Origin of the sequence: Vibrio astriarenae, from assembly GCF_010587385.1 — a bacterium.
Classification (GTDB): domain Bacteria; phylum Pseudomonadota; class Gammaproteobacteria; order Enterobacterales; family Vibrionaceae; genus Vibrio; species Vibrio astriarenae.
In genome coordinates this window covers 1,614,143-1,729,485 of sequence record NZ_CP047475.1, presented here as the reverse complement: position 1 = coordinate 1,729,485, position 115,343 = coordinate 1,614,143, and the positions used below count along the sequence as shown (strand labels likewise).

Here is a 115,343-nt window from a genome sequence, read left to right as displayed (position 1 = left end):
TGGCAAACAGAAACAGGTTGGGCGATTGCAGGCAATCCAACGGGGATAGAGTTGATGCCAGTGAAAGCGGGCTCATCAACCAAACCAATACCGGGCTATCAAGTGGAAATCCTGAATGAGGCGGGTGAAGCCCAAGCGCCAAATCAACAAGGCTTTGTCGCCCTCAAGCGCCCGTTACCACCAAGTTGTTTACCGACAGTGTGGCGCAATCACGATCGCTTTGAAGCGGGTTATCTAGGTCAGTTCCCGGGTTACTACGTCTCTGGTGATGGTGGCTACCTAGATGAAGATGGATACTTGTTCATTATGGGGCGCATTGATGATGTGATTAACGTTGCTGGTCATAGACTCTCAACGGGCGAGATGGAGGAGATTGTGGGTGGACACCCTGCAATTGCTGAATGTGCCGTTGTCGGTGTGCATGATGATCTGAAAGGTCAGCTTCCATTGGGCTTTGTGGTACTCAAAGATGGCGTTGACGTTGACTTGAATGAACTGGAAGGGCAGTTAGTCGGCAAAGTACGCGATGAAATCGGCGCAGTCGCCTGCTTCAAGCATGCACTGGTGGTGGATAGATTGCCAAAAACTCGTTCAGGTAAGATTCTACGTAGAACGATTAGGCAGATTGCGGATGGGGAGCACTATACGGTGCCGTCTACGATTGATGATCCTACTAGTTTGAATGAGATTGAGAGAGTGCTTGGATAGAACGAATAAAGCCCCAGAAATGGGGCTTAAATTAGACTTTTACTATTAGTTAATACGCTAAGTATTACTCAGGTAGATGCTCTGGCTGAACTTCAATTGGGTGCTCTGGGCTTACACAGAAGTCAGGGTGGTAGATGTCATCTTCATCATCATGACATACTGGGTTCTGAATTCCAGGTGTTAAGTCATTATCGATAATTTCACGATTATTTGCATTTTCAAGTGCATTGATTGCGTCTATATCGCTTTGAGATGCTGTTGATGAAGGCTCAAAGTGGAATAAGTAACCAGCAAGTTTAGAGTGAGCGCTATCGTACTCATAGAAACGAATGTACTGGTACTCTGAGATGTTACCTAGGTTATTGAAGTTAGGGATAGTTACTGAATCTACATTTGCTGAGTAGATTGCATGATCAACACCTTCTTCCCAATAAGTCCAAACAAACTGTAGGTCCGGTTCGAATCCATTGAACTCGAATGAGAAGTTCTCTGGTTGAGTTGGGTGACCAACTTTTAAGTATGCGTCAGCATCCATTGTTGCTAGAGCTGTGTTGCCACCTTCAACTACTGTGCGGCTTCTGTGAGTAAAGCCTAGCTCTTCGTGCTCAACATTTTGAGAATATGCTACGAATGATTGACCTTCGATTGTAGGGAAGTTTGCGATATCAATAACAGCTTCAGGCTTGGCATTTTGATAGAAGTAGTCGTATGCGACACCATCAATCAAGTAGTCAACGCCAACGAATGATTCCCAGTTATCCACATTCACAGTAGAAGAGCTGTATGCATTCAGCGCAATTACTGTGTCTCGTGGCATATCAACGTCAGACTCGTTGATGGATAGAATTTCGTTATTATCAGATAGCGATTTTAGTTCTTCAATAGTTACAAACTTAGCAAAGCTAAGAGTGCTATCTAGATCAGTACCAGGTCCCCAACCAGTGCTTCGGTCTTCTTTGTCATAACTGAGCTCAAGTAGAATGCCAGGAATATCTGAACGTACTTCGTAAACGAAAACATCTTCAAAGAAACTGTCATCACCAGCGAACTGGATGTGTTGGTTATCCATAGCAAACTTAACGCTATCTGGCTTACGAATACGAACATAGAACGAGTCATTTTCGATATCAGAGATAACACAAGAATCGCCGGCCGTAACGAAACCGTCAACTTCGATAGTTGTTGGCATGCGCACTAGTTCTTTTTGGTATGAAACTAGTTCTTGTACTGCGCGAGCTGGAACAGCAGTAAAGTAATGACCTGTTGGAATATCACCTAAAACGATTGAGCCATTGTGATCAGTCACCAAAGTATCAACATGATTGCCATTAGCATCATGTAGAAAAACATCAAGGTTCGGGATGCCACAAGTCTTTTCACGATTTAGACTCATACTTGACGTAGTTGTAAACGTAATTGGAGTATCAACAGATACCTCTGGCTTATCACTAGAACTTGAATTACAACCTGCTAATAAAGCAGAGCCAACTAATGCCGTAAGCAATTTAATTTTCATTATGTTTCCATTTTTATTTGTGAATATCTGCGCGCATTAATCTAAACAAAAAAATATATTTAGTAAGTATAAATATATCCTCTGGAATTTAATTGTTTTCATTGGTTACATTTGGAATTACTTTGGATCAAAAAGTGATCACAAATTGACTAATTTATGACACTTTGCTGACTTTATGCAGACATTACTGAAGAGGGAGTTACTTAAAAGTCTAATTTGTGTGATTTTGGTTCAGGTTTTTAGGTGCACCTGGTTGTTATTAGGTTGGTGGCATATGTGTGGTAATTGAGTGCTGTTGTAACATTATTGTTTTATTTAAGAGGGTTGAAGTTGTAAATTAGAGTACGCATGTATATTTAATTGGCTTCTGATTGGTAGGGTGAAAATAGACAATTTTTGATAAATGTAATCTAGAAAATAATTTACGGATCTTGGTATCTAAATACGTGCTCAAAATTTATAAAATTAATTTACGGAGTTTGATTATTAATTACGTGTACCAACTTATAAGTAGGTTTTATAAATCGTGTCTATAGTGTTTGCGATGCGAAATCACATAGTATTGAACGAGCGTGGTCTAAATTGAGTCGCGCTGGCTCTGATGAGCAAACCAGAAAGGTGATGCCTTTGGTTTCCTATCTATTGCACCTTGTAATCGTCTCTTCGCTCATAGATTGAACGGAAATTTGACATCTATTCACTTTTGAACGATCGTTACAATAATTATTTGAGTGACCGTTCAATTATAAGGAGATAACCGATGCTCAAGTTTTACTTTCACCCAACCCCGAACCCAATGAAGGTCGCTTTGTTTCTGCAAGAAGCAGATCTAGATTTTGAGCTTGTTCCTGTTGATACCATGAAAGGTGAGCAGCACACTGAAGCGTATCGCGCGATCAATCCAAATGGAAAGACACCCGCTATCGTCGATGGTGATACAAGAATCTTTGATTCAAATGCTATTTTGCTCTATCTGTCGGAGAAGACAGGTAAGTTTGCCGGTAAGCCCGAAGACAGAGGTGAGTTGCTTTCTTGGTTGATGTTTATTGCAAGTGGTCTAGGGCCATTCTCTGGTCAGTCGGTGCACTTTAGGTTTGTCGCACCAGAGGGCTCTGAGTATGGTAAGAATCGTTACACTCGAGAAGCAGAGCGTCACTATGAAGTGCTCGATAAGCATCTAGACGGGCGTGACTACATTGTTGGTGATGAGTATACGATTGCGGATATTGCTGCATGGGGTTGGATTGACAAAGCTGAGCGTGTACTGGGCGAGGGGAGCTTAGAGGCGCATCCGAACTTGCTGCGTTGGTTTAATCGCATCAATGTTCGACCAGCGGTAGAGCGTGCAAGAGCGACAGGTAAAGACGTCGCGTTTAAATCAGATTTTGATGAAGAAGCTAAGCGTGCTTTCTTCCCTTCAAACTACCCTAAGCAATAAGAAAAGTATAAATAATGGTGCTGTCAGTATTAAATAGGCCTCTACTGGCAGTATTTATATTTTTTGTATGATGAAATTAATCAATCCTCATTTGGTATGACAAATAAATCGAGTGGGGTTGATTTTAAAAATTATATCGAACGGACACTATTAACGTTGTGACGCGCTTCACGCATAGACAGGTTTTTGAAACCGGTTTTTATTATTGCTTATGCCCTCCCAGTCCTTGTCTCTGCTTGTTATTTTTAACTAAAAAAAAGGTAATCTAACCATGAAGACAAATTGAGGAAGGGGATGTCTCATGAAAAGCCTATTTAGATTCTATTTTTTACGCGGTCTACAATCTAAATCACAAACAATGTCGATTTGTACGGGGCTACTTTTTATCATGTTAACTGCCACTGTTGGCGTAACTATGGGATACTTAAGTAACCAAAATATGGCGGTTGCGATGATTTGGATGCTAAGCCCAGCCTTTATTTTTAGAGTGTATATGTTGATGTCACCATACTACCGTGCGGCTGCACTGAAAACTTGGGGTTAAGCTCAAACACTTGTCTGTTTCGGTACGCTCCATTCTTTTCAAATTTATTTTAGTGTCGCAGTAGATAGAACAAAGCCAAGCATGTTGCTTGGCTTTACGGTGTTTTGGGTGCAGGTTATAGTTAGCTTCCAGTATCCGCTTTGGATTTTTCGGCGAAGATATCGGCCACTTTTTCTCTTTCCAATTCGCCCTTGAGGTGACCCTCTTCATCCACAACAGGAAGCGAGTAGTCAGACGACATAGAGTCCGTCAACACCTCTTCGATGGCGAGATCAGGTGTTACCGTCGGAACGTCTTCATACAATTCTGGTTCAATGTTGTCAGACACAGAATCGTCCTCCGCCGCCTCAGTTAAGCCTTCTTTGGTGATTAGACCTTGGTACTCATTGTCGGTGACATGATAGCCATAGTCCTGCTTCTTCATCTTCATCTGCTTCAACGCATCCTCGATCGTCACAGCAGTAATACGAAGGGCTGGTTTTTGCATCACGGTTTCTACCGTCAGGGCACGAGCGCGATTCACATCTTTAACAAAGGCTTCTACATAATCGTCAGCAGGGTTAAGCAGAATGTCGTCAGGTGTACCTGTTTGGACCAGATCGCCATCTTTTAAGATAGCAATGCGGTCCCCCAAGCGAAGGGCTTCATCAAGGTCGTGGGTGATGAAGACAATGGTCTTATGAAGCTTCTCTTGTAGCTCAATCAACTGGTCTTGCATTTCACTGCGGATCAGAGGGTCGAGCGCGGAAAAGGCCTCGTCCATCAATAAGATTTCTGCGTTCGTACATAGTGCACGAGCTAGGCCAACACGCTGCTGCTGACCGCCAGACAGCTGTGAAGGATATTGTTCTTCATAGCCTTTTAAGCCAACAGTCTCTAACCACTCTTGTGCGTGCTTATTGCGCTCCTCTTTCTTCATCCCTTGCACTTCGAGCCCATAGCCAACGTTGTCTATGACCTTGCGGTGTGGAAATAAGCCAAAGCGCTGGAATACCATCGACATCTTATGGCGACGAAACTCTTCCAGCTCTTTCGAGTTCATCTGCATGACATCCGAGCCTTCCACGTCAATCTTACCCTTGGTAGGGTCGATTAAGCGGTTGAAGTGGCGGATCAAGGTGGATTTACCTGACCCTGAAAGTCCCATAATCACGAAGATTTCGCCTTTGTGGATTTCAAGGTTGATGTCCTTTAGACCCACGGTGTGGCCTGTTTGTGAGAGCACCTCATCCTTACTCAAACCTTCTTTGACAAGAGGCAACACAGACTCAGGCTTGGGGCCGAATATTTTGTAGAGACCGGAAATTTCAATTAGCGGCTTAGTCATGCTTGTGGTCTCCTAAATGCTCTTGAGTTCGCTTGGCATAGGCCTGAGAAGCGCGGTCAATCAAGATGGCCATTGCAACGATAGCAAAACCATTGAGTAGCCCTAGAGTGAAGTATTGATTGGTGATGGACTTCAACACGGGTTGTCCTAAGCCTTTTACGCCAATCATCGAGGCAATGACCACCATCGACAGCGCCATCATGATGGTTTGGTTGATGCCCGCCATGATGGTTGGCATGGCCAGAGGCAACTGGACACCAAAGAGGCGTTGCTTGCGGCTCGCACCAAAGGCGGTAGCCGCCTCCATGACTTCTTTATCGACAAGTCGAATCCCAAGGTTCGTTAAGCGAATCACAGGCGGGATAGCATAGATAACTACCGCAATTAAACCGGGTATTTTACCAATGCCCAGAAGCATGACGACAGGGATCAAATAGACAAACGCAGGCATGGTTTGCATTATGTCGAGCATCGGGGTGACAAAGGCTTGAACGCGGTTAGAGCGCGCCATCGCAATACCAATTGGGATACCGAGCACGATCGCCAAGAGAGTACACACCGTAATGATACTAAGGGTGCGCATGGTATCTTCCCACATGCCAAAGTAACCAATCAAAAGTAGGGATACGACACAGGCTACGGCCAGCTTTGCAGAGCGACTGGCAACGTACACTAGGCCCGTACAGACGATTAATACTAGCCACCAAGGAGTACTGAGAAGGAGCTTTTCAAACCAGATTAAGAAGGAGAGGAGGGGGTCGAATAGGGATTCTATGAAGTCGCCATATTCTCGCGAGAAATCTTTATAAGCACCATCTAGTGTTTTACGTATGGTACGCATAGTCGACCTTTCCATTTCAGGGAAGCTGGTCAACCAACTACTGTCAGCCATTGTTCTATCCTTAAACAACGTTACTCAGCTCATGATGTTATGAACTGTTGCTATATCCACCTTAACAAATGAATAACACCCAAGTACAGTGGATTACAATACTTGGGTGCTTGATCAGGTTTTACAGTTCAGCAGCGATTTTGCTTGCTACATCTTCAGATACCCATGCTTTCCAGATTTCTGGTTGCGACTCAAAGAAGTGGAACATCGCTTCTTCAGCGTTAGCTTGTTCGTCTTCCATCCATGCGAGAAGTGCGTTCATGTCACTGTTTGTGAAGCCACGTTTGCTGAGATATTCCATCACGTCTGGGTTCGATTTAGAGAACTCAGTAGCGACGACCGTACTTACTGGCGATTTCGGGTACATGGTGACTTTCGGATCTGCGCAGTCTACTTGCGTTGTACAAGAGAGGAACTCTTCTTCATCGACGCCACTACCAAAGTCAACTTTCACCATATCGTATTTGCCGAGGATGGCGGTGGGTGCCCAGTAGTAGCCAGCCCAGCCTTCGCCGCGTTCATAAGCTTTAGCAATTGAGCCAGACAGACCGGCACCTGAGCCTGGGTCGATAAGCTCAAAGCCTGCTTTATCCATTTCCAGTGCATCAAACAGGTTGGATACAGAAATTTGGCAACCCCAACCTGCAGGACAGCCATACAAGCCACCAACATCGGGATTTTCTGGGTGTTTGAATAGCTCAGGGTGTTGTTTGAGTCCTTCAGCTGTGGCTAATTCTGGATACTTTTCAACGAGGTATGCCGGCACCCAGAAGCCTTCTTCCCCGCCTTCAACAAGGGATTCACCTGCGCGAGTTAGGCGTCCTTCAGCGATACCTTGCTCCAACGCCTCTTTCACGGAGTTTGTCCAAAGCTCTGGAGCAATGTCTGGCTGGCCTTTCTCAATCATCGAGGTGGCGGTTGGCATGGTGTCACCGGGTACAAGCTCGGCATCACATCCATAACCGTGTTCAAGAATAAAGCGGTCTACGTTAGCGATGAGGCTAGCCGAATTCCAGTTCATATCGGCAATACTGACCTCGCCACAATCTTGTGCATAAGCTTGAGCACTCAATGTGGTTGCTACGGCTAACGCCGCTAATTTCCATTTCATAATTTGTCCTGTGATTTCAATGAATTCAATTTAAGCCTAGGTAAGATATTGAATAAATACAAATTATTGGCTCGGAGTGAGTATTTAAAGGCACAGGCAAGCGTTTGAGAGACTAGGTGGTTACGAGAGTAAATCCCTGATATTTGGTGAGTTAGCGATAGTAAAGGAGTGTGGGCACGGTTAGTACCCACACAAAGATCATAGTTTTAGACTAATTTAAAGGTGATCATAAATAGTTTGTCGATATTAGGGTAAATATCGTGAATCAGCACCTTTAACTCAGGCAAGGGAATATGCTCTTGCTCAGCGTGAAATTCACCAATATCGTCAAAATTGAGGGGCTCAACGGCTTCAATTTTAATTTTTCCTACATGCGACTTTGATTCTAATGTGTAGACATCAACCACCGTCCCCGGAACGTAGTGAGACTCTGCCTCATCACGAATAGTGATGGTTTTCTTACCCGTCGTAATCAGCGGTGTCAGAAACTCGAAAAAGGTGATTTCCGTTGGCGCGTCCATCAGTCTTCCTTGTTCACACGTTTGTGTTTAGGCACATAGTTAAGAATAGAGATAGGAACAGGTTTACGCGGCTCAAAGCCTTCGATGACGCGTCGCTCGATCAGGTGACCTAAACGGCTCTCAATCATGCACAAGTTTTTGAAGTTGTCTTTTGACACAAAGGAGATCGCTTCACCTTGCGCGTCAGCACGACCTGTACGACCAATGCGGTGTACGTATTCGTCGGCAGGGAATGGCAAATCATAGTTGATCACGCGAGTGAGTCCCTCGATATCGATACCACGAGCACCGACACCCGTTGCGATCATGTATTTGATTTTGCCTGCTTTGAAGTCGGCTAGCAGTTGAGAGCGAATCGCTTGGCTACGACCGCTGTGGAAGGCTTCTGCTTCAATGCCGCGCTTTTCTAGTTGACTCGCTAGCTTGGCAGCACCATGTTTCGTCTCGATAAAGATGAGCGCTTGGTCCCAGTCGTTTTCTTTGATTAGGTGGCTCAATAGTGAAGATTTCATGTCTTTATCAACCGTGATTAACCACTGTTCGATATTTTTCTTAGACGCAGCATTCGCAGCAATGGAAATCTCGTATGGGTCATGAACCGCTGTCTTTGCCAGATCACGTACCTTGTTCGATAGAGTGGCAGAGAACAGCAGGTTTTGAATATCGACAGGCAAGCGGTCAAGAATCTTATTGATGTCGTCGATAAAGCCCATATCCAGCATGCGGTCAGCTTCATCAAGAACCAAAATTTCCACTTCTTCAAAGTAGACAGCACGTTTGCCGTACATATCAAGCAGTCGTCCCGGCGTCGCCACCAGAATATCCACACCTTCAATCAGCGCTTGCTTTTGTGATTGCTCATCAACACCACCGTACATCGCAAGTGAGGTAAGGTTTAGGTGCTTGCCGTACTCTTGAACCTTAGATTCAACCTGAATCGCGAGCTCGCGTGTTGGTGCCAAGATAAGAGCACGAATACGCTTTTTACGCTGAGTTTCACTGTCTTTGAGTTTTTCCAAAATAGGTAAAACAAAGCTCGCAGTTTTACCGGTACCGGTTTGCGCAGCAGCAATCAAATCTTCACCGTTTAAGATGACAGGGATGGCCTTGTTTTGGATTGTGGTTGGCTTTGTGTAACCAAGTTCATTAATGGCATCAGTAATGGGTTGGCTTAAGCCTAGTCTGGAAAAGGGCATGGTATTTCTCTTGATACAAATAAATGGGTCACCCCATAAGATGCGGTAGAGTTTAGCATGTTCACAGAAGGATACAGAGTCGATTAACCAGTTATTTCAAGGCTGACATCAGTAGGTTACACTGAAAACAATCTATGCAAGTCACTGTAAAGGCATAAATCGAGGCGCCATGTTCGAAAAAATCAAAGAGTTTATCAATCCGAACGAAAACCCTGACCTGACCAAAGCGCATGAATATCAGCGTCAACACCTGCCAACCCTGTGGCTACTGGGTAAGACTGGGGCGGGTAAGTCTTCGCTTATTCAGGCGTTGACCGGAGAGAGCAGTGCTCAAATTGGTAATGGCTTCGAGCCGTGTACTATGCATTCATCGGCGTATGACTATCCCAAAGCTCAACCGGTGATTCGATTTTTGGATTCTAGAGGACTCGGCGAAGCAGGCTATCAACCAGATGATGATATTGCGCTGTTGTCCAAGACCAGTCATGCCCTTGTTGTGGTAATGAAATTGGGTGAGGTTGAGCAAAGCGCAGTGATCAATGCACTCAAACAGATTAGAAAACAAAAACGGGTTAAGCACTTATTGTTGGTTCACACCGCCGCTCAAGAGTACGTGCACGAAGAGCGGCAACGCTTGATTGACCATCAGAAGCAACTGGTGATGGACACTTGGGGCGGAGAAGTCAGCAGTATTGATGTCGACTTTTGTGGTGAGTCGGGTGAAATTTATCATCAGCAAGACTTGGTTAATGCGCTCACGCAGCTACTCCCTGTCGTTGGGTTAATGATGGATGAAGATGAACACGCAAATGCGGAAGAGCAGAATTTCTCGCAATTGGAGAAGGAAGTGCTGTGGTATAGCGGTACCGCATCTGCGTCCGATCTGATTCCTGCTGTCGGGTTAGTCTCTGTACCCGCGATACAGGGGAAGATGCTGCATAGCTTAGCCAATCAATATGGGGTTGAATGGAACAAACGTGCATTCAGTGAGCTTGTTGGAGCCTTGGGTAGCAGCGTTGCTGTGCAGTATTCGGTGAAGCTAGCCTCGCGTCAGATAGTTAAACTGATCCCCGGTTATGGTCAAACCGTTGGTGCGATCACAGCTGCGGCAATGAGCTTTGGTACGACTTATGGTCTGGGTCGAGCGGCCTGTTACTACTTTTATCACAAGAGTAAAGGTGAGGCAGTGTCAGTGGAACAGATGCAATCAATCTATCGTGATGCACTAAAGAAAGGAAAGGCAGCCTCGGGTTATGAAAAAGATTAAACATTTGTTTATCCTGCTCTCGCATTTATCAGGCGGGCGCTGGGGCATTGCAGTCATCTCCACAATCTTACCTGTGTTGATTATGGCGCTGTTTGGGGTGGGGCTGGCATTCAAATATGGTTATCTGTTGCCTTTGTCACTCACGGTTGCGACTGGCACCTTGGTGGTCTCTATTCCGCTTATTTCGGCATATCGAAGTTCAAAGCAAGATAACACGATGAGCCCTGAAGCAAGAGAGGCTGAGCCCGTTGAATCTGCTCCAGATAATGAACAGGGCCTAGTAAAGCCCTCGCAAGATTGGTCTGAAGCTGAGCTCAAGATATGGCAGCGCAGTCGAGCCTATGGCAACTCGCTGCTTGAGCAAGATGATAATTGGAGCAATTTGGATACTGCAGGGCTCAGTATCTTGGAGTTCGTTGCCGTTGAATACGATAAAAAAGCGCTGGATTTTACCGTGCCAGAGGGGCTTAAGCTCTTTGAAGAGGTGAGTCGACGCTACCGAGTTTTGCTCGATGAGTATGGCTTTGCTGTGGATGCGGTCAAAGTCTCCCATATCAAGTCAGGTTATGACCTTTATGATCGCTATGGCGATGTCGGTAAACATGTGTTTAAGGCCGCGATCTGGCTTAATCACGCAAAGAATCTCTATATTAATCCGGCGAAAGCGATTGCAGATATTGGTACTCAACAATTCAGTGCCAACATGACACGGGGTATGGTGGATGATTTGCAGTTTGCGGCTAAGCAGGCGCTTATAGATGAGGTTGCCTTTGTTGCGATTGAACTCTATAGCGGACGCTTCAGTTTCGATGATATCGACGTGACGGTGTCACAGATTGCCAGGGCAGACAGAGAGCGAACCGCGGTAGAGTTAGAGCCTATTCGTATCGTGTTAGTTGGACAAACTGGCGCAGGCAAATCTTCACTAATCAATGAACTGAAAGAGGAGTTTGTTGCAGAGGTGGATGTGCTGCCTTCAACCGACCACACCACCACTTACCGTGCGATGGTTGGCGAGCAGCCGATTGTGATTGTTGATCTGCCTGGCTTTGATGGCAGTGAACAAATCGAGAGTTCAGCACTTAGTGAAGTGGTTCAAGCTGATGTTGTTCTGTGGGTATTGAAGGCGTCACAGTCGGCAAGAGCACTCGATACGGCGTTTCAGGAGCGGTTAGAAGAGTTTTATGCGCATTCGAGCAATATATCGCGGAAACGCCCAGTCGTACTTGGTGTTCTCAATCAGGTCGATAAGTTGCAGCCTCAAGAGCAATGGCAGCCGCCATTTGAGTTAAGTGATCCTAAATCAGAGAAGGAGCAGATGATTGTTAAGGCGATGGCATTCAATCAACAGTTGTTGGGTTTCTATAAAGTACTGCCGCTGTCTATTTCTGATGATAAACCACATTTTGGTGTCGATGAATTGCGTCATTGGCTAGGTGAAGGGATAGTTGACGCGTTTAATGTGCAGCGTAATCGCCAGCGTTTGGAAGCGGCGAAAAGAGGCAAGGGACTCAAAAAACAGTGGGATAGAATTTCTAAAACAGGTAAAAAAGCCGCGCCAAGTTTGATAAAAGCAGCGGTTCCTAAAGCACTTGATAGTCTTACGAAGAAGTGGCATAAGTAACAAAATCTTCGAAAAATGAGTGAGATATGTGATCGCATGTCTCATTCTACCAAAGTCTAATGCCTTGAGCGGGTTAGAGTGACTACGCTAAATGTGATTATTGTGAATAAGTTAACCACATTACAGGGCGTAAAGAATGAAGAAAATATCAAAGGGATTGGTTGCAGCGCTGATCGCAGGCGCAATGTCTTTCACAGCAATGGCAGATAACTACACCATTGGTACAGGTAGCCAAAGCGGCACTTACTATCCGTTGGGTGGTACGTTGGCTAAGATTTGGGGTGAGACTCTGCCTGACTTTAATATGCGTGCAGAGGTAACGGCAGGTTCTGTTGAGAACAGCATTAAAGTGGCGACCAATAAACAGCTTGCTGGTATTGCTATGGGTAGTGTGGTGTTGAAAGCCTACAATGGCACTGAACCTTTCCCAGCTAAAATGGATGTGGCCGTCGTATCTGCTTTGTATCCGAATGTCGTGCACTTTATGGTGCCAGCCAACTCCGATATACAATCCATTCAAGATCTTAAAGGTAAAAAAGTCTCGCTTGGTGCGCCGGGATCAGGTACTCGCACCGCCGCGATTGGTATTCTTGCCGCTTTAGGTATTTCTGAAGATGACCTTAAAGCTCAGAGCTTAAATTACACTGCGACCACTTCTGCATTGGCGAATGGCCAAATTGATGCGGGTGTCATTGTGGGGAGCTTAGGCGTGGGCGCGGTGACAGAGCTTACATTGACTCGCGACATTAGAATGTTGTCATTCACGTCTGATGAACTAGCAAAAGTCAGCGAAGCGATGCCATCATTCCAACCATTAGAGGTGCCAGCTGAGGCATACCGCAAAGTACCTGCCTTCAGCACCCCAGTAGTATGGAACGTGTTGGTGGTTAATAAGAATGCCGATACTGACCTTATCTACTCCATGACCAAGTCCATGTTCGAGAATATTGAACAGGTGCGTCAGAGTATCAAGGTGACCAGCTACACCACGCTTGAGAATATGGAAAAACTCGCAGGCGTTCCACTTCACCCAGGTGCCCAAAAGTATCTTGATGAAATGAAGTAGGGGTTAACAATGCCAGAGTCTAAGTCGTCTTTTCTGGTTAATATCCCAATGAAAATAGCCGCGCTTGCGGCTATTGCTTTGTCTGTGTTCCAGATTTGGCAAGGGATCACTGCCGAAATATCTGCTCCTGTGTTTCGCCCAATTCACTTAAGTTGGGTGATTGTTTTGGTCTTTCTTACCCACCCGTTATTTTCATCCAATAAAGGTGGCTTCGCATTCAAGATAGGGCGTATCGTTGATACGCTCTTGTCGATCGCCATTATCTGGTCTGCATGGCGAATTGCTAAGTTCGATTACGATGACATCATGTTTTTAATAGAGGGTGTTGGAGAGATCGATAAGATCGCTGGGTGTATCACCATAGTGCTGCTGCTTGAAGCGACGAGGCGTACGGTGGGCATGGTGATGGTGGCCATCGCGCTGCTGTTTTTGGGCTATGCGATGTTTGGTAACTATTTGCCAGCAGCTATTGCCAGTAATGGTTTTCCACTGGAAGACATCATTCGTTTCCACATCTTCTCAACCAATGGCGTGTACGGCGCACCGCTTGCAATTGCTGCAGGGGTCGTCTTCATCTTTGTATTGTTTGGGGCATTTTTGCAGGTCACGGGCGCAGGTAACTTCTTTATTGATGCCGCGTTTGCGATTGCGGGTAAATATCGTGGTGGTCCAGCAAAAGCGAGTGTCATCTCTTCTGCGGCATTGGGGTCGATTTCCGGCTCTGCGATTGCCAATACGGTGACCACTGGCTCGCTCACTATCCCGATGATGAAAAAACTGGGTTACAAGCCTGAACAAGCAGCGGGGATTGAAGCGGCAGCCTCCACTGGCGGGCAGATTATGCCACCGGTGATGGGGGCGGGTGCGTTTGTGATGGCGCAATTTACCGGTATTCCTTACAGCGAAATCTTGATCGTCTCCATCATGCCCGCGATTATCTACTTTGCTTGTACCTTGCTCTACGTGCATATCATGGCGTGCAAGCTTGGTTTAAAGGGTATGGACAACTATGAGAAGCTGATGGTTGTGCTTGAGCGAGGCTGGCACTTTTTAGTGCCATTGGTATTGATTACCGCCTTGCTGATGATGAGCTATTCACCCGTGCTGGTGGGTATCGCGGGATGCGCTGCCATCTTGATTGCCTCTATGCTGCGTAAACACAGCCGGATTACTTTTGCTCTGTTCTTTGAAGGCATGAAGCAGGGCGCAATCTTAGCTTTGCCCATTTCAGTCGCTTGTGCGACAGCGGGTATTGTTGTTGGGGTAGTGGGGCAAACCGGGATCGGCTTGCAGTTCACGCAGTTCCTGATTGCTCTTTCAGGCGGTTATCTGTTTAGCGCACTGGCGCTGATAGCGCTTGCTGCGGTGATATTGGGTATGGGCTTGCCCGTAACGGCGGCATATATCGTGCTATCGATTATGGCGGTACCTACATTGCTTGATTTTGGTGTGAGCTTACTTGCTGCACATATGATTGTGTTCTGGCTCTCGCAGACCTCGAATGTGACACCGCCGATTGCACTTGCCGCTTTCGCGGGGGCTGGGATTGCGAAATCTTCACCCATGCGCTCCGCCGTGCAAGCGTTTAAGTTGGCTCAGGGTTTCTTCCTCATTCCAATGATGATGGCGTTTTCTGGTTTGATTTGGGTTGATGGTGAAGTTGCAAGCTTTGTTCTCGCGACACTGAGTACCATTGCCTTGATTATTGCCTTTGCTGGAAGCATTGAAGGCTATATGTTCGGGCGCCTGACGGGTGTCGAGCGAATCATTTGGCTGGTAACCGCAATCGTGATGGTGTTTGGCACAGCGGCGTTAGAAATTGGCGGTATGATCGTACTCGCAGGCTTGGTTGCATGGAACATGCGCAAATCACAAAGCGTTGCAACGGCAACCTAGCTGGCCTTGAATTTAGGGCATTAAAAAAGGAAGTGGCGTTTGCTCACTTCCTTTTCGTTTCTAGGGTAGAGGCTTAATTAGCTATTCATATTAGCAGCTAATATTAACCATCAATACCTTTTGACTTTAGGTACTCAGCGTAAGTACCACGGAAGTCATTAATCTTGCCGTCTTTGATCTCTAGGATACGAGTGGCTAGAGAGTCTACGAATACACGGTCGTGCGATACGAAGAACAGAGTACCTTTATAGTCTTCAAGCGCATTGTTCAATGACTCGATTGATTCCATATCCATGTGGTTGGTTGGTTCGTCCATAAGTAGCATGTTTGGTTTATGCATCATGATCTTACCAAGCAGCATACGACCTTGCTCACCACCAGAGAGGACTTGTACCGACTTCTTAATGTCGTCTTGACCAAACAGCATGCGACCAAGGAAGCTACGGATCACTTGCTCGTCATCACCAGGTTGACGCCACTGGCCCATCCAATCCATCAGGTTCATGTCTTCGGCAAAGTCATGAGCGTGATCTTGCGCGTAGTAACCGATGTTCGAGTTTTCTGACCACTTGTATTCACCAGTGCGTGGCTCTAACGCACCTGCGATTGTATTCAGTAGTGTTGTTTTACCCACACCGTTCTCACCGATGATGGCAACACGTTCACCCACTTCAAAAATCGCGTTGAAGTCAGTGAATAGGTCGTCTTCAAAACCTTGTGACAGGTTTTCAACGATTAGAGCGTTACGGAACAGCTCTTTTTCTTGGTCAAAACGAATGAACGGGTTTTGACGGCTTGAAGGCTTCACTTCTTCAAGCTGAATCTTATCAATTTGCTTAGCACGAGACGTTGCTTGTTTCGCTTTCGATGCGTTTGCAGAGAAACGTGCAACGAAGGTGTTCAGTTCAGCAATTTGCGCTTTCTTCTTCGCGTTATCAGCGAGCAGGCGCTCACGCGCTTGGTTCGCTGCTACCATGTACTCGTCGTAGTTACCTGGGAATAGGCGAAGTTCACCGTAATCCAAGTCAGCCATGTGTGTACATACAGAATTTAGGAAATGACGGTCGTGCGAGATGATGATCATCGTGCAGTTACGTTGGTTTAGCGTCTCTTCTAGCCAACGAATCGTGTCCATGTCCAAGTTGTTGGTTGGTTCGTCAAGTAGCATGATATGCGGGTCTGCGAAGAGAACCTGTGCTAGAAGCACACGAAGTTTCCAACCTGGCGCCACCTCACTCATTAGGCCAAAGTGTTGCACTTCAGGGATACCAACAGCAAGAAGAAGCTCACCGGCTTTCGCTTCTGCCATGTAGCCATCCATTTCAGCGAACTGGACTTCAAGATCAGCCACTTTCATGCCATCTTCTTCGCTCATTTCTGCAAGCGAGTAGATGCGGTCGCGTTCTTGTTTCACAGCCCAAAGTTCCTTATGGCCCATGATAACCGTGTCGATTACCGTGAACTCTTCATAAGCGAACTGATCTTGGTTAAGTTTAGCAACACGCTCGTTCGGGTCGTAGCTTACGTTACCGCCCGTTGGCTCTAGCTCACCAGAAAGGATCTTCATGAATGTAGATTTACCACATCCGTTTGCGCCGATCAGACCGTAGCGATTACCTTCGCCAAACTTAACAGAGATGTTTTCAAAGAGTGGCTTAGCACCAAACTGCTGCGTGATATTCGCGGTAGAAATCAAAATCGATACCTTTTCTAGTGAGAAATTGAGGAAACCGCGTCACGGTACTGACTCAGAGAGATAAGTTCAAGTGATTTTGTGATCTTTATCGTGTTTATAGTGGTTATGTAAAAATTGAAATCAGTCACTTCGTGCGTCACGGCGTAGACCTGCCTTTTTTCTGCTTTTATAAGAGCTCCCTTATTGCCCAATTTTGTCTATCGATATTACAACATATTTAGTCTCCAGAACTGAATATCAGATATACCCATTGTTAGGCAGGAATTGCTGGGAAGGTGGGGCAGTTCTGGTACTTTGTAGTTACGCAGTTATCCAGGGTGTCACCAATACGCTGGCTAACCGCTCTTTGACTGAGGAGTGAAAAATTTTGAGCCTGAATTGGGCCATTCACTTTATTTTTCTCAGGTTAACTACAAAAAATTAAAGGGACAAAAATATGACTATCAGAACACTATTGAGTTCAGCGGTTTTGCTTTCGGTTTCGTTAGTTGCAGTAGCAGAAGTGGCGGCTGTGAACCAATCTATTAATGAAGCAGAAGTGTTAGCGGCGCAAGAGAATTGGTGTAACGCTTTGGTGAATATCAGCCGCACGCATCAAGAGCAAGGCCAAGAAGCGGCGCATGACTTAGCGAAAGAAGTGATTGATTCAGCGTATGCTTATCAGATGGGCGCTGTACTGTTTAAGCCGACGTTAACCGTTAACCCACAAACGTTCCGCACTGATAGCGAAGGTGCTTTGTCATACTTTGTTGGTGGCAACGCGAACTATGTTCAGGATACAGGCTTTGCCCTTAAAGACTGGACAGAGTGTAGCGTAGAGAACGCTGGCGTATTGATTACCAGTGACAGTGCGAGCACCATGGGTAAGGTTCACTTTACTAACAGTGAAGGTGAAGTGACGTCGGTAGACAAAACTTGGAAGTTTGTGAAGGATGATGAGGGCACGGTTCGAATTGCGCTACATCACTCATCATTGGAGTTTACGGGTGAGTAACTAGTTTATTTCGCACTATGATTTACTGGGGCCTTGGTGTGTTATTACACCAAGGCCTATTTCGTATTTACATATCGAAAGTCTTTCGTTGGCTTTAACCTAGACAATGTTCGGCAAAGTTTGATTTAGTCGACAAATCAGACGCTTATTTGATTCCTAAGGCGTTATTTTCAATTCGATTTCCTATACTCTGCTGTAACAATAACAAAGGAAGTTATGCAATGAAAATGAAGCCCTCTCTTTGCGCCGCTCTCGTGCTTACTGGACTTGCTACGCACGCTCATGCGAATGAATGCGGTGAGTTTACTATCGCTGATATGAACTGGAATTCAGCCAGCTTAATGGCGCATGTTGACCAGTTTATTCTCAATAATGGTTATGGCTGTGAAGCCGACTTGATCCCTGGTGATACTGTACCGACAGGCACTTCAATGATTGAAAAGGGACAGCCTGATGTCGCACCAGAACTATGGACCAATGGCATCAAAGAGGCGTTAGATCATGGGGTTGAGGAAAAACGTCTGCGTTATGCGGGGAACTCTCTAACCGATGGCGGCGAAGAAGGCTTTTGGGTACCCGCTTATCTTGTTGAGCAATACCCAGAAATGGCGACCATAGAGGGTGTGATTAAGCACAAGGCGCTATTTGAACATCCGGAGAGTGATGACCAGTTTGCTTTCTATACATGCCCAGCAGGATGGACATGTCAGATCACCGCAGGACACCTGTTTGATGCGCTTGGCTTAGAAGAGCATGACTTTGATAAGGTTGACCCTGGCTCAGGTGCGGCATTAGCGGGGATTTTGGCGAAAAACTATGAGCGTGAAAAGCCTTGGTTCGGCTACTACTGGTCACCTACACCTGTGCTAGGTAAGTACGATATGGTGATGGTTGATTTTGGCTCAGACGCAGATGTCGACGAATATCGAAACTGCACGACACAACCTGATTGTGAAACACCGAAAGTGACCATGTATCCACCATCTCCCGTTCATACTGTGACAACCGAGCAGTTTGCCGTCGCAGAGCCTAGTGCCTTCGAGTATTTGAGTCACCGTGGTTATTCAAACCAATTGATGAGCAAAATGCTGGCTTGGATGGAAGATGAACAAGTGGATGCTGAAGATGCGATGTACTATTTCCTAGAGACCTATCCAGAGGTGTGGAAAGGTTGGGTTTCATCAGACATCGCTGAAAAAGTGGAAAGTGCTATTTAAGCTAGTCAGTCAATGATTCAATACAAACAGCCTATCTTCATATTAGATAGGCTGTTTTCGTTTCTACTGATGATTAGCGAGGTCAGTGAAAAATGCTTGCCAACTGATATGAGGTCTACCGGCCGCTTTTTCATAGTCACTCGGGTTATCAGACTTACCTTCTCGAATACCTTGGTAAATTCCGGCGATAATGGTGCCTATGAAGTCACCAAGCTCAGCGATTCGGTCTTCACGGTACTCTTCAACCGACATCGATTTGAACACGAGGTTGGTACCAAACGCGAGGTTCATGTATTCGGTCAGCTGTGTTTGAGTGATTGCCTCGCCATTAAGGTTATAGGTCGAGCCGTTGTGTTTGTCTTCCGATAGCATTTTGGCATACGCATAGCCAAGCTCGTCGCGCGTGGTATAGCCACATTTGCCATCGGCCGCACAGTTAAAGATGCTGCCAGCTTTTTTATAGCTTTCGATGTACTCGAGGTCAGGCTCAATATAGATACCGTTGCGCCCAATCACCCAATCTAGTCCAGACTCTCTGACATCTTGCTCGGTTTGGCGATTACTCTGAATCACCGGTGAAAAGGCGGTGTTCTCTTCTGCGCCTTGAACGCTGGTGTAGACGATTTTCTTTACTCCCGCTTTCCTTGCCGCTTCGATGACGTTGCGATGCTGACCGATGCGCTTGTCAGGGGCGTCCATCCCGGAGACCAAAAGAAGAGCATCAACTCCTTTGAGTGATTCCTCCATGATTTCGGGCTCGTTATAGTCACCTAGGCGAACTTCGACACCAAGATGCTGGGCTTTATCTGGTGTTCTGGCGAGTGCAATGACGTCATCTTTGGATAGAAGATTAACAGTCGCTTTAACGATAGCGCTTCCAAGCTGGCCGCTTGCTGCGGTGACGGCGATTTTCATATCGGTTTCCTTTCGAGGCTTGTTGGATGGTATAAGCGTAGTTCAGTCACCTAGTGTTATGTCAATCTATGTAAATTGAGATAAAACAGTGTAAATCAGATAGTAATTATCAGCAGGTGTCTTAGCATTAAAATAACCACACAGGAGGTGTTGTTATGAAGCGTCTCACGATAATTCTGGTTCTATTATGGCTACCAAGTCTACTTGTTCGTTGGGAGTCATTTGATTCATTTTTTACTTGGCGCCACCAGTTAATCATGCTGTCTGGATTGCTTGCTCTCGGGTATATGAGTATTGCCGTTTTGCTGTCACTGCGTCTTCGCTGGGTCGAAAAGTGGACGCTTGGTTTAGATAAAAGCTATCAGATACATAAGCAGTTAGGGATAGGGGCGACGGTCGCACTCATCTTTCATTGGTTGTTTGTCGAGGGCGCTAAATGGCTAGTGCAGGCAGGTATCATTGCTAGACCTCATAGAGGCCCAAGACCTATTATTGAGGGAATTCATTGGCGGCCTATAGCAGAGTCGGTAGGTGAGTGGACCTTCTATCTGTTTTTAGTTTTCGCCGTGATTAGTCTTATTCAGGCCATCAGTTATCAGAAGTTCAAGTATGTTCATAAATTGGGTGGTCTACTGATGATAGCAGGGGTGTTTCATTCGCAACTCCTTCTTGATTGGAATAGTGCTTCTATGCCAATGAATATAGCAATCGGTACCTTATCTATCATCGGCACAGTTGGTGCGTTGATTTCACTAATGGGAAAAATTGGTTCTGCCAATAGAGCAAGTGGCATAGTGAAGGATGTGTATCGTTACTCTACACCCGACAAACCTCAGGTCATAAGGTTAAGAGTGCAGCTCAATACACCACTGCAGGTGAAGCATGGTCAATTTGTGTTCCTCGATTTTGAGGACGGTGAGACACCCCATCCGTTTTCAATTTTGAATTATGAACGCGATAAAGGGGTGATTGAGTTTGGTATCAAAGCGCTTGGAGACTATACCCAGCATCTCACTCGTCATATTCAAAATGGCGCCACAGTTTCTGTTGAAGGAGGCTATGGCTGCTTCCAAATATCGCAGACTCAAAATCAGGCATGGGTGGGCGCAGGCATTGGAATCGTTCCCTTTGTTTCAAGATTATATTGGTTGCAAAAGCGACGACCTGAAGAGGCGAGGTCGTATGAAAAAATACACTTGTTTTATTGTGTAAATAGTAGAAAAGAGGCGCTATTTGAATCCGAAATTATCAACCTGATCAGTAGTTTGGACTTTGTTGTTTTGCATCTTGTGTCAGCTGAAGATGGAGAGTTTCTTTGTGCTGATAGGCTTGTCAGAAGCTTTGAAGACTCAAATTATGATGTTAGTTTTTGTGGCCCTAAGTCATTTGGTCAACAGTTGAGGGCAGGGCTGATGAAGTATGGACTATCGAAACGTGATTTCCACTTTGAGCGATTTTCAATGCGTTAAAATTACGCTCAAATAACTAAGAAAAAGAACCCAGTGTTGAGCACCGGGTTCTTCGTTAGGGTTAACGAGGCACTTGCTGAGTAATACAGTGGATGTTTCCACCGCCCAATAGTATTTCTCGTGCATTAACACCGATGATATCGTATTCAGGGAATGCCGTTTCTAATGCTTCTTTGGCCGCATCGTCATGGTTGTTATCAAGTAGTGGAAACACAATCTGCCCATTAGTGATAAGGAAGTTCGCGTATGAAGCCGCCAGTCTTTCGCCGGCTTCGCGCTCCATTCCTTCACTTTGGTCGATGCCTTGTGCTTCTTCTTCACTCATGAAAAGAGGGCCAGGCATGGGGAGTTTATGAACCTTTATCTGACGGCCTTTCGCATCTCGCTCTGTGCTGAGTAAATCGAATGCTTCGCGGCTGATCTCGTACTGAGGGTCATTTTCATCTTCGCACCACGTAAGGGCGACTTCGCCGGGCTTAACGACGTGCATGATGTTGTCGACATGGCCGTTGGTCTCGTCATTGTAAAGACCTCTTGGCAGCCAAATGACCTTCTCAACGGCAAGATAAGACTTTAACTGCTCCTCTATCTCTTTTCTCGAGAGGTCTGGGTTACGGCTAGGGTGGAGCAGACATTCTTCCGTGGTGTACAGCGTCCCCTCTCCATCGGTATGAATAGAGCCACCTTCCAGTACAAACGGTGCTTGATAGCCCGTGTCTTGAGTGATGTTAAGCATTTTAGGTGCGACAGCATCATCGAGATCCCAAGGGAAATAGAGACCATCAACAAGCCCACCCCAAGCATTGAACTGCCAACTGATGCCGCGTCGGTTGCCATTGTCATCAACCACATAAGTTGCGCCAATATCTCGCATCCAGCAGTCGTTATAAGACATTTCAATCACACGAATATGTGCGGGTAGTTGAGAGCGAGCATTGTCGAATTGATCATGATTGACCAACATAACTACTGGCGTCTTTTGAGAAATCGCAACGGCCACGTCCACAAAAGCTTGTTGGGCCAATTTACCGCTGTAACGCCAGTTGTCACTGCGCGTTGGCCATGCCATCCACACTTCATCGTGCGCTTCATGCTCACCCGGCATGCGAAAGCTATCTTGCTTAGGTAGTGTTGAAATCATTTTGCTCATGCGATTTCCTCCACGACAGCGTTGTTAGCCATACGATTGGCACGGCTAAGTAAGACTTCACCAATAGCGATGGTGATTAATACACCAACCAAAATGGGTAGCGAATACTGCCAGTCGACGGAAGCGAATACGATATCCGGGAAGATAAACAGCACCACAGCTTGAAGAATGATGCTAAAGCACACCACAGTCATCAGCTTTTGTACCCACAGTGCGCCAGGCACTTTGAACGGGCGCGGTGTTTTGGTATCAGTCAGTTTAAGCTTCAGATAAGCGGGGAACATAAACAGATATGGCATCAAGAATACGCAACTTGAGAAGGCGAACATTGACCAAAACAGTTCGTCATTGGTGTTGGCAAAAAGCGCGTAAATGATGATGACAGTTGTTGATACGGCACCGGTGATTGTGTTTGCACCCACGGGAGTATCGTATTTCTTTGAGGTTTTTGCGGCAATCGCTGGTAATTCACCTTCTTTGGCGGCCTCGGCCGCAGCTCTGCTTGAGCCCATCGTCCAGCTAACCATGTTTCCGATAAAGGTGAACAAGGTGACAATACCCAGTGCGTAAACCATAAACTGACCAAGAGCACCATCGCCAAATAGCACTTTAAGTGTGTCAACAATCCCCGCGACTAGACCAATTTCTTCAACAGGAAGCGCCATCAAAATGCCAACTGTGCCTGCAATATATAAGAAAGCAGTGATAGAGATAGCGAGGAAGACGACTTTAGGCATCTGCTTAACGTCTTTCATTTGCTTCGTCATTGTCGCAACCAGCTCAAAACCCATCAGGTTAAACACGAGCGCCGGCAAGAACTCGACACCAGAGTCGAATGAAGGCATAAGCGCTGAGACGCTAAACTCATTGGCAACGCCATTGTTTGCTGCATAGACAAAACCACCAATACCGAGCACTGAAATAATGACCACTTTCAAAATAGCGCAGAAGTTGGTGATCATGACGCCGATATCAGTAGAGATGTTGCAAACCCAAACCGTACCCCAAGTAAGCGCAATGCAGATGGCGACTTGAGCAAATAAAGACAGATCGGGAGCAAACAGCTCGGCAAACATACCAGCGAATAAAATGTAGACCGCTGGCATCCACAAACCGACATTGATCCAATAGAACCAAGTGGTTCTGATTGCCCAGTTTGAGCCAAATGCCTTTTTGACCCAATCGTAAATCCCACCTTCACCCGGGTATGCAGAGCTAAGTTCCGATGTGATAAGACCGTAGGGTAAGACAAACACGACTAATATCAATGCCCACCACCCAATGGAGCTGACGCCAATGGAAGCCGATGCGGTCAGTGTATCCACGACCAGGACGGCACATAGGCTGAATAGGGCGAGGGGTGTAATCCCCATTTTCTTCTCTTCCATAAGAAGTTACTCCTTTACTTGTCCATCCAATGTCATTAGAGGTTGGTAATGCTCTGGTCGACGGTCTCTGAATAGACCCCACGCACTGCGTTGAAAACCGATGTCATCCAAATCAAACTCATGAACGATAACACCTGATGTGTCTCGATCCGCTTTCGCGACGATTTGACCAGTATAATCAGCAATGAACGACGAGCCGAAGAAGGTAATGTTAAGGTCACGATGCTGTGCTTGCTCAGTGCCGATTCGGTTTGATGCAATTACTGGTACTTGGTTCGCTGCCGCATGACCTTGCATGACACACTGCCAATGTGGCTGAGAGTCCATCTCTGGCTGGCTTGGCTCACTACCGATGGCTGTTGGGAAGAAGAGGAGCTCTGCGCCTTGTAGAGCCATGCTGCGTGCCGTTTCTGGGAACCATTGATCCCAACAGATGCCAACACCAACTTTTGCATATCGGGTGTTCCATACTTTGAATCCCGTATCGCCAGGGCTAAAGTAGTACTTCTCAAGATAGCCATCGCTGTCAGGAATATGTGTTTTTCGGTAAACACCGAGCATAGAACCATCAGCGTCAATCATAGCAAGAGAGTTGAATCGAACATTGCCCGCTTTTTCAAACCAGCTAAAAGGCAGCACCACTTCAAGCTCTTTAGCCAGCTTAGACAGGCGTTGAAATGCCTCATTCTCTTCTAGCGTTGTCGCGAGCGCGTGATAAGACTCATGAATTTCAATGCAGAAATAAGGGGTTTCAAACAGCTCTTGCAGCAGAATGATCTGTGCTCCCTTAGCCGCGGCTTCACGAACAAGCTTTTCAGCGTTATCGATATTGGCTTTTACGTCCCAAGTACATGCCATTTGGGTAGCGGCAACAGTTACTTTTCTCATCATAATCCCTATGTATTTCTTAGTGTTAATTATATTTTTAATCGTGATTGCGTTATTATGGAAGTGCATAATTTTTATTTGGATATGAAGGATTTCGATAACCTATGGATGTGGATATCAATCAGTTACGCTTGCTGGTGGTACTTGAGCGTGAGAGAAACCTATCGAAAGCGGCGCAGAAGTTATTTATGAGTCAATCAGCGGCAAGCCATGTGCTGGCAAAGTTGCGCAGTCGTTTTGACAATCCTTTGTTCATAAAGACGCGCTCAGGCATGGAGCCGACGCCGCTGCTTGAAACCTTGTTACCTGATATTCAGAAAGGGTTGAGCTCAATTGACATGGCGTTTGATCGGATGAAGCCGTTTGACCCGCTGATGGATGCGAAGACGTTTTATATCGGTGCTATTGATTACTTTGAATTTTACGCTTTGCCTAAGCTTGGTAAAAAGTTTGAAGAGCATGCGCCGAATGTGAGGATCGCCATCGATATCTTGTCGGAAAACATGCAAATGGAACGAATTGAACAAGGTCGTTTAGATTTGATCTTGGGTGTTGATGAGCTTCAAGTGATGCCCCGATATTACAATCGTTATCACTGGCTAACTGATCCTTACGTAGGGATTGCCGCAAAACAGTCGAACATAAAAGCGAAGCTCACCCTGAACGAGTTTGTCCAAACACCGCAAATTCATTTGCCCTTGATAAATTCAGGGGCAGACCCGATTGACCGTTGGCTCCATCAACAACATCACTCTCGCCATATTTCGATGATTGTACAGAGTTATGCCGTTGGTGGCATGGTCACCGCCCAGACCAATAATTTGATGTGTGTTCCTTTGCGTGTTGCACAAGAGCTAGAGCAAATGCTGCCATTACGAATTGTCGAGCTACCTAAGGGGGCGCCTGAGCTATCGCTGAGCATGTTTACCCATCAGCTCTACGATAGCCAAGACAGTATTCAATGGCTAATTAAGCAGATCCATGGATGCACGTAACTCAGGCTCCCAACTCGATGATCTGCTTGATTAACCACTGAGTAGACTCTTGCTGGTCGTAGAGCTTGTGCGAAATGATACTTAACTCAAGCGCAGGGATCTCTTGCGGAAGTTCGATAATTTTGAGCGGAATCATTTCGCATAGAAGTGTTGCGACCCGATAAGGGACAGGAAAGAGCAATCCGGTTTTAGCACTGATCATGCCCCCAATGGGGTAGCTTTGCGTCACCATATGGATGTTCCGATACAGGTTTTGCTCGTAGAGCCAGCTATCAATCACGTCTGACGCATTGGACGTGAGAGGCAAGTGGATCTGCGACTCACTGGCGAACTCTATGGTAGAGAGTTTATCGGGCATCTCGCGCCACTCGGCCACCACTGCCACATAGTGGTCACTCAGCCACTTTCGGCTATTAAAGTTCTTGGTTGGGTGTTGAGAGTTATCAACACCGATGTGCAAGTCTAAGCGTCCGCTTTCGACTCGCTCCATCTTAATGTGTTCGGATGCAATATCGATAGACAGTCGGATGTTCGGAGCACTTTCGATAAACGATTCAGCCAATCTTGGCACTCCAACAAACTCAAAGTAGTCACAAGCACCAATGTAGAAAGTATGCGCATCAGTCAAAGGGTCAAAAGAAGATTGCATATCTGCGGCACGAGCAATATTTTCTACGCCTTGCCTAAGAATGGGCAACATGGTTTGTGCAAAAGGTGTTGGGTTCATTCCTTGGCTAGTACGTACAAACAAAGGGTCATTAAATCGTTCTCTGAGCTTGGCAAGATTATGGCTGGCTGCAGATTGACTGACGAAGAGTCGCTCAGCCGCTTTGGTGATATTTCGTTCATCATCTAGCGCAACAAGAATACGCAGCTGGTTTAAGTCTAAGTTCATTGGGCTCCTTCCACTATGAATCTCACTCATAGAAACATGATAACAACCCATTTCAAATCATTCAGCTAACTGACTACATTAAAAATGAATCTACTGTGACACGCCGGTTAACTTTGCATTTATGCCATGACAGATTCGATGAAATGTTTCAGGTGCAATTTTCTACTAGCAAAGTGAAATCGATAACATTTTTCACGAAGCGATGCTTGCAGTACAAACGAATACAATAAAGGGCTAGGTGGTCGAAATGGATTATTCAAAGCGCAATGTCGATGAAGCTTTCTTTGAAGCAATGAAAATGGTGGATCTTATCTCTAAGGATGAGTCTGAGATTAGCCTTGAAGAGCGTACATGGGTCGCTGAAACAACGTATGAGAACTTCGAACAACACATCAATAAAGGGTTTCTAGAATACCGTAAATCAGTCACTGAAACAGAAGGGATCGCTTTAACGGATTGGTCTGGTCAAGGTTCGATACTCAAGGACATTTTGGGTCGTGAGTTTATCGATATGTTAGGTGGCTATGGACTTTACTCACCTGGTATACGCCATCCTAAGATTGTTGCGGCAGCCAAGGCTCAGCTTGATCGTAGTCCACAATACAGCCAAGAGATGCTTGACCCTCTACGCGCTCACCTAGCGAAAGTTATCGCGAAATTGACTCCTGGTGATATTCAGTATGGATTCTTTGCCAACTCAGGCACCGAAGCGGTCGATGGTGCGATGAAGCTCGCCAAAATGTATACAGGCAAGAAAGGGTTTATATCAACGTTAAAAGCGTTCCACGGAAAGTCTTTAGGTGCTTTGTCACTACTTGGTAAAGCGGTCTATCGTGAGCCTGTTGGCCAACTGCTTGATGGCGTGCGTCATGTACCATACGGTGATGCAGATGCAGTAGAAGCTCAGCTTAAAGCCGCGCAAGAAGTAGGAGAGGGCATCGCAGCCGTTATTGCAGAGCCAATTCAAGGTGAGGCTGGTGCGATAGTTCCACCTGATGACTACTGGCCAAGACTGCGTGAAATCTGTGATAACTATGGCGTGCTGCTGATTGCGGATGAGGTTCAAACAGGCTTTGGCCGTACAGGTACTTTATTCGGTGTTGATCACTGGAATGTCACTCCTGACATCATGTGTTTTGGTAAAGCCTTAGGTGGCGGCGTAATTGCGATGTCTGGCTTCTTTGCTAGTGCAAAACTGTGGAAAGTGCTTGAGCCAAACCCGTTTATGCACACCACAACGACGGGTGGTAACCCAGTAGCATGTGCTGCGGCACTGGCTCAAATCTCTGTTCTTCTCGAGGAGAACTTAGCTGGGCAAGCAGCAGAAAAAGGCGAATACATTAAGAGTAAACTGAGTGTAATCAAAGAAAAGCACCCAGGTGTGCTAACGGATGTAACGGGTAGAGGTCTTTTATTGGGAATGGTCTTTGTCGATGATGAAGTGGGCTTTAAGGTCGTTTCTAACCTGTTTAAACGAGGGATCCTAATTGCGGGTACGCTGAATAACTCGCAAGTGGTGCGTATTGAACCCGCGCTCAACATTTCTTATGACTTGATTGATAAGTTCCTTGTCGAACTCGAAGAAGTCATCAAATCATTATAAGTCCAAAGAGGGCAGTCGCAAAACGGCTGTCCTCTTTCTTATTGAAATACAACGATATTAAAACAAAAAAGCGATTAGAACAAAAAGATAGTGAAACCGAGAATGCAGTTAACCCAATGGAAGTGAGTTTATATAGAGGGAGTTAGTTTATGGCTGACAATGAATTATCGATTAAACAAGTTGAAATGAGTGAGTCGGTAAAGAAAATCTACATCAGTAATAAGTTTTTTATCACGCTGTTGATCTGTTTAAGTGTTTACGCGGTCTTTTATCTGATAGCTGCAAATCATGTTGAAGGCACGGAGTGGGGTTGGCTCTCCATTCTACCAACAGTCTCGGTTTTAGGTATTGCGATCTTTTCTCGTCGTCCTTTTGAGTCCATGCTGGCAGGTGTGCTAGCGGGGCTTATTATGATTAACCCAGATAACATCATCACGCCATTCTCTGATAGCGTTTCTTCTGTTATGGGAGATGAAACGATTGTATGGATTATCCTGGTTTGTGGATTAATGGGCGGGTTTATTCGAATTTTAGAAATCAGTAGCTGTTTGAACGGTTTTACTGAATGGCTAAAAACAAAAATCCATTCGCGACGTCAATCGACAATCGCAACGGTATTGCTTGGTGCTGTCGTTTTTATCGATGACTATTTAAGCTGTTTGGCTGTCTCTTCTTCTGTAAAAAAACTTACTGACTATTATCAGGTTTCACGCGAGAAAATTGCTTATCTTATTGATTCAGCAGCGGCACCAATGTGTGTGATCGTACCCATTTCCACATGGGCAGTATTCTTTGCGGGATTACTTGAAGAAAATGAAGTCGCAGAATCGGCTCAGGGTCTAAATCTCTATATTGCGTCGATTCCATTCATGGCTTACGCGTGGTTGGCATTATTAATTGCATTCCTTGTTGGTGCTGGTGTTATAAAAGATATAGGGCCGATGAAAAAGGCGGAAGAACGCGCGCGAAATGGTCATCCTATTCCACCGGATTTCGAAGGCAGTGAATTAAGCAATAAGTCGAAGGCAAAACGTGAACTAAAAATGCCGATTCAACTATTTAACTTCTTCTTTCCAGTGTTACTTCTGATTGCATCAACGGTGTACTACGACATTGACCTACTCAAGGGTGTGATTATCACTTGTGTCGTCACGATAAGCTTGTATTACATTCAAGGGCTGCTGTCATTTGAAGACCAAGTGGATGCGCTATTCCAAGGTTTCAATACGATGCTCTATCCGTTATCAACGGTTATTGGTGGATTCTTACTAAAAGAGATCAATGACCAGCTTGGAATGACCGAGTTTATTATTGAAACAGCAACACCTTATTTAAGCCAAATCACGTACCCTGCGATTGTATTTGTACTGCTCTCTCTGGTTGTATTTGGTACGGCATCAAGCTGGGGTGTGTTTGTGATTGCGATTCCTATTGTTATTCCAATTGCGCTTCACCTTGATGTTCACATGCCTTTGGTGATTGGTGCACTGTTGTCAGCATCGGCGTTTGGCAGTCACTCTTGTTTCTTTAGTGACTCCTCGATACTTGCCTCTCAAGGTGCGGGTTGTTCGCCAATGGCGCATGCCTTCTCTCAGTTCCCGTATGCACTGTTAGGTGCCATCTTAGCGGTATTTGCTTTCCTCGGTCTTGGCTACATGTACGCGTAGTGTTTCGGGCTTCACCTAATCAGTTATTGGGTGAAGCCAAGCTCTAGATTGTCGCAAATACAAATGACGGATTCAGTTTATAAGGATTAAAAAAATGAAACACAAAATATGGATCAATGGATTAGCTTGTGACGCCATTAGTGGTGAAACGATGGATATCGAAAACCCAGCAACGGGAGAGGTGATTGACCGTGTGCCTTTGGGGGGCGCTGAAGACGCTGACCTTGCAGTCGCGGCGGCGAAAGAAGCGTTTGATGATGGCCGCTGGTCAAAGAAAACAGCAGGAGAGCGAGCGGCTGTTCTTTATAAAATGGCAGATCTGATCGAAGAAAGTATCGAGGAGTTTGCTCGCGTTGAATCTGAAGATACAGGGAAGCCCTATGAGTTCGTGAGCTTGGGAGGGGATATCCCCTTTGTGATTGATAATTTGCGATTTTTTGCAGGTGCAGCGAGAGATATAGCAGGTGCAGCCAGTGGTGAATACGCTGAGGGCTACACCTCTATGTTACGCCGAGAGCCTTGTGGTGTGACAGCAGGAATCACGCCTTGGAATTACCCGCTATTAATGGCGATATGGAAGATTGGACCCGCGCTGGCGGCAGGTTGTACTTCTGTGATAAAGCCAGCCCCGACAACACCACGTACTACATTAATGCTTGGTCAGGTCGCCAAAGATGCAGGTCTTCCCGATGGTGTTTTGAACATTGTTTGTGGTGATGCGGCGCCGGGAGAGGCACTGTCTACCCACCCTGATGTGGCGATGGTGAGTCTTACAGGCTCAAGCCGCACAGGTAAGGCGATCATGAAATCAGCTGCTGAGACACTAAAGCGCGTCCATTTGGAGCTTGGAGGTAAAGCACCGCTGATCGTGTGTGAAGACGCTGATATTGAAATGGTTGCTGAGAAGGCGACGATTGGAGGTTTCTTAAACTCGGGTCAAGATTGTACAGCGGCGACTCGCATCTTGGTTCACGAGTCGATTTATGACCAAACGGTCTCCGCTCTAATTAATGCAACAAATAGTTTCAAGTTAGGCGACCCGTTTGACAGTGACACAATGATCGGCTCTATGGTGTCGCAAGTTCATCGTGATTCTGTGGCAAGGTTCGTAGAGCGAGCAAAAGCCGATGGTGCGACAGTGGTTGCTGGTGGCGAAGTGGTCGATAGAGCAGGGTATTACTATCCACCGACGTTGCTTGTGGATGTCAAACAAGACTCGGAAATTGTGCAAGAAGAGGTCTTTGGTCCGGTGATGACGGTTCAGTCGTACAAAACCGACGATGAAGCCTTGATGATGGCGAATGACATCAAATATGGCTTAGCCTCTTCAGTGTTTACTCAAGATATTCGACGTGCGATGCGCTTTTCTCGTGATTTGGTATTCGGAACAGTGTGGGTCAACGATCATCTGCCTCTAAGTTCTGAAACGCCCCATGGCGGTTTTAAGCAATCGGGTTTTGGTAAGGATTTATCTGCCGAAGCGATTAGTGACTATCTAGTGACAAAACATGTGATGGTTGCAAACTAAATAGGAAATTTATCAGTAATAGCCACTTTAAGCTCACTTAAAGTGGCTTTTCTTTTTGTAGACTCATTGATCATCGATGGTCGCCCTATCAGACAGTTCCCCGTTATCAATGCTTTCAATTTGAACCACAGGTACGACATGAATATCGACCACTCTAGCATCTCTCCAAAGCGTATCGGCGATAGCTTGCGCTTGATTAAATGCATGGATCTTTGACTTTGCTGCAAAAGGACTATCGTTGAGCACGACACGTTTGCCACTAGGAAACTCAATAGTGGGATAAAATGATTGCTTCAGTTCCATCAAATGTTGGGTTTTGGTGTTCGTTTGAGAAGACCGCTTATTCCTAGACCGTCACTCTCAGTAAACTTCGAATAACGCCTCTTTCCGTGAGAGTCGTCTATAGCCGTTCTGTTACTTTGACACACAGATAATGCGGTTGTGTGAAAGACAAAGCTGACATTGGTTTCCGATCGGTTTGTTGACCAGTGTACGTTCAGTAGGAATAAGTACTTTGTCATTGCAATTGGGGCACTGATAAGTGAAGTACTTTACTTTTTTAGCGAGGATGACATCGTTGCTATGAATAAAGGCCTGTCTGTGATGTGCGAATTTGTATGCTGCGAATAATACTATCCAGTACCCAACGACGGCCAAAGCAGCTTGAGAAAGCTGTATATTTTCCTGCATGATCAGCGCGATGGTGACAACAACATTGCTGAGGATAGCGAAGGTGTTAAATGGGGTGAGGTAGTGGCGATTTAAAAGCATAGTCATTCCTAACAGGTGAGAGTGCATTCGCTAAGAACGACTATGCGCAATGATAAGTTAAATTGCGATGATTAAGACTTGAGCCATGTTGTTATCAACTCATCAAAGTTAGCTAACCCCTCTTCAATGATCTCGTTTGATGCCGTTAGAGGCGGCAAAAATCGAATCACGTTACCGTAGAAGCCGCAGGCTAGTAGTATCAGTCCATATTGAGGAGCATGCTTAATTAATGCTTGAGTAAGTTCAACGTTCGGCTGCGCTGAATCACCTTGATAGACTAACTCAAGGGCAATCATGGCACCCTGATTTCTGACGTCGAGTATGGTGTCTGGATAACGCTCTTTAAGCTGCCCCAATTTATTTGAAAAAAGTTCACCGATTTGATTTGAACGTTCGAGTAAGTTTTCATCCTTAATCACGTCGAGTACTTCAAGCGCGGCTGCACAAGCAATAGGTGAGCCCCCGTAAGTCCCTCCCAAACCGCCAGGCAAAGGTGCATCCATGATCTCTTGTTTTCCAACAACAGCAGAAATAGGGTAACCACCTGCGATTCCTTTTGCCATTGTCATCAAGTCAGGCTCTACACCTGCGTGTTCAATACTGAACATTTTTCCTGTTCGTCCGAAGCCGGTTTGGATTTCATCGGCAATAAGAACGATACCCTCTTGGTCGCAAAGTTGACGAAGAGCGACTAAAAACTCTTTAGGCGCAGGATAGAACCCCCCTTCACCTTGCACAGGTTCGATAATGATAGCGGCCACATCGCTGGCGGCAATATCAACTTTGAACAAGTTCTTTAACGCAGTCAGACTCTGCTCAACCGAAATGCCATGAGCATCAATAGGATAGGGAACATGATAGATATCACTTGGGAACGGACCAAATAGCTGCTTGTAGGGCGCGACTTTACCTGTCAGTGCCATTGCCATATTTGTTCGGCCGTGGAAGCCACCATTGAATGCAACCACACCTCGACGTTTTGTATAGGCACGTGCGATTTTGACACTGTTTTCCACCGCTTCAGCGCCAGTGGTAACAAATATGGCTTTCTTATCTGAACTTCCCGGTGCAATTTGAGTCAATTTTTCCGCGAGCTCTACGGCATTTTCGTATGGGTTAACCATGAGACAGGTATGGCTAAATTTTTCGACCTGTTGTTTAACGGCTTCGACAATTTTAGGGTGGCTGTGCCCGGTATTACACACGGCGATACCTGTTGCAAAATCAATGTAGCGGTTACCCTCTACATCCCACACCTCGGCGTTTTTTGCTCGTTCAACAAACACCGGGTATGCATTACCTTGTCCACGTGCAAAAACGCTATCTTTTCTCTCTTGTAAGCTTAAATTTTCCATGTCTGTTTGACCTTATAACCCGCCCATACACAAATATTTGATTTCCATATACTCATCGAGTCCATATTTTGACCCTTCTCGCCCAAATCCGGACTGTTTGACCCCCCCAAATGGGGCAGATACATTGGAAATGGCACTATCGTTGATACCCACCATGCCGTACTCCAACGACTCACCCACTCGCCAAATTCGACCGATGTCGCGGCTGTAGAAGTAAGCGGCTAGTCCATATTCCGTGTCATTCGCCATTTCAATCGCTTCATCTTCACTATCAAACGTGATGATAGGTGATACAGGGCCGAAGATTTCATTACGTGCAATCGGCATATCGTTGGTGACATTGGTCAGTACAGTTGGAAGATAGAAGTTGTTGCTGTCGGGAGCCCGTTCTCCGCCTAATACAACTTTTGCACCAACTGAGACAGAGTCATTTACCAGAGTCTCAACATCACTCACAGCATCTGAGTTAATGAGAGGACCAATATCCGTGTCTGGTGAGATTCCATCGCCAACGTTAAGCTTAGATACCGCTTCAACAAATTTGCTTGTGAAGGTCTCTGCAACCTCCTTTTGCACCAAAATACGATTGGTACAGATACAGGTTTGACCTGCATTTCGATATTTTGAGGCCACAGCGCCGGCCACTGCCGCATCAATGTCAGCATCGTCAAAGACAATGAATGGGGCATTGCCACCGAGTTCCATTGAAACCTTTTTGACGGTACTACTGCACTGATTAATCAGTGCTTTGCCAACATTGGTTGAACCTGTGAAAGTAAACTTGGCAATATCAGGGTGCTGAGTGAGCACCTTTCCCATGCCTCTAGAATCACTACCGACGACCACATTGAATACGCCAGCTGGGATGCCTGCTCTTTCAGCAAGTTCGGCGACGGCAAGCGCAGACAGTGGTGTTTGAGTGGCAGGTCGGACAACGAAAGTGCAGCCAGCAGCCAGCGCTGCGCCAGCTTTACGGGTGATCATCGCGTTCGGGAAATTCCAAGGTGTAATGGCACCAACCACGCCGACAGGCTGTTTGAGGACGACGATTCGCTTGTCTGTAGAAGGCGATGGGATGGTATCTCCATAAGCACGTTTAGCTTCTTCTGCAAACCATTCAATAAATGCGGCGCCATAAAGGATTTCACCTTTTGCTTCAGCCAGCGGTTTTCCTTGTTCAAGAGTGAGAATTTGCGCTAGGTCGTCTTGGTGGTCCAGCATCAGTTGATGCCACTTTTTTAGTATCACTGATCGCTGGGCTGCACTCTGTGATGCCCAATGTTTCAAGGCTTTCTTAGCTGAACGAACCGCCAGCTCAGTCTCGATTACGCCGGCGTTAGCGACATTGGCAATCACTTTCCCATTGGCTGGATTGGTGACGGCTAATTGAGCCTCACTCGAATGCCAACTGCCATTGATGTAGGAAAAGGGTTTAAGTAGCTGATTATCTTTTAACTCTATAGTCATGATCTCACTCGTAAAAACACTCATTTTTCTTTATATGTCTATTGAAGAGCAAAAGTTAACTTGGTTAAATATCAAACTATCAACCTAATGTTTGATATTGGTAAAACTAAAGGATTTAGGAGCCACTATGCGTAGAGAGTCGATTATTCCAAAGCCAGTGACAGAATATGATCTTCGGCTGTTAAGAATATTCGTTTCGGTTGTCGAGCATGGAGGGTTTGCTGCTGCTGAGAACGCTCTTGGGATAACGCGTTCAACCATTAGCGTTCATATGACTAACCTTGAATCAAGAATGCAGTTAACGCTGTGTCGAAGAGGACGGAGCGGTTTTTCCCTCACAGAAGAAGGACAGATGGTTTATCACGGGGTAATTAAGCTGTTTGAGTCGCTGGAAGACTTCTCTTTGTTGGTGGGCAATCTAGGCAAGGACTTAAGCGGTGAATTGGTGATCATGTCGTCTGATCAACTGGATGAGAAGAAACAGCTTAAGTTAGCGACGGTGATAGAGCAGCTAAATGAAAAAGCGCCGAACCTACATATTGTTCTAGACGGTGACACCTTATCGAATATTGAAAAACAGATCCTCAAAGATAAAGTGCATGTGGGCATTCTTCCTCAGTATCAGAGTGTTGAAGGGTTAGAATATCTTCCGCTGTCGAGTGAGCCGAATTATTTGTGCTGTGGTGAGAAACACCCCTTTTTTGAGTTACTCGATAGCGAGATAGACGCCAAGTTATTTGCGACAGCATCTACGATTCACCCGGGTATAGATTTAAAGATGGATGGCATGAATCAGCTGAGAAAGTTAAACCTAAACGCCAAGTCTTACCAATTTGATATGCGCAAAACGATGATACTTTCGGGCAAATATTTGGGGTATATGCCGCAAAGCTATATTCAGCAGGAGCTCAACAGAGGGCAGATTCGTATCATTCAACCGAGTGTGATGACCTACCAATTTGACTTGAGCCTTGTGAGAAAGCATTCACCTAGAGAGCCTAATAAAGTCGAGCTAGTCATGGATGCGTTCCGCCAAGTGTTTGAACTTTATTACGTAGTTTGACATAACACTCTGTCTAGATTTAAATTTTGGGCTAAACTGCAAAATTGTGTGTGGTTGGTACTTAGGGGAATAAGAATGGCAAAAAATAGAACACGAAGATTACGAAAGAAACTCTATGTTGATGAGTTCGCAGTACTTGGTTTTGGCTTTTCTTGCCAGGTAGATATCGATTCCGACACTGGTTATGAAGCGATACTCAATGAGTTCTTTGATTTCCTTGAATCACGAAACTTGATCATGGGCGGTGGTGCCAATCAGCATAGTTTTGATGGCTTCGTCATTGGAGAAGGGCGTTATGACTCGGCGACAGACGAAGATAGAAAAGTAGTCGAAGAGTGGTTAACCGCTCGCAGCGAATGCTCAGATGTGAAGGTGAGTGAGTTGCTTGATTCTAACGGTGGTGATTGACAAAATGATAGGGCACACATTTAAGAATAGTGCCCAATCAGTGACTTATGTATATCCATTCATAGCTTGCTTCCATTCACTCAGAGCCTGAATGTGCTTGGGGCCAATGCCACAGCAACCGCCGATAATGGTTGCACCAAGTTCATGCCAGCGCTTTGCGAACTTCACATAGTCTTGTGGTGATAATTCACGAGTGCTTTGCAGCGTGTCATTAGCTTCGTGTTCACTGTCAATTGGTGAGAAGTTATTCGCGTAAATGCCCAGCTCAAAATCATTACCTTTGGCTTTTAGTGCGGGTTGAAGAGCAACAAGTGCGGCTTCCATCACTTCTGGAATTGAACAGTTAAACATGACCCCTTTTGCGTTTGATTCAATAAGCAAATCGACCAAAGCTTCAACGGTTTCACCAGAGCGAAGTGAGGCAGGGCGTTGAATATCGTCTGCTAAACTAAACGCGTAATAACAAGGCTTATTCGTATTAGAGAGCCTTTCTTGAGTGACTTTGAACTCGTGAACACTACACAGCGTCTCAACTATCCAAATGTCGACATACGGCGCTTGAGCTTGTATGAGGGTATCAAGGATTGGCAAGGCAGTTTGTTCAATAAAGAGATCAGAACGGTAGCTGCCGAGAGGAGGTGGGATTGAACCCGCCACGAGTACTCTATGACTATTTTCATCTGCACATTGTCGGGCAATTTTCGCCGCTTTTGTTGCCAGTTCTGCGCCTTTTTTTTCATAAAGATCTTGTCCAAGGTGAAATGGCACACAGGCGTAGCTATTTGTGGTGATTATCTCAGCCCCGGCATCGATAAAATGTTGATGGGCTTTGTGAACGAATTGGGGGGCTTCCATGAGGGCTTGGGCACTCCACAATGGTTGAGAGAAGGGGGCACCGATCTCTTGTAGCTCGCGTCCCATGCCACCATCAAGGATTGTGAGTTGTTTCATTAATTTACTGCCTGTACTACTACTTACTCTCACCATAGCAGATTGTGATTTGTGGAAACAAGCATCAATAGTCTTGGTCTATATTTAAGAAAAAGTCAGGAGGAAGGCCGTCATGAGCTACAAACAGTTATTGTTTTCCTTTCAAGGTCGGATCAATCGACGAACATTCTTGTTCTGTACTGCCATGCTATCGTTGTGGAGTTTCTTCGTTCGTCAACTTATTGATCCAACGGCAATTGATGATGTCGATTCTTCAGGGGCAGTTATCTTCACCCTGATTAACTTCATTGTCGTTTTGTGGATTTACTTATCCATTCAAGCTAAACGACTCCATGATAGTCACCGCTCTTCACGATGGTTATTCCTACATATCATTCCTTTGATAGGGCAAGTCGTTATCTTTGTTGTTTGTGCTCTGATAGAGGGCTCTGCTGGTGAAAATAGTTACGGGCCCAAGCCCCCGTCTAAGTTGAATTTGGGGGCAGGGAGCTAATCAACGCTATTTGATGATCACATTGACGTAGTTATTGCCACGACGTTGATAGTAATGATCACCTACTTTTGCATACGTGAAGTTACCAATCTTAATGTAGGTCGTGTGCTTAGGCATGCGCTTATAGTGGTAATGACGATGCTTAGGACGCTTCTTTGGTGAAGGATGATACTTCTTAACGACGATCACTTCTTTATGACCGTGCTTGTGCTTATGTTTACCTTTGTGCTTACCGTGCCCATGAGGATGAGCGAGTGACGAAAAGCTTACCAAGCTGACTAGTACGGCAATTACAGGGATTAATTTTAGCTTTTTCATAGTTATGCTCTGTCGATGTTTCTTTGATGCTAATTATTCACGAGCTCAATGTGTATTTGTCAGACATGAGTGAGTGAAAGTGAAGCCTTTGACAGAAGGAAGCTTACAAGGTCAGAGGTTAACCATTGCTTACACTTATTCATGTTTTGTTATGCTTTGAGGGGTGGAATGGTTCGTAGTGGGATATTGAGCGCGACTATTGTCATGCGAATATGCGAGACTTCTATGTACTCAACAAACAAATACTTAGGTAAATCATGAAGTCAATCATCGTTACAGGTGCAACAAGTGGTATTGGTTACGAGTTAACAAAGTCACTGTGCGAAAAAGGACATAAAGTGGTCGCTTCCGGCCGCGATTTGGAGCGATTAACCACCCTGCAATCACAGACTGGGTGTGAGATTGTTCAAGCGGATCTGGCCGATGCGGAGCAAGTCGTCGATCTGTTCCAGGCTGCGGTAGAAAAGTTAGGTACTCTGGACGTTCTTATCAATAATGCGGGCATGAACTCTCGAAAATGTGAGATTGATGAGTTAACCATTGAAGAGTTTGATCATCAGTATGCTGTTAACCTGCGAGCGCCTGCTATTTTGAGTCGTGAAGCATTGAAAGTGATGAAGCCGAAAAAACAAGGGCAAATCATCAACGTGGTGTCGACGGTCGCTAAGCGCGCAAATGAAACCATGAGTGTTTACACTGCGATGAAGCAAGGTCTAGCCGGGTTTAGTGCCATTTTGATGAAAGAAGCACAACCGCACGGCATTAAAGTCACGTCTCTATTCCCTGGTGGCACGGATACCAACTTTAGAGAGGCTGAACGACCTCAGTATATGCACCCGAAAAGTGTCGCGGACACGATTGCACTGCTTTTAGAGCTGCCTGATGATGTGGTCATGCATGAGATGACTTTCCGACCTCCAGTTGAGTTAGAGTAGCTAAAACAAAGACCTAGCACGCAATATCAGACACTAGGTCTAGTGTAGTTGCTGTTGAACTTGTCACATATAGACTCGAACCCTACAACTTAGGCAGGCGCTAGCATGACTTTTCTAGAACAAAGTACATCTGATGAACGTATTGTTCATCGTTTTGAACGTGCAAACTTATAATACAAAGACAATGCAAAAGATCTTTGCTTTGAACTTAACCAAACCCACTCGGGTGACTTAGAAGCCAAAGAGCGTATCTATAAGCAACTGTTCGGAACCGTAACGGATTTCATCAATGTTGAAGCGGGATTTCGCTGTGACTACGGGTTTAATATCCATTTTCTCGGACGCGCTTTGGTAAACTTCAACTCGGTTATCTTAGACACTTCACCTGTGACCATTGGACATGGTGTGATGATTGGTCCAGGTTGTGTGCTCTCTTGTGCAGGGCATGCGATTGATCCAGAACAGCGCGTTGATGGCGGGTTGTATGATTCAGCGCCAATTACCGTCGAAGATAGAGTTTGGATAGGGGCTAATACGACCGTTTGTGCTGGCGTGACCATAGGCAATGGTAGTGTCATTGGTGCGGGCAGTGTCGTAACAAAAGATATCCCTGCTGGTGTTATTGCTTACGGTAATCCCTGCCGAATGGTGAGAGAGATTACTGAAGACGACAAGTGGGAATTCCCGTCTGACGCATAACACTTACGATAATGAGAAAAAACGGCGTGACATTGTCACGCCGTTTTTGAGTCTAGAGCTCAATAAGAAAAAACTATAAAGTAAATCGCCCAACTAAGCTTTGGTTCGATTTCGATAATGAGACGAGCTCTTTGCATTGCTCATCACTGCTTTTGGTGAGGGAAGCAATACTCGCTGAGGCTTGGTTAACCGCTTTGATATTATTCAAAATCGAATCACACGCCATACTCTGCTCTTCCGTTGCACAGCTTACTTGTGCCGTCATGTCTTTAATGCCCGATATTTCACTAAGGAGCGAGTCATTCAATTGGCCGACGCGATGCGATGCTTGTGCATTTACCGTTGAAAAATCCACACTCTTTTTAATGTCACTGGCAACAAATTGAATTTCTTCATTGAGCGCTTGCAGTGTCGTTTGAATAGTGCCGGTTGACTCACGTGTTTTTTCCGCAAGTGTCCTGACTTCATTGGCTACGACGGAGAAGCCTCGACCAAACTCGCCAGCGCGTGCTGATTCTATCGCCGCATTGAGTGCCAGTAGGTTTGTCTGCTCTGAAATGTTATGGATAACGGAAACGACAGATTCCACACTTTGGCTTTGCTGAGTCAGTGCTTCTACTCTTTGATTGATATCGACAAGCTGTTTCTCTAAAGACTGTATCGCCTCAATACTTTGGTGCGTTGCCTGCTGACATTCTAAGCCGCCGCTAAGCGTGCGCTCAACCACTTCAAGAGTGAGATTAGCAGATTCGCCAACTTCAGAAATAGCGCTATTCATCTGCTCTATAGCGGCTGTCATTTCATTTACGTGCAGAGATTGTTGGTCAGTTTGCGCGAGTGCATGAGCAGAATCCGTAGAGAGTGTTTCAGTCAGCGTCATCAATTGATGGGAGCTTTCACTCAATGTAGCGACCGCATTCATTAGTTCATACTGTACGGCGTTGGTTTCTTTAGCCAAGGTACCAAATTCGTCTTTACCCACCACAATAGGTGTTTCGTTTAACTTTCTCTGTGCAAGCTTTTCTAGAGCCAGTTTTAGCGTTTTAATCGAAGTTCTAATCGTATTAGTCAAATAGATACCGGTCGCAAGGGCAATTAGAAGTGAGCTAATCAACAGTACAGAGACCATTTTTTGATTACGTTGTGCAACATGAGTTGATTCATTGATGAGTTGCTGACTATGTTCGTTCACACGTTCATCAAGTAATTGGAGTTGCTGTTCCAGAGCATGACCGACATTCATGACTTCTTGGTTATGACTGGCTTGCAAGTCCCGTTGATCTAATTTGTAAAGATGCTGTGCCAGCATTCCATCATCAGCTTCAATTGTTTCGAGCATTGGAGAGAGTATATTTCTGATCTTGTCAGCAGTCTTGGGTGAGTCTTTTGCGATGAACTCGATTTTTCGTTCAAGCATTCGAGTATGTCGGTCGAGATTAGATTTGACTACCCATACCTGGTCGGTTGAAAGTTGGATGAGGATGTTATTAATTAATTGATTAGATGCGCTTGCGTGAAAGCTAAGAAATGTAATATCTCTTTGGCCCAACGCACCGCTCGTTGGGAGTTTCTCAAGCGAAGCGAGGATAGCTCGAGATTGCTGTTCATATATCATGGCACTCACAAAAGCTGCCTGCTCTGCGTTTGCTACTCTCTCTTTCGAGTATATTAACTCAGTCAACAAAGTAAGGTACTCACTCAGTAGTGAGGAAAATGCCCCGTTCTCTTCAGGTGACAGAAAGACAAACAGAGATTGAATAACAGGCAAGTATCGAAGTTCTTCAATAATTTCGATGTTGTCTAACGCTTCTTGATGCTTAGCATTAACTTCTTCTAATACGCCTAAATCGGCTATTTCAGAGTTTGGAAATTGAAAGAGAAGGGTAGACGTCGTGGCTTTCGCGACGGAGGTTCTCAATATCGTTGCACTTTTCGCAACGTTAATCGCATCACGCTCGATACTGGTCACAGTGCTACTTAGTAGTTCAGAAGTGATGAAAGCAACGACTGACACGGCAGAGATTAAAGTTATCAATAGTACAAAAGAGACTATCATTCTATTTACGATTGAATTCATAGCTAACCGCCAATAAACAAAATGTAGGGTAAAGTGCCCCCAAGGTGGGGGCTTGAAATTTAGCGACGATCAAAGACCAGATAATCTATGTTGAGTGCGCTATCTCCATCGTTCCAAATGATTTCAACATCGGATTTATTTGGGATGTCGACCATCAGCTCAATCGTGTTGTAATTGCCGACCCATGAGCCCGTGCTTTCAAATTGAAGGTCGTATTTTCGTATGCCATTTACGGCTAAACCTATCGTGCCTGAGCGCTCTGAGGCATAACGCACAATGAGGTAGTTGGACTGCGTAACCTCTTTAAACAGAAGACCATCCCCTTCTTGATAAATGTAGGCGATACCCTGTCCTCCAACTGCCGCAGAGTCTGGATAGATGCGTGCATTCCCTTTGGGAATGGCATCTTCAGCTTGGGATTGCTTCTCATCAGGAATCAGAGCTTCTTGGTTTTTGTTCCTAGCCTGTTTTCTCTCTTCGTAATCGTCTGGGAGGATAAAAATAGGAGGGGGGGCTACCGTTGTTTTCACTTCCCAGCCTTCCCTTTTAAGAGTCCTTCTCCATTTCGTGGCTAAGTATAGATTGGCTTGAAGTCGGCTATCTCCCCAACCTTGACCTTCCCACATAGGCTGCTCATCCCATAGAGCATTAATATATGCGACGATTTTAATGCTATCTTGGTTATCTTTTATATGGGCTAAAAAAGGCACAAACCATGTTTTCCATAGCTCCTCACCATCATCGAGAAGGAGGTCGGCCCCTCTAGGGGTGACTTCTGCGATCATCACTGGCTTGTTTTTTTCTCTCGCAAGTTGAAGTGTTTCTTTTCCTGCTTCTTTAGGGTCATGATTAAAGTAGGAGTAGGACATCCAGTCTACATAACCATCTCCAGGGTAATAGCGTAAGAGATTGTCTCGGTCCTCTTCATAGCCACTGGATTGCCAAACATATTCAACGTTGCTCGTTTGAGCTTTCTCTAGTGTCGAGACAATATGACGATAGGCTTGTTTGTACGCTTCAGGCTCGTAGCCGTTCCATGCTCCCTCATACTCATAACCTATCCTCAGGTATACTTTTCGATTAGATCTTTTTATCCAGTCAGAGAGGGCCGCTAGGTTTTGGTCTAGTTGTCCACTGTTCACTTTATCGAGTTGATTGACAAGGTTAAGCCCCATTGCAATGTCGACATCGTCAAAGGAAGATGAAGTGAGATAAAGGTCGGCATGGCTATCGCCAGCGCCATAGTTCACTTTGGAGGTGAGTCCTTCCAGTGACTCTAAACTGGTGTAGATAGTGACTCCGGCTGGGACGCCAAAATAGTCCACATAACCTTGATTGTATTCCTCTAGGCCACCTACAGACCCCAGGTCTTGGCCAACGAATAGTCTGATGTTGGTGGGTATATCAGGGTCTGAGACGCGTTGTAAACTCTCGCTGACCGTTGTTGAGCAAGCGGAAAGCAGTGAGCAACTCAGTAGTGCTATAAGGTAATGTTTCATTTCTTCTCCTTATTCTTGAAATGAAAACAAAAAAAGACCCATGCAAGCATGGGCCAAGGGAGTGACGCTTAGTGATTGTCGTAAATCGCACTTTCACTTTGCGTATTGAAGACGTGCAGTTGTTCGCTATCAAGATACAGTTTCATCGTTTGGCCTTCTTCCACAGTCTGAGTCGAAGGTGCCTCGACAACCAATTGGTTATCACCGAATCGATTTAGAATCTGAATCGTTGAGCCAAGAAGCTCGTAGCTTTCAACGGTAACATCTACCTCAATCGGCTTGTCGAGCAACTCAGGTGATAGGTGAACATCACTTGGACGGATGCCCATAGTGACTCTTTGCTCTGCGTTTGGCTCGTCGACGCGTCCTAGAAGTGGCAATCTCTGACCAGCAAGGTCAATTCCCCAACCATTGTCATTATTTGTTAGGTCTGCAGACATTAGGTTCATTGTTGGACTTCCAATAAAGCCTGCTACAAACTTATTGGCGGGTTTTTGGTAGATTTCTTTAGGTGTACCTATTTGCTCCACTTCACCGTCACGGAGAATGACGATGCGATCGGCAAGTGTCATTGCCTCTACCTGATCGTGTGTCACATAGATAGTGGTTTTCTTAAGCTTTTTATGCAGAGCTTTGATTTCACTACGCATTGCATTGCGGAGTTTCGCATCAAGGTTAGACAGTGGTTCGTCAAACAAGAACACTTCAGGGGTACGAACCATCGCACGGCCCATTGCAACGCGCTGGCGTTGGCCCCCTGAAAGTACTTTTGGCTTACGATCGAGTAGCGGTGTAAGCTGGAGCATATCGGCAACGGGACGGACTTTTTCTTCGATGCTCTGCTTAGACTCACCAGCGAGTTTAAGCGCAAAAGCGATGTTGTCGTACACAGACATATGAGGGTAAAGTGCGTAGCTTTGGAACACCATTGCGATATCACGATCTTTAGGCTCAAGGTTATTCACCACTTTGCCATTGATTGATACTTCACCGCCAGAGATGTCCTCTAGACCAGCAAGCATTCTTAGCGTTGTTGACTTACCACAGCCCGATGGACCAAGAAAAACAATAAACTCACCGTCTTTGATATCTAAGTTGAATTTTTTGACGATGTGAACGTTACCTGGATAGATTTTGTCTACGTTTTTAAAAGAGACTGAAGCCATTATAATTTCCTTTCTATTAACCTTTAACTGCGCCACCGGTCAATCCGGCTACAATGTATTTTTGTGCAAGTAAGAAGAACACAATTGCCGGCGTGATCGTCACTGATACGTAAGCGAGAATCTTGTTCCATGCGATACCGTATTCACCGCGATACTGCATGATACCCAGTGTCCACGGATACATTTCTTCTGTGTTCAGTACCAAGAGAGGTAGTAAGTAGTTGTTCCAACTGCCGACAAGGACAAACACTCCAACGGTTGCAAGTATTGGCGTTGAGAGAGGGAGGATGATGTGTAGGTAAAAACGTGCGTAACTACAACCATCGACACGAGCAGCGTCAAAAAGCTCCTTTGGTAATTGTTCGAAGAAAGTTCTGAACAAAAGAATACTGAAGCCAAGACCAAAGGCTACTTGAGGAATGACAATACCCGGCAATGTGTCTAAAAGTGATAAGTCACGTATTCTTAGAAATAAAGGAAGTATTGCTGCAGCTGCGGGAAACATCATGCCCATTAAAAAATAGCTGTATACATAGTTGTAACCAGCAAATTTTATATGAGAGAACGTGAACGCAGTCATAGTGCCAATGATGAGCGTCAGTGCAACCGAGAGACCTGCGATAACTAATGAGTTCTTCATTAAACGCCAGATAGAACCATCGGCAAATACGGTTGCGTAGTGTTCTAATTCCCAGACTTCTGGAATACCAAATGGGTTAGTACGAAGCTCACCTAGGCTTTTAAAACCACCAAACAAGGTCGCGATCATAGGCATTAGTACAAAGCCGGCGACCAGCATCAAAAATATGAGCCGAATCCATTGAATGTTTTTTAATTTATCCATGCCTTTTTCCTTAGTTATTCTGTTGATCTTTCATGATCGTATTTTGATAAGTGAATGCGAATACGACGCAAACGATGAACAACACAACACCAATCGCACTACCAAAGCCGATATTCATTCGAGTGATACCGAAGGTGTACAAGTAACTTACGAGAGAGTGACTTGTGTGAGATGGTCCACCTCCCGTCAATGGCATTATCAAGTCGAACGTCTGCAGAGCACCAAGGATACTGAAGAAGATCGAAACCTTGATTCCAGACGCTATGAGCGGAATTTTGACATGGAAAATCGTTTGTAACTTGCTTGCACCATCAAGCTTTGAGGCTTCAATGAGATCCTTCGGAACGCTTTGAAGCGCGGCGATGTAAATCATCATATGGAAACCAAAGTACTTCCAAACAATAACCACAAGGATTGCCGTAAATGCCCAGTCGCGATCGGCCAATATATACCACGGGTCAGTGCCTAATGACTCAGCGATACCAGCCATCATTCCGTAATCACCATCGAAGACGAAGCGCCAAATAAGACCCGCAACAACTTCCGCTAAGATGTATGGCAAAAAGAAAATCAATCTAAAAACACTGTTGGACCAGCTTTGCTTATAGATACTAAGCGCAACGACAAGCGCAAGCGGAAGCTGGATAACCAATGAAACGAGAATTATCTTACCTGTATTCCATGCCGCTGTTTCAAACGCACTGTGCTTAAACAAACGAACATAGTTATCAAAATGAATAAAATTGGTTGGTTCACCATAACCGTTCCACTTAAAGAAGCTGTAATAGCCCGCTTCACCTAGTGGTAAAATTACAAAAGTTGTAAACAGCAATAGCGCTGGTGGTAAAAAAAACAGTAAAGTCAATAAACGGTTACCATGGTTTTTCTCTCTTAGCCAAGAGGAAAACTTGTTCGAACCGGACTCTTGAGGTGCGCTAATCGTAGCTGCTAACTTATCACTCATAACATATCCTTATCATGCAGAATCAAAGCTGGTTAATGGGTGAACGAAGTCTAAATTAGACAAAATCAACCAGCTTTGTACTGCTGTGCTTAAACTCGCTTAATTAGCGCATTTCCCATGCTTCTTGAACCTGCTCAGCGGCTTCACGTGGCGTTATATCACCATTAACGATGCCTACAGAGATATCGTTAACCACACCACCTACGTCAGCGCCCAACGCTTGGTCAAAGAACACCTGGTGCCATTGTGCTTCTGCGATGGTTTGTGAAATCTGCTGCTTGAATGGGTTTTTCAGACCTTGGTCTGCCCCTTTCGCGACAGGAATGATTTGGTCGATTTCAGCAAGTTTTGTTTGTGACTGCTTGTTTAGGAAGAACTCGAGCCATTTAGCTGCTTCTGGTTTTGCACCTTTGGCGAAAGCAAATCCATTGATACCACCTAAAGTGTCAGACGCATCTCCTTGACCATCTTTAAGGGTAGGGAAGTTCATAAACCCAAGGTCAGCATCAACAACACCAATTTTGTCGACAGCTTGTTGCGCTTGGAAGTTGTAGTCCCAATCGCCCATTAAGTGAATTGCGGCTTTTTGGTCACCAAATAGACCTGCTGATTCACCGTATCCCGCCGCCATAAAGCCTGGTTGGAATGGTTCCAAATCAGCCAAACGCTTCAACTCAGCGCCTGCTCGCACGAATGCTTCACTTTCGAAACCTTCGCCCTTGTCGAGCATTGCGTTATTGAATTCCTCTTGGCCTACAGAGCGCATGACCAGGTAGCTCCAGTAGAAGTGCATAGGCCACTTGTCAGCACCGCCGACGGCAATAGGCGTGATGCCAGCCGCTTTAAGTTGCTCAACGGCTGTTAGGAACTGATCCCAAGTTTTAATTGAGTCACCATCAACACCAGCTTGCTTAAAGAGCTTTTTGTTGTACCAAAAGCCCACCTGGCTAACCATGTAAGGGGCACCGTATTGCTTATCGTCGATACGGAATGCATTCATACCTGCTTGTGATAACTCATCGTTAAGCGTCGCAGAATAACCTGTCATATCTTCAAGTAATCCAGCATCTGCTCGTACTTGGAAGTTACCACCACCCCAGCTGTAGAAGAGGTCTGGGCGTTGGTTCGACTGAAGAAGGGTAGGTAACTTAGCTTTGAACGCTTCGTTTTCTAGAAACTCAATATTAATTTTGATGTCAGGGTTCTGAGCCTCAAAATCTTTAGCAACATCTTGCCAAATTCCAAGTACGTTTGGATCAGTTTCGATGTGCATCATACGAACAGTTGTTTCTGCATTGGCAAGACTTGATAGAGAAACACAGCATACTGCTGTTGCTACCAAAAGTGGTTTTAGTTTGAACATGGGATAACTCCATTATTTCATTTATAAGTAACACTCTCTTCGTTCCAGCGTAGAGAGCTATATATATTTTTATTTTGATCGGGTTTGTTAGCAACGTGGGAAATGTGATTGAGATAACAAGGAAAACCAAATAGTAATATTTGTAATAGCGTTAGCACAAAACGTAATCAATATTACAATATTTACTAATCGGAAAAATAAATTTAGAAAGGGAATTCTAATATCAACAGTTGGGATGGGTGGTGTAAATAGTGAGCTGCATCACTAAATTTAAGAATATGGTGTGAGCAAGATCACGTAGGGGTTTGTTATGATACGGTTAGGTTTGACTGAGTTACCTCAATGTCACGTATAGAGTGTGAAATGCCATGAAATAATCTGGGGTTTTGCCTCTATTGTATTCGTTTTGGTTGAATATTGACTTTTGTGAAGTGGTGAAATAAAGCATGATTACCTATTGGTAATGGATGTAGATATTTGGTCTCTGAAAAAGGCAAATGGTTAGCAAATAAATGGTATTAGACCAATCCTAATAGTAGGGTTGGTCTAATAATTAGTGAGGGGATAGACTGAATTTTATGGCACAAGGAGAATAATCGTTATCAATCTGATTTTGCTAATTGAGATATAAGCTGCTATTGGTCTTTTCAACCTGAATTTTGTAGATTGTTGTTGAAGAATAGGGGCGATCTTTGTCATACATCACGTCTTCTAACAGACCATCCATGTTCACTTGGTTTGGGAAATGTTGAGGTTCAAAGCACACACCGGAGTATTTACCAAAACTATCACGCTCTTCATTAAGGTGATTACCTGTATAGAATTGCATCGCAGGTTTGTCGGTGAGGATTTCTAAGCTCAGGCCAATCTTTGGTTCAAAAACCCAACCAACGGGCCTAAGGCCTTGGCCATTTAAGATAAAGCAATGATCATACCCCGATGCTTGAAGGATATCGTGGCTTTGGCTTTTGAGCCCAACACCAATAGGCTTTGGCTGCAAGAAGTCCATAGGTGTTTGATAAGTTGAGGATTTTTCTTTTGGGATTAGATTTTGGTCGGTGCGCCAGAATTGGTCAGCATCGATGGCAACAACATGGCTTGTTACGTCATTTTTTCGACCGAACAAGTTGAAGTAGAAATGGTGGGTAACATTTAGCGGACATTTTTCATCAGGATCAGCCCAGACATTGATAGTAAGTTCGTTATCATTACTTAGACGGTATGTAACCATAAGGATAATGTTTGCAGGATAACCACCATCTCCCTTAGAAACAGTCGTTTGGAACGTAATGCCTTGTGCAGCTGTAGCAATCACATCCCAACGTCTTTTGTGAAGGTTACAACCAGCCCCATGTAGGTGATTATCCTCTTCATTTAACTCAAGTTGTACCGTTTCATTATTTAGTGAAAACGTTCCCCCTTCAATCCTATTTCCCCAAGGTCCAACAATACCACTAATATATGTTTCACTATTGATGTAGTTTGCAGAGTCTTGATATCCAAGCACAATATTTCTTTCTTGAGAATATCCATCTTTAACAAAGAAGTTAACGATAGCTGCGCCAAGATCTGAGATCTCAATTTTCGTCCCTAACTCATTGGTAAGCGTGTAAAGCCTATAATTGCCCCATGTAGTGTCTATTATCGTATTATTATTTTTGAACATATGAACTCCCTTTGACCACAAAGAGATTGTTTCATGGTGATATTTAACGATCCATTATGAAATTTAAACCCCATATAATGAAATTTTACCTTAGCGTAAAGTATGATTTAATGTTCTATTTTTGGTAGGGAATATTAATAACTTATGTGTCGTTATTAATATCGCAACTTTGAAACGGATAGGTGGGGTATTTTAGTGATCACTTATCTAGAATGGAGTCGGAGTGATAACTTTATTTGTAATGTGGTAGCGCACTTTACAGTCTGTTATAAATGGTGAGCATACATATTGGATGCAGGCTCACCATTGAGTTATGTTTATAGTAAGTTGCGTATGAAGTTTATCGAATAGTGTACGGTGTTGTTCTAGCGATTTTTAACTTTAGATTTCAGGTTAGTCATGAAATCTTTAAAATGTGGGAAAAAATCAGCGAATAATGGATGTTTACGATCCTTCATCATGACTGGACCGAGCAAACGTAAAGCAACACCTAATCGCGTAGCATCGTTTTCGTCTAGAGTGCTTTTCCCTTTTAGCGCGTCGACAATAGCGAACAGGTTTTCTCTGTCTTGCATTTCAAAAGTGAGTGTTTGTCCATCCGTTGTGTTGGTTTCTTTTATAGTAATAGTGTAGGTTTTCATCGTATATCTCTCTTCAAATCGTTCAATTAACTACGTAGGTAACGCTCAATCTTTGGTTTGATGGTCATTGAAATCGTGACCATTAAGGTTAGAGCAACTGGCAGTGCAGCAAAAAAACTGGTTGCCCACTGATTACCAAAGTCAGGATTGTCTACAAATCCTAGGTTTTTAGCGGTGGTGGTAAATGCCATGATCGACTCCATGGTCACGGCCATGATAAGACCAACAATTATGTTACGGTGTGACTCTTTAATGTTTGGTAGTAGCGTGCCAAGTAGCTTAGTGATCAGCGTCATTAAAGTAACACCTATTGGCATCATGACGAGCGCCGTTGTTACAAAAGCGCTCATCCAGCTATTGAAAAATGAATCTGAATAGCCGAGGTTCATGTAAGTCATCACGCCGGTCAGCGTCCCACCCATCAGAGTCATCATTCCTGCAACGACTAATACTTTCTTGTAAAGTGGTGTGCTAGTTGCTGCTGGAAATTCACTAGGAGTCAGTACTTGTTCTGTCATCATTGTGCCCTCTCAAAGTAGTTGATAAGGGCAACTATAATAGTAATGGTTGATTTAGTCAACCATTTGGTGGCGTTTATTTATACTCTTTTAGATCTGTGTTGATTAACTCTGGTTGTTTACAACCATTTTCTTGTAGAGTTTTGGAGTTAACCCACTGATTCTTTTAAAAGCCCTAGAAAAATGGGCGATATCGGAAAAGCCTAGTTGTGTGGCGATGTGTGTGAGTGTCTGTTGCTGTTCCATCATGTCTACTGCAGCGGTGAAAATGAGATTATCTCTAATTGTTCGGAAACTGGTTCTCTCTTCTTTTAGCCGTCTTTGAAGGGTACGGGGGGTAAGTTTGAGTAGCTCAGCCGCGTATTCGAGGGTCACGCCTTTCTGTTTGATGTAGGGAAGCAGCGCGGTAAAAACACGGTCGGTAAAGTTTGAATGCCATGTCACTAAAGGCGGTTTAGTATCAGAGTCTGATTTGGATATAGTTAGAGGCATATTCAGAATGCTATCTTCTATTAACCACTCTATGCGTCCGTTACTGACAAAATATTGAGGACTAGTGCCTATCACAGAACGAAATAGGGAGACATCATCCGACTGAATCTTAATTTGTTTTGGCATCCAATCGGTTTTGGTTAGTGTTCTGATCAGTTCGATGGTGTAAGCGACGGCATAAATTTCGGACCAAGTAAAAGCTTGAGAATCATCGTAGCTTCGAACACACCAATACCACGTTCTACCATGAGCGGTCTCTAGCCCCACATTGACGCCAACAGAATCGTATTGATAGACCTCTTTTGAGCGCTCTAGTGCATCGCGAACAGTCGCGCAGTCAGCAAACTGAGAGATTAATTTAGGAATCGCTTTTTGCCTTATCGCTGTCTTTAGTAGCTCACCGAATTGAGTGATACCGAGTTGGTTGCCGAGCAGATAGATGAGCTTTTTAACCGGCTGTTGTGGAATGAACTCTTGGTCGAGATCAAAAAGGTCAGGGGGGAGTCCGGATTCCTGAATCGCCTGATGAACATCCTGATTGTGTTCACGAAACAACTCTACCAGAATTCGGGCATAGCCAGATTTGATCAGGGGTACTATAGGATCTTTGGATTGCGCCAATTGATTTGCCTCAAGAGTGGTTCAGCTTCTCTTTAGCCTAGTCAATTGGCGCAATATGGCAAATTTGAATGTACTGTGAATTGTTGAATCGACACTCATGGCAGTTCGAAGAGTAAAGTCAGCGTGTTTTCGCTCCCTTCATTTTTTAGCTGCACGTTGTTTGATTGTTGAATCTTGACACCGTCCCCACCACGCACTTGGTTGTTGTCTATAGACAATGCCCCCTCTACATGATGGACATAGAGATTGCGACCTTTTAAAAGCTCAAAGTTAAGCTCTTGGTTTGGCTTAAGAACCAGTTGGTAAAGTGAGGCATTTTGCTTGATTCGGAATGTGCCATTTTCACCACTTGGTGTTGCTATTGGAGTCAACCCTGCTTCTTTACCAAAGTTCTGTTGCTGATAACTTGGTGGCGTATGCGTCTCATTCGGTTCTATCCAAATCTGGAGAAATCTCAGCGGCTCTTCCGAAGAAGCATTAAATTCACTGTGATAGATACCGGAACCTGCAGACATCAGTTGATATTCACCCGTTGAAATGGTTTCTACATTACCCTCGCTATCTTTGTGGGCGATAACACCGTCGAGGACAAAGCTGATGATTTCCATGTTGCGGTGGCCGTGAGTTTCAAACCCACCGTTGGGTGCTACGACATCATCATTGATTACTCGTAAACAAGAGAACCCCATGTTGTTCGGATCATAGTAGCTTCCGAATGAAAAGCTGTGTTTGCTATCTAGCCAACTAAAGTTGGCTTGACCGCGTTGTTCTGATTTGCTGATAGTAATCATGTTTTGATTTCCCTTCTTGAGTCGGTGATCCCAGCTTAGGCAACAACACGGTTTGAGTTAATGGTGTGAATTTGATGGATATGTTCAGATTATTCGAATGCTAAAAAAAGGCTTTAAGGTCGGACCCCCAAAGCCTTTGAGTTATGGACTTAATTTAAGGAACGCTATGTGATTACCACCACATGTCTACTTGAGCACCAACGATAACGTCATCATCACCGTTAGCATCGCTTACATAGCTAGCCATTAAGCGAATTTCTGGAGCAGGGCCGAAACCGGTAGGCATGCTCCAAGTAGGTGCAATTGTTGCTTTGTATTGAGCGTCACCATCATTGTGTTTCTGGTCGGTAACGCCAAATTCAGATGCTAAGCTGAAGTTATCAATGCTTGGCATTGTGTAAACTGGACGTACCATCGCGTACCAGTAATCAGTATCGTCATTGCCATTGAGCTGATCATCGTAACTTGTGTACTCATAACCCACTGCTGGGAAGAATAACCAGTCGCCTACGAACAAACCACCATAAGCTTGAGCACGTACAGTAACATCACCATCTTTTACTCTCGTCATATTATAAGCATCATTCGCACCACCTGGGCTGTAGATGTTGTAGTTAGTGAATGTACGACCTAGCATCGTACCACTACCTAAGCCTTGACCTAACTGTACCGACGTTGTTGAGAAACCATCGCCTAGGCCGAAGAATGAACCAGGAGAGTATGAAACATGGGCTTCGACACCGCTAGTAGAATAGTCATCACCATGGGTGTTCGTTGGCAAGTGTTTTAGCATGACTTCTGCTCGCCAAGCATCATAATCTGCTCTGACATGGAAAGCATGCAACATACCATTGTTACCAACAGAACACTCTACATCGTCGTCAGTGTCACAGCCGTCAGGCTTACCGGGTTCAGAAGGACTACCAATCGCACCTTGGCTATTTTGGTTACTTGCAATGTAAGCAAAATCCCATTCACCACCACCTGCTTTCAAGTTTTGAACACCTAAACCGGTACCAGAGTAATCTGTGTAGAAGAAGTCCGTCATAAAGATGTAGTTGTCACGACCATAGTAGCGCTGACCACCCCAGAATGTACCTGACGAAGTGATACCATCAAACTCTACAAATGACTCTAAAAGACCTGTGGGGATGCCGTCAATGCTGTAGCCACCCATAGCAGATGCTCCGCCTTTCGGGTTGTCTTGGCCTAAGCGAGCATTAATGCGGATGCTATCACCCGAATCTTTCCAGTCCCAGCGCTGCATAAACGCAAGCTCGTAAAAGTCATCACCCTCTAGACCAAGACGGCCTAAGGTTTCTTTTTGGCCAAAAAAGATAGCTTGGTTGAAATCATTCTCTGAACTAGCAAAAGCACCGGCACGGAAGTAGCCGTGGAATTCAAAAGCTGATGTCGCCTGATTCGCGATTGCTGGGGCACTGAGAACCGTGCAAATACTCACCGCAAGTAGGGATTTTGGTAACATATTTCTTATCATTATTTAACTCCATTTTATTTTGGTTATTAACTTAACGATTTCACGTGGATGCTAAGTTGGTTCGATTATATGGATGAAATTCGATGAAATAAGTTGACCTTGATCACCCTGAATTTTCTAAAATGTATATCTGAATCACAATTAGTATGGATAGTGATAAAAATGAATAACTAAAATAAATTTTGTAAAGGAATCTTTGAATGCGTGTTTATTTACAATATTTTGTAACTTTATTATTTGATCTTATTTGTGGTGGAATAAATGTGTTTTTGTAGGTAGCTTTGATATGTGATGTTTTTAATGTTGGTTAAATCTAATTCGCTATAGAGGTATCTTTAATGAGATTAAACGTGTTGTTATCTAGTGTGGTACTCATCGTGGGGTGTGCTCAACAGCAAGGTCAAAGTCAATCAGATGAATATGACCAGATAGGTCTATCTGCAAGTGCGAGTTCTGCATGCTGCGTCACACTCAAGGAACTGGATTACGAACAAGTCGATTTTTCGGGTGAATATTGGTTGAATATAAATTCACAGTCACAAGTGGTGCGTTTAGAAACGGGGACGACGTTTGTTCACGGAATGAAGTTACCGGATGCAGACAAAGATATTTCAGTTCAAGTATCCTCATACATTCAAGATAGCGTGTTTGTACCAAGTATTGTTGTTTTAGACAGCAACTATAACGTTGTTGATTACATCGCTGACGAGACGATTCAGTATCAAGCGCGGAGCCTGTTATCACCAGAGAGATACTATGGGGCATTTGACTTACCGAAAAGTTACAGTGATAACAGAGAACCAAGTTATCTTTTAGTGATTACTACAGATCAGCAACTTAACACTAAAACTCCGAAAGAAAAGCCGAGTCAGGATGCAATCAGGTCAGGAGATGTTTCAGCAAATATAATCGAAAATACAGAGGCTTATACTTTGCATGCTTCAACTGGACGTGTGTTGGTTGATATCGACTTTGACGACTCTCATACCGAAGTTGCTATTCAGCGTAGAGAAGATTCTATTGCAAAAGTGACAGGTACATCCGCTATTGTCACTCTCCCCGTGGACAAAAATGAAACGGACACTGCCGCTGAACTATTACAAAACAGTGTGGATATGAGTGCTGAGGGTATGATGAATCAATTGATAGTGAAATCCGTAAAGTTGGGGGAGCTCGATCAGGCTCTCTTATATCTAGAAGAGGCAAACTCGCGTGGGTATCGTTCCAGTAAGGAGGTGTATTTGAAAGCACTACAAAGTCAGCTATCAAATGACTAATGCATAAAATGCGCATTTTCATTGTTTTTGTGATCAATCCGATGATTACAAGTTTAGATAAGTGAATTCCCAGATAAAGTAATGGCGACGAAAAGAGATACTTTTAAAATCTTACGAAAAAAAGAGGAAAGCTATGTATTCTCTCTCGTCGCGTTCATCTAAAGTTTATGGAAGTAAATATAAGTCATTTCAACTTAAAAATAAAAACGGCGTTGAAGTGGTGATAAATGGCCTTGGTGCGGCACTCTCTAGTTACACCATGTCCGATAAGGCTGGGTTAAAAAGAAATATACTAATTGATCATCATGATTATGAGGGTTTTTTAGAGTCTGGTTTAAGAAGTGGTGCTGTCGAAAGTAGTTTGGTTATGCTCGGTAGTAAAGTTTGCTTTACAAAAGAAGAAATTAATAGATATTTAACTAATAGGGTGTGGGAAGCCAAAGAAATATTAGAAAATAAAGTCACTCTTAAGTGTCAAATACATAAGTTTACAAAGGAATACCACATCAAATTGGTCTACTGGGTCACTTATGAGTTGAACCCTTCTAACTTACTGAGTATAGACATCAGTCTAGAATCGAACAAAGTGGTTCAGGCGACGGTTGTTCACAATACCATGTACAACCTTTCAGGCGGGTTATCAGACATACGAGATACTTTTGTGTCCATCGACGCAGACTACTACTTAAGATCTGACCGAGAGGGTATTGCGATCGATCGTGTTCCCGTGCAAGGAACGGTATTTGATTTTACGACTCCCCAGCAATTAAAAGAATGTCTAAACCTAAATGATGATGACTTGTTCGCCACGAAAGGTTTTGACCATGTTTTTGTTGTGAACGGTTCGGGTCAGCGAGTAGTAGCGAGAATTTTTGAACCATCAACAGGAATTTCATTAGAGTTGCATACGGATAGTTCAAGATTGCACTTTTATACAGGCAATAGGAAGGTGAAAGGATCTATAGGGTGTGGGAACTATGGTTCTTTTACTCTTAAACCAAAGGGCAATAAGACAGGAAGCAGTTCCATCATGGTAGATGAACTGGCGTCGATTACCCCCGGTTCTCCCTATCACATAAAAACAAAGTTTGTCGCCCATACTGAGATGAACAAGTCAGCCAATAACTAATAAAGGAAAAATAGCATGGATAAGAGAAAAATCGGAGATTCAGAAGTTCTACCCCTGGGTCTAGGTTGTTGGGCTATCGGAGGCTTATTCTGGGAAGGTGACAAACCTCTTGGATGGGGGAAAGTGGATGATAGTGAATCAATTAAAGCTATCCAGCATGCTGTAGACAATGGCATTAGTTTTATCGATACAGCAAATATTTATGGTGCAGGACATAGTGAAAAAGTGATCAGCCAAGCGATCAAAGGTCGTCGTGATGATGTTGTTTTGAGCAGTAAATTTGGTTTCGATGCGGATGAAAGTACAAAGCAAGTGCTTGGTTTATTTACTCGGCCGAAAGAGATTGCCTCTATGTGTGAGGCTTCATTACGACGATTAGAAACTGACTACTTGGATGTATACTTTTTCCATATTAATGATTTCAACGTGAATGAGATTGGGCCAATTGCTGACACACTAGATTCATTGGTAAAAGAAGGCAAGATAAGAAGTTATGGCTGGAGTACCGACAGTCTCGAAAATGCAAAAGCTTTGGTTAATCGCTCTGGTTACGCTGCCGTTCAATTTGAAAGCAATGTGTTAAACCCAAATACACCGATGACTCAAATGTGTGATCAGATGAGCATTGCGGGAGTGAATAGGGGGCCTTTAGCCATGGGGTTACTGAGTGGTAAGTATACCAATGGATCAGTCTTGTCAGAGAGCGATATAAGAAAAGTTTCTCCTGATTGGATGGTGTACTTCAAAGACGGAAAACCTTCTAAAGAACTGGTTGATCGGATGAACTCTATCCGAGAAATATTGACGTCCAACAATCGGACTTTGATTCAAGGTGCGCTCGCTTGGTTGTGGGCAAATGGTAGCAATAATATTCCTATCCCCGGCTTTAGGACATTGGATCAAATTTCATCAAATATTCAAGCACTCGACAAAGGGGCTTTGAATAATTCACAGATGCAAGAAATCCAGTCATTACTTTACCCTGAATATGAACCGATCTGATTGATTCGCTCGGAATCTAATCGCACATGAGACTTTCATGTGCGATTAATTAGGAACAGGATTATGCGTAACGACTTCTCAAATGAGCTTGGAAGTAATCCGCATTTAGAGTTTCTCCTGTTGCGCCTTTCACCAGCTCGTCAGTTGAAAGCAGGCTTCCTTTGCTCCAAATGTTGTCTGATAACCAGTTGAAAATCGCCGTCAAATCTCCGCTAGCAACAGCACTATCGACGTCTACCGTTTCTTTCATTGCAGCCATAAACTGAGCGGCGTACATTGCTCCTAAGGTGTAGCTTGGGAAGTAACCAAAGGCGCCGTCTGTCCAGTGAATATCCTGCATGCAGCCATTGGTAAAATTATCTTTAGTAGATAAGCCTAGGTATTGCTGCATTTTTGAATCCCACAACTCTGGAACATCGGTGTGCTTGATATCGCCGTTGATGAGGTCACGTTCGATTTCGTAGCGCAGAATCACATGGGCAGGGTAGGTGAGTTCATCCGCATCAACACGGATAAAGTCTTTTTTCACTCGCGTGTAGAGTTTTTGGAAATTATCAAAGGCAAACAGATCAGGAGAGTGTCCTTTGAATGTATTGCCTGCCATGTTCGCAAGGTGTTGAATGAACGCGTCACTGCGTCCGACTTGCATCTCGAAAAACAGTGATTGAGACTCGTGAATGCCCATTGAGCGAGCTTCACCTGCAGGCAAGCCGGCGAGTGATTTCGGTAGCCCTTGTTCATAACGAGCGTGGCCTGTTTCGTGAACGATGCCCATCAGTGATTGGACAAACTCGTTTTCATCATATCTTGTGGTAATGCGCACGTCGCTTGGGACACCGCCACAGAAGGGATGCACGCTTTCGTCTAGGCGACCATGGTTAAAGTCAAACTTAAGTAGTTTCATGACCTCTAGACCGAGTGCCTTTTGTTGAGCAGTATCGAACTTACCACTTGGCTCGATGAAGGTTTCAGTGCGCTGCTTTTCTATGACTTCGTCAATGAGTTCTGGAAGCCAAGTTTTTACATTGTCGAAAAGTTGGTTTAGTGACGCAGTTTTAGTACCAGGTTCAAATTTATCCAGCATGGCATCGTAAGGCGTCAAGCCAGTCGCGTTAGCTCTTATCTGCGCCTCTTCTTGCGAGAGCTTCACCACCTCAGCCCAATTTTTCTCAAAACCTTGCCAGTCATTTTCGCCACGCTGAGTTCGCCATGCATGTTCACACTTAGATCCTGCTAGCGACTGTGCTTGCACCAATTTCTCAGGCAGTAAATTATTCTGTTGCCACTGACGTTTAAGCTCTCTCAGAACAGCACTATCGTCGCCTTGCAGTGATTGCTGTTCCGCTTCGTCAAACCAATCACTCAGTTGTGGTTGAGTCATTAGCTTGTGAATATGAACAGAGAGTTCAGCCATTGCATTAGAACGTGCTTCATTACCGCCTGCAGGCATCATTGAAGCCGCGTCCCAGCCACAGATTGCTGAGAGGTGACTGAAGTTAGAGATAGTTTGAAAATGCGATTTTAGTTTTTCGAGTGCACTCACGAATGAGTCCTCCTTGACTGTGTAATGAGTTTGTAATTCTAGCAGGGTGTTTTGCACTACCCAAGTCAGTCGTATCTGATATAGTCCATTGATTAACAACAAGAGATGGATATCGAACGTGATTGAGAACTTCAGTGCCTTTTTAGTGGCCATCACGATTTTAACCCTGACACCAGGCCTAGATACGGCACTTGTGATCCGTAATACCACAAGAGGCGGTTTTCATGATGGAGCATTAACGAGCCTTGGCATCTGTTTAGGTTTGTTTGTACATGCCTCGTTTTCAGCCCTCGGTATATCGGTGATTCTAACTCAGTCTGCAGAGCTGTTTTATGCGGTGAAAACTGTGGGTGCGGTTTATCTTATTTGGTTGGGCCTATCGAGTTTATGGGCGATGAAGAAAAGTGGTGGTGTGAGTGTTGGTGCTATCGGTAGTCAATCAGTGAATGTTAGACGCTCATTACGTGAAGGTTTCCTATCTAACGTACTGAACCCGAAAACGGCGGTGTTTTACTTAGCTTTTTTGCCTCAGTTTATTAATCCTGAATATTCACCATTTGTTCAGTCACTCGTGATGGCAGCGATTCACTTTGTGATTGCAATGGTATGGCAGTGTGGTTTGTCCGGTATGCTGAACAAAGCGAAATCCTTACTCAACAATGCATCATTTGCTCGCTGGATGGAGGGTACAACGGGCGCAGTACTGATTGTATTAGGCATCAAGCTTTTGGTTGAAAAGCCCCAGTTATAAGGTTTAACGCTTATCTAAGCACCAGTCATAGAGGTGCGTTGCGAGGGCCTTTGATTGCGCTAAAGGAAGGTCATGGGCATCGCTTTCAAATTGTTTTAACTCGACTCCCCAGTGATTTGCGATTGCCTTGCCACATTCACAGCTAACCAATTGATCATCACTACTGACGATAACCTGAGTAATGCAGTTTGGGGGCGTATCAAACCCTTTAAACTTTGCGGCAGCCACGAGTTGTCGCAATGCATTTTGCAATGAGACGGGATGTAGGGAAGCGAGTTCGAGATGATAGTTGAGTAGCGAGCTATCGCCTTGGTGAGTTGGGCAAGTGACATTAAGAATTTGTTCTTGAAAAGCGCGTTTTCCTCTAACTCTTCTAGACAATATCGAACCCAGAGCCAATAGGTTGATGCGCTGCCAGAAAGGACTGAACCTCGCGAAACTGGGGTTAATCAACGTCAGTGACGCGACTTGTTCTGGATAGGCTTTTGCCCAGTGACTCGCTAGCATTGAGCCCATCGAAATTGCGATAAGATGGTATCGTTCGCAACCTTTAGGCAATTGTGACATGACCTGTGGCAGCATAGATTCAATCCGAGTAGGGCTTTCTTGTTCATAAAGCTCCCCGTTTCCAGCAACATTGGGTGTGACAATTACCAACTGACTATCAACGGCTTTTAGTTCTTCAATGAGCGCCTTCCAATGACCACTCTCACGTAGTAGCCCTCTCAACAAAACTATGGGTACCATAACTTGATTGCCTTTTTTGTCAGTTGCTCTTTATTGTCGATAGTCTCTAACACGCGGTTATCTAATATTTGCATTAGGTAGTTTAGAAGAGTGCTGTGGCGGCGTTGCACCCGCTTAACTCTGTGTGGTTTAGTTGGGTGAAACAGTTGGCTGAAGCTCAACAGTTGCATTGGGTTTTTCTTGACCCAGAGCCAAGAGCCAAGAGCCTAACTCAAGTGTCAGTGGAAGGAAGTTGTTATTGGAACGTTCAAAATGCTGAAGGAATTGCCAATCCCAAAAGTCACCGTGTGTGGTGTATTGATGCCATTGAGGTTCGAACTGATACAACTCGTAATGTGGATAGCTCTTTCTGAAAAGCCGATAGAGTAGATAGTATTGTTCAAGGTTCTCAGGCGGTTTCTTGTGATGCGCGAAGGGAAACCAGAGCCTATCACGCGTTCCAAAGCCACTGTGCAGGTCGAGCACAATGGTGGATGATGCTAATTGACTGACTTTAAGCACATAGTTTGAAGTATGTGTCAGTTCCATTTCCATTGCCTCTGGATTGCCTCGATACCACGGCAGCCTTTTAGAAAGCGTTTGGCCAGCATAGAGCTGAATAGCTGGATTGGTGGCGTTGATAGGGGCGTTACGCATCAAGTCGACGCCGTTATGATTCGCCCGCGTTTTAAGAGACACTCCCCAAGGGTTGACCACTGGAATAGTAATTAGCTGAATACGAGAAAGCAGAGACTCCAATTGCTTATCCCACTTTATGCGGCGCATCAGGCTTTTAATGAAGGCGAGTATAATTTGACTGCCGATACGCTCGACACCGTGGATTGAACCTGTCAGCACAAGACAGGGAAGAGTGGGGTCTTTAGCGCCGATATTTAACGCATACAGAGGGAGAGAATCCTGTTTGTGTTGAACCTGAGTTAACTCGATCAGATCGATTCCCACATTCTTTTGGCTGAGGTTTAAGATGTGTTCAATTTCTCTAGGGATACTGCTCATCTTTAAAGTGACTTGGTTTTCTTTAAGTGTATGAGTAGAAGAGAGGTTTTGCTGTTAAGAATTTATGTCAAGGGTAGGACAAAGAGTCTGCCCTACCGAAATGCAGTTCATCAGATCATTGGTAGTGTGCTGCCAAGTAGTAGAGCGCCCATTAACCAGTTGAACATGGATAGACGTTTAGGCGAGTTGAGTAGTCGACCAATCTCTCTTCCCATCAGTGTCCAGAGTGTTCCTGATGGAATATTTGCCAGCGCGAACGCGGCACTGATCATGAAGACGCCAGTGATGTCACTGGTAGTGTTGTAAACCGTGATCGATGTTAGCGCCATTGACCATCCTTTGGGATTAACCCATTGGAACATGCAGGCACCTAAAAACGTCATTGGCTGGTAGTCTGTTGCTTTAAGTTCACTTTTACTGGTCACAATCTTATAGGTTAAGAAAAGTAGGTAGCTTAAACATGCCCATTTGAGGACTTCTTGGAGTTGTGGATAAAGCTCAAAAACAGAGCCAAGTCCGATACCGACAACAATCACCATGAACGAAAACCCGCACATAATTCCCGCCATGTGGGGTAAGGTTTTGACAAAACCGACATTGGCGCCAGACGTCAATAGCATGATGTTGTTTGGCCCTGGAGTAAAAGTTGAAACAAAAGCAAATATTCCCAGAGCGTAAATGACCCCTAGTTCCATAATGAAGTCTCCTTGATGATGTTTTTTACTAGTTTAATTTCATCTCAGCACAATTATGTGTTTAAAATGGAGTGATTATGACTAATTAAGCAATAAAAATAAGTTATGGATGCATTTGAAGCGAAAATATTGCGTGAACTGAAAAATAACGGAAGAATCTCCAATGTAGAACTAGCAGACAAAGTAGGGCTGTCTGCGTCTGCAACGTTGCGACGCGTTCAAGATTTAGAGCGAAGAGGCGTCATCTCTGGCTATCAAGCCAAAATTGACCGAGACAAAATGGGGATCGGTTTTATTGCTTATGTTTCAGTGGGCTTATCAAGCCATCGAAAGGCAGATCAGCTGAGTTTTGAACAACACGTTGAGTTTGAAGAGGAAGTGGTGGAGTGCCATAACATCACAGGCGCTAGCGAATATCTGCTTCGTGTTGAGACAAAAGATCTGGCGAGTTATAAGAAGTTTCATGCTGACGTGCTGGGAGAGTGCACTGTCGTCAACTCGATTACTACCATGGTGGTGATGGATACACCAAAAGACAACCGTTAAAAAAAGATGCAGTGGCCTGTTAAAGCACCACTGCATCTCTCGGGGGTTAGATTAGCGCACTACGTGCTTTGGCTGAAATCCACTCAGATACGACTACGGTAGTCAAAATTGCGCAGAAGATAACCGTCACTTGTGGCCAAGCCAGAATAGACATCGACTCTTGCAGTTTCAAGCCAATACCACCCGCACCCACGAGACCAAGCACGGTAGATTCACGAATATTGATATCCCAGCGGAACAAACTTGTGCCGATAAAGCTTGGCAAAATTTGTGGCAGTACACCATAGCTCAACACTTGCAGTTCTGAAGCGCCAGTCGAGCGAATCGCCGCGACTTGAGTCTCGTTCACCTCTTCAATCGCTTCATAAACGAGCTTTGATACAAAGCCAATTGAGCGCAGTGCTATTGCAATAATACCTGCTAGCAACCCTGGGCCCATGATGGCAACCAGCAAAAGTGCCCAGATCAATGAGTTAATCGAACGACTTGATGCGATGATTAACAGTGCAATTGGGCGAGCAACAGTTTGGCTAGGCGTTGTATTGCGAGCAGCCAAGAAAGCGATTGGGAAAGCAATGGCAACACCCAAAGCCGTGCCCAGTGTGGCGATGTTGATGGTATCCCATAGTGGGATCCACAATTGTTCTAGGTAACTCCAGCGTGGCGGCCACATGCGTGATGAGATATCTGAGAACTGATTTGGCGCATCAATGACGAAGAACCACATGGTGTCTTCGTTCATTATATGCCAGCAGAATACGGCTAATGCCACAAAGACAAACCACAGAATAAATTGTTGCAATGACTCTTTTGGAGTGTAACGGCTCCATTGAGCTGAGGTTTGGTTGTTCATTAACGAATGCCTTTTCTGATTTGTGTAGAAGTAAATTCAGCGGCCATAACAATGGCAATGATGATCATCAAAATGGCAGCAGCAGCACTGTATTCATAGCGATCCATTGCGGTGTTGAGTGTTGCACCAATACCGCCGGCACCAACGATACCGATCACGGCTGACTCACGGAAGTTGATATCAAAACGGTATAAACAAAGTCCGATAATACGAGGCATCACTTGTGGTTGAATAGCATAGTTCACTTGTTGCAACCAGCTTGCACCTGATGCTTTCATTGCAGTCAGAGGAGCAGGGTCGAGCGCTTCAATTTCATCAGCGAAAAGCTTGGCTAGAAAGCCGATCGTCGCGATGGTTAGTGTTACGAAGCCAGCGAAGGTACCAAAACCAAACAGAGCGACACACAAAATAGCGATGATGATCTCTTGCAAGCTACGAGCAACCGCTACAAAGCTACGACAGAAATAGTAGACGGGCTTAGGTGCAAGGTTCTTTGCCGCACCCAAACCAAATGGAATCGACAGGATGATACCAGCGACGGTAGACGTCATCGTCATGGTTAAACTTTCAACCAGGCCCTGCGAAATATTGTTCCATCGACCAGTAAAGTCAGGATTCATAAAGGCCAAGATGAAGTTAAGGCCGCGCTCTGAACCTTCATAAATTCGCGTCCAATTAATTTCAATCGATTGAGTTGCCGCATAGAGATACACAGCAACAGCAATCCAAATACCATTTCTTACCCAAGGGTTTTGAATTAGAGGTGGCTTCTTCCAGGTAGAAGGGTAGTGACTCATTATGCAAACTCCGGCTCTAGCTCAACATCTTGAGTGTCTTCATGAGACGTCGCATTCCAGTCTTCTTCACCATAAATGGTGGTTAGTGCAGTTTCGTCGAGCTCTTCAGGTGTGCCATCGAATACGACTTCGCCACTGTTTAAGCCGACAATTCGGTCAACAAACTGTGTAGCGAGATTAACATCGTGAATATTAATGATGGCTGGGAGTTGGTGCTCGCGACAAATTTCGGTAATAAGACGCATGATTTGGCGTGCCGTTTTCGGATCAAGTGCCGCTGTAGGTTCGTCGATGAGCAACAACGATGGCTGCTGAGCAAGCGCACGTGCGATACCCACACGTTGACGTTGTCCACCAGAAAGGGCGTCAGCGCGCTTGTTGGCATGTTTATATAAATCCACACGCTCAAGCAGAGCGAATGCGTTTTGAATGTCGTGACTTGGGTACTTTCTTAAGAAGCTGCGCCAGAAAGGGACATAACCTAAGCGCCCGGATAACACGTTTTCCATGACGGTTAGGCGCTCAATAAGAGCGTACTCTTGGAAGATCATACCGATTTGGCGACGTGCTTGTTTTAGTTGACCTTTTGATAATTGGGTAAGGTCATTACCCTGAAATAGAACTTCACCTGATGTCGGTTCAGTAAGACGGTTGATACAGCGAATCAGGGTTGATTTACCAGCGCCAGAAGGGCCGATAAGTCCCACCACCTCACCAGCTTGAATTGACAGGTTTACATCAGTAAGTGCCTTATCAGAGTTTGAGTAATGCTTGGTTAAGCCTTTAAGTGTCAGTGTGGACATGGTTTACCTTAGGTGTAGAAGATGTTACTGAAAGCGAAGGAGCAGCGATGCTGCTCCTTCTAGTTGTGGCTAAGAGAGAAGAGGCTTAGCTACAAGTATAAGAAACGTTCGTTGCCGTATCGATTGTACGAATGACTTCCCAATGTTCTTGGTAAGTGATTGGAATGAACTGAGACTCACCGTTACGTTCAAACTCTTCCTTTAGCTTTGTGCCTTCCCAATCAAACGAGAAAAAGGCTTCTTTGATGTTTGCTTGTAGATCTGGGTGAAGGTTGTGTGCATAGCCGTAAGCGGTAGTAGGGAAAGTTTGTGACTTGTAGATAGTCTTAATTGAGTCTTCTTTCACTACATCGCGGTCTAGCATGCGAGTAAGTACTGAGTTTGCTACTGCTGCTGCATCGTAGTCTTTGTGTGCAACACCAAGGATTGAGTTGTCATGTGCGCCAGAGAATGCAGGGTTGAAATCTGCTTCAGGCTTTAGTCCGTATTCAGCGTCAAGAATTGCAGAAGGTGCTTTAAAGCCAGAGTTTGACGTTTGAGAGGTGAACGCGAGCTGCTTACCTTTTAGGTCTTCAACTTTGTTGATACCAGATTCTGGGTGAGTGATGATTTCCATTTCGTAACCGAAAGAGCCATCTTCACCAGCCATGATTGTGAATGGGTTGAAACCTGCACAGTTAACTGCAAGAGGAGTAGAGCCAGTGTTGAAACCAGCAATATGCAGACGACCTGAACGCATTGCTTCAATCTGAGCTGCGTTGTTTTGCACTGGAAAGAAACGTACGTTTTTGCCCGTTTTCTCTTCTAGGTGAGCTAGAAATTCACTCCAAACGTCCGCGTATACTGCTGGATCTTCTACTGGCGTGTAAGCGAAGATAAGTGTTGATGGGTCGTTCCACTCAGACTCGGCTGCTGGTAAGTCTGCAACTAGGTTACCCGTGCGATCTTCGTAGCGTGCATCCATTGCTACGGTATTGAATGACATCACTAATGCGGCAGCAACTGCTGATTTGATAAGTTTCATCTTGATACTCATTTAGATTTACTGAAAAGTTGGGCATAAAATAAATGGCTCGTATTACACTAAGTTCGCAAAAATATGACGGAATAAAGACAGTGAGGGATACCGAGATTTAGGTAACTAAAGCAGGGCGAAAAAGAAGTTGGCGTGAAACAAAAACACCCTCGAGCCAAAGCTCGAGGGTGTTGGAAAGGGTTATGTTTAAGTCAGTGATTAAGCGAGTGATTCGTTTACGTTTGCTGTTTTTGCAGTGCTAAAGAACAACTTAGTTTCTTCAATGACTACCTGACGCAAAAGAATCAAACCAATCAGGTTAGGAATGGCCATTAGACCGTTAACGATATCCGCAATAAGCCAAATCATATCTAAGTGTAAGAACGCGCCTGATGCAACCAGTGCCAGGAAGACGACTTTGTATGGCAGAATCCCTTTTGTACCAAACAGGAACACCACACAGCGCTCACCATAGTAGTTCCAGCCTAAAATCGTTGTGAAGGCAAAGAAAATCAAACCAATGGAAACCAACATTGGACCAAGCGTATCCGCATTTAAACCGGTAGCGAATGCGTGAGTTGTCATCGCTGCACCAGCAAAGTCACTTTGCCAAGCGCCAGTTAGGATTAATGCTAAACCAGTCATGGTACAAATGATGATGGTATCGAAAAACGTACCCGTCATTGAGATAAGACCTTGGCGTACACAAGAGTCGGTTTTTGCAGATGCTGCTGCGATAGGCGCACTACCTAGACCAGCCTCATTAGAGAACACACCGCGAGCGATACCTGACTGAATGGCTAGCATAATGCTTGCGCCCAAGAAGCCACCACTGGCTGCAGTTGGAGTGAACGCAGACGTCACGACCAGTGTCAGAGCATCCACTAAGTGTTCAGCATTCATTAAGATAACCGCTAAACAAGAGACAATGTAAAGCGCTGCCATTGAAGGGACGATTTTACCTGCGACTTTGGCGATAGATTGGATACCACCCAAGGTAACGCAAGCTACAAGGATAGTAAGCACAACCGCAGTAATTTCACGGTCGATACCAAATGATATTTGAGTCGCGTCCAAGATGGCGTTGACTTGTGGGAAGGTACCGATACCGAGTAGAGCAACGCCCAATGCAAACACCGCAAAAATAACCGCAAGTACATTTGAGCCAACACCGTACTTTAAGTAGTACATAGGACCGCCAACCATCTGGCCTTTTGAGTCAACTTGACGATATTTGACCGCTAATAGACACTCGGCGTACTTAGTTGCCATACCAAATAGGGCAGCAAGCCACATCCAAAACAGGGCGCCTGGACCACCCAACTTAATTGCGGTAGCAACACCTACGATATTTCCCGTACCGATAGTGGCAGACAGAGCAGTACAGAGTGCGGCGAACGGTGACACATCGCCTTCTTTGCCGGAAGATTTACTGAAAACGTATTTTAGAGCCGTAGGCAAGTGACGGAACTGCAAAAGGCCAAGGCGAAAAGTGAAGTAAATACCGGTACCAACCAGTAAGATAAGTAGTGGTGGTCCCCAAACGAGGTTGTCGATGGATTCTAAAACAGATTGTAGTGTGGTCATTATGATTCCCCTTAATAGATAAAACGTAACTAAGGAGAAGAGTGAAAGGTGCTTGAGCTAGGTGAGATCAACGCAAATACAACGACTCTAAGCCAACACAGATAAACGCGTAGGCAAAAGAAACTTGTGTCAAATTTTCACTCCTCTGTCCTTTTGCCTGAGAGTTTCACCTACATACGTAGGCTTGCTCCTTCGGCGGCCGATTGCTACAACAAAGTAGTACGGCTCTCTCCAGAGGTTCCTCCAACTAACAGTCCTTTTGCCTGAAATAGTTAATTCTTCGGCGGGCATGCTCTAGGGTACGCCTCTCTCCTGTAAGTTTTCATCGGAACGTTTACTCGTTGTGTTGAGTAAACTAGCTTGCTGTTGGTCAGCAAGATGGCGGTAATTTAACAAAAAAATCTAAACAATCAACCTGATTTATATCAATTAGTCAGTTAATTACACCAAGTGATTGTAAAATGAACAAATATCTGGGCGAAATCGCGAAGTTACACATGAAAATATTGGTAATTTGCGTGCTTCAAGTAATTGATGAATATAAGAATTATGAACGTATAAAAAATAGTGAACGGTTAATGTCTGCTTACTTTTTATCTTTGTCGCTTTACCAAGAACTGACTGAAACTTGCAGCGTTTTGGGTTACGATGAACGATGAAGTGACCAGATATCAATATGATAGTGGCATCAAGGATAAAGTGGGGCAAACCAATATGATTAGACTGATCTCGATTGTTGCTTTGATTGTGATTGCATTCTTGCTCATTCGCTACAGAACCAATGAAAAATTACAAAAGATTGTCGTTATATCAGTGGTTGGCGCTTTTCTTGTTTATGCCGCTGGCGTTATGATTACCGAATTAGCTCGATAAGCGGTTGGAGAAAGTCGTGGATAAACGACCTGAAAGTAGTGAAGAAGAGAATGTGGTTGTCATTGAAGAAAAAGACAACAAAACACGACTGTACATTGTGCTTGCCGTTGTGCTTGGCGCCGCTCTTGGTGGTGTGATTGGTTCTGCGAGCACAGCAAGTCGCTGGCAAGAGACTTACGATGCCTTAGAAGTGCGCTACCAAGATCTGCTCGATGAAAAAGCTGAGCTTGCTTTGTCCGTCGAACGCAGAACGGCAAGTTTAGATACTGAAGTTGAAGAACAGCTCAACGTTGCAATGGAAGAGCAAATTGCCACATACGACAGCGAAATCGCCGACCGTGATAGACGCATCGCAGCGCTGAACAAACAAAACGAAACGCTAAGAACCGAGCTTGAAGAAAAGCAGCAAAGCTTGGCGACCTCAAACCAAGCGAATGAGCAGCTTAATCGCCAATCTGATATGCAAGTGGTGATGCTTGAGCGTTCCCGAGAGCTATTTCAACGTGAGCTTACGGTGAAATCTGAGTTGGCAAAACTAGAAGATCAGCGTGATGAGCTCATTCCTACGATTGACCGTTTAAAGAAAGACTGTGACCTATTTTTGGAGGGCACAAGTTGGGATGCGAAATCGGACGCGTGTGATCGCCAAGACGAAGCGAGTAGTCGTTTAAGTCAAATCAATCAAATGATTCAAGTTCACCGCATGGATCTCAAAGAGATTGAGGCTATTGCCAAAAAGATTGGCGTCAAGTAATCAATAACCAGCTTCAATCGCATTATGCGGTTGAAGCTGGACCCTCCAATTATGACTTATTCAAAAGAATCTCACCGCGACGACTATTACTCTAAGCAAATCATTAAACTCATTCGTAAAGATAGATTGCGATTAGAAGCCCTATATCATGTGTATCATCTGGGTTTACCCGATTGCTACATCGCGGCTGGGTTTGTTAGAAATTTAGTATGGGATTTTCTGCATAACTACAATGAGCCGACGGCGCTTAACGATGTCGATGTTATTTACTTTGACACGAATGAGACAGACTCAGAGTCGACTTATGAGAAGCATCTGAAAGCACTCATGCCTAATGTTAATTGGCAAGTGAGAAATCAAGCGAGGATGAATGAGCGTAATGGCGATGCTCCTTACAATAACTCACTAGACGCAATGAGCTACTGGCCAGAAAAAGAGACTGCTGTCGCTGTAAGAATGTTGTACAAATCTGAAATCGAATGTATTTCGGCTTTTGGATTTCATTCTTTATTCGAAAGTCAGTTGACCCACAACGCAAAACGTACATTTGAAGTGTTTGAATCACGCCTCACCCAGAAGGGATGGTTAAAGCAGTGGCCATTGCTGCACCTTGCTGATGCGCATGATAATTTAAAAAGCGAGCCGACTGGCTCGCTGTAAGTGGATGTGTCCGAATTAGTTTGGGTTACTTATCTTTAGCAAATTTGAATGTCACAATCGCTGGATCATGATCCGATGAACGATATGCATCACTGTATTTAGGTAGTTCACCGCTGTACTTGTCTGAGTATTCGAACAACGTCGATTCTACCGCGTTAATTGGCCATACTTGTGCATCAATAACGAACTTTTCTAATTGCTTATCAACCAGCACGTAGTCAAGGGTACCAACGGTGTCGTTGTATGAATAGCTGTAGGAGTGTGGTTTTATTGATTCAACAATATCGATGTACCCATAGGACTTCTTAATCAAGGCGCCGTTTTCACCATGCAGCGGTTTGCCATCGGTTTCATCACCTCCGATGTATGTATCGCGGGCTGCGTGCGTTTCATAACCTTTTGGCGCTTCCTTGCGATTGGTTAAGACCAGCATAGGATCTTCTAAGCCATAGCTGTTGAGATCACCCATGATGATTTTGTAGCCTTTCATCGAACCAAGTGTTTCTGCCAAGTGATAAGCGGCTGATACTCGGAAGCGTTCACAACTACCTTGTAAGTCTGGGTCGTTTGGTTGGTCGCCTTGTTCGTCTTCCCAGCAGGTAGAGCCTTTAGACTTAAAGTGGTTGGTGGAAACAATGAGTGGCTTCTTCGCCCCTTTCACTTTAAATGTGGCGGTGAAAGCGTCTCGTTGATAGGCTCTCTTGAAGCTACCATCGTCTAATTGAACGTGCTGTTGAGGCATTTCAATAACATCAATTGATTTCACCTTAGCGGCTTTCTTACGATAAATTATCTTATTTGTTATCGCGTCTGTACCTACATACCCTTCGCCACCGAGTTTCTTTTGTTTGGCGATGCGGTATTGCTTTTTCTTAGGTAACGCGCTGTTAAGTGCTTCTACAAGATCGTAAATTGCAGAGCTTTCGTCAAAGCCATTGTTTTCTATTTCAATCAAGCCAATGATATCAGCATCTAACGCCACTAATGCTGAGACAATCTTACTTTTTTGTCTTTCAAACTCTTCAAGTGTTTCAGCGCCGCGGTTTTGGTTAAGTGGGTTGGAACGTCCACCAAAAGGTGAGGTAAAGTAGTTTTCAACATTGAAGCTAGCGACGGTAATGTCACCCTCAATGAGTTCTGGGTGAGTAGGTCGTTGCGTTTGTGAGTGATCAAATGCTTCACCGCTGGTTGGCTCAAGAACGTATAAACGATATTCGTTGTAAGAGTAACCGATAACCCCAGTTAACCCGTCGCTTGAAAGTGAGGCACCGACACGAATGTAATCGTCAGTGGCTCCCGTGCCATTGTCCTGAGCAAAGTTCTCATACCACGGAACAACACCGTCAGCCGCTTTAACCGGAGACTCAACGAACAGACGACGGTCTTTGTTCAATGAATCTTGCTCTAATGCACCTTCAGACAGTGGAACGTTGAACTGATTGGGGTGGAAGTTAACGTCTTGGTAGCTAAGCACCATATTGTTGCGGTATGAGCTGTAGTCGAACCCAAAGGTACGAGTGACCCGCATATCTGTTTCAGAGTTCACTTGAACCAGCATACCTTCATAGCGCTCTAGAGTTTGCTCAAAATTGAGGTCGCTATCGATGCTTACAACAGTGGTTGGCTCAATGGTTATGTTCTTTATGCCAGTGGCTTCGACATTAGCCGCATTGAGTTGCGTCCAGTAGTAATGCTCATACACTTTACCTACGACGGTGACTTCATCACCAACTTCTAAACTACCTGGTTGCGCGTTGACGAAAATACCGTCTGATGTTTTTGGATTATTATCGCCATACTGGTCTTGCATAAAGAAACCAACAAGCAGATCGTTTCCTAGTTTTTGTTGTTGAACATGAGTGATAATACCTGTCACTTCAAAATAGTCTTCAGACTCAAAGATGCCATTGCTAGGGTCTGTGTACGGAGACCATGCGCCTTCTCCTTGGAGTTCCATGATGGTAGCTGGGATACCCTCAGGAAGGAGTGGGGCAGTGCCTTCTTGGTCGATGTTACCGAGGTCACTCCAGTCATTCATTCCTCGAACTTCCCATTGTCCTTGGTTCCAGTCAGCCGTGGGTGCGTAGATACGGCGGACAAGCGTGATGTCTTTATTGAAGTTTTCGCGATCGTTAAATTCTGGGTCTGGGCCCACCATGTCGATAACGTCGCCATTTAAAGTGAGTCGAATGGGGTCATCACCGTTGAAGTTGGCAATGCTATTATTGATGTCATCAAGACGATTCAAGAAGTCTTGGTCATTATTGGTATTTCCATTTCCTACCACCCATGTTTCGAATGGGGCGAGAGTGATACCGTCAAGTGGGTAGTCGGCGCTCCAAGTGCCACCGAAGTTGACGTTGAGCTGGAGCAGATAGCCATTAAGGTTTACTGGCACGTCACCTGTATTACCGATTTCAATGGCTTTGTGGTAACCAGTTCCTTCTACAACTTCGGTAATGAGTATGTCTGAAAATGCGTGAGTAACGAACAAAGCACTACTACACAAGGTTAGAAGTTTTAATCTATTCATGATGTCCCTATTGAGTAATATGTTATTTACATTTTAGTAAAGCTGGCCCAATAAATATCATATTTTTTCTTGCAACGGTGTGATTAAGAATTGAATTTTTATGAACCAAGATCTTAGTTTTGGGAAGATATTTTTAATGTAATGCATTACATCTTTAGCTATTTTTTTGAAATGCAACAATAGTGCAAAACTTAAATTTGAACGCCACTTAAAATATGGCGTCAATTTGTGTGAACGTATAATTAACTGAATATTATTTGCTGGTTAACACAAATGAAATGTGTTTAGGTTGGAATACAAGTTTACAACTCAAATAATCGTTCAATAGGTAGAAAATGAAAAAATCGCTTTTAGTTACGGCAGTGGCACTTGGTTTAGCTGGTTGTAATAGCAGCTCAGATCCTGTGTATGTTGCACCCGACGAGTCTTTTGATATGTCGATCGCTCACGTGAATGATACTCACTCATCGTTTGACGAAGTTAAATCAAGCTTCATGAACGACTACCTATTACAAGGAAAACCGGTATACACGTCATTTGGTGGCCACCCGAGACTTTTAGAAGCTGCGAACTTTTATCGCGAACAGGCGGAAGAGCAAGATCGCAGCATGCTATTTCTTCACGGTGGTGACGCTTGGCAAGGCAGCGCATACTTTAAGTTAAATAAAGGTCAAATGAACGCCGATATTTTAAGCCGTATGGGTCTTGACGCTATGGCAATGGGTAACCATGAGTTTGACTTAGACAATGCAACGCTTGCTAGCTTCCTCAATAAAGTGAATTTCCCTGTATTGGGTGCAAATATGGATGTAAGTGCAGATTCTGATCTAAATAATGCAAAAAATTTACACCCTTATGCATTATTTGCATTTGACGGAAATGAAAAGGAACGAGTGTCATTAAATAATCTACCTAGCGATAAGCATGTCGTCGCCGTCGTTGGTGTAGTACTTGAGGATATGCCATCTATTTCTCCTGAAGTAGGCGATGTTTCTTTTTCAGCAGAAGTGTCGACAACCCAAAAAGTGGTTAATGATTTAAAAGCCAAAGGTATTAACAAAATAATTCTACTTACACACCTAGGACTTGAACGCGATATTAACATTGCTAAAAATGTCAATGGTGTTGATGTTATTGTCGGAGGACACTCTCACACCTTCATGGGCGATTTCACCGAGCTAGGTTGGGCAAACAATCCTGAATATGCACAACTAGTGAGCAACCCTGATGGAGGAGTCACTTGTATCGTTCAAGCAGGGGAAAAAGCGCAAGCCATTGGTCATGCAAATGTTCAGTTTGACGAGCAAGGCAACATTGCAACGTGTAGCGGCGGTAACACCTTGTTAAGCTCTGATAAGTTCTACAATGATGCCACTCGCGAGGATGCTCTTGATACTGGCGATGAGTGGGCTGTGCAAGGCTTTATCGCAGCACATGATTTCATTGAAATTACTGATGAAGATGCTGACCTTCGTAGTCATATCGATGAGAACTACAAGCCCGAGTTAGAAGAAGCATACGGTGACATGATCACCTACGTACCACAAGAGCTAGTGCATGAACGTCGTCCGAATGATGGCGGGACGGATGAGCACGGTTCACAGGTCGCCCCTCTTGTTGGCGAAGGTTGGCTATACTGGGCGAATCAAAAGGATGTATTGGAGGCAACAGGCTTTTCTAAAGTAGATATTGCGCTTGTTGGTGCTGGTGGTGTCCGTAATTCGCTAGAGCAGGGTGACCTGCTTGAAGGCCACATTTCTCTTGAGCTGTTACCATTCTCGAACTACCTGTCGATAGTCGAGCTATCAGGTTCAGACATCAGAAATCTTATTGAATCAACGGTAACAACAAGTCTGAAAGATTCTGAACATATGGGCAAGTTCCCTTATGTTGCGGGTATGCGATACACGTTTGATGAAACGATCGCTGAAGAGTCGGGTGAGCTGAGCGTTTTCCAAGTTCAAACTTTCAGCAGTGATGGTGAGATCGAATGGGTGAATATCGACGATGATCAGAACTATGTAGTGACGACGACTAACTACAACGCCAATGGTAACGACAATTGGGATGCGATGTATGAAGCGCAAGCTAATTCAGCGAACCGCTATGACGTTGTCATTAAGAATGACACATCGGTAGAGGCATACAAAGTTGAGCGTGTAGAGAAAGATGGAGACAGCCTAAAAGCCATCTACACAGAATCTGCTCCAGATTGTGATAGTGAAGCACTGACATGTAACACGGATGCGTTGGCAGTTATAGAGTACTTTGACGCTGAGAAGGATGTGTTAGAAGCGCAGGATGAGCCACTTGTGACACTCAACTTGTTAGAGCGCGATTAACGGATACGTGAGTGAGAGTTTAGTTTAAGGCGGGCATTAGCTCGCCTTTTTTCTATCAAATATTAGTTGTTAACAAATTGTAATTAAGGGTGTATGGTGTTGAATGTGCCTCATTGCATATCTATTCAACTCAAGGAGAGAGTATGAACCTAGAAACCTGGCTACTGTATTTGATAGCAGTTTTGATTTTAACGGCCTCGCCTGGACCCAGCTCACTGTTGTGTATGACACGTGGTGTGACTGGTGGCATGAAAGTCGGGTTTGCAACGGCACTAGGAAGCTTAACGGCTATCACTGGAATACTCACGTTATCTTTCACCGGACTTGGGCTGATTATCGCCTCTTCAGAGTGGGTGTTTAGTTTAATTAAGTGGCTTGGTGCTGCTTATCTTGTTTACTTAGGTTTGAAGTCTATTACGAGCAAGCAACAAAGTTTCACCGACACTCATCCAATGAACTCACATTGTCAGGTCACCTTGTTTAGGCATTTCACGAGCGGCTTTATCGTTGGAGCGAGTAACCCGAAGGCGATTTTGTTTTTTACCGCTTTGTTCCCCCAGTTTATTGAACCTCAACATGACTTGTTCTTTCAGTACCTAACTTTCACGTCGACGTTCATGGTTATGGAGCTATCTTGGCTACTTATCTATGCCTATATGGGAGCGAAATCTTCAAAATGGATATTCGCTAAAGGGCGGGCAAAACTATTTAACAGGCTTACCGGTGGCGTCTTTATCGGTGCAGGTGCTTTACTGTCGACAGCATCACGCAGCTGAAATAGTGATGAGAGTCTCATAAATGGTTATAACTGTGACCTAAGGCAAATAAAGTTCCATTTTTATTGCAGCTGTCATAAAAATTTAATCTTCTTATGTATTGAGAACTTACGTAAAATTCATCATAGTGTAATTGAAGCGTAACAATAACAATATCTGAGGAGATGCCTATGCAACACCAAGAAATGATCCAACATTCCAACCTAGGAGTTATCAGCCGTACATGCTTATTTTCACTGGTCGCGATTGTTAGTACTTTTATCCTGATTTAGTGTTTTGACTTTGGGGGATGGCCTTTTTCATAAGGCATTCCTCTCCCCATCACCACTTCTCTTAATTTTCCAACTCTTCACCCTTCTATTCAATAGCGCTTTATCAAAAGCCCAATCTATGTGACTCTTTTAGACTCTTATGTTCAAGGAATGAGTAATGAGATCACAATTTAGTATCGGTATTTATATTTACGAAGACGCTGAAGTGCTCGATTTTGCAGGGCCTTTTGAAGTATTTAGTACGGCTAAACGACTCGCCGATAGTGATTGGCAGATTAACCTTATCGCGAATGAGAAAGGTCTTGTCGAGGCGAGAGGACACTTTCCAGTTTATAGCCACTATTCCATTAGCACTCACCCTAAGCTCGACTTATTGATGGTGGTCGGTGGTGACCACACAAAAGAGTTCCAGAACCCAGAAACAACTCAGTGGTTAAGAGAGCAAGATCAGATAACAGAAAGAACCGTTACTGTGTGTACTGGTGTGTTTTTTCTGGCGTCTGCTGGCCTTATTAACGGCAGACATGTCACAACGCATTGGGAAGATCAGCAAGAGCTACAATCACGCTTCCCGCTCATAAAAGTCGTTAGTGACTGTAGATATGTAACCGATGGAAAATACACTACCTCTGGCGGGATTTCTGCTGGGATAGATATGTCACTGGAGATTGTCGCTGAACTGTTTGGCAAAGAGCTGGCTATTAAGACGGCTGTTCAAATGGAATATCGTTGGGAAGAGTAAAAGAAGAGCCAGAGGTTATTCTGGCTCTTGAGAGTGTCTGTAAAGAGGTTAACTATGCGCCTTCAGAACAGACTTCTTGCTGAACTTTGGAAGGTGCCGGTTCATAGTGACTGTGCGTTAAACTGAAAGTACCTTGTCCCCCCGTCATTGCACGTAGTCGTGTTGCGTAGTCTTGTAATTCGGTCATTGGCGCTTTGGCAGTCAGTAACGAATACCCCATATTTGAAGTTTCGCTGCCTTCTATCAGACCGCGATGACTGGATAAATCCCCTGAGACATCACCAACGTATTCCAACGGAATGTTGACTTGCAGCTGGGCGATTGGCTCAAGTACGATGGGCCCTGCGTTCTCAATGGCGTTAATGAGTGCTTTTTTACCAGCGATGACAAACGCGATCTCTTTAGAATCGACGGAATGATATTTGCCATCGTAGACCGTGACTTCGATGTCATGGATTGGGTTGCCGGAAATCGCACCCTCAGCGACAGCTTGATAGATGCCTTTCTCCACGGCAGGGATCAGTGAGGTTGGTATTGCACCACCAACGACTTTATTGACGAACTGTACCCCCGCACCACGCTCAAGAGGCCGTACTTTGAGTTGAACCTCACCAAATTGTCCAGCACCACCACTTTGTTTTTTATGGCGATAATGCCCTTCGGCGGGGCGGGTAATGGTTTCAAAGTATTCAATGCTCGGCTGTGATGTTTTGACATTGAGTTTATACACATCTCGCATCTTCTCTAGCGCGATTTGCAAATGGAATTCACCTAGGCCACTGAGTATGGTTTCGTTGGTTCTGACGCGCAGCTCTAATTGTAGGGAAGGATCTTCGCTGACAATTTTATTGAGGACGTCCGATATTTTTTGCTCATCTCCCCGTTTTGTCGGCTGAATTCGAACCCCAGACATCGGGGTAGGCAGTGACATTGGGTGAAGCTTCACATCATCTTCATCGTGAGAATCATGAATAATTGAGTCAAAATCTAGGTCATCAATTTTCGCTAGTACGCAGTAGTCGCCGGGTAAGGCTTTTTGGATCTCTGAGCGCAGGCTTCCTTGTAGTTGGTATAGATGATTGACCTTGAATGTTTTGTTGGTATCTCCAACATACAGTTGACTGCCCGCGTGGATTTCTCCTTGAAATATTCGTATGTAGGCAAGTTTACCGAGATAGGGGTCGTTGCTGACTTTAAAGACGTGTGCAACGGTATGCTCAAGCGAATCACAGTTGATTGAGACGGGTTTGCCGTTTTTCTCCAATAGTGGCGGGTTGCCCTCGGATGGCATAGGCATTAATTGACTAAAGGTGTCGAGTAACAAAGATAGACCTGCATTGTTTTCACAAGAGGTAAAGCAGACTGGAATGAGATGACCAGAACGCAGTGCTTCTTCAAACGGATCATGGAGTTGCATTGGGGTAAGTTCAGAGCCTTGCTCTAAATAAAGCTCCATCAATTCTTCATCGACTTCGACGACTTGATCAATAAGCTGTTCATGAGCGTCAGTGACAGATTGTAGCAGGGGAGTTTTATCAAACTGAGGGCTGAAGTAGCAATCAACGACTTCATTGCTGCTAGCGGGCAAGTTAATGGGTAAGCAGCGTCCATGCAATAGTTGATTGATTTCCTCCAAAATAACTTCACACTTTTCAGGTGCGAGGTCGATTTTATTGACAATCACCATTTGGCATTTGTTCTGAGCTTTCGCAAATTCAAAAATTTGCTGAGTAATCTGACTTATTGGCGTTTGGACATCGATCACTAAAGCGGATGTTTCGACTGCCGGGAAGACGCTCAGGGCGCGGCCAATCAGTTCATTTTGTCCGGGGGTATCGATGAGGTTTATGCGATGCTTTTTCCAAGCGAGAGTGACAGGGGTGGCTTCAATACTGTGGTGATAATGGATGGATTGATCATCAAAATCAGTGACCGTGTCACCTTTTTCTACTTTGCCGAGATGATTTGTTGTTCCACTAAAGTGAAGTAGCTTTTCAACGAGGGTTGTTTTCCCGGTACCAGATTGACCAACGACAGCGATGTTTCTTATCAAGTTTGTAGGCATAGTTGCCTCCTTGCAAGGTTCGAGTAAGAGGAGAGTAGTCGTAGGCGGCGCTTGGCCGCTTGGTCGTCTTCCAGCTCATTTTTCGAAACCGTATTCGCAAGGTTGTTCTCAATTGTCGCCGTAATCTGGTGCGCAAAGAGAAAGGCATAAACCCTCGATAGTAGTGGGCGGTTAAAAAATAGTCTGCAACAATACCCTTAAAATTAGTGTGACTAATTTCAAGCTTAGTTAGATCGGGCAGAAGAGATGTAGAAAGTGTGACTTTGATAGTCGAACGGTGTGATTTATAGGTAATCTAAACGGTGAAACCCCAGAGGTGGTAAGTCTCTGGGGTTTCGAATTTTTCAGATATCTCGGTTGGTAAGTCCGATAATCTTTTATGCAAAAGGCTGGATTAAATCCGAGCTAATTCCTTGGTAGGGAATTAGATGCGGATGAAGTCCATGTGCTCAACTTTTGGCTTGAACGCGTGACGTTGAACGTCTTGTGGCTTAACCTTAACTTCTTCGCCGCCGATCACTAGAGTGATTGCTTCGTAGAATTCTGGCTTGTCCATTTGGTTGATCACGTCATCGTGGTTTAGAGCGATAGAAACAGGTGCTGCTTCACCACCGTAAACGATTGCTGGGAATTGGCCAGCGTGACGTAGGCGGCGGCTCGCACCTTTACCTAGTTCAGTACGTACTACTGCTTCGAATTTCATAGTATTTACTCTCAAATTAGTAAAATTAAGTTTCACGTCAACAATGCGACCTTGTTGTCGTAGTTTAACTTCCTCAGTAAGACATTACTGTGAAAGCGAGCGCGGATACTATCATTGAAAGTTGACCTGGGCAACAGAATTCAGTAATAAATTCGCTAATTTAGCTCATCTGCAAACACTTTATCACGTAGTGACCAAAAACGGCCTGATTTTCGAGCAATTACGAACTGTGGTGGTCGAAAGCGATGTTGATTGTCTGAGGCCTGTTTAGCCGTTAGGGCGTTGTATGGGTTATGTTTATCCGCTAAATGAGGGCGCACAAACTGTTTAGCAAATGTCTGTTTTTGCTTTTGAGTGTTTAGTGACCAAAACTCATGAACTTGGGCCTGATTTTCCCCTTGATAGGTGACTTTAAGGCTCGATTTTCCGGTCCGGTCTTTATGCACATTGAGTGTCATAGATAAACACTCGAAAACGAGTGCATCCTTAAGATCGAGTGCTTCTTTGAGTTTTTTGTCTGGGTCGACTAGTGTTGCATCACATTCGTGGCAGATGCGCGCGGCGATATCATTGTCAGCACCACATTCATTGCAATACTTTGCTCGAAAACGATAGCCACAGTGCTCACGCTCGCCTGTGTCATCGTCGGTAAAATAGCCTTGGCAGCGGCGGCCAAAGTGCTCTAATAGGAAGCCGTTGCTGTCGAGCTTACCCCAAAAGTTGTTGTTAAAGCCGCAAGCGGGGCAGGGAATGGTGATGATTTCACTGTCTGAGTCCGGCTTAGGGTCACCCACTTCCGGCTGGTAAAGGTCATAGCTATTACCGGCATAATCGAGTACTAAACATTCGGTCTTTCCTTCTGATAAACGCAGCCCACGCCCGACGATTTGTTGATATAAACTGACAGACTCAGTGGGTCGTAATATGGCAATCAAATCAACATGCGGTGCATCAAAACCTGTTGTTAACACAGACACGTTAACGAGATACTTGATTTCACGGTTTTTGAAGCGATTGATAATACTGTCACGTTCGGGTGTTGGCGTATCACCGATGACAATCGCCGCTTGCTGTTCAGGAAGCAGTGAGAAGATCTCTTGCGCATGACGTACCGTGGCCGCAAAGATCATGACACCGTGACGGTTTTGTGCCTGCTGAATGACCTGTTGAACAATCTGTGGTGTCGCTCTTTTGGAACGCTCGATGACCAGATCGAGTTCAGATTCTTTATAACGTCCGGTGGTTGCGGGTTTTAGTTGAGAGAAGTCATAGCTTAGCACCGGAGCATCAATCATTTGTGCAGGCGTGAGGAAGCCTTCATCGAGCAGATAGCGAATAGGTAACTCAAAAATACAATCTCGAAAGAAGCGAGCTTCATCGGTGCGAACTAACCCTCGAGTATGATACTGATAAATCCAACCCATACCGAGACGATAGGGTGTTGCGGTTAATCCCAGCACTTTGATTCCGGGGTTTAACTCTTTTAAGTGGGCGATCACCTTTTGGTAGCTACTGTCCTTGTTGTCGGGTACGCGGTGACACTCATCGATAACGAGCAGCGAGAACTGATGTTTAAAGTCGTGAAGGTTTCTCACCACCGATTGAACGGAAGCGAACACAACTTGTTCTTCCGTCTCCTTTCTGCCCAACCCAGCCGAGTAAATAGCACCTTTTAAACCATAGCCTTCATATTTAGCGTGGTTTTGCTCTACCAGCTCTTTGACGTGAGCCAGCACCAATACTTTACCTTTCGCTAATCTCGCTAACTCTGCGATAACGAGACTCTTGCCGGCACCTGTGGGGAGAACAATCACTGCGGGTGTCTGGTTTTTTCTGAAATAGTGGATAACGGCTTTGACTGAATCAGCTTGATAGGGGCGTAAAGTATACATTGAGCGCAGAGGTTAAAGATTTGAATTCGGATTATACACTCCACGTTTAATTAGTCTCTACATGAATTTAATTCACATCTGAATGAAAGCTTGGGTGATTTTGATTCAATGGCTAGATTGATAATCTACGCCTATCAAAACGAACTAATGAGGCGCGAATGAAACTCAAACTACTCATTACTGCACTGCTTGGCTTGGTCAATGTCAATTCTGCACAAGCCTGTTTAGCGGATGGTGGGGTAGATGGTGCGATATTCGCAACACCCCAAGGCACTTTTGAGGTGGCCGTTGCTTTTCATCACGCAGAACTGGATGGAATGATGACGCGTTCAAATCGTTCTAACTGGGCAACAGTACAGTACCTAATGCTGCAAAAAATGACAGACCAGTACGACGGTGAAACATTCGATATCACCCTATTTGATGCATCGGGTCAGCATTTTTATCGGCTGTTAGCTGATGGTGAGCGTATCGCCATCCGAGCTCACGAAGTGCCGAAAGACCAATATCAAGGTGTCGTTGTAACAGACATTGATGTGATTGTTTCTATGGTTCGGGGGCAAATTTCGTTCGAAATGGCACAAAAACTCGGTGTCATCGTGAACTCAGATCTATCGAGTGACTTCGAACACCTTATGACTGTCTCGTTTATTTAGATTTTACAACAACAATAATTTCCAGAGGTTTTATGAAACTTTCTACCCTAACAACGGCAGTCACTTTTGCGATTTCTGTGCCCGCTTTCGCGGCTGCGTCGCTCCCAACTTTTACCCCTGACCAAAAACCGGCGAGTCAACACACAGTCGAGTTTCAAAACGAACTGCGTGAAAGCCTGCCTTTTGCAGACAAAGAAGACTGGGAACTGGCTCGTAAAGGGTTTATCGCGCGCGTCAGTGATCTAGAGATTAGAGATGCGAACGGCAATGTGGTTTGGGAACTGGGTAGCTATGACTATCTGTTACAAGGTAAAGACTACGATTCCATCCATCCTTCGATGCAACGTCAGGCGGAGCTCAATATGGAACACGGTCTCTATGAGATCTTACCAGGGAAGGTTTATCAAGTTCGTGGCTATGATTTGGCTCAGGTAAGCTTTGTTCGCTCTGAAAATGGCTGGGTGGTCTTCGATCCATTAACGATTCCTGAAACGGCTGCGGCGGCCTATGAACTATTTAAGCAGCACGCTAAAGATGGTGATCTACCGATTAAAGGGGTGGTGTATTCCCATTCACACGGTGACCACTTTGGTGGGGTGAAAGGCATCGTATCACAAGATCAAGTGGATAATGGTGAGGTTGAGATATTAGCTCCTCGCGCTTTCTCTGACTTTGCTATCTCTGAAAATGTTCTAGCGGGTAATGTCATGGCTCGTCGTGTAGTTTTCCAATACGGCAATACCTTAGCCAAGAGCCCTAAAGGCCAGGTTGATGCGGCTATTGGTAAAGGTGTTGCAAATGGCGGCTTGTCTTTGATTCTACCTACTCACCAAGTAGAAGAGGACATTGAAACGCTGACCGTTGATGGCTTGGAAATGGTTTTCCAAAATGCACCGGATACAGAAGCGCCATCAGAGATGAACACTTATATCCCAGCATACAAAGCATACTGGGGTGCAGAGACGACGGTAGCGGGTCTTCATAACGTTTATACACTGCGTGGCGCATTTGTTCGCGACACATTGCAATGGGCAGATTCTATTAACGAAGCGCTATACCTGTTCGGTGGTGAAGCTGAGTTACTCTTCGCTTCTCATGGTTGGCCACGTTGGGGTAATGACAATATCCAAGACTACTTGCGTGGACAGCGTGATATGTACGGCTACCTGCATGATGAAACGCTGCGCCTCATCAACCACGGTGTGAGCATTACTGACATTCAAGATGAGTTCTTTGTTCCAAAGCCTCTTGCTGACCAATGGTATACACGCGGCTATCACGGCTCATACCACCGCAACGCAAAAGCGGTTGCGAACAAATACATTGGTTACTTTGATATGAACCCAGCAACCCTGCTTCACTTAAACTCGGTTGATCAAGCAACAAAGTACACTCAAATGATGGGTGAGGACACGATCATCGCCGAAGGTAAGAAAGCGTTTGAAAATGGTGAGTATCGCTGGTGTGCAACTGTCGTCAATAACGTTGTTTTTGCTAACCCTGAAAACATGCAAGCGCGCTACCTGCAAGCAGACTGTTTTGAGCAGTTGGGTTTTCAGTCAGAATCATCGGGAGAGAGAAACGTGTTTCTTGCGGGTGCATCAGAGCTGCGTAATGGTGTCGTCGAAGTCCAATCGACTAAAGCTGTAACACCTGACTTAATTCAAGCAATGCCAACGCGTGATTTCTTGAATTTCATGGCGGTACGATTCAACGGACCGAAAGCGGCATTAGATAGCTTTAACATGAACGCAAATCTTGTTATTCCGGACGAAGATGCAAAGTATGCGATCGAAGCAAGTAACGGCCGCATGAGCAACATTGAAGGGTTTGATGTACCTAATGCTGATTTCACCCTGACTGTGAATCGTTCAGACATCACCTTGATGCTACTTCAACAAACAACGCTTCAAGAGCTGCTGAAAAGCGGCAAGGCGAAAGTAGAGGGTGACCTGTCTAAGATGTCAGCTCTGACAGCTTACTTAGATGACTTTGAGTTCTGGTTCAAGATGGCACTGCCACAAGACCACAGTGGATACAGTTTTGGTAAGTCGGCAACTGGTGTGTCACCAATCAACCGATAAGATTTCCGATAGTTAAGTTGTAAAACTTGTCTTTGCCCTTGCTTTGCAAGGGCTTTTTTTGTTCTATGGACTGAACAGTATGTTATTGAGAATGACGATATGCCCAAAACCAATCACTTTGATCTCAATCTGCTACGTGTGTTCTTGAATGTTTACAAAACGGGTTCTTATTCCATGAGCGCCGAGGAACTAGATTTAACGCCTTCAGCGGTCAGTCACGCAATTAAGCGTCTGAATAATCAATTGGGAGAAACACTGTTTCAACGTAAAAACGTTGGCGTTGAAGCGACATTTGTCGCGCATGATCTGTTTAAGCAGGTGGCCCCAGCATTCGAAACAATAGAGATGAGTATCCTTGGTTACGAGAAGTTCTCGTCGGAAGAGACCAATCGCTCATTTAAGGTATTCGTCCCTGATATTTTCATTGCGGATATGATTACCAAGTTGGAGGCGGTAAATACAAGCAATGCGGATATTATATGCGTTGCCTTACCACCCAATGAAGAGCAGATTTACGATGCGCTACTCACAGGTGAAGTGGATCTTGTTGTTGATTATATCCCGCCGTCTCTTGGCGGTGTCGCTTCTAAACTGGTGACACATGAGGACATATGCTGTGTCGTGAACAAGCAACATCCGAGGGTAGGAGACTCAATCAGCTATTCTCAATATTTCTCAGAGGCACATGCTAAGTTAAACCTGAGAAGATTTGACAACCGCGCTGCTGAGACACTAGCAAAGGAACCTTTGCCTGAACGTAGAACGCACAGTGAGCACAACTCGCTATATTCAATGCTTTATACCGTGGCGCACAGTGAAGCATTGGGCCTCAGTCCGACTCGACTAGCCCGAGAATTTGAATCGAACCTCAATATTCGTCTGTTAGAGATACCTTTCGAGATCAATAAAATAGAGGTTTGGGTGTGCTGGCCGAAAAAGCTAGAAAATAATCAGGCGAATCATTGGCTTCGCTCAATCGTTGTTCAATCGCTATTAAATTAGGCCAATTAATGTCAATTAACGCCATTGGCCTCGCAGTATAGAGATTTCTCTGTATACTGCGCTGCATAGAAATGTTAGTGAGGTCGATATGCGTTTAGATAAATATCTGTGTGATGCCTTAGGTGCAACCCGCAAAGAAGCAACCAAAATCATCAAAAGTGGTGAAGTCACCGTCGACGGTGAGGTGCAAAAAAGTGGTTCATACAAAGTCTCTGAAGAGGGGCAAGTTGCTTGGCAAGATAGACCAATCGCTAAACCGGGCCCTCGCTACATTATGCTTTATAAACCCGATGGTTTTGTTTGTTCACATGAAGATGGTTTCAACCATACGGCATTTGTCCTTCTTGATGAGCCAAAGATGGAAAGCTTGCACTTTGCGGGACGTCTTGATGTAGACACAACTGGCTTGGTTTTGATTACCGACGATGGTCAATGGTCACATCGAATCACCTCTCCAAAGCATAAGTGTGAGAAGGTGTATCGTGTGTGGCTTGCCGACGCGATTGGCGATGATTATGCAGAGAAAGTGGCTCAGGGCATTGAACTGCGTAATGAAACTGCACCGACAGCGCCAGCTAAGATGGAAATCGTAAACTACGCAGAGAACGAGTTGTTGTTGACCATTTCAGAGGGGAAATACCACCAAGTTAAACGCATGTTTGCCGCGCTTGGTAATAAAGTCGAACAACTCCATCGTGAAAAAATCGGCCAGATCGAGCTCGATGAATCACTAGAGCCAGGTGATTACCGCTTCCTTACTCAACTAGAAATTGACTCTATCTGGAATAAATAACGACTAATGACATCCTCAAATCATTCCTCAAGCTCGGCAGCGGAGAACCCATCACTTAATTTTGTGCTGTTTATGGTGTTGGGTGCTATAGGTGCGTTGACACCTCTAGCCATTGATATGTACCTGCCGGCCATGCCGGATATTGCGCGTGACCTCAATGTAACGCCGGGTGAAGTACAAATCACCCTTACGATGTACACCGCCGGCTTTGCGATTGGCCAGCTGATTCATGGCCCGATATCTGACAGCTATGGTCGTCGCCCGGTGCTTATTGGCGGCACTCTATTCTTTATGCTTGCTGCCATCATCAGTGCAACGGTGTCGGACATTGATTCACTGACTTATGTCAGAGCCGCGCAAGGTTTCGCAGGTGCAGCAGCGGCTGTCATTATTCAAGCGGTTGTCCGTGACATGTTTGAGCGTGAAGACTTTGCTCGCGCGATGTCATTTGTCACGCTTGTTATCACGATTGCTCCGTTAATCGCCCCAATGATCGGGGGTTACATTGCAGTATGGGTTGGCTGGCGCGGGATTTTCTGGGTCTTAGCGGCGTTTTCGATGCTAGTGATTGCGTTAGTCATGTTCCGTATCCCTGAAACGCTGCCAGTAGAAAACCGCAGTCCTCTGCGAATGGGCACCACACTGCGTAACTACTTTAAGCTTCTGCTTAACCCGGTTGCGATTGGCCTTATGTTCTGTGGCGCGTTCTCTTTTTCGGGCATGTTTGCCTTCTTAACCGCAGGCTCGTTTGTCTACATTGATATCTATGGCGTTGAACCCCAGCATTTTGGTTACTTGTTTGGACTCAACATTGTCGCCATGATAATCATGACAAGTCTTAATGGTCGCTTTGTTAAGCGCGTTGGCTCTCACAACATGCTACGTTTTGCATTGTGTGTTCAATTACTCGCAGGTTTAGGTCTCTTTATTGCTTGGTTCCTTGACTTGGGTCTGTGGGGGATTGTGCCATTTGTTGTCCTATTTATCGGAACGCTTTCTACCATAGGTAGTAATACCATGGGGCTACTATTGAGCGGCTATCCAAATATGGCGGGCACCGCAGCTTCGCTAGCGGGGACACTGCGTTTTGGTTTGGGCTCCGTGATCGGTGTTATTGTTGCTAGCCTACCGGGTGATAAAGCGTGGCCAATGCTTCTGATGATGGCTATCTGTTCAGTTCTGTCGGCTACTTTTTATATTACTCTCTCTAGAAAGGCTTAATTTATGTCTCTTTATAGTCAAGATATCCAAGATGTTGTTAACAGTGCTCTAGAGGAGCTAGCAGAACTGCATCGTCAAGGGAAAGCAGTCAACGCTCCAGTGGCAAACAACCTTTTTTTGGTACGCTGGGTCACCAAAGCGCTCAAGCAGCAACGATTTGGCCGAGTAGTCAGTCAAGATTTGACGCGCTGGCAAAAAGCCGGTCGCTCAAAAGGCAATGATGCGGCATTAGAGTTCTTGTTTAAGCGTATTTCTGCCTACTACGCGAAATTCTTTCAAGAGAACGCGGCAGGTGATCCAGTTACCGATGCGATGATTGAGAAGTTTCTTGATCAAATGATTGCCGAAAATTGGGACGTATCAACGGCAGAGCCACTGGTTAATGCTGGTAAGGTTCAGTTCTTTAGTGAGGGTTTAAACTCACTGGCACTGTGTTCAAATCAATGTGACGATTGTTTTGATGGTGAGCTCATGGTGAAGCCAATGAGCTGGTTTGTGCGCGGCAACCACGCACAGTTTGTTGAAATGGCGATGAACGCAGGGTTTATGGTGCATAAAGTGACCGACTATAAATCCAACGTCAAATACCACGGTGAATACCTTGTTTTCCCAAATAACCAAGGGGATCGTCTGGCGGAAATTCCTCTGAATTTCAAAGCGGACTAAATCAGGTCATTGTGTATCAAGAGCCATAGCTTTTTTAGCGATGGCTCTTACCATTCCTCTAAAGATGAAGAGGTGTGCAGGCATCATGGCAAACCAGTAGAGTAGGCCAGCAAAGCCTTTAGGATGCCACCAAGCGGTTATTGATATTTGCCTTTCCTCTCCAAAATCTTCCAGCTGTACCTCTAATCGGCCCAACCCTGGCCCTTTCATTCCAAAAAGTAGAGATAAGAACTTCGGGGCTTCTACTCGAATAACCTTCCAAGAATCAATATGATCACCGACTTTGAGCTCAGGACCATCAGGCTCGCGGCGAATAGGGCGGCCGCCACCAAAAAGGATATCTAGCCACTCTCTTAGGCGCCAAAGCGGATTCGCGAAAAAATAGCCCTCTTTTCGACTGCCTAACTGCTTTGCAATATTCCACAATGAGGCAAGCGAAGCGCTGGTCTTAAAGGTTGCCCCCGCTTGCTTTGGGTAGTAACCGTATCCGGGTTGCCAACGTTTAAGGGCAGTTGGGTCATAGCCCCAAACGTTTGAGCGAAGGAACTCACCGTCTTGGCTAATTGATTGCTCGACAGCTTGTTGAAAAGGGATCAAATCTTGCGGGTATTTCGCTTTTATGACTTGGTCATTGGCAACGAAATCATGTTCTAACCCTGCAAGCAACGCACGCCCTACTGCAGCTGGAACAGAAGTAACGGTACCCAACCACTGTGATGCTAATCTCGGTGTCAACATCGGTGTCGTCCAGATCTTAAAGGGCCTTTGATTGGCCTCACAAATGATCTGAAACTGTTCACGATAAGTGAGAGAGTGAGGTCCGCCCACTTCGTAGATAACACTCTCTTGAGGGTGTTCCTGAACGACCGACATTAAGTAGAAGTTGAGATTTTCCAACGCAATCGGGTTAGCTTTTGAATCGACAGAAGTTGGCGTTACCAGCATTGGAAGATTCATGACAAAATCACGCATGATTTCATAAGCGGCTGAGCCTGGGCCAATGATGACACCTGCGCGCAACTCTGTGATAGGCACTTTTGATTGGCGCAATATGGCTCCCGTTTCACGCCTTGCCTTTAGGTGTTCTGAGTCAGCGGTCTGTGGTTGTATCGCGCTGAGGTAAATAACGTGTTCAACATTACTGTGATTAAGAGCGTTTTTGACATTTACAGCCAGCGAGAGTTCGTAGTCGACAAAGTCATAGCCGTGTGCCATACCATGGACGAGAAAAAACACGATGTCATGCTGTGCTATCAATCCTTGCGTTTCTTCAGCATCTGCAAGGTCGAGATAAACCAGTGATAGGTTGGGTGCGGGTTCCACACGTGCTTTTAGGTATTCCAGTTGACGAGCTGCACCTGTGACCTTGTAACCTCTACTAGCCAGGATAGGGAGAAGTTGTGATCCGATATAACCCGAGGCGCCTAACACGAGAACTTTTTTCATTGATGGTCACTCCTTAGACCTAACTATCTTTCGTCAATAACTCTCTGTCATCAATAACAAAATATCGTAATCAATGTTCAAAAAGAAATGATTCACTTACCAGCGATTTCGGGCGTATACTTTGCGTATACCGAACTAATGATTCGTCTCTCCCCCCTTAACCATTTTGTTCTCAGAGTGAGGTAGTGTGTCTACATACGCTTTAGTGTTACGCCATCTTGATAAAGACTTTTTACGCAAACTGATTGCGATTGCGTTACCTATCACATTGCAAAATATCATGTTTTCTAGTCGAAGCTTAGTCGATGTCATGATGTTGGGGCAACTGGGAGAGTACGAAATTGCAGCAGTAGGCATCGCCGCACGAGCGACATTTGTTTCTACGATCATGCTGGTGGGGGTTACAACAGGGGGCGCACTGCTTACGGCTCAGTATTGGGGCAGTGGTAATAGGGAAGGTGTGAGACAAAGTACCGCATTAACCTGGTTAGTTTCGATGGCATTTGCTGCGGTGACTGTCGCGATATTCATCCTGTTTCCTCACCAAATTATGGCGGTCACGACAGACTCACAACAAGTGATAGAGTTGGGAGCTCAGTATCTTATTATCACTTCGGTAACCATGTTTGTGGTGGCTTGTGGTGCGAGTATGGCGGTGGGTTTACGAGCCGTACACAAACCGGGTTTGAGTACCTTGTTCAGTGGCGTGGGCATTGTCGCGAATATCTTTTTTAGCTGGGTTCTGATTTTCGGTAATTTAGGCTTCCCTAAATTGGGTATTGTGGGTGCTGCAGTGGCAACTGTTATCAGTGGTTTCATAGAGATCGCGTGCTTATACGGTTACCTCTATGGGAAAAAGCACCTATTGGCCTTTGGGCGTGAAGATATTATTGCGGTGATAAACAAAGAGAAGGTGACTAAGTTTCTTTCTCTTTCTCTACCCACCACATTCAACTTCTTGGCGTGGTCGGGAGGCCTTTTCGCTTATCAAGCTATTATGGGCCAGACAGGGGTTCAAGGTTTGGCGGCATTAGCTGTGATGACGCCGATTGAGTCTATGTCTTTGGCTTTGATGATTGGCTTATCTACTTCTGGTGCGGTACTGGTTGGTAATCAACTGGGCGCCAAAAAATTTGATGACGTGTACTATCAAGCGATAGGTATTACGGTCATCAACGTCTCTGTGTCGTTATTGGTTGCATTAGCGGTCTATTTGCTCAGAGTGCCAATCTTGGATGCATTCAGCGCTTTAACTCCTGATACACGAGCCTTGTCTGATAAATTCATGATTATAATGTGTATCGGCATTTTTGTTCGTTCCGTTCCTATGATGGCGATTAATGGGATTTTGCGAGCGGGTGGTGACGTTAAATTTTGCCTATATCAAGATCTCGTTGCTCAGTGGCTTATTGGTATTCCTTGCGCAGCCCTCGCTGCGGCGCTGCTTGGCTGGCCGCCTGAGTGGGTATACTTGTTGTTTTTGCTTGAAGAAGTGGTTAAGTGGATAGGGTCGATACCTAGAATCAAAAGCCGCAAATGGATTAAAAACCTGCTTTAAGGCACATGTACTACGAAGTGATGGTGTTTCTGAATGATCGTGCTAACTTTAATCAACTCGGTAAATCAATCATTTGCGGTGTACTACGTGCTTTGACATTTAAGGTTGAGCATTTTGTGATCTAGTGTGCAAAATGCTTCCTAGTTGATGGATTTTAGTGTAGATTCTCACTCCGAAGAAAAGTCATCACACGAGCGGTTTAATGTTACAACTGACCAACTTAAGCAAAGGATATGTCGATGGGGGAGAATTTTACCCTGTCCTGCAAGGAGCAGAATTGACGTTGGCTCAAGGTGAGCAGATGGCTTTGATGGGTGAGAGTGGTTCAGGTAAAAGTACGTTACTCAACTTAATCGCTGGCTTGGACACTGTCGATGACGGACAAGTCATATTCCCCAATTTCAATATGCATGATGCGCAAGAGCATCAACGAACCGCATACCGCCGTAACAACATCGGCCTTATCTTCCAGCAATACAATCTCCTCCCTACACTAAATATCGCTGACAACATTCGCTTCTGTCGACAGTTAAAGGGCTTACCCGAAGACCAGGGGCTGTGGCGCCAGATTCTATCTGTCCTGGACCTTATGCCTTTATTAGGGCGTTATCCAGAAGAAATTTCAGGCGGTCAGCAACAACGAGCAGCCATTGCCCGCGCTCTCTATTTAGAGCCAAAGGTGCTCCTAGCTGATGAGCCAACAGGTAGCCTAGATGAGCGCAACGCGGAAGCCGTCATGCGTTTGTTAACAAACTTGACTCGTGATTTAGAGTGTACTTTGTTGCTGGTTACACACAGTGAGAAAGTCGCGAACCATCTTTCAGGGCGTGTACGTTTGCAGGGAGGACAGCTGCATGTCATGGCCCGTAGTTAAGGCACTACTCGGTCACTATCATCGTCACCCTTTCCAAGTTATTCTCGTCGCACTTGGTCTTATTCTTGGGGTATCGCTGCTAGTCGGTGTCACAGCTATCAACAACCACGCTCGTGAGAGTTATGAGAATGGCGATCAGCTATTTTCTAGTCCTATTCCTTACCTGATTCGCACAACTGAACCGAATGGCATTCTGCCTAAGTCACTTTATTCAGAGCTACGTGATGAAGCCTTCGAGCAATGCACGCCATTTGACGTTGTAAGCTTGCGTTCCGCTGAAGGTGAAGAGCTGAATATAGTTGGCGTTGACCCATTATTTATGAAGCGTTTTAATCAGCGCTTTGAGATTGCCGAAGCCCCTCATCTTCCGAGGGCAACACACCCATTTCCAATTCTCGTTAGCAACGATTTTGCTGACTTCATGAACTGGAGCTCAGGGTCGTTGGTCAGAATGGACGATGATACCTTCATTGGCCCAGTGATTATCGACACAGAAGAAGTCTTAAACAGTTCGCAAATCGTTGCTGATATCGAACTGCTTAGAGGTCTACAACGCAATAGTGATTTGACCTTGATTGGATGCGGTGAGATGTCGGTCGATAAACTCACCATCCTCAAAGCGCGACTACCTGATGGCGTTATGTTGACACGTAACTCACGTGCAGAGCTAGAATCTATCACTCAAGCTTTCCATATGAACTTGAAAGCGTTAGGCATGCTGTCATTTCTGGTCGGCTTGTTTATCTTCTATCAAGCAATTTCATTATCCATGATTCAGCGACAAACATTAGTTGGCTCGCTGCGTCAACTAGGTGTATCGAACCTACAGCTCGCGCAGGCGATGTTAATTGAATTGTCTGTACTGGTTACTGTTTGCTGGGTGGTTGGTAATGGCTTCGGTTTGATTCTGGCAAATCAGTTGATACCGTCGGTGTCTTCAGGCCTAGGTTACTTGTATGGGGCGAGTATGAGCCTAACGGTAAGTTGGTCATGGAATATCGGCTTATACAGCTTAGTATTAACAGGAATTGGAGCAACGCTTGCGTGTGCATGGCCGCTGGTACGCTTATTACGTTCCCAGCCAATACGTTTAACGTCGAAGCTGTCACTTGTTAGATTCGCAGGGCGTGAGTTTACATTGCAAGCTGCGTTGTCGTGTATTTTTACCGTTGCTGCTATCGCCATTTTCCAAGCTCCAGACTCTTATGAGTCGGGCTTCGCCATTATTACGCTAATGCTTCTCAGCGTCGCAATGTTTACGCCATTTTTACTTTGGCACTTATTCCAAAGCTTCTCATTTAGCTTGCGCTGGGTGAAAGTTCGCTGGTTCTTTGCAGATGCGGCTGCCAGTATGGGTTATCGAGGCGTGGCGACAATGGCCTTTATGCTGTCAATGGCAGCGAATATTGGTGTAGAAACGCTTGTTGGTAGTTTCAGACATACAACCGACGAGTGGCTAACGCAAAAATTGGCGTCCGACGTTTATGTATATCCATACGCCAAAACTGCTCCAACATTAAGTCGTTGGCTTAAAGCGCAGCCTGAAGTGGATGAAGTCTGGTGGCGTTGGGAGCGTGATGTCGCTACTGACTTAGGTCAGGCTCAAGTGGTGAGTACGGGTACGTCTCAAGGTGAACATGACGCACTCGCCGTGAAGTTGGGCATTCCAAAATATTGGCAAAATCTTCACTACTCTCGTGGTGTGATGGTCAGTGAGTCAATGTCGCTCAAGCTAAATATTCGACCAGGAGATTACATCAACCTTGGTGCTGAATTTGGTGATGGGTGGCTGGTTACTGGCGTCTACTATGATTATGGCAATCCATTCAATCAAGTCGTGATGTCCCACCGAAACTGGTTAGCGGCTTACGAAGGGCAGGGTAATATTACGCTGGGCGTAAACCTGACCGATACCGGTGACAAGCGAGAGTTAAAACGTCGTTTGATCCAAAACTTTGACTTGGGTGGCGATAGAATCGTCAACAACAAGACAATTCATATGCAGGCCTTGACCGCATTTGACCGAACGTTTGTTATTGCAGACACCTTAGGTAACATCACATTGATTATCGCCATCGTCGGTATTTTCTTTGCAACCCTAGCAGGGGAGTCTTCCCGTCAGAAGCAGTTCTCTCTGCTACGCTGCTTTGGTATTTCTGGCAAAGAGCTGGTCTTTGTGGGTGGCTTGCAGCTATTGGTGTTTGGGCTAATCTCAATCCTGATCGCAGTTCCACTTGGCTTAACGCTTGCGCAGTTGGTGGTTGATATTATTATTCGACAATCATTTGGCTGGACGTTACAACTTCATTTTGAGCCGGAGATTTATCTCCATACTATTGGGCTCGCTTTGGTCGCGTTGGTGATTGCGGGAGTACTTCCCGTTGCTCGATTATTGCGCCAAACACCAATGCAATCTCTGAGAGATTCTCTTTAATGAAATTATCCAATATAAAATTGTAATCAAATGTAACAGTGCGACAACATTTGTAACTTTGCTTTCCATAGCGAGCTACACTCTACTCTGGTGTTTTTCACCAGTTTAGGGGTTTTTCGTTAGTCTAATTCACTCAAGTGAAAAGACTTTTTATAACAAGGAATGCAAAGATTATGGTAAAGGTATTACGTAATTTTGTGAAGTCCGAGTCATCTGGTGGTGTGCTACTAGTAATAGCAACTATCGCAGCGATGACCTTGGCAAATAGTTCTTTTAGTGATATTTATCACGCTTTTCTCCACAGCTACTTTCTCGGTATGCCGATCAGTCACTGGATCAATGATGGCTTAATGGCGATATTTTTCCTTCTGATTGGTTTAGAGGTAAAGCGCGAACTTTTACAAGGTGCGCTTAAAACCAAAGAAATGGCGCTGTTTCCAGCAATCGCTGCTCTAGGTGGCATGGTAGTTCCCGCTCTTATCTACGTCCTTTTTAACTACCAGAATCCTGAAGCATTGGCAGGATGGGCAATCCCGGCAGCAACCGATATCGCTTTTGCGCTAGGAGTAATGGCACTACTTGGAGATAGAGTACCCGTCAATCTAAAGGTGTTCTTGCTTGCTTTGGCAATCATTGATGACTTGGGAGCGATCGTTATTATTGCTCTTTTCTATACGAGTGATCTTTCTACCATCGCCTTACTTGCCGCAGTGGCCTCGACGTGTTTGCTTTTTTACATGAATATGCAAAAAGTACACTCTTTGGCTGCGTATATGGTAGTAGGGTTGATTTTGTGGGCTGCGGTAATGGCTTCTGGTATACATGCGACGATAGCCGGTGTTCTAGTTGGTTTTGCAATTCCACTTCGTTTGAAGAAAGAAGACTACACCAAGCCATTGGCGCCACTCGAGGTTTTAGAGCACAAATTGAACCCTTACGTGGTGTTTATCATTTTGCCTCTATTTGCTTTAACTAATGCTGGTATCACGCTAACAGATGTCTCTATGGCAGGCATGACGTCAATGGTTCCTATGGGAATAGCGATGGGCCTGTTAATAGGTAAGCCCATAGGCATTACCACTTTCTGTTGGTTAGCGATAAAGTTCGGTGTGGCTAAACTCCCTGCGGGTACCAATTTTGGTCAAGTCATCGCTGTGTCTGTTCTGTGTGGTATTGGCTTTACCATGTCGATATTCATCTCCTCACTTGCTTTCACGGGTGAGACACTAACGTTCGAGACTTATGCAAGGCTCGGCATTTTGATGGGCTCGAGCCTTTCAGCAGTCACTGGCTTTACCATTTTGTGGTGGGCACTGAGACCAAACACTCAAGCAGTCCTTCAGGATTAAGGCAGTGATGCTAACAAGTACATAATTACACTCAATATCGATTCAAAAGCTATAACTTCATGTTATAGCTTTTTTTTTAATATTTATTCTGATTATTTCGAGTTACACTGATTTGTAAACGAAATGTTGTTGAATATAATAATTGCGTTGTTTTCGGTCATTAATGTAGGTTTTATCGAGGTGTTACCTCATAACAAGCGAATATCTTTATTGGTGTGATCAACCTAAAATTTGACCTACGTCAACCTATTAACTTAGGTCAGACAAATAACAATAAAGTAGTGTTAACTACAGTAACAATTATCGGACAAGGTAAAGGAAAATCGAGGACTGATTTTCTTGGTTATTTTGAGGAAAAACCTTCTTCGCTTTGCGAGAGGGTAAATGGAGGCTTTCATTAATGCTGTTTGCAGTTCTGTCAGGATTTATTCTGGCGGGCTTCGTCCCTTGGCTTTTTAAGCAGTTTGGGGAACGAACCAGTAAGTTGCTTGCAATTTTACCAGCAACACTTTTTGTCTATTTTACAAATTACCTTCCTGTAGTCACAGGGCAGGGACCGCAACTCATCAGCTACGACTGGGTACCATCGTTGGGTATCAGTTTGGATTTTTGGCTTGATGGTTTGAGTCTTATGTTCGCTCTGCTGATTTCGGGAATCGGTTTCTTTGTAATCATCTACGCGGGTAGCTATTTAGCCCATAAACCTGATCAACGTAAGTTGCTCACCTACCTGATGGCGTTCATGGGCGCGATGCTTGGAGTGGTGCTTTCAAACAACTTGATCGCAATGTTCGTTTTCTGGGAGTTGACCAGTATTACGTCTTACATGCTGATTGGTTACTACCACGAAAAAGAATCTTCTCGTAAATCAGCCCTTCAAGGTCTGTTTGTTACCGTTGGTGGTGGTCTAGCACTGCTTGCGGGTATCATCATGCTCGGTATGATGGCAGGTACTTATGAGATCAGTGAAATTCTATCTCAAGGTACAAGCCTGCAGTCTCACGCTCTATTTACAGTGATGATGCTGGCAGTGTTGGGCGGAACGTTCACTAAGTCTGCTCAATTCCCATTCCACTTTTGGTTGCCAAACGCAATGGCAGCGCCAACCCCTGTCAGTTCATACCTCCACTCTGCGACGATGGTAAAAGCGGGTGTCTATTTGATGGCTCGTCTACAACCGACAATGGCGGGTAACGATACATGGACGATGCTACTGTCAGGTATCGGTGCGATCACCATGTTGTTGGGCGCAGCGATGGCGGTAACAAGCACCGATCTCAAGAAGATCTTGGCTTATTCAACCATTATGGCATTGGGCACATTGACCATGCTCATTGGTATTGGTACCGAAGCTGCACTGGTTGCTGCAATGGTGTTCCTTCTTGGTCATGCTCTGTATAAAGGTGCTTTGTTCATGGCTGCGGGTACCATTGACCATGAAACGGGGACAAAAGATGTTCGCGAACTCGGTGGTTTACGCAAGGCAATGCCGTATACAGCCGCATTCATGTCTCTAGCAGCATTAGCGCTGGCGGGTGTACCACCCCTGTTTGGCTTCATCGGTAAAGAGATGATGCTTGAGGGTGTGTTGTCGAGCCCATGGGCTGCTATGTTGGCGTTTATGGCGTTACTCACATCGATCTTCATTGTGGCTTGTGCTGGGTTGTTAGTTATTAAGCCTTTCTGGGGTGAGAAAAAATCGACACCTAAAGCGGCTCACGAAGCACCAATGGGCCTACGCCTTGGCTTCACAGTGTTGTCTGTCATCGGTTTGATTTTTGGTTTACTACCAAGCCTAGTTTCGCCACTAGTGACATCGGCAGCGAATGCTGTATCTGGTCACGAAGTATCGGATATTGATTTGGCGCTGTGGCATGGCTTCAACGTTCCTTTGATGATGAGTTTGCTTGCATTGGGTCTAGGCTATTTGTTGTTTAAGAACTGGGACCGCTTGGGACCGAAGGCTTCAAAAGTGCAACCGATGCTGAAGTATGGCCCAGAAAGTGGCTACTTTATCTTCATGGATAACATGCTTAAGTTTGCCAAGTGGAGTACGGCGAAGCTACAAAATGGCTATATGTCGAACTATATCTTGACGATCTTCTTGACGACTATCGCTTTAGTCGGTTACACGCTGTTCACCAAAGTGGGTATTCATTGGGATCTTGATTTCTCCGATGTAACTATAAAAGACCTTGCTGTATCGATTCTGATCGTTGCTGTGATCACCTATGCATGTGTGACCTCTGTTCGTTTAAGCTCGGTTGCCGCTATCGGTGCACTCGGTTTTGCGATGGCGATGATCTACGTCTTCTTCAGTGCACCAGACCTTGCAATCACACAGGTTCTAATAGAAACACTGACTGTGATTATGCTGGTACTGGTTCTGTTTAAACTGCCGAAGTTCCAGAAGCTTTCGAGCTCAGATGTACGCTGGCGTGACACGGTTGTTGCTTTATTATTCGGTGCAATGATGGCGACTTTGCTAATGACGGTCGTACATTTCTCAATGCCTGGCGGTATCAGCAGTTACCTCATTGAAAACAGCTATCCAATTGCGAAAGGTCGCAATATTGTTAACGTGATTCTTGTTGATTACCGAGCGCTAGATACTCTTGGTGAGATCTTCGTATTGGCGTTGGCGGCTATTGGTGTGACAGCCATGCTTAGAACGAAGAAGGATTAGTCATGAATAATACGAGTACTTCTCTTATTTTGCAGGTTGTCGCGCGTTTTCTATTGCCGATGCTTCTGCTGTTCTCTGTGTTTTTGCTTCTTCGTGGCCACGATGAGCCGGGTGGTGGTTTCATCGCTGGTCTTGTGGCATCAGTCGCATTCGCACTTCACTTGTTTGCGTTTGATGCAACTCAAACCCGCAAACTGATTGGTATTGATAGTACCTATTTGATGGGTGGTGGTCTTATTATCGCCACACTCAGTGGTTTTGTCGGTGTCATCAAGTCAGGCAGCACGTTTGCTACCGCAGTTTGGTGGTATGTGCATGTTCCTGGGTTAGGTGAGCTGAAAATTAGTACACCACTTATCTTTGATATCGGTGTCTATCTGGTTGTTATCGGTATGGTAACAACGCTGTTGTTCTCTCTCGCTCAGTTGGAGGAAGATTAACATGACTACATTATTTGCTTTTGTGATTGGTGCGCTTTACGCCGCTGCTCTCTATATGATGTTACGCCGTAGCGTTGTTAAACTGGTTATCGGTCTGATTATCTTATCAAACGCAACCAATCTACTTATCTTCACTGGTGGTGGTTTGGTGCGTGGCGCGCCTCCTCTCATTCAAGAGGGGCTGTATGCACCGATCGGTCAGATTGCTGATCCATTGCCTCAAGCACTGATTCTAACTGCAATCGTAATCAGTTTCGGTGTTTTAGCTTTTGCCGTGGTGTTAATCAAACGTGCCTACAAGGTGATAGGTGCTGACGATATGAACGAAATGAAGAGTACAGATTCACAACTATGATGTTATTAATGCCAGTACTGATCCCGATGCTAGCTGCTGCGTTGTCTATGACGCTGTGGAAGCATCAAACGCTGCAACGCTGGATCAGTGTGTTTTCAAACTTTGCGTTGCTTATCGCGGCAGTGACTCTATTCTCAACGGTGTACACCGATGGAATTCAAGTAGTGACACTCGGTGATTGGGAAGCCCCTTACGGTATCTCACTGGTGGCTGACTTACTTGCAGTAGTCATGGTAACCGTATCCGCTGTTGTTGCTTTCTGTATTTCAATTTATGCGCTTGCAACGATGACAAAAGAGCATGAGAAGTTTGGGTTTTACCCGCTGCTTCACCTTATGCTTGCAGGCGTTATCGGCTCATTCCTAACAGGTGACATTTTCAACCTTTACGTATGGTTTGAAATTATGCTTGTTGCTTCATTTGGCTTGTTGATCCTTGGTGGTGAGCGTAGCCAGATGGAAGGTGCGTTGAAGTACGTAACCTTGAACTTGTTGTCATCAGCGCTGTTCCTAAGTGCAATTGGCTTGCTTTACGCGTATGCGGGTACGCTCAATATGGCGGACCTAGGTCAGAAGCTTGCGGCGTCGGATAATCCAGAAGTGGTCACGTTAATTTCACTACTGTTCTTGGTTGCGTTCGGTATCAAAGCAGCGGCATTCCCACTATTCTTCTGGCTACCAGCTTCATACCATACGCCACCAGTGGCAATATCAGCAGTTTTTGCTGGCCTATTGACTAAGGTCGGTGTTTACGCGCTTTATCGTGTGTTTAGCGTTATCTTTATTGGTGATATCGCCTTTACCCATAGTACGCTCCTAATGTGGATGGGTATCTTTACTATGGTGACGGGGGTACTTGGTGCCGCTGCGCAGTTCGAGGTACGCCGTATCCTGTCTTTTCATATTGTGAGTCAGATTGGTTACATGATCTTGGGTCTGGCACTGTTTACTCCGCTAGCAATCCTGGGTGGCGTGTTTTACCTGTTCCACCACATAGTGGTGAAAACCAACCTGTTCCTTATTGGTGGCGTAATGCACCGCCTACATGGCACGTATGACTTGTCTCGTTTGGGTGGCTTGTATAAATCAAAGCCATTCTTGGCGATTTTATTTGCAATTCCTGCTATGTCACTTGCGGGTATTCCACCACTATCCGGCTTTTTCGCGAAGTTTGTCGTGATTAAAGCGGGTATTGAAGCCGAAGCATGGATTGGTGTCGTTGCATCGCTGGCTGTGGGTCTGTTGACGATGTATTCAATGATTAAAATTTGGGCGGAAGCATTTTGGAAGAAACTTCCAGAAGAAGCAGAAACTCTACCAGCATTGTCGGACTCTGAACGTTTCTGTTTGTTCCTACCGATTATTTTGATGGCTGCAATTACAGTGACTATCGGTATCAACGCTGAATGGTTTGTGAACCTTGCAAGTATGACTGCGGATCAAATTCTTGACCCACAACAGTACATTCAAGCTGTGTTAGGAGGCCAATAAGATGAAAGCATTTGGTTGGAATATGTTGTTAGCACTCTCATGGGTGGTGCTATCAGGTAACTATACCTTCTCAAACCTTTTTGGCGGCATGATCTTGAGCTACATAGTCTTGGCTTATGTACTTCGCGATCGTCCATCCTTTGAGGCTTACTTTGGTAAAGGCCCCAAAATGGTCAGGTTTGTCCTGTTCTTCATCTGGGACTTAGTGAAGTCAAACGCGCGTGTCGCCTACGATGTGCTGACTCCGACTCACTTGATGAAACCAGCGGTGATCGCGGTACCGTTAGACATTAAGAGTGATGGTGGAATTACAGTATTGTCTAACTTGATTACCGTAACTCCAGGCTCACTGGCGTTGGATGTGTCGACTGACAAAAAAGTTCTTTTTGTACACTTGATGTACTTTGAAGACGAGCAAATGCACATTGCAGAAGTGAAAAAGCTTGAGGCAATGGTTATGGATATCTTGGAGTAACAATCATGATTGAAACTGTTTATTTCATTGCGTTTTTGATGATGAGCTTAGCACTACTGATATCTTCAGTGCGCCTTCTTAGAGGTCCATCTCTTCCCGATCGAGTGATTGCGCTTGAGCTGATGGCGACTTTAACCGTTGGTATGGTTGTGCTTTATGGTATTGCTTACGATGAGCCAAAGTTCATTGATGTGGCTATTGTGTTAGCACTGACGTCTTTCTTAGCTGCTGTAGGCTTCTCTAGTTTCCTAGAAAAACGAGGTATTCACGATGATGACTGATTTTTTTGTTTCTGTATTCGTGCTACTAGGAGCGTTCTTGATGCTGCTGGCGAGTATTGGCCTCAATAGGATGCCAGATTTTTTGACTCGCATGCACGCGACCACGAAAGCGGGGGCGTTGGGTGCCGGCCTATTGGTTATCGCGTTTGCTATCGTTTTTTGGGATGATACCTCGATTGTCGTCCGAGCCGGAGCAGTGGTTGTGTTCATTATGGTGACGGCACCTATCGCAGCGCATGTGTTAGCTCGCACAGGCTACTTCGTTGGAGTAGAGGTATGGGATGGTACGGTAAAAGATGCGATTAAAGAGCAGTATGACTTAGAAACTCACCAATTATCGAGTAAGAACTGTACTAAACAGGACAAATTCTAATTTGGCTGAGTGATTAGTGAACAAGGCAGGCGTTAAGTCTGCCTTTTTTCATGGTTGTCATTTCTGAACTGTAGGGCGAAGTCTCACTTTTGTCATACTATTTTTGTTGCAAACTCCCTCATTTTTATGGTATTTTCCCGCCCAATCTCGGACTGTTGAGAAACAACTCAATTCTGGGGGATACGCGTAGTGACCATTCAAGCTGATTGTGACGCTGCGTAGGGTAGGTATCGGTAAAGCGGTTACCGATAGACGGGATACTAGTGTTGCTAGAAGGCAACATGTAAATGGGAAACCCAACATTGAAATCACAAACTAACGACACATTAATCAGCTCCATTCCTTTCAAATGCCCAGTATTGCAGACCAGCAATATCACGGAACCTTGAGCTCAATTTAAGTCAAACCACATCTCGTGGGAAATGCGCTTTGTTGAATATTCAACAAGGGCGTAGTTTAGTTTTAGCCGTCTAGGGATTAAGACTGGCTTATGTTGTATTTTCTCGATTCAAGGTAAAAAAATGAGCACAGCCTTTGAAGTCGATACCAGTATCGCAAGCAATTTCTCTTCTCAAGTGCCAGTTTTAGAAGGCACTTATGATTTAACTCTAGATTCAGTGTTACTTGAGCAACAAGAGCATGAGTCTGAAGTTCGTTCTTATCCACGTCGTCTACCAATCGCGATCAAAAAAGCGTACGGTGCACTTGTCGAAGACACTCGTGGTCAACTATTTCTAGATTGTCTAGCGGGCGCAGGTACGCTAGCAATGGGTTATAACCACCCGGAAATCAATCAGGCACTAAAAGATCAACTTGATTCAGGTTTGCCATATCAAACTCTGGATATTACGACAGAAGCGAAAGCAAACTTCATTCGTCGTGTAAAAGCATTCCTTCCGGAAGATTTTGCCAAAGACTCGGCGATTCAATTCTGTGGCCCATCTGGTGCAGATGCTGTCGAAGCAGCGATCAAACTCGCTAAGCAAACAACCGGTCGTAACACCATGTTTGCTTTCCGTGGTGCATACCATGGTATGACTAACGGTACCATGGGTATGATGGGTAACCTAGGTACTAAGGCTCGCCGCACAGGTTTGATGTCTGATGTTCACTTTATGCCGTTCCCTTACAGTCTGCGCTGCCCGTTTGGCCTTGGGGGTGAAGAGGGTGCGAAGGCGAATATTCGTTATATCGAGCGCCTATTGAACGATGACGAAGCCGGTATCATGAAACCAGCGGCGATCATTGTTGAGCCAGTACAAGGTGAAGGTGGTGTCATTCCAGCGCCTGCACAGTGGCTTCGTGAACTTCGTCGTATCTGTGACGAACATGAAATTCTGTTGATCCTTGATGAAATTCAATGTGGCGTTGGTAAAACAGGTTACCGCTTTGCGTTCGAAGAAGCAGGTATCAGCCCAGATATTCTTTGTCTTTCGAAAGCCATCGGTGGCGGTATGCCTATGTCGATCCTTGTGTTTAACAAGAAAGTCGATACATGGCGCCCTGGTGAGCACACAGGTACCTTCCGTGGTAACCAAATGGCGATGGTATCAGGTGCAAAGGCACTTGAGATTATCGAACGTGACAACCTGGTTGAGCATGCAAACATTGCAGGCCAATACCTCCGTTTGGGCCTAGAGAACATTCAAAAACGTGTTAACTGTATCGCTGAAGTTCGTGGTAAAGGCTTGATGCTTGGCGTTGAGATCAAAAAGCCATCAGGTGAGCTGAATAAATTTGGTGAGCCTGCTTCTGACGGTGAACTGACGCTGAAAATTCAACGAGCAGCACTCGAGCGCGGCTTGATGGTGGAGAAGGGTGGCCGTGATGGCTCAGTCATTCGTTTCTTACCACCATTGATCATTTCCTTTGAGCAAATTGACTTTGCTCTACGTACCCTTGAAGCGGCTATGCTTGTCTCAGGCGCAAAGCTGATTGAAGAGCCTGCAGATAATACCAAGTGGAAAAAGCATTTCATTCATACTGGCGCTGCAGGTGCCGATGAGTTTGCTTCGGTGATGAATCACACCACAGCGGTGATGAAAGAGATCTTTGAGCAAGTAGAGAAACCTTACTCGGGTATAGACCCTAAAGCACTCGAAGAGCAGATCAATGCGGTTAATCTAGATGCTTCAGACAAGAGTCTCAAAGAGGTGATTGATAGCACGAGCGACCTGGTTGCAAAGAATGCTATCTTTACTCAGCATCCAAACTGTATTGCGCATCTACACACGCCACCGTTAATGCCTTCAGTCGCCGCAGAGGCGATGATCGGTGCGCTTAACCAGTCTATGGACTCATGGGACCAAGCGTCGTCAGCGACGTACGTTGAGCAGAAAGTCGTGAACTGGCTGTGTGATAAGTACGAGCTAGGCACTTCATCTGACGGCATCATGACGAGTGGCGGTACGCAAAGCAACCAAATGGGCTTAATGCTTGCTCGTGATTGGATTGCGGATAAGTTGAGTTGTCACTCGATTCAAAAGCTCGGTTTGCCTGAATACGCCGACAAGCTTCGTATAGTATGTTCTGAAAACGCACACTTTACGGTGCAAAAATCAGCTTCATGGATGGGTCTTGGTGAGAAAGCCGTCCTGACTGTACCAGCAAACCAAGACGGCACAATGAAAGCAGAGCTTATCGAGCAAGTTGTTGCCGATGCCAAAGCACAAGGTTTGATTCCGTTTGCTATTGTTGGAACGGCAGGCACAACAGACCACGGTGCGATTGATGATTTGAACACTATTGCCGATATTGCACAGCAGCACCAAATGTGGATGCATGTCGACAGTGCCTATGGTGGTGCGCTGATTCTAAGTGGCTCGAAGGATCGTCTTACAGGCATCGAGCGTGCAAGTTCAGTGAGTGTCGATTTCCACAAGCTGTTCTTCCAAACCATCAGTTGTGGTGCTCTATTGGTGAATGACAAGGTTAACTTTAAGTTTCTACTTCACCATGCTGATTACTTGAACCGTGAACACGATGAACTGCCAAATCTGGTAGACAAATCTATCGCTACAACTAAGCGCTTTGATGCTTTGAAAGTATTTATGACTATGCAGAGTGTGGGCCCGCAGGCACTAGGTGAGATGTATGACCATCTTTTAGCGCAGACTCAGCAGGTCGCGGATATGGTTGAAGCGACATCAGGTTTTGAGTTGCTTGCTCGTCCATCGCTTTCTACTGTTTTGTTCCGTACTACACTTGGTGAATCAGCAAACTTTGACAAGCTTAACCAAAAAGTACGCATTGAAGCCCTTGTTCGTGGCATTGCAGTGTTGGGTGAAACTGTCATTGATGGCAAATCGGCACTGAAATTCACTATTTTGAATCCAACATTGTCTTTAACAGACTTTGAAAAATTACTAAAAGAGATCAACCACCTAGCGGTTGAGATTCTTGGCAACCAGACTGAAAAATAAGGTAAACGAAACTATGGCAATTCTACAGATTGGTGCAGGTGGCGTTGGCTGGGTAGTCGCGCATAAAGCGGCTCAAAACAACGACGTACTTGGTGATATTACTATCGCATCACGCACTATCGGTAAGTGTGAGAAAATCATCGAGTCAATTCAGAAGAAAAACAACCTGAAAGACACTTCTAAGAAACTAGAAGCTCGTGCAGTAAATGCTGACGATGTGGATGCTCTAGTCGCGCTTATTAAGGAAGTGAAACCTGATCTCGTTATCAATGCTGGCCCTCCTTGGGTAAACATGACTATCATGGAAGCGTGTTACCAAGCGAAGGTAAACTACTTGGATACGTCTGTTGCCGTTGATCTATGTTCAGAAGGTCAGCAAGTACCACAAGCTTATGATTGGCAGTGGGGCTACCGTGAGAAGTTCGAAGAAGCGGGTATCACAGGTATTCTTGGTGCTGGTTTCGATCCAGGCGTGGTATCAGTGTTTGCTGCTTACGCGGTTAAACACCTATTCGACGAGATCGATACGATTGACGTAATGGATGTGAACGCGGGTGACCACGGTAAGAAGTTTGCGACTAACTTCGATCCAGAAACCAACATGCTTGAAATCCAAGGTGACTCTTTCTACTGGGAGAACCAAGAGTGGAAACAGGTACCTTGTCACTCACGTATGCTTGAGTTCGATTTCCCGAACTGTGGTACACACAAGGTTTACTCAATGGCGCACGATGAAGTACGTTCTATGCAAGAGTTCATTCCTGCAAAACGTATCGAGTTCTGGATGGGCTTTGGCGACAAATACCTAAACTACTTCAACTGCATGCGTGACATCGGTCTGCTTAGTCCAGACCCGTTAACACTGCATGACGGTACTGTCGTTCAGCCTCTGCACGTACTCAAAGCGCTTCTACCAGACCCAACGTCACTAGCACCGGGTTATACAGGCCTGACTTGTATCGGCACTTGGGTACAAGGTAAGAAAGATGGCAAAGAGCGCAGCGTGTTCATCTACAACAATGCAGACCACGAAGTAGCCTACGAAGATGTAGAGCATCAAGCGATCTCTTACACAACGGGTGTTCCTGCTATTACCGCCGCACTGCAGTTCTTCCGTGGTAAATGGGCAGACAAGGGCGTGTTCAACATGGAACAGCTTGACCCAGATCCGTTCCTAGAAACAATGCCTGAAATCGGCCTAGACTGGCACGTGCAAGAGCTTGAGCCTGGTCAGCCAACTATTCACAAGCTAAAATAATTTCTAGTTAACACTAGATAGCGCAATGAATAAGCCGGTGCTTTTGCATCGGCTTTGTTCGATCAAGACTGTTGAATGCGTGGCATTCAAGGTAAAGAAAATGCATAACGAACTTAAAACTCCTTATTTCATGATCAACGAAGATAAGTTGATTGCAAACCTAGAAAAAGCCAAACACCTGAAGGACATTTCAGGTGTGAAGCTCGTCCTTGCACTTAAGTGTTTTTCCACTTGGGGCGTATTTGACATCATCAAGCCATACCTTGATGGCACAACAAGCTCAGGTCCGTTTGAAGTGAAACTTGGCCATGAGACTTTCGGTGGTGAAACGCACGCATACAGCGTAGGTTATAGCGAAGATGACGTACGTGAAGTTGCAGATATTTGTGACAAGATGATCTTTAACTCGCAATCACAATTGGCAGCATACCGACATATTGTTGAAGGCAAAGCGTCACTGGGTTTACGTTTAAACCCTGGGGTAAGCTATGCAGGTCAAGACTTAGCGAATCCAGCACGTAAATATTCACGTCTAGGTGTTCAAGCTGACCACATCAAACCAGAAGTATTCGAAAATATCGATGGTGTGATGTTCCATATGAACTGTGAAAACAAAGACGTTGATGCATTTGTTGGTTTATTGGATTCGATTTCAGAGCAGTTTGGCGAGCACTTAAACAAGCTCGATTGGGTAAGTTTAGGTGGCGGTGTATTCTTCACTTGGCCAGGTTACAATATTGATAAGCTAGGTGTCGCACTGAAAGGTTTCTCAGAAAAACACGGTGTTCAACTGTACCTAGAGCCTGGCGAAGCGATCATTACGAAGACAACGGATTTGGTTGTCACTGTTGTTGATATTGTGGAAAACGTCAAAACAACAGCAATTGTTGATTCAGCAACGGAAGCTCACCGTCTTGATACGCTCATTTACGATGAGCCAGCCTCAATCCTTGAAGCGACTGAGGGTGGGGCACACGACTACGTGATTGGTTCATGCTCTTGTCTAGCAGGTGATCAGTTCTGTGAAGCGAGTTTTGACACGCCACTGCAAATCGGTCAGCGACTACACATCATGGATAGTGCGGGCTACACCATGGTTAAACTGAATTGGTTCAATGGCTTACGTATGCCTTCAGTTTATTGTGAGCGCTCTTCCGGTGAGGTTCAGAAACTGAATGAGTTTGACTACAGTGACTTTAAGCGATCGTTATCGCAATGGTCAGTAAAGTAAAGTCTGGCTAAACCGAAAATGGCATACCTAGGTATGCCATTTTTATATCATTTGGGAATTCAAGACTCCAAGATAACTCTCGTGTCCTCACTGAGCATTTCTAAGTCCTTGGTGACATCTTCGATATCCAGTTCAGGAGAGAGCTTAAGGGCCATATTGGCACTAAACAAGCTTGAACTTACACCACCACCGCCGGCTACAAACACTCGATGACAGTCCATATCGAGAATGGATATGCCTTTTGCATCGAGCACGTGTGTGATTTCATTAACAATACCAGCACGGTCATTGGAATCGAGTCTGACTTGGTGAATCGTATCTGCTTTACCAACATGCGCGTCAGTATCTTGAATTTGCACTAGAAGACCTGGGTGACCCTGAAAGGCCTCTTTAACGGTCGACTCATTAGCAGGGGGAACTTCTACTTTTATCACTGCCGCGACATGATCTTCAATGAAATTGACTTTACTAATAAGCCATTTGCCATCGTTTTCATGGGTGACAGCAGCAAGTTGCTTTATCGTAGATGGTTTTGCTGTACCGACAAAGTTGACAATAAACGTACTGTTCATATTGGCCTCCTGGACATAAATACTTCGTGCCTTTTGCGAAAACCAAACGTTTGAAAATCGCGCTCAAAGGACTCACTAGGTTATGTATTCAGTGTAGTGGTCTGTAAAGATAAATGTATGATAAAGGTCATGATTTTAAAATCAGGTTGTAGGCGGAGCTAAAAGTTGTGGGTGCAGCACGATTTGGTACAAAAAAACGGCACTTAGTGCCGTTTTTTAGAGAGAAGTAAGGGTCTGTGAGTTAGACTAGTTGAAGTAGACTTTAAGCTCGACACCATAAAATTGAGAGTCGTAAGAAGCACCCGAGTCCATTGCAAACTTCGCCGCTTGCTCATTACCGAACCATGGAGAGTGATTGAATTGGAACTCGGCACTGCCACCCCAAGCGTTGGTCACCCACCCATGAATATGACCCACTGGGTTTAAGAAGAATAGGGTGAAATCGCCCATACCCTTCGAACCCCATACTTCGCCACCAGAAGCGACGATATCTTGTTCCGCTTCAAACATCATTTCACCGACGACGGCACCAAAGAATGGTGTAATAAATAAATCCTGCCATGACGGTACTTCAGCGAAAGCTTCTACACCAAACTCCCAAAAGAAAGTCGACATCGATGCAGAGTATAAGAATGACTCAAATTCATTGAAGCCAGCATGACGTGCAGAGGTGTAGTAAACACCACCGAAGTATGGGTGCATTACATAGTTTAAAAAGTGCTCGTCACGGTCCCAAACTGGGCCCTCTTTTACGTTATCTTTCCACTTCTTACCCAGGTCACTCAGGCTTCTCTGATCATCATCCCACTTAGTGATTGACTCAGGTAGTAAAGTCATTAAACCGGCAGTCGCCACACTCAAACCAAGAATCGTGTAGGTCTGTCCCATTAAGTAATCCCAGTCCTTTTCGTCTTGGACTGTCAGGTATTTTGGGAGCGGTTTTTCGTCTAACTTGAGCTCTGGTTCAGCCAGACTCATCGTATATGGGTCTAAGGTTGGTTGATAACGATACGGTGACGGCTGATTCCAGCAGGAACCTTGGCAATCTACCGTGTAAGAGAATTCGATATGTTGATGCTCATTAAAAGAGTGTGCGGCAGCAGTAGAAGAAGCAGCGAGCAACAAGGCCGAAAGGTTTGTCCTTAACACGAAAACTCCGAGTGGTCTGATAGTGGATGTTTAAGCACGAGATTATCTATGAAAGTCGTAAAGATTGGAATCATTTTTTGATTTCAATCACATAACAAAAATCCGGTGATAACCTCGTCATTTGTCTGTCAAATTTGAGTAAAGTACTTTCTCAATCAAATAGTAGGTGGTTCAATGGCTTTACTGCCTAGTTACAACCAAGAACAAGACTCAAGTCACCAATTGCATATAAAGTCTCTGATCCAAAGGTGAAATTTATTGGTTGAGTGTTTCATTTGGGTAAAATGTCATGGTTGGCAAGAACAACGTGCGATATCAGAAAAGCAGTGGGACTCAATCGCTATTGAGCTGCTTTCTGTTCTTATTACTCGCACGATAAAATACTAATAAAAATACAAGGATTTACAGTCTTCATGGCAAAAATAGCAATGCTCAGTACAGGTGAAGAAGTACTTCACGGTGATATTGTTGATACCAACGCTGCTTGGCTTTCTGAATATCTTTTTGAACAAGGTTTAGCACTGACAAAACGCTCAACCGTTGGCGACCATCTGACAATGCTCATCGAAGAGCTTGTCATGCTAAGTTTTAATAACGATATCGTTATCGTGAATGGTGGTCTTGGGCCAACCACTGATGACATGAGCGCTGAAGCCATTGCGGCGGCGGCTGAAGTGGAACTGGAGCTGAATGAGGGCTGGCTTGCTCATATGCAGCAGTTCTTTTTAACACGCGGCAAAACCATGCCCGAAAGCAATATCAAACAGGCAATGCTGCCCGTCGGTTCAGAGTTAATCGATAACGCTATCGGCACAGCATGCGGCTTTAAAGTTCGCTTAAATGATTGCGATCTTTACTTCACCCCAGGTGTACCAAGAGAGTTTAAACAGATGATAGAAAACGAGGTTTGTCCTCAGATGAAGTCATCCGTGACGGAGTTGGAGCCTTTGCGCTTTAGTCGTTTGTTTACCTTTGGCAGCACAGAGTCTCAATTATCCGACATCTTGTCTAAATTTGACCTTCCAGCTAACTACACACTGGGTTACCGCTCTGCGTTACCATTTATCGAAGTGAAGCTCATGGGGCCCGCTGACAATGTTGAAGTTCGCGCTAAGTTAGTACAAATGATCTATCAGTTGATTTCAGATTATGTGGTGAGCATCGATGAAACGATGATTGCGCACATTGGTCACCTGTTAGTTGAGAAAGACTTAACGGTATCGCTAGCCGAGGAGTCCACCTATGGCTATTTGAGCTACTGGTCGAACTCTGACAAAAATGCGCAAAGCAAAATTGGCTCAGCGTGGGTATTGGGCAGTGATAGCCCTTGTTTGATTGCTGAGAACGATCCTCTGGCGGCAGCATTGGCTATGGGTGCCGCAAGTAAGGATCGTTGTAAGAGTGACATTTCTGTTGTCACTGGTGAGCTCGACGGTCAAACCTTCAGTCTAGCGGTGGCGACTGATCAAGGAGAGTGGGGGCAAGTGCTCTCTTTCAATCGCCAATACAGTGCTGATGATGCACGTATTGTTATCGCGACCATTGCTATGGACATGTTGCGCCGAGTGCTTTCTTCGACGCATGTCTTTGCCAACTACTCTTCGGTCACTCGCAGTAAAGAGCTGTTTATCCCAGCCTCAATGCTCAATAGCAAATAGTTAAATAGCTAGAGAGATATCGATGGGAGCTCTCCTAAATAGGGGAGCTTTCCATTGGCATACGGGTCTCTTTAACAAGCCTGTTATAAAGCATCACAACAAGAATCACGCCGGTTACTGCCAGTCCGATACCAATACCTCCCCAAATTCCAGTCAGTCCATAGTGCTGAGTCAAATACCACGCACTTGGGATACCAAATCCCCAATACCCGAACGCGGTAACAATCGTTGGACCGTTCACAATCTTCATTCCTCTGAGTAGGTTGATGGCCAATAATTGCCATGCATCCACCACAAAAGAGATAGCCACAACCCAAAGCACGGTTTTAAATAACAGCGCAGCGCCGTCTCCGGAGTTGTCGAGGTTAAACATATTGATGATGACTTCGGGAAAGGCGATGAACAGCCCACAAAAGATACAGCTCAATATTGTCATCAAGACGAAGCTTTTGACTGCCGTTGCTTTAATCGCATCAAAATCATTGGCGCCATATTGTCTACCAACAAGAATGGCGGCCGCTTGAGAGAACCCAAAGTTAATGTTCCAGGTAAAGCTCAAGCACTGTAACAGAACTTGATGGATAGCAAGAGCAGTGACACTGATCGTGCCCGCTAACAGCGTGCCGCCGTAGATTAATCCATTTTCCATTAACGCGGCGAGCATGATGGGCACACCAAGGCCGACGATAGGTAACATCGAACCTAAGCGATACTGATTTAGATTGTGCCAGGGAATATATTGACGATAGCTCGGATGTTTAAACAGCCAATACCCGTACCCCATCACAACAATGAACGCAGACAGTGCGGTGCCGTATCCAAGTCCGGCGAGACCGAGCTCAAGCGGAAAGGCTAAAACGTAACTTAGAGGAACGTTGATGATGACGGTGGCGATCGACATAAACATGACCGAACGAACATTGCCAGTCGCGCTCGCTAACCCACGAAATACGAGGATAAGCAGTGAGGGAAGCATGGCCCATTTTACGGCGTGTAAGTAGAGCATCGCATCTTGGATGACTTCTGTAGGTTGTCCAGCCTTAGCTAAAAAGCTTGGCGCATAGCTAAAGAGAAATAGACAGCCGACAGTCGAAATAAATGAAACAAGAATACCCCCTTTAACCGCCTCATTAATTTGCTCTTGAGCGACTTCTTTTTGCGCCACTAACTTACCGTAAGCAATGGCGACAAGGTTGGCAACACAGCCCACAACACTGGAGACCATGATGAAAATAAAATTATAAACAGACGCGCCTAAGCCACCCGCGGCGAGTGCAGCGACGGAGATGTGTGACATGAACCATATGTCGGTTAACACGAGAGTCAGTGCTATAAGCTGAGAAATGATCAGCGGAAAAGCGAGAGAAAGAATAAGTCGCATGATTACCTCTTAATTAATGCTCACAAGATACTGCTGTCATCAGTCGTATTCAATCGACATTTGTGGTATCCTAGCATGAGTTAAAGTCATGCGAAAAAGTGATATGTATCGTCATCTTCCACATAGTTTAAAAGCTTTTCGAGTGTTTGAGTGCGTTGCACGACACATGAGTTTCACGCTTGCTGCACAAGAATTACATGTCACACAAAGTGCAGTCAGCCGACAAGTAAGACAGCTTGAGGAGTTTTTGGGGTTCGAGCTTGTTACTCGACATCATAGAAGCATCGAAGTGACCGAACGTGGTAGAGAGCTGCAAACAGTACTGAGAGGACAATATAGTCAGTTAGATCAGCTAGTAGGAAGTTGGAAATCAGAGCAGGGCAAACGCATCGTCATCAAAGCCTCGCTGAGTTTTGCCACGCGGTTTTTGATTGCGAAGATCCATCATCTTAATGAAAGGTTTCCTGATCACGAAGTTGTCGTTGTTCCTATGCTTGAGGACAACAGTACGTTTGCGACTGATGACTGTGATTTACTCATTTCATGTACGCGACAGCGACCTCAAGGGGACAATGTATATTATCTGAGAGATGAGTACATGGCTGCAGTGATTGCACAGCGGGATGATCGGCAAGTGATGGATCTTAATTATGTATTGGCCCAGCCGCGAATTCATGCCACACAAGACCATTTCGATTGGCATCACTGGCTGAAAAGTACAGGATATAAAGACTCTAACAAAGTCCGTCACACGACCTTCTTCACGTTAGAACTTGCATTAAGTGCCTGTCTGGCTGGGCAGGGGGTCACGGTGACAGATTTGATGCTTATCTTACCGGAAATAGAGCAAGGCTATTTAACAGCAGCAAATGGCTCAAAAATTGTGCCCAGTGATTGGCGCTACTATTGCCATATAAAACAAAGCAGTCCTGTCATGTTAGAGTTAGTGGAATGGCTTCAACGGGAAGTGAATCAATCGGTTTCAGAGTTGGACAAGCTCATCGAGCAGCGACAATGGCATGTCATCAAATAAAGGACGAAAAAAAAACCGGGATAACGTTGAGCTATCCCGACTAGCGTAAATCATTTGATTAGGCGGATACTTTTTTATGCTGGTATCGAACGTTGTCTAGTGACAGGTTTCCTTTCGGTTTGCTTATACAAGCAAGCACTTCACCAGGGTTTGTATACGCCATCGCAAAACCAACCGAGTCGACATCACCTTGTGATAGCTGACAACGACATGCGCCGCAATGCCCATCACGACAGTGATACTCTGGCTCTAACCCCGCTTTCTCCATCGCCTCAAGAAGGGTGTCTTGAGGTGAGGCGTTAATCGCGGTGACGCGGTTGATTTTGATGGTGACCATTACAGTTCGAAGCCCTCAAAGTCATCAGCAGAGACCTCGTTGTCGATCTGACCAACAAGGTAAGAGCTGATTTCAGCTTCTTGTGGTGCCACCTGTACATTATCAGAAGACAACCAAGCGTTGATCCATGGGATAGGGTTGCTGGTTGCTTCTGGGTACGCTGGCGCTAAGCCTACGGCTTGCATACGGATGTTGGTGATGTATTCAACGTACTGACACAGGATATCTTTGTTAAGACCAATCATAGAACCGTCTTTAAATAGATATTCTGCCCACTCTTTCTCTTGCTCAGCAGCCGCTTTGAATAGATCGAAACACTCTTGTTTTGCCTCTTCAGCGATTTGCATAAAGGTAAAGTCATCTTGACCGTTGCGCAGCAGGTTAATCATATGCTGTGTACCGGTTAAGTGAAGTGCTTCGTCACGAGCGATCAGCTTGATGATCTTCGCATTACCTTCCATCAGTTCGCGCTCTGCAAAAGCAAAAGAACACGCAAAGCTGACATAGAAACGGATAGCTTCTAGGGCATTGACCGACATCAAACAGATATACAACTGCTTTTTAAGCTCGTATAGAGAAACCTTAACCGTTTCGCCGTTAATTGTGTGTTCGCCTTCACCGTAACGATGGTAGTCGTTACTCATCTCGATAAGCTTGTCGTAATAGTGAGAAATATCCTCAGCACGCTTCAAGATGTGCTTGTTCTCGACAATGTCATCAAAAACAACCGCAGGATCGTTCACGATATTACGGATGATGTGAGTGTATGAGCGAGAGTGAATCGTCTCAGAGAATGACCAAGTTTCGATCCAAGTTTCTACCTCTGGTAGCGATACTAAGGGCAGTAGAGCAACGTTTGGAGAACGACCTTGGATAGAGTCCAATAGCGTTTGATACTTCAAGTTTGAGATGAAAATATGCTTCTCATGCTCTGGCAGTTTATTAAAATCGATGCGGTCACTTGATACATCGACTTCCTCTGGTCGCCAGAAGAAAGAGAGTTGCTTTTCGATCAACTTTTCGAAGATCTCAAACTTTTGTTGGTCGTAACGCGCGACGTTGACAGATTGACCAAGGAACATTGGCTCTTTGAGTTGGTCATTCTTATTTCGGTTAAAAGTGCTGTAAGCCATGATAATTTGCTTCCTTTAGCGGCCAGCACCGAAGTGCTGGCTACGAGATTACTTTCTTGTTGAGTGCTGAAAAGAACTAGATCTTACAGCCGCCACCTGCACAATCGTCATCTTGTGCTTGCACCGCATCTTTTTGGTCGTCTTTCGCGCCATCACGGGTGTTATGGTAGTACAGGGTTTTTACACCAAACTTGTAAGCTGTCAATAGGTCTTGCAGCAGCTTCTTCATTGGTACCTTACCGCTTTCGTAGCGGCTCGGGTCATAGTTTGTGTTTGCAGAGATTGCCTGGTCAACAAACTTCTGAATGATACCGACTAGGTGCAGGTAACCATCGTTACCACCAATATCCCAAAGTAGCTCGTAGTTATCTTTGTACTTCGTAAACTCAGGAACCACTTGCTTCAAAATACCGTCTTTCGATGCTTTTACGGAAACGTAACCACGTGGTGGCTCGATACCGTTGGTCGCATTTGAAATCTGTGATGATGTCTCAGATGGCATTAGTGCTGTCAGAGTAGAGT

Annotated in this window: 102 protein-coding genes and 1 riboswitch (2 of these 103 running past the window's edge); of the genes, 52 read left to right on the top strand and 50 right to left on the bottom strand. The window is 44.9% G+C overall.

The window, feature by feature from the left end; all coding sequences use genetic code 11:
- A protein-coding gene (locus GT360_RS08205) for a propionyl-CoA synthetase (RefSeq protein ID WP_164648396.1) crosses the window boundary here: on the top strand, positions 1-708 show its final stretch. Its footprint begins 1,167 nt before the window's first position; only the last 708 of its 1,875 coding nucleotides appear in the window; the start codon falls outside the window, past its left edge; its stop codon occupies positions 706-708.
- A gap of 64 nt (positions 709-772) precedes the next feature.
- On the opposite strand, the gene GT360_RS08200 is transcribed toward GT360_RS08205, so the two are convergent.
- Positions 773-2,224 carry a hypothetical protein gene (locus GT360_RS08200; RefSeq protein WP_164648395.1) on the bottom strand — a complete coding sequence of 484 codons (1,452 nt, stop codon included), beginning with the start codon at positions 2,222-2,224 and terminating at the stop codon, positions 773-775.
- A gap of 760 nt (positions 2,225-2,984) precedes the next feature.
- Here GT360_RS08200 and GT360_RS08195 point away from each other — a divergent pair.
- Both GT360_RS08195 and GT360_RS08190 read left to right on the top strand, forming a co-directional pair.
- The gene (locus tag GT360_RS08195; protein ID WP_164648394.1) at positions 2,985-3,662 is read left to right on the top strand and encodes a glutathione S-transferase family protein; all 678 of its coding nucleotides are present in this window, start codon (positions 2,985-2,987) and stop codon (positions 3,660-3,662) included.
- A 301-nt stretch (positions 3,663-3,963) separates the two neighbouring features.
- Positions 3,964-4,206 carry a hypothetical protein gene (locus GT360_RS08190; RefSeq protein ID WP_164648393.1) on the top strand — a complete coding sequence of 81 codons (243 nt, stop codon included), beginning with the start codon at positions 3,964-3,966 and terminating at the stop codon, positions 4,204-4,206.
- Positions 4,207-4,327: 121 nt separating this feature from the next.
- Here the strand turns inward: GT360_RS08190 and GT360_RS08185 are convergent, their stop codons facing one another.
- From GT360_RS08185 to GT360_RS08165, 5 genes are all read right to left on the bottom strand, one after another.
- A complete protein-coding gene (locus GT360_RS08185) occupies positions 4,328-5,533 on the bottom strand; it encodes a quaternary amine ABC transporter ATP-binding protein (RefSeq protein WP_164648392.1) in 1,206 nt (401 codons plus the stop codon).
- Entirely contained in the window at positions 5,526-6,425 is a 900-nt protein-coding gene (locus tag GT360_RS08180) for an ABC transporter permease (RefSeq protein WP_164648391.1), read from the bottom strand. Before GT360_RS08180 ends, GT360_RS08185 begins: the two co-directional genes overlap by 8 nt.
- Positions 6,426-6,546: 121 nt before the next feature.
- Positions 6,547-7,536, bottom strand: coding sequence for an ABC transporter substrate-binding protein (locus tag GT360_RS08175; protein ID WP_164648390.1), 990 nt, complete (start codon positions 7,534-7,536; stop codon positions 6,547-6,549).
- A gap of 206 nt (positions 7,537-7,742) precedes the next feature.
- Positions 7,743-8,057: a N(4)-acetylcytidine aminohydrolase gene (gene yqfB / locus GT360_RS08170; RefSeq protein WP_164648389.1), complete on the bottom strand. Its 315-nt coding sequence runs from the start codon at positions 8,055-8,057 to the stop codon at positions 7,743-7,745.
- Complete coding sequence (locus tag GT360_RS08165; RefSeq protein ID WP_164648388.1) at positions 8,057-9,253, bottom strand: DEAD/DEAH box helicase; 1,197 nt, start codon at positions 9,251-9,253, stop codon at positions 8,057-8,059. Before GT360_RS08165 ends, yqfB begins: the two co-directional genes overlap by 1 nt.
- Before the next feature lie 169 nt (positions 9,254-9,422).
- Here GT360_RS08165 and GT360_RS08160 point away from each other — a divergent pair, with 169 nt between their 5' ends.
- From GT360_RS08160 to GT360_RS08145, 4 genes are all read left to right on the top strand, one after another.
- Complete coding sequence (locus GT360_RS08160) at positions 9,423-10,520, top strand: YcjF family protein (protein WP_164648387.1); 1,098 nt, start codon at positions 9,423-9,425, stop codon at positions 10,518-10,520.
- Positions 10,507-12,144 carry a GTPase family protein gene (locus tag GT360_RS08155; RefSeq protein WP_164648386.1) on the top strand — a complete coding sequence of 546 codons (1,638 nt, stop codon included), beginning with the start codon at positions 10,507-10,509 and terminating at the stop codon, positions 12,142-12,144. The genes GT360_RS08160 and GT360_RS08155 overlap by 14 nt, the downstream gene beginning before the upstream one ends.
- A gap of 136 nt (positions 12,145-12,280) precedes the next feature.
- Positions 12,281-13,210, top strand: a complete 930-nt coding sequence (locus GT360_RS08150) for a TAXI family TRAP transporter solute-binding subunit (protein WP_164648385.1) — start codon at positions 12,281-12,283, stop codon at positions 13,208-13,210.
- 9 nt (positions 13,211-13,219) lie between these two features.
- Entirely contained in the window at positions 13,220-15,106 is a 1,887-nt protein-coding gene (locus GT360_RS08145) for a TRAP transporter permease (RefSeq protein ID WP_164648384.1), read from the top strand.
- A 103-nt stretch (positions 15,107-15,209) separates the two neighbouring features.
- Here the strand turns inward: GT360_RS08145 and GT360_RS08140 are convergent, their stop codons facing one another.
- Positions 15,210-16,802: an ABC-F family ATPase gene (locus tag GT360_RS08140; protein ID WP_164648383.1), complete on the bottom strand. Its 1,593-nt coding sequence runs from the start codon at positions 16,800-16,802 to the stop codon at positions 15,210-15,212.
- A 436-nt stretch (positions 16,803-17,238) separates the two neighbouring features.
- Here GT360_RS08140 and GT360_RS08135 point away from each other — a divergent pair, with 436 nt between their 5' ends.
- Both GT360_RS08135 and GT360_RS08130 read left to right on the top strand, forming a co-directional pair.
- Positions 17,239-17,796: a hypothetical protein gene (locus GT360_RS08135; protein ID WP_164648382.1), complete on the top strand. Its 558-nt coding sequence runs from the start codon at positions 17,239-17,241 to the stop codon at positions 17,794-17,796.
- Between the two features lie 221 nt (positions 17,797-18,017).
- Positions 18,018-19,013, top strand: coding sequence for an ABC transporter substrate-binding protein (locus tag GT360_RS08130; RefSeq protein ID WP_164648381.1), 996 nt, complete (start codon positions 18,018-18,020; stop codon positions 19,011-19,013).
- A gap of 63 nt (positions 19,014-19,076) precedes the next feature.
- On the opposite strand, the gene GT360_RS08125 is transcribed toward GT360_RS08130, so the two are convergent.
- Entirely contained in the window at positions 19,077-19,928 is an 852-nt protein-coding gene (locus tag GT360_RS08125) for an SDR family oxidoreductase (protein WP_164648380.1), read from the bottom strand.
- Between the two features lie 257 nt (positions 19,929-20,185).
- Between GT360_RS08125 and GT360_RS08120 the strand changes: the two genes are divergently transcribed.
- Positions 20,186-21,397, top strand: coding sequence for a ferredoxin reductase family protein (locus GT360_RS08120; protein WP_239502537.1), 1,212 nt, complete (start codon positions 20,186-20,188; stop codon positions 21,395-21,397).
- Positions 21,398-21,458: 61 nt separating this feature from the next.
- Here the strand turns inward: GT360_RS08120 and aguA are convergent, their stop codons facing one another.
- The 3 genes from aguA to aguB are packed head-to-tail and all read right to left on the bottom strand — an operon-like array spanning position 21,459 to position 24,826.
- On the bottom strand, positions 21,459-22,547 hold the full coding sequence (gene aguA, locus GT360_RS08115) for an agmatine deiminase (protein WP_164648378.1): 1,089 nt from the start codon (positions 22,545-22,547) through the stop codon (positions 21,459-21,461).
- Positions 22,544-23,935 (bottom strand): APC family permease, encoded by a 1,392-nt coding sequence (locus tag GT360_RS08110; protein ID WP_164648377.1) that lies wholly within the window; start codon positions 23,933-23,935, stop codon positions 22,544-22,546. The genes aguA and GT360_RS08110 overlap by 4 nt, the downstream gene beginning before the upstream one ends.
- A 6-nt stretch (positions 23,936-23,941) precedes the next feature.
- Positions 23,942-24,826, bottom strand: a complete 885-nt coding sequence (gene aguB, locus GT360_RS08105; RefSeq protein ID WP_204274521.1) for an N-carbamoylputrescine amidase — start codon at positions 24,824-24,826, stop codon at positions 23,942-23,944.
- A gap of 101 nt (positions 24,827-24,927) precedes the next feature.
- Between aguB and GT360_RS08100 the strand changes: the two genes are divergently transcribed.
- Positions 24,928-25,818, top strand: a complete 891-nt coding sequence (locus GT360_RS08100) for a LysR family transcriptional regulator (protein ID WP_164648376.1) — start codon at positions 24,928-24,930, stop codon at positions 25,816-25,818.
- Position 25,819: 1 nt separating this feature from the next.
- Here the strand turns inward: GT360_RS08100 and GT360_RS08095 are convergent, their stop codons facing one another.
- Complete coding sequence (locus tag GT360_RS08095) at positions 25,820-26,713, bottom strand: LysR family transcriptional regulator (protein ID WP_164648375.1); 894 nt, start codon at positions 26,711-26,713, stop codon at positions 25,820-25,822.
- A 247-nt stretch (positions 26,714-26,960) separates the two neighbouring features.
- On the opposite strand from GT360_RS08095, the gene GT360_RS08090 reads away from it, so the two are divergent.
- The 3 genes from GT360_RS08090 (at position 26,961) to GT360_RS08080 (ending at position 31,511) form a co-directional block, all read left to right on the top strand.
- Positions 26,961-28,316, top strand: coding sequence for a putrescine aminotransferase (locus tag GT360_RS08090; protein WP_164648374.1), 1,356 nt, complete (start codon positions 26,961-26,963; stop codon positions 28,314-28,316).
- A gap of 149 nt (positions 28,317-28,465) precedes the next feature.
- The gene (locus GT360_RS08085) at positions 28,466-29,983 is read left to right on the top strand and encodes a Na+/H+ antiporter NhaC family protein (protein ID WP_164648373.1); all 1,518 of its coding nucleotides are present in this window, start codon (positions 28,466-28,468) and stop codon (positions 29,981-29,983) included.
- Between the two features lie 94 nt (positions 29,984-30,077).
- A complete protein-coding gene (locus tag GT360_RS08080) occupies positions 30,078-31,511 on the top strand; it encodes a gamma-aminobutyraldehyde dehydrogenase (RefSeq protein WP_164648372.1) in 1,434 nt (477 codons plus the stop codon).
- Positions 31,512-31,574: 63 nt separating this feature from the next.
- Here GT360_RS08080 and GT360_RS08075 read toward each other — a convergent pair whose 3' ends face one another.
- The 4 genes from GT360_RS08075 to GT360_RS08060 all read right to left on the bottom strand — a co-directional run bounded on the left by GT360_RS08075 (position 31,575) and on the right by GT360_RS08060 (position 35,104).
- Positions 31,575-31,814, bottom strand: coding sequence for a hypothetical protein (locus GT360_RS08075; RefSeq protein ID WP_164648371.1), 240 nt, complete (start codon positions 31,812-31,814; stop codon positions 31,575-31,577).
- Between the two features lie 111 nt (positions 31,815-31,925).
- Positions 31,926-32,282: a hypothetical protein gene (locus GT360_RS08070; protein WP_164648370.1), complete on the bottom strand. Its 357-nt coding sequence runs from the start codon at positions 32,280-32,282 to the stop codon at positions 31,926-31,928.
- Positions 32,283-32,353: 71 nt separating this feature from the next.
- Positions 32,354-33,637, bottom strand: coding sequence for a 4-aminobutyrate--2-oxoglutarate transaminase (gabT, locus tag GT360_RS08065; protein WP_164648369.1), 1,284 nt, complete (start codon positions 33,635-33,637; stop codon positions 32,354-32,356).
- 12 nt (positions 33,638-33,649) lie between these two features.
- Positions 33,650-35,104 carry an NAD-dependent succinate-semialdehyde dehydrogenase gene (locus GT360_RS08060; protein ID WP_164648368.1) on the bottom strand — a complete coding sequence of 485 codons (1,455 nt, stop codon included), beginning with the start codon at positions 35,102-35,104 and terminating at the stop codon, positions 33,650-33,652.
- Between the two features lie 127 nt (positions 35,105-35,231).
- Between GT360_RS08060 and GT360_RS08055 the strand changes: the two genes are divergently transcribed.
- Both GT360_RS08055 and GT360_RS08050 read left to right on the top strand, forming a co-directional pair.
- Positions 35,232-36,167 (top strand): LysR family transcriptional regulator, encoded by a 936-nt coding sequence (locus tag GT360_RS08055; RefSeq protein ID WP_164648367.1) that lies wholly within the window; start codon positions 35,232-35,234, stop codon positions 36,165-36,167.
- A gap of 75 nt (positions 36,168-36,242) precedes the next feature.
- Positions 36,243-36,575 (top strand): YggL 50S ribosome-binding family protein, encoded by a 333-nt coding sequence (locus tag GT360_RS08050; RefSeq protein WP_164648366.1) that lies wholly within the window; start codon positions 36,243-36,245, stop codon positions 36,573-36,575.
- Between the two features lie 45 nt (positions 36,576-36,620).
- On the opposite strand, the gene GT360_RS08045 is transcribed toward GT360_RS08050, so the two are convergent.
- Complete coding sequence (locus GT360_RS08045) at positions 36,621-37,526, bottom strand: homocysteine S-methyltransferase family protein (RefSeq protein WP_164648365.1); 906 nt, start codon at positions 37,524-37,526, stop codon at positions 36,621-36,623.
- 112 nt (positions 37,527-37,638) lie between these two features.
- Here GT360_RS08045 and GT360_RS08040 point away from each other — a divergent pair, with 112 nt between their 5' ends.
- On the top strand, positions 37,639-38,019 hold the full coding sequence (locus tag GT360_RS08040; RefSeq protein WP_164648364.1) for a DUF805 domain-containing protein: 381 nt from the start codon (positions 37,639-37,641) through the stop codon (positions 38,017-38,019).
- A gap of 6 nt (positions 38,020-38,025) precedes the next feature.
- Here GT360_RS08040 and GT360_RS08035 read toward each other — a convergent pair whose 3' ends face one another.
- Positions 38,026-38,337: a VPA0510 family protein gene (locus GT360_RS08035; RefSeq protein WP_164648363.1), complete on the bottom strand. Its 312-nt coding sequence runs from the start codon at positions 38,335-38,337 to the stop codon at positions 38,026-38,028.
- 257 nt (positions 38,338-38,594) lie between these two features.
- On the opposite strand from GT360_RS08035, the gene GT360_RS08030 reads away from it, so the two are divergent.
- Together GT360_RS08030 and GT360_RS21885 are read left to right on the top strand one after the other, a co-directional pair.
- Positions 38,595-39,272 carry an SDR family oxidoreductase gene (locus GT360_RS08030; protein ID WP_164648362.1) on the top strand — a complete coding sequence of 226 codons (678 nt, stop codon included), beginning with the start codon at positions 38,595-38,597 and terminating at the stop codon, positions 39,270-39,272.
- Between the two features lie 348 nt (positions 39,273-39,620).
- The gene (locus tag GT360_RS21885) at positions 39,621-39,971 is read left to right on the top strand and encodes a DapH/DapD/GlmU-related protein (RefSeq protein ID WP_239502536.1); all 351 of its coding nucleotides are present in this window, start codon (positions 39,621-39,623) and stop codon (positions 39,969-39,971) included.
- 73 nt (positions 39,972-40,044) lie between these two features.
- Here GT360_RS21885 and GT360_RS08020 read toward each other — a convergent pair whose 3' ends face one another.
- The 12 genes from GT360_RS08020 to GT360_RS07965 form a co-directional block, all read right to left on the bottom strand.
- Complete coding sequence (locus GT360_RS08020) at positions 40,045-42,048, bottom strand: methyl-accepting chemotaxis protein (protein ID WP_164648361.1); 2,004 nt, start codon at positions 42,046-42,048, stop codon at positions 40,045-40,047.
- 59 nt (positions 42,049-42,107) lie between these two features.
- Positions 42,108-43,547: a glycosyl hydrolase gene (locus GT360_RS08015; RefSeq protein ID WP_164648360.1), complete on the bottom strand. Its 1,440-nt coding sequence runs from the start codon at positions 43,545-43,547 to the stop codon at positions 42,108-42,110.
- A gap of 68 nt (positions 43,548-43,615) precedes the next feature.
- Entirely contained in the window at positions 43,616-44,713 is a 1,098-nt protein-coding gene (locus GT360_RS08010) for an ABC transporter ATP-binding protein (protein ID WP_164648359.1), read from the bottom strand.
- Between the two features lie 16 nt (positions 44,714-44,729).
- Positions 44,730-45,557 (bottom strand): carbohydrate ABC transporter permease, encoded by an 828-nt coding sequence (locus GT360_RS08005; protein ID WP_164648358.1) that lies wholly within the window; start codon positions 45,555-45,557, stop codon positions 44,730-44,732.
- A 10-nt stretch (positions 45,558-45,567) separates the two neighbouring features.
- Positions 45,568-46,521 (bottom strand): carbohydrate ABC transporter permease, encoded by a 954-nt coding sequence (locus GT360_RS08000; protein WP_164648357.1) that lies wholly within the window; start codon positions 46,519-46,521, stop codon positions 45,568-45,570.
- Between the two features lie 103 nt (positions 46,522-46,624).
- Positions 46,625-47,884: an ABC transporter substrate-binding protein gene (locus GT360_RS07995; RefSeq protein ID WP_164648356.1), complete on the bottom strand. Its 1,260-nt coding sequence runs from the start codon at positions 47,882-47,884 to the stop codon at positions 46,625-46,627.
- 616 nt (positions 47,885-48,500) lie between these two features.
- The gene (locus GT360_RS07990; RefSeq protein WP_164648355.1) at positions 48,501-49,550 is read right to left on the bottom strand and encodes an aldose epimerase family protein; all 1,050 of its coding nucleotides are present in this window, start codon (positions 49,548-49,550) and stop codon (positions 48,501-48,503) included.
- 365 nt (positions 49,551-49,915) lie between these two features.
- Entirely contained in the window at positions 49,916-50,191 is a 276-nt protein-coding gene (locus tag GT360_RS07985) for a DUF3861 domain-containing protein (protein WP_164648354.1), read from the bottom strand.
- A gap of 26 nt (positions 50,192-50,217) precedes the next feature.
- Positions 50,218-50,712 (bottom strand): DUF2798 domain-containing protein, encoded by a 495-nt coding sequence (locus GT360_RS07980; protein ID WP_239502535.1) that lies wholly within the window; start codon positions 50,710-50,712, stop codon positions 50,218-50,220.
- Between the two features lie 102 nt (positions 50,713-50,814).
- A complete protein-coding gene (locus GT360_RS07975) occupies positions 50,815-51,822 on the bottom strand; it encodes a helix-turn-helix domain-containing protein (protein ID WP_164648353.1) in 1,008 nt (335 codons plus the stop codon).
- A 95-nt stretch (positions 51,823-51,917) separates the two neighbouring features.
- The gene (locus GT360_RS07970) at positions 51,918-52,613 is read right to left on the bottom strand and encodes a pirin family protein (protein WP_164648352.1); all 696 of its coding nucleotides are present in this window, start codon (positions 52,611-52,613) and stop codon (positions 51,918-51,920) included.
- Between the two features lie 172 nt (positions 52,614-52,785).
- Positions 52,786-54,111, bottom strand: a complete 1,326-nt coding sequence (locus GT360_RS07965; protein ID WP_164648351.1) for a carbohydrate porin — start codon at positions 54,109-54,111, stop codon at positions 52,786-52,788.
- Between the two features lie 338 nt (positions 54,112-54,449).
- Between GT360_RS07965 and GT360_RS07960 the strand changes: the two genes are divergently transcribed.
- From GT360_RS07960 to GT360_RS07950, 3 genes are all read left to right on the top strand, one after another.
- Entirely contained in the window at positions 54,450-55,388 is a 939-nt protein-coding gene (locus tag GT360_RS07960) for a MalM family protein (protein WP_164648350.1), read from the top strand.
- 133 nt (positions 55,389-55,521) lie between these two features.
- Positions 55,522-56,517 carry an aldose epimerase family protein gene (locus GT360_RS07955; protein ID WP_164648349.1) on the top strand — a complete coding sequence of 332 codons (996 nt, stop codon included), beginning with the start codon at positions 55,522-55,524 and terminating at the stop codon, positions 56,515-56,517.
- 15 nt (positions 56,518-56,532) lie between these two features.
- Positions 56,533-57,519 carry an aldo/keto reductase gene (locus GT360_RS07950; RefSeq protein ID WP_164648348.1) on the top strand — a complete coding sequence of 329 codons (987 nt, stop codon included), beginning with the start codon at positions 56,533-56,535 and terminating at the stop codon, positions 57,517-57,519.
- Between the two features lie 61 nt (positions 57,520-57,580).
- Here GT360_RS07950 and GT360_RS07945 read toward each other — a convergent pair whose 3' ends face one another.
- Positions 57,581-59,062 (bottom strand): carboxypeptidase M32, encoded by a 1,482-nt coding sequence (locus GT360_RS07945; protein ID WP_164648347.1) that lies wholly within the window; start codon positions 59,060-59,062, stop codon positions 57,581-57,583.
- Between the two features lie 118 nt (positions 59,063-59,180).
- Here GT360_RS07945 and GT360_RS07940 point away from each other — a divergent pair, with 118 nt between their 5' ends.
- Complete coding sequence (locus GT360_RS07940; protein WP_164648346.1) at positions 59,181-59,813, top strand: LysE family translocator; 633 nt, start codon at positions 59,181-59,183, stop codon at positions 59,811-59,813.
- Positions 59,814-59,816: 3 nt separating this feature from the next.
- On the opposite strand, the gene GT360_RS07935 is transcribed toward GT360_RS07940, so the two are convergent.
- From GT360_RS07935 to GT360_RS07925, 3 genes are all read right to left on the bottom strand, one after another.
- On the bottom strand, positions 59,817-60,560 hold the full coding sequence (locus tag GT360_RS07935; RefSeq protein WP_164648345.1) for an alpha/beta fold hydrolase: 744 nt from the start codon (positions 60,558-60,560) through the stop codon (positions 59,817-59,819).
- A 129-nt stretch (positions 60,561-60,689) separates the two neighbouring features.
- On the bottom strand, positions 60,690-61,556 hold the full coding sequence (locus tag GT360_RS07930; RefSeq protein ID WP_239502534.1) for a DUF2817 domain-containing protein: 867 nt from the start codon (positions 61,554-61,556) through the stop codon (positions 60,690-60,692).
- A gap of 110 nt (positions 61,557-61,666) precedes the next feature.
- Entirely contained in the window at positions 61,667-62,251 is a 585-nt protein-coding gene (locus tag GT360_RS07925; protein WP_164648344.1) for a LysE family translocator, read from the bottom strand.
- A 105-nt stretch (positions 62,252-62,356) separates the two neighbouring features.
- Between GT360_RS07925 and GT360_RS07920 the strand changes: the two genes are divergently transcribed.
- Positions 62,357-62,797 carry an Lrp/AsnC family transcriptional regulator gene (locus tag GT360_RS07920; protein WP_164648343.1) on the top strand — a complete coding sequence of 147 codons (441 nt, stop codon included), beginning with the start codon at positions 62,357-62,359 and terminating at the stop codon, positions 62,795-62,797.
- A gap of 46 nt (positions 62,798-62,843) precedes the next feature.
- On the opposite strand, the gene phnE (GT360_RS07915) is transcribed toward GT360_RS07920, so the two are convergent.
- The 5 genes from phnE (GT360_RS07915) to GT360_RS07895 all read right to left on the bottom strand — a co-directional run bounded on the left by phnE (GT360_RS07915) (position 62,844) and on the right by GT360_RS07895 (position 67,852).
- On the bottom strand, positions 62,844-63,650 hold the full coding sequence (gene phnE / locus GT360_RS07915; RefSeq protein WP_164648342.1) for a phosphonate ABC transporter, permease protein PhnE: 807 nt from the start codon (positions 63,648-63,650) through the stop codon (positions 62,844-62,846).
- Positions 63,650-64,447: a phosphonate ABC transporter, permease protein PhnE gene (gene phnE, locus GT360_RS07910; RefSeq protein WP_420825426.1), complete on the bottom strand. Its 798-nt coding sequence runs from the start codon at positions 64,445-64,447 to the stop codon at positions 63,650-63,652. Before phnE (GT360_RS07910) ends, phnE (GT360_RS07915) begins: the two co-directional genes overlap by 1 nt.
- Complete coding sequence (phnC, locus tag GT360_RS07905) at positions 64,447-65,250, bottom strand: phosphonate ABC transporter ATP-binding protein (RefSeq protein ID WP_164648341.1); 804 nt, start codon at positions 65,248-65,250, stop codon at positions 64,447-64,449. The genes phnE (GT360_RS07910) and phnC overlap by 1 nt, the downstream gene beginning before the upstream one ends.
- Positions 65,251-65,335: 85 nt before the next feature.
- Positions 65,336-66,274 carry a phosphate/phosphite/phosphonate ABC transporter substrate-binding protein gene (phnD, locus tag GT360_RS07900; RefSeq protein WP_164648340.1) on the bottom strand — a complete coding sequence of 313 codons (939 nt, stop codon included), beginning with the start codon at positions 66,272-66,274 and terminating at the stop codon, positions 65,336-65,338.
- Positions 66,275-66,484: 210 nt separating this feature from the next.
- Positions 66,485-67,852 carry an alanine/glycine:cation symporter family protein gene (locus GT360_RS07895; RefSeq protein ID WP_164648339.1) on the bottom strand — a complete coding sequence of 456 codons (1,368 nt, stop codon included), beginning with the start codon at positions 67,850-67,852 and terminating at the stop codon, positions 66,485-66,487.
- A 135-nt stretch (positions 67,853-67,987) separates the two neighbouring features.
- A riboswitch (glycine riboswitch) is annotated at positions 67,988-68,097 on the bottom strand.
- 403 nt (positions 68,098-68,500) lie between these two features.
- On the opposite strand from GT360_RS07895, the gene GT360_RS07890 reads away from it, so the two are divergent.
- Genes GT360_RS07890 through GT360_RS07880 form a run of 3 tightly spaced genes read left to right on the top strand, consistent with a single transcriptional unit; the run spans position 68,501 to position 70,139 of the window.
- Complete coding sequence (locus GT360_RS07890; RefSeq protein ID WP_164646939.1) at positions 68,501-68,725, top strand: hypothetical protein; 225 nt, start codon at positions 68,501-68,503, stop codon at positions 68,723-68,725.
- Between the two features lie 16 nt (positions 68,726-68,741).
- Complete coding sequence (locus tag GT360_RS07885; RefSeq protein ID WP_164648338.1) at positions 68,742-69,479, top strand: chromosome partitioning protein ParA; 738 nt, start codon at positions 68,742-68,744, stop codon at positions 69,477-69,479.
- Between the two features lie 51 nt (positions 69,480-69,530).
- Positions 69,531-70,139: a nucleotidyltransferase family protein gene (locus GT360_RS07880; RefSeq protein WP_164648337.1), complete on the top strand. Its 609-nt coding sequence runs from the start codon at positions 69,531-69,533 to the stop codon at positions 70,137-70,139.
- Positions 70,140-70,164: 25 nt separating this feature from the next.
- Here GT360_RS07880 and GT360_RS07875 read toward each other — a convergent pair whose 3' ends face one another.
- On the bottom strand, positions 70,165-72,672 hold the full coding sequence (locus GT360_RS07875; RefSeq protein WP_164648336.1) for an ExeM/NucH family extracellular endonuclease: 2,508 nt from the start codon (positions 72,670-72,672) through the stop codon (positions 70,165-70,167).
- 335 nt (positions 72,673-73,007) lie between these two features.
- Here GT360_RS07875 and GT360_RS07870 point away from each other — a divergent pair, with 335 nt between their 5' ends.
- The 3 genes from GT360_RS07870 to GT360_RS07860 all read left to right on the top strand — a co-directional run bounded on the left by GT360_RS07870 (position 73,008) and on the right by GT360_RS07860 (position 76,804).
- A complete protein-coding gene (locus GT360_RS07870; RefSeq protein ID WP_164648335.1) occupies positions 73,008-75,014 on the top strand; it encodes a bifunctional metallophosphatase/5'-nucleotidase in 2,007 nt (668 codons plus the stop codon).
- Between the two features lie 143 nt (positions 75,015-75,157).
- A complete protein-coding gene (locus GT360_RS07865; RefSeq protein WP_164648334.1) occupies positions 75,158-75,790 on the top strand; it encodes a LysE family translocator in 633 nt (210 codons plus the stop codon).
- A 429-nt stretch (positions 75,791-76,219) separates the two neighbouring features.
- Positions 76,220-76,804 (top strand): DJ-1/PfpI family protein, encoded by a 585-nt coding sequence (locus GT360_RS07860; protein ID WP_164648333.1) that lies wholly within the window; start codon positions 76,220-76,222, stop codon positions 76,802-76,804.
- A 52-nt stretch (positions 76,805-76,856) separates the two neighbouring features.
- Here the strand turns inward: GT360_RS07860 and fusA are convergent, their stop codons facing one another.
- The 3 genes from fusA to radD form a co-directional block, all read right to left on the bottom strand.
- A complete protein-coding gene (gene fusA, locus GT360_RS07855; RefSeq protein ID WP_164648332.1) occupies positions 76,857-78,869 on the bottom strand; it encodes an elongation factor G in 2,013 nt (670 codons plus the stop codon).
- A 424-nt stretch (positions 78,870-79,293) separates the two neighbouring features.
- Complete coding sequence (gene rplY / locus GT360_RS07850) at positions 79,294-79,572, bottom strand: 50S ribosomal protein L25 (protein WP_164648331.1); 279 nt, start codon at positions 79,570-79,572, stop codon at positions 79,294-79,296.
- Positions 79,573-79,727: 155 nt separating this feature from the next.
- Complete coding sequence (gene radD / locus GT360_RS07845) at positions 79,728-81,464, bottom strand: DNA repair helicase RadD (RefSeq protein WP_164648330.1); 1,737 nt, start codon at positions 81,462-81,464, stop codon at positions 79,728-79,730.
- Positions 81,465-81,622: 158 nt separating this feature from the next.
- On the opposite strand from radD, the gene GT360_RS07840 reads away from it, so the two are divergent.
- The 6 genes from GT360_RS07840 to GT360_RS07815 all read left to right on the top strand — a co-directional run bounded on the left by GT360_RS07840 (position 81,623) and on the right by GT360_RS07815 (position 87,886).
- Positions 81,623-82,120 (top strand): hypothetical protein, encoded by a 498-nt coding sequence (locus GT360_RS07840; protein WP_164648329.1) that lies wholly within the window; start codon positions 81,623-81,625, stop codon positions 82,118-82,120.
- A 32-nt stretch (positions 82,121-82,152) separates the two neighbouring features.
- Entirely contained in the window at positions 82,153-84,204 is a 2,052-nt protein-coding gene (locus GT360_RS07835) for an alkyl/aryl-sulfatase (protein ID WP_164648328.1), read from the top strand.
- 99 nt (positions 84,205-84,303) lie between these two features.
- Positions 84,304-85,206, top strand: a complete 903-nt coding sequence (locus GT360_RS07830) for a LysR family transcriptional regulator (RefSeq protein WP_164648327.1) — start codon at positions 84,304-84,306, stop codon at positions 85,204-85,206.
- An 88-nt stretch (positions 85,207-85,294) separates the two neighbouring features.
- The gene (gene rsuA, locus GT360_RS07825; protein WP_164648326.1) at positions 85,295-85,999 is read left to right on the top strand and encodes a 16S rRNA pseudouridine(516) synthase RsuA; all 705 of its coding nucleotides are present in this window, start codon (positions 85,295-85,297) and stop codon (positions 85,997-85,999) included.
- A gap of 6 nt (positions 86,000-86,005) precedes the next feature.
- A complete protein-coding gene (locus GT360_RS07820; RefSeq protein WP_164648325.1) occupies positions 86,006-87,220 on the top strand; it encodes a Bcr/CflA family multidrug efflux MFS transporter in 1,215 nt (404 codons plus the stop codon).
- A 3-nt stretch (positions 87,221-87,223) separates the two neighbouring features.
- Positions 87,224-87,886 (top strand): DUF2913 family protein, encoded by a 663-nt coding sequence (locus tag GT360_RS07815; RefSeq protein WP_164648324.1) that lies wholly within the window; start codon positions 87,224-87,226, stop codon positions 87,884-87,886.
- A 6-nt stretch (positions 87,887-87,892) separates the two neighbouring features.
- Here the strand turns inward: GT360_RS07815 and GT360_RS07810 are convergent, their stop codons facing one another.
- Entirely contained in the window at positions 87,893-89,332 is a 1,440-nt protein-coding gene (locus GT360_RS07810; protein ID WP_164648323.1) for a DUF2867 domain-containing protein, read from the bottom strand.
- A 187-nt stretch (positions 89,333-89,519) separates the two neighbouring features.
- Between GT360_RS07810 and GT360_RS07805 the strand changes: the two genes are divergently transcribed.
- The 14 genes from GT360_RS07805 to nspC all read left to right on the top strand — a co-directional run bounded on the left by GT360_RS07805 (position 89,520) and on the right by nspC (position 107,558).
- A complete protein-coding gene (locus GT360_RS07805; RefSeq protein ID WP_420825425.1) occupies positions 89,520-90,890 on the top strand; it encodes an MATE family efflux transporter in 1,371 nt (456 codons plus the stop codon).
- Positions 90,891-91,092: 202 nt separating this feature from the next.
- Positions 91,093-91,764, top strand: a complete 672-nt coding sequence (locus GT360_RS07800) for an ABC transporter ATP-binding protein (RefSeq protein ID WP_164648322.1) — start codon at positions 91,093-91,095, stop codon at positions 91,762-91,764.
- Entirely contained in the window at positions 91,745-94,198 is a 2,454-nt protein-coding gene (locus GT360_RS07795) for an ABC transporter permease (RefSeq protein WP_164648321.1), read from the top strand. The genes GT360_RS07800 and GT360_RS07795 overlap by 20 nt, the downstream gene beginning before the upstream one ends.
- 173 nt (positions 94,199-94,371) lie before the next feature.
- A complete protein-coding gene (nhaA, locus tag GT360_RS07790) occupies positions 94,372-95,547 on the top strand; it encodes a Na+/H+ antiporter NhaA (protein WP_164648320.1) in 1,176 nt (391 codons plus the stop codon).
- A gap of 400 nt (positions 95,548-95,947) precedes the next feature.
- Positions 95,948-98,233: a putative monovalent cation/H+ antiporter subunit A gene (locus tag GT360_RS07785; protein ID WP_164648319.1), complete on the top strand. Its 2,286-nt coding sequence runs from the start codon at positions 95,948-95,950 to the stop codon at positions 98,231-98,233.
- A gap of 2 nt (positions 98,234-98,235) precedes the next feature.
- The gene (locus GT360_RS07780; protein ID WP_164648318.1) at positions 98,236-98,673 is read left to right on the top strand and encodes a Na+/H+ antiporter subunit B; all 438 of its coding nucleotides are present in this window, start codon (positions 98,236-98,238) and stop codon (positions 98,671-98,673) included.
- A gap of 1 nt (position 98,674) precedes the next feature.
- A complete protein-coding gene (locus GT360_RS07775) occupies positions 98,675-99,028 on the top strand; it encodes a Na+/H+ antiporter subunit C (protein WP_164648317.1) in 354 nt (117 codons plus the stop codon).
- Positions 99,025-100,518: a Na+/H+ antiporter subunit D gene (locus GT360_RS07770; protein WP_164648316.1), complete on the top strand. Its 1,494-nt coding sequence runs from the start codon at positions 99,025-99,027 to the stop codon at positions 100,516-100,518. The genes GT360_RS07775 and GT360_RS07770 overlap by 4 nt, the downstream gene beginning before the upstream one ends.
- Before the next feature lies 1 nt (position 100,519).
- Entirely contained in the window at positions 100,520-100,993 is a 474-nt protein-coding gene (locus tag GT360_RS07765) for a Na+/H+ antiporter subunit E (protein WP_164648315.1), read from the top strand.
- Between the two features lie 5 nt (positions 100,994-100,998).
- Positions 100,999-101,274 carry a cation:proton antiporter gene (locus GT360_RS07760; RefSeq protein ID WP_164648314.1) on the top strand — a complete coding sequence of 92 codons (276 nt, stop codon included), beginning with the start codon at positions 100,999-101,001 and terminating at the stop codon, positions 101,272-101,274.
- Complete coding sequence (gene mnhG, locus GT360_RS07755; protein ID WP_239502533.1) at positions 101,264-101,647, top strand: monovalent cation/H(+) antiporter subunit G; 384 nt, start codon at positions 101,264-101,266, stop codon at positions 101,645-101,647. Before GT360_RS07760 ends, mnhG begins: the two co-directional genes overlap by 11 nt.
- 521 nt (positions 101,648-102,168) lie before the next feature.
- Positions 102,169-105,069, top strand: a complete 2,901-nt coding sequence (locus tag GT360_RS07750) for a pyridoxal phosphate-dependent class III aminotransferase (protein WP_164648313.1) — start codon at positions 102,169-102,171, stop codon at positions 105,067-105,069.
- A 13-nt stretch (positions 105,070-105,082) separates the two neighbouring features.
- Positions 105,083-106,327 (top strand): carboxynorspermidine synthase, encoded by a 1,245-nt coding sequence (locus GT360_RS07745; protein WP_164648312.1) that lies wholly within the window; start codon positions 105,083-105,085, stop codon positions 106,325-106,327.
- Positions 106,328-106,427: 100 nt separating this feature from the next.
- Positions 106,428-107,558 (top strand): carboxynorspermidine decarboxylase, encoded by a 1,131-nt coding sequence (gene nspC / locus GT360_RS07740; RefSeq protein WP_164648311.1) that lies wholly within the window; start codon positions 106,428-106,430, stop codon positions 107,556-107,558.
- Positions 107,559-107,617: 59 nt separating this feature from the next.
- Here nspC and GT360_RS07735 read toward each other — a convergent pair whose 3' ends face one another.
- Both GT360_RS07735 and GT360_RS07730 read right to left on the bottom strand, forming a co-directional pair.
- Positions 107,618-108,130 carry a glycine cleavage system transcriptional repressor gene (locus GT360_RS07735; RefSeq protein WP_164648310.1) on the bottom strand — a complete coding sequence of 171 codons (513 nt, stop codon included), beginning with the start codon at positions 108,128-108,130 and terminating at the stop codon, positions 107,618-107,620.
- Between the two features lie 246 nt (positions 108,131-108,376).
- Complete coding sequence (locus tag GT360_RS07730) at positions 108,377-109,279, bottom strand: DUF3943 domain-containing protein (protein WP_164648309.1); 903 nt, start codon at positions 109,277-109,279, stop codon at positions 108,377-108,379.
- Positions 109,280-109,692: 413 nt separating this feature from the next.
- On the opposite strand from GT360_RS07730, the gene GT360_RS07725 reads away from it, so the two are divergent.
- The gene (locus GT360_RS07725; RefSeq protein WP_164648308.1) at positions 109,693-110,937 is read left to right on the top strand and encodes a CinA family nicotinamide mononucleotide deamidase-related protein; all 1,245 of its coding nucleotides are present in this window, start codon (positions 109,693-109,695) and stop codon (positions 110,935-110,937) included.
- Positions 110,938-110,971: 34 nt separating this feature from the next.
- Here the strand turns inward: GT360_RS07725 and GT360_RS07720 are convergent, their stop codons facing one another.
- The gene (locus GT360_RS07720) at positions 110,972-112,318 is read right to left on the bottom strand and encodes an MATE family efflux transporter (RefSeq protein ID WP_164648307.1); all 1,347 of its coding nucleotides are present in this window, start codon (positions 112,316-112,318) and stop codon (positions 110,972-110,974) included.
- Between the two features lie 166 nt (positions 112,319-112,484).
- Here GT360_RS07720 and GT360_RS07715 point away from each other — a divergent pair, with 166 nt between their 5' ends.
- The gene (locus GT360_RS07715; RefSeq protein WP_239502532.1) at positions 112,485-113,351 is read left to right on the top strand and encodes a LysR family transcriptional regulator; all 867 of its coding nucleotides are present in this window, start codon (positions 112,485-112,487) and stop codon (positions 113,349-113,351) included.
- A 58-nt stretch (positions 113,352-113,409) separates the two neighbouring features.
- On the opposite strand, the gene GT360_RS07710 is transcribed toward GT360_RS07715, so the two are convergent.
- The 3 genes from GT360_RS07710 to nrdA all read right to left on the bottom strand — a co-directional run.
- Positions 113,410-113,688, bottom strand: coding sequence for a 2Fe-2S iron-sulfur cluster-binding protein (locus tag GT360_RS07710; protein ID WP_164648306.1), 279 nt, complete (start codon positions 113,686-113,688; stop codon positions 113,410-113,412).
- Positions 113,688-114,821 (bottom strand): class Ia ribonucleoside-diphosphate reductase subunit beta, encoded by a 1,134-nt coding sequence (gene nrdB / locus GT360_RS07705; RefSeq protein ID WP_164648305.1) that lies wholly within the window; start codon positions 114,819-114,821, stop codon positions 113,688-113,690. Before nrdB ends, GT360_RS07710 begins: the two co-directional genes overlap by 1 nt.
- Positions 114,822-114,897: 76 nt before the next feature.
- Positions 114,898-115,343: the 3' portion of a class 1a ribonucleoside-diphosphate reductase subunit alpha gene (nrdA, locus tag GT360_RS07700; RefSeq protein WP_164648304.1), read on the bottom strand. It continues 1,837 nt past the right edge of the window; the window shows 446 of its 2,283 coding nt (coding positions 1,838-2,283); the start codon falls outside the window, past its right edge; it ends in the stop codon at positions 114,898-114,900.

Coding starts and splice junctions, on each gene's coding strand:
- GT360_RS08200 (WP_164648395.1), bottom strand. CDS start 2,224: ATGAAAATTAAATTGCTTACGGCATTAGTTGGCTCTGCTTTATTAGCA.
- GT360_RS08195 (WP_164648394.1), top strand. CDS start 2,985: ATGCTCAAGTTTTACTTTCACCCAACCCCGAACCCAATGAAGGTCGCT.
- GT360_RS08190 (WP_164648393.1), top strand. CDS start 3,964: ATGAAAAGCCTATTTAGATTCTATTTTTTACGCGGTCTACAATCTAAA.
- GT360_RS08185 (WP_164648392.1), bottom strand. CDS start 5,533: ATGACTAAGCCGCTAATTGAAATTTCCGGTCTCTACAAAATATTCGGC.
- GT360_RS08180 (WP_164648391.1), bottom strand. CDS start 6,425: ATGGCTGACAGTAGTTGGTTGACCAGCTTCCCTGAAATGGAAAGGTCG.
- GT360_RS08175 (WP_164648390.1), bottom strand. CDS start 7,536: ATGAAATGGAAATTAGCGGCGTTAGCCGTAGCAACCACATTGAGTGCT.
- yqfB (WP_164648389.1), bottom strand. CDS start 8,057: ATGGACGCGCCAACGGAAATCACCTTTTTCGAGTTTCTGACACCGCTG.
- GT360_RS08165 (WP_164648388.1), bottom strand. CDS start 9,253: ATGCCCTTTTCCAGACTAGGCTTAAGCCAACCCATTACTGATGCCATT.
- GT360_RS08160 (WP_164648387.1), top strand. CDS start 9,423: ATGTTCGAAAAAATCAAAGAGTTTATCAATCCGAACGAAAACCCTGAC.
- GT360_RS08155 (WP_164648386.1), top strand. CDS start 10,507: ATGAAAAAGATTAAACATTTGTTTATCCTGCTCTCGCATTTATCAGGC.
- GT360_RS08150 (WP_164648385.1), top strand. CDS start 12,281: ATGAAGAAAATATCAAAGGGATTGGTTGCAGCGCTGATCGCAGGCGCA.
- GT360_RS08145 (WP_164648384.1), top strand. CDS start 13,220: ATGCCAGAGTCTAAGTCGTCTTTTCTGGTTAATATCCCAATGAAAATA.
- GT360_RS08135 (WP_164648382.1), top strand. CDS start 17,239: ATGACTATCAGAACACTATTGAGTTCAGCGGTTTTGCTTTCGGTTTCG.
- GT360_RS08130 (WP_164648381.1), top strand. CDS start 18,018: ATGAAAATGAAGCCCTCTCTTTGCGCCGCTCTCGTGCTTACTGGACTT.
- GT360_RS08125 (WP_164648380.1), bottom strand. CDS start 19,928: ATGAAAATCGCCGTCACCGCAGCAAGCGGCCAGCTTGGAAGCGCTATC.
- GT360_RS08120 (WP_239502537.1), top strand. CDS start 20,186: ATGCTGTCTGGATTGCTTGCTCTCGGGTATATGAGTATTGCCGTTTTG.
- aguA (WP_164648378.1), bottom strand. CDS start 22,547: ATGAGCAAAATGATTTCAACACTACCTAAGCAAGATAGCTTTCGCATG.
- GT360_RS08110 (WP_164648377.1), bottom strand. CDS start 23,935: ATGGAAGAGAAGAAAATGGGGATTACACCCCTCGCCCTATTCAGCCTA.
- aguB (WP_204274521.1), bottom strand. CDS start 24,826: ATGATGAGAAAAGTAACTGTTGCCGCTACCCAAATGGCATGTACTTGG.
- GT360_RS08100 (WP_164648376.1), top strand. CDS start 24,928: ATGGATGTGGATATCAATCAGTTACGCTTGCTGGTGGTACTTGAGCGT.
- GT360_RS08095 (WP_164648375.1), bottom strand. CDS start 26,713: ATGAACTTAGACTTAAACCAGCTGCGTATTCTTGTTGCGCTAGATGAT.
- GT360_RS08090 (WP_164648374.1), top strand. CDS start 26,961: ATGGATTATTCAAAGCGCAATGTCGATGAAGCTTTCTTTGAAGCAATG.
- GT360_RS08085 (WP_164648373.1), top strand. CDS start 28,466: ATGGCTGACAATGAATTATCGATTAAACAAGTTGAAATGAGTGAGTCG.
- GT360_RS08080 (WP_164648372.1), top strand. CDS start 30,078: ATGAAACACAAAATATGGATCAATGGATTAGCTTGTGACGCCATTAGT.
- GT360_RS08075 (WP_164648371.1), bottom strand. CDS start 31,814: ATGGAACTGAAGCAATCATTTTATCCCACTATTGAGTTTCCTAGTGGC.
- GT360_RS08070 (WP_164648370.1), bottom strand. CDS start 32,282: ATGCTTTTAAATCGCCACTACCTCACCCCATTTAACACCTTCGCTATC.
- gabT (WP_164648369.1), bottom strand. CDS start 33,637: ATGGAAAATTTAAGCTTACAAGAGAGAAAAGATAGCGTTTTTGCACGT.
- GT360_RS08060 (WP_164648368.1), bottom strand. CDS start 35,104: ATGACTATAGAGTTAAAAGATAATCAGCTACTTAAACCCTTTTCCTAC.
- GT360_RS08055 (WP_164648367.1), top strand. CDS start 35,232: ATGCGTAGAGAGTCGATTATTCCAAAGCCAGTGACAGAATATGATCTT.
- GT360_RS08050 (WP_164648366.1), top strand. CDS start 36,243: ATGGCAAAAAATAGAACACGAAGATTACGAAAGAAACTCTATGTTGAT.
- GT360_RS08045 (WP_164648365.1), bottom strand. CDS start 37,526: ATGAAACAACTCACAATCCTTGATGGTGGCATGGGACGCGAGCTACAA.
- GT360_RS08040 (WP_164648364.1), top strand. CDS start 37,639: ATGAGCTACAAACAGTTATTGTTTTCCTTTCAAGGTCGGATCAATCGA.
- GT360_RS08035 (WP_164648363.1), bottom strand. CDS start 38,337: ATGAAAAAGCTAAAATTAATCCCTGTAATTGCCGTACTAGTCAGCTTG.
- GT360_RS08030 (WP_164648362.1), top strand. CDS start 38,595: ATGAAGTCAATCATCGTTACAGGTGCAACAAGTGGTATTGGTTACGAG.
- GT360_RS08020 (WP_164648361.1), bottom strand. CDS start 42,048: ATGAATTCAATCGTAAATAGAATGATAGTCTCTTTTGTACTATTGATA.
- GT360_RS08015 (WP_164648360.1), bottom strand. CDS start 43,547: ATGAAACATTACCTTATAGCACTACTGAGTTGCTCACTGCTTTCCGCT.
- GT360_RS08010 (WP_164648359.1), bottom strand. CDS start 44,713: ATGGCTTCAGTCTCTTTTAAAAACGTAGACAAAATCTATCCAGGTAAC.
- GT360_RS08005 (WP_164648358.1), bottom strand. CDS start 45,557: ATGGATAAATTAAAAAACATTCAATGGATTCGGCTCATATTTTTGATG.
- GT360_RS08000 (WP_164648357.1), bottom strand. CDS start 46,521: ATGAGTGATAAGTTAGCAGCTACGATTAGCGCACCTCAAGAGTCCGGT.
- GT360_RS07995 (WP_164648356.1), bottom strand. CDS start 47,884: ATGTTCAAACTAAAACCACTTTTGGTAGCAACAGCAGTATGCTGTGTT.
- GT360_RS07990 (WP_164648355.1), bottom strand. CDS start 49,550: ATGTTCAAAAATAATAATACGATAATAGACACTACATGGGGCAATTAT.
- GT360_RS07985 (WP_164648354.1), bottom strand. CDS start 50,191: ATGAAAACCTACACTATTACTATAAAAGAAACCAACACAACGGATGGA.
- GT360_RS07980 (WP_239502535.1), bottom strand. CDS start 50,712: ATGATGACAGAACAAGTACTGACTCCTAGTGAATTTCCAGCAGCAACT.
- GT360_RS07970 (WP_164648352.1), bottom strand. CDS start 52,613: ATGATTACTATCAGCAAATCAGAACAACGCGGTCAAGCCAACTTTAGT.
- GT360_RS07965 (WP_164648351.1), bottom strand. CDS start 54,111: ATGATAAGAAATATGTTACCAAAATCCCTACTTGCGGTGAGTATTTGC.
- GT360_RS07960 (WP_164648350.1), top strand. CDS start 54,450: ATGAGATTAAACGTGTTGTTATCTAGTGTGGTACTCATCGTGGGGTGT.
- GT360_RS07955 (WP_164648349.1), top strand. CDS start 55,522: ATGTATTCTCTCTCGTCGCGTTCATCTAAAGTTTATGGAAGTAAATAT.
- GT360_RS07950 (WP_164648348.1), top strand. CDS start 56,533: ATGGATAAGAGAAAAATCGGAGATTCAGAAGTTCTACCCCTGGGTCTA.
- GT360_RS07935 (WP_164648345.1), bottom strand. CDS start 60,560: ATGGTACCCATAGTTTTGTTGAGAGGGCTACTACGTGAGAGTGGTCAT.
- GT360_RS07930 (WP_239502534.1), bottom strand. CDS start 61,556: ATGAGCAGTATCCCTAGAGAAATTGAACACATCTTAAACCTCAGCCAA.
- GT360_RS07925 (WP_164648344.1), bottom strand. CDS start 62,251: ATGGAACTAGGGGTCATTTACGCTCTGGGAATATTTGCTTTTGTTTCA.
- GT360_RS07920 (WP_164648343.1), top strand. CDS start 62,357: ATGGATGCATTTGAAGCGAAAATATTGCGTGAACTGAAAAATAACGGA.
- phnE (WP_164648342.1), bottom strand. CDS start 63,650: ATGAACAACCAAACCTCAGCTCAATGGAGCCGTTACACTCCAAAAGAG.
- phnE (WP_420825426.1), bottom strand. CDS start 64,447: ATGAGTCACTACCCTTCTACCTGGAAGAAGCCACCTCTAATTCAAAAC.
- phnC (WP_164648341.1), bottom strand. CDS start 65,250: ATGTCCACACTGACACTTAAAGGCTTAACCAAGCATTACTCAAACTCT.
- phnD (WP_164648340.1), bottom strand. CDS start 66,274: ATGAAACTTATCAAATCAGCAGTTGCTGCCGCATTAGTGATGTCATTC.
- GT360_RS07895 (WP_164648339.1), bottom strand. CDS start 67,852: ATGACCACACTACAATCTGTTTTAGAATCCATCGACAACCTCGTTTGG.
- GT360_RS07890 (WP_164646939.1), top strand. CDS start 68,501: ATGAACGATGAAGTGACCAGATATCAATATGATAGTGGCATCAAGGAT.
- GT360_RS07880 (WP_164648337.1), top strand. CDS start 69,531: ATGACTTATTCAAAAGAATCTCACCGCGACGACTATTACTCTAAGCAA.
- GT360_RS07875 (WP_164648336.1), bottom strand. CDS start 72,672: ATGAATAGATTAAAACTTCTAACCTTGTGTAGTAGTGCTTTGTTCGTT.
- GT360_RS07870 (WP_164648335.1), top strand. CDS start 73,008: ATGAAAAAATCGCTTTTAGTTACGGCAGTGGCACTTGGTTTAGCTGGT.
- GT360_RS07865 (WP_164648334.1), top strand. CDS start 75,158: ATGAACCTAGAAACCTGGCTACTGTATTTGATAGCAGTTTTGATTTTA.
- GT360_RS07860 (WP_164648333.1), top strand. CDS start 76,220: ATGAGATCACAATTTAGTATCGGTATTTATATTTACGAAGACGCTGAA.
- fusA (WP_164648332.1), bottom strand. CDS start 78,869: ATGCCTACAAACTTGATAAGAAACATCGCTGTCGTTGGTCAATCTGGT.
- rplY (WP_164648331.1), bottom strand. CDS start 79,572: ATGAAATTCGAAGCAGTAGTACGTACTGAACTAGGTAAAGGTGCGAGC.
- radD (WP_164648330.1), bottom strand. CDS start 81,464: ATGTATACTTTACGCCCCTATCAAGCTGATTCAGTCAAAGCCGTTATC.
- GT360_RS07840 (WP_164648329.1), top strand. CDS start 81,623: ATGAAACTCAAACTACTCATTACTGCACTGCTTGGCTTGGTCAATGTC.
- GT360_RS07835 (WP_164648328.1), top strand. CDS start 82,153: ATGAAACTTTCTACCCTAACAACGGCAGTCACTTTTGCGATTTCTGTG.
- GT360_RS07830 (WP_164648327.1), top strand. CDS start 84,304: ATGCCCAAAACCAATCACTTTGATCTCAATCTGCTACGTGTGTTCTTG.
- rsuA (WP_164648326.1), top strand. CDS start 85,295: ATGCGTTTAGATAAATATCTGTGTGATGCCTTAGGTGCAACCCGCAAA.
- GT360_RS07820 (WP_164648325.1), top strand. CDS start 86,006: ATGACATCCTCAAATCATTCCTCAAGCTCGGCAGCGGAGAACCCATCA.
- GT360_RS07815 (WP_164648324.1), top strand. CDS start 87,224: ATGTCTCTTTATAGTCAAGATATCCAAGATGTTGTTAACAGTGCTCTA.
- GT360_RS07810 (WP_164648323.1), bottom strand. CDS start 89,332: ATGAAAAAAGTTCTCGTGTTAGGCGCCTCGGGTTATATCGGATCACAA.
- GT360_RS07800 (WP_164648322.1), top strand. CDS start 91,093: ATGTTACAACTGACCAACTTAAGCAAAGGATATGTCGATGGGGGAGAA.
- GT360_RS07795 (WP_164648321.1), top strand. CDS start 91,745: ATGTCATGGCCCGTAGTTAAGGCACTACTCGGTCACTATCATCGTCAC.
- nhaA (WP_164648320.1), top strand. CDS start 94,372: ATGGTAAAGGTATTACGTAATTTTGTGAAGTCCGAGTCATCTGGTGGT.
- GT360_RS07785 (WP_164648319.1), top strand. CDS start 95,948: ATGCTGTTTGCAGTTCTGTCAGGATTTATTCTGGCGGGCTTCGTCCCT.
- GT360_RS07780 (WP_164648318.1), top strand. CDS start 98,236: ATGAATAATACGAGTACTTCTCTTATTTTGCAGGTTGTCGCGCGTTTT.
- GT360_RS07775 (WP_164648317.1), top strand. CDS start 98,675: ATGACTACATTATTTGCTTTTGTGATTGGTGCGCTTTACGCCGCTGCT.
- GT360_RS07770 (WP_164648316.1), top strand. CDS start 99,025: ATGATGTTATTAATGCCAGTACTGATCCCGATGCTAGCTGCTGCGTTG.
- GT360_RS07765 (WP_164648315.1), top strand. CDS start 100,520: ATGAAAGCATTTGGTTGGAATATGTTGTTAGCACTCTCATGGGTGGTG.
- GT360_RS07760 (WP_164648314.1), top strand. CDS start 100,999: ATGATTGAAACTGTTTATTTCATTGCGTTTTTGATGATGAGCTTAGCA.
- mnhG (WP_239502533.1), top strand. CDS start 101,264: ATGATGACTGATTTTTTTGTTTCTGTATTCGTGCTACTAGGAGCGTTC.
- GT360_RS07750 (WP_164648313.1), top strand. CDS start 102,169: ATGAGCACAGCCTTTGAAGTCGATACCAGTATCGCAAGCAATTTCTCT.
- GT360_RS07745 (WP_164648312.1), top strand. CDS start 105,083: ATGGCAATTCTACAGATTGGTGCAGGTGGCGTTGGCTGGGTAGTCGCG.
- nspC (WP_164648311.1), top strand. CDS start 106,428: ATGCATAACGAACTTAAAACTCCTTATTTCATGATCAACGAAGATAAG.
- GT360_RS07735 (WP_164648310.1), bottom strand. CDS start 108,130: ATGAACAGTACGTTTATTGTCAACTTTGTCGGTACAGCAAAACCATCT.
- GT360_RS07725 (WP_164648308.1), top strand. CDS start 109,693: ATGGCAAAAATAGCAATGCTCAGTACAGGTGAAGAAGTACTTCACGGT.
- GT360_RS07720 (WP_164648307.1), bottom strand. CDS start 112,318: ATGCGACTTATTCTTTCTCTCGCTTTTCCGCTGATCATTTCTCAGCTT.
- GT360_RS07715 (WP_239502532.1), top strand. CDS start 112,485: ATGAGTTTCACGCTTGCTGCACAAGAATTACATGTCACACAAAGTGCA.
- GT360_RS07710 (WP_164648306.1), bottom strand. CDS start 113,688: ATGGTCACCATCAAAATCAACCGCGTCACCGCGATTAACGCCTCACCT.
- nrdB (WP_164648305.1), bottom strand. CDS start 114,821: ATGGCTTACAGCACTTTTAACCGAAATAAGAATGACCAACTCAAAGAG.